Source organism: Pseudomonas sp. Au-Pse12 (assembly GCF_021341665.1).
Taxonomy (GTDB): Bacteria; Pseudomonadota; Gammaproteobacteria; order Pseudomonadales; family Pseudomonadaceae; genus Aquipseudomonas.
On the sequence record NZ_JAJTTH010000013.1, the window covers coordinates 1 to 112,318 of the forward strand.

Annotated in this window: 105 protein-coding genes and 3 pseudogenes (1 of these 108 cut by a window edge); 56 read left to right on the plus strand and 52 right to left on the minus strand. The window is 64.5% G+C overall.

Going from position 1 to position 112,318, the window contains the following annotated elements:
• The first annotated feature begins 236 nt into the window (after positions 1-236).
• The 6 genes from LXM55_RS28075 to LXM55_RS28100 all read left to right on the plus strand — a co-directional run bounded on the left by LXM55_RS28075 (position 237) and on the right by LXM55_RS28100 (position 7,172).
• A complete protein-coding gene (locus tag LXM55_RS28075) occupies positions 237-1,139 on the plus strand; it encodes a PhzF family phenazine biosynthesis protein (RefSeq protein ID WP_233323379.1) in 903 nt (300 codons plus the stop codon).
• Entirely contained in the window at positions 1,136-1,732 is a 597-nt protein-coding gene (locus LXM55_RS28080; RefSeq protein WP_233323380.1) for a hypothetical protein, read from the plus strand. Before LXM55_RS28075 ends, LXM55_RS28080 begins: the two co-directional genes overlap by 4 nt.
• A gap of 286 nt (positions 1,733-2,018) precedes the next feature.
• Positions 2,019-2,993, plus strand: coding sequence for a porphobilinogen synthase (hemB, locus tag LXM55_RS28085; RefSeq protein WP_016962997.1), 975 nt, complete (start codon positions 2,019-2,021; stop codon positions 2,991-2,993).
• 117 nt (positions 2,994-3,110) lie between these two features.
• Positions 3,111-3,632 carry a sigma-70 family RNA polymerase sigma factor gene (locus LXM55_RS28090; RefSeq protein WP_233323381.1) on the plus strand — a complete coding sequence of 174 codons (522 nt, stop codon included), beginning with the start codon at positions 3,111-3,113 and terminating at the stop codon, positions 3,630-3,632.
• A complete protein-coding gene (locus tag LXM55_RS28095) occupies positions 3,629-4,600 on the plus strand; it encodes a FecR family protein (protein ID WP_233323382.1) in 972 nt (323 codons plus the stop codon). Before LXM55_RS28090 ends, LXM55_RS28095 begins: the two co-directional genes overlap by 4 nt.
• A 97-nt stretch (positions 4,601-4,697) precedes the next feature.
• A complete protein-coding gene (locus tag LXM55_RS28100; RefSeq protein ID WP_233323383.1) occupies positions 4,698-7,172 on the plus strand; it encodes a TonB-dependent siderophore receptor in 2,475 nt (824 codons plus the stop codon).
• A 93-nt stretch (positions 7,173-7,265) separates the two neighbouring features.
• Here the strand turns inward: LXM55_RS28100 and LXM55_RS28105 are convergent, their stop codons facing one another.
• Together LXM55_RS28105 and LXM55_RS28110 are read right to left on the minus strand one after the other, a co-directional pair.
• Entirely contained in the window at positions 7,266-8,810 is a 1,545-nt protein-coding gene (locus tag LXM55_RS28105) for an FAD-dependent oxidoreductase (protein WP_233323384.1), read from the minus strand.
• A gap of 63 nt (positions 8,811-8,873) precedes the next feature.
• Positions 8,874-9,488, minus strand: a complete 615-nt coding sequence (locus LXM55_RS28110; RefSeq protein WP_233323385.1) for a LysE family translocator — start codon at positions 9,486-9,488, stop codon at positions 8,874-8,876.
• Positions 9,489-9,805: 317 nt separating this feature from the next.
• Between LXM55_RS28110 and LXM55_RS28115 the strand changes: the two genes are divergently transcribed.
• Complete coding sequence (locus tag LXM55_RS28115; RefSeq protein WP_233323386.1) at positions 9,806-10,897, plus strand: DUF1615 domain-containing protein; 1,092 nt, start codon at positions 9,806-9,808, stop codon at positions 10,895-10,897.
• A gap of 359 nt (positions 10,898-11,256) precedes the next feature.
• Positions 11,257-11,805: an ATP phosphoribosyltransferase regulatory subunit gene (locus LXM55_RS28120; protein WP_233323518.1), complete on the plus strand. Its 549-nt coding sequence runs from the start codon at positions 11,257-11,259 to the stop codon at positions 11,803-11,805.
• 44 nt (positions 11,806-11,849) lie between these two features.
• On the opposite strand, the gene LXM55_RS28125 is transcribed toward LXM55_RS28120, so the two are convergent.
• The gene (locus LXM55_RS28125) at positions 11,850-12,647 is read right to left on the minus strand and encodes a DUF4349 domain-containing protein (protein ID WP_233323387.1); all 798 of its coding nucleotides are present in this window, start codon (positions 12,645-12,647) and stop codon (positions 11,850-11,852) included.
• A gap of 196 nt (positions 12,648-12,843) precedes the next feature.
• Between LXM55_RS28125 and LXM55_RS28130 the strand changes: the two genes are divergently transcribed.
• Positions 12,844-13,260, plus strand: a complete 417-nt coding sequence (locus tag LXM55_RS28130) for a PaaI family thioesterase (RefSeq protein ID WP_233323388.1) — start codon at positions 12,844-12,846, stop codon at positions 13,258-13,260.
• Between the two features lie 126 nt (positions 13,261-13,386).
• Here the strand turns inward: LXM55_RS28130 and rtcR are convergent, their stop codons facing one another.
• Positions 13,387-14,979 carry an RNA repair transcriptional activator RtcR gene (gene rtcR / locus LXM55_RS28135; protein ID WP_233323389.1) on the minus strand — a complete coding sequence of 531 codons (1,593 nt, stop codon included), beginning with the start codon at positions 14,977-14,979 and terminating at the stop codon, positions 13,387-13,389.
• A gap of 204 nt (positions 14,980-15,183) precedes the next feature.
• On the opposite strand from rtcR, the gene LXM55_RS28140 reads away from it, so the two are divergent.
• The 10 genes and pseudogenes from LXM55_RS28140 to LXM55_RS32830 form a co-directional block, all read left to right on the plus strand.
• Positions 15,184-16,734, plus strand: a complete 1,551-nt coding sequence (locus LXM55_RS28140) for an RNA-binding protein (RefSeq protein ID WP_233323390.1) — start codon at positions 15,184-15,186, stop codon at positions 16,732-16,734.
• Between the two features lie 755 nt (positions 16,735-17,489).
• A complete protein-coding gene (locus LXM55_RS28145; protein WP_233323391.1) occupies positions 17,490-18,716 on the plus strand; it encodes an RtcB family protein in 1,227 nt (408 codons plus the stop codon).
• Between the two features lie 4 nt (positions 18,717-18,720).
• Positions 18,721-20,064, plus strand: a complete 1,344-nt coding sequence (locus LXM55_RS28150) for a PBS lyase (protein WP_233323392.1) — start codon at positions 18,721-18,723, stop codon at positions 20,062-20,064.
• 18 nt (positions 20,065-20,082) lie between these two features.
• Positions 20,083-20,727, plus strand: coding sequence for a hypothetical protein (locus LXM55_RS28155; RefSeq protein WP_233323393.1), 645 nt, complete (start codon positions 20,083-20,085; stop codon positions 20,725-20,727).
• Between the two features lie 16 nt (positions 20,728-20,743).
• A complete protein-coding gene (locus LXM55_RS28160) occupies positions 20,744-21,532 on the plus strand; it encodes a nucleotidyltransferase domain-containing protein (RefSeq protein ID WP_233323394.1) in 789 nt (262 codons plus the stop codon).
• 8 nt (positions 21,533-21,540) lie between these two features.
• Positions 21,541-22,575 carry an RNA 3'-terminal phosphate cyclase gene (gene rtcA / locus LXM55_RS28165; RefSeq protein WP_233323395.1) on the plus strand — a complete coding sequence of 345 codons (1,035 nt, stop codon included), beginning with the start codon at positions 21,541-21,543 and terminating at the stop codon, positions 22,573-22,575.
• Between the two features lie 186 nt (positions 22,576-22,761).
• Positions 22,762-23,868: a site-2 protease family protein gene (locus LXM55_RS28170; protein WP_233323396.1), complete on the plus strand. Its 1,107-nt coding sequence runs from the start codon at positions 22,762-22,764 to the stop codon at positions 23,866-23,868.
• Positions 23,869-24,014: 146 nt separating this feature from the next.
• Complete coding sequence (locus LXM55_RS28175) at positions 24,015-24,308, plus strand: DUF3144 domain-containing protein (RefSeq protein ID WP_233323397.1); 294 nt, start codon at positions 24,015-24,017, stop codon at positions 24,306-24,308.
• Between the two features lie 376 nt (positions 24,309-24,684).
• Positions 24,685-25,320: pseudogene (locus tag LXM55_RS32825) on the plus strand (PDC sensor domain-containing protein); the annotation flags it as partial.
• Between the two features lie 606 nt (positions 25,321-25,926).
• Positions 25,927-26,442: pseudogene (locus LXM55_RS32830) on the plus strand (methyl-accepting chemotaxis protein); the annotation flags it as partial.
• A 75-nt stretch (positions 26,443-26,517) separates the two neighbouring features.
• Here the strand turns inward: LXM55_RS32830 and LXM55_RS28185 are convergent.
• Positions 26,518-26,973 carry a hypothetical protein gene (locus LXM55_RS28185; RefSeq protein WP_233323399.1) on the minus strand — a complete coding sequence of 152 codons (456 nt, stop codon included), beginning with the start codon at positions 26,971-26,973 and terminating at the stop codon, positions 26,518-26,520.
• Positions 26,974-26,999: 26 nt separating this feature from the next.
• Positions 27,000-27,923 carry a LysR family transcriptional regulator gene (locus tag LXM55_RS28190; protein WP_233323400.1) on the minus strand — a complete coding sequence of 308 codons (924 nt, stop codon included), beginning with the start codon at positions 27,921-27,923 and terminating at the stop codon, positions 27,000-27,002.
• Between the two features lie 127 nt (positions 27,924-28,050).
• On the opposite strand from LXM55_RS28190, the gene LXM55_RS28195 reads away from it, so the two are divergent.
• Both LXM55_RS28195 and LXM55_RS28200 read left to right on the plus strand, forming a co-directional pair.
• Positions 28,051-29,496: an MFS transporter gene (locus LXM55_RS28195; RefSeq protein WP_233323401.1), complete on the plus strand. Its 1,446-nt coding sequence runs from the start codon at positions 28,051-28,053 to the stop codon at positions 29,494-29,496.
• A 36-nt stretch (positions 29,497-29,532) separates the two neighbouring features.
• Positions 29,533-31,263 (plus strand): alkaline phosphatase D family protein, encoded by a 1,731-nt coding sequence (locus tag LXM55_RS28200; protein ID WP_233323402.1) that lies wholly within the window; start codon positions 29,533-29,535, stop codon positions 31,261-31,263.
• Positions 31,264-31,270: 7 nt separating this feature from the next.
• On the opposite strand, the gene lysA is transcribed toward LXM55_RS28200, so the two are convergent.
• Complete coding sequence (gene lysA / locus LXM55_RS28205) at positions 31,271-32,503, minus strand: diaminopimelate decarboxylase (RefSeq protein WP_233323403.1); 1,233 nt, start codon at positions 32,501-32,503, stop codon at positions 31,271-31,273.
• 130 nt (positions 32,504-32,633) lie between these two features.
• On the opposite strand from lysA, the gene LXM55_RS28210 reads away from it, so the two are divergent.
• Complete coding sequence (locus LXM55_RS28210) at positions 32,634-33,557, plus strand: LysR family transcriptional regulator (RefSeq protein ID WP_233323404.1); 924 nt, start codon at positions 32,634-32,636, stop codon at positions 33,555-33,557.
• Between the two features lie 57 nt (positions 33,558-33,614).
• Here LXM55_RS28210 and LXM55_RS28215 read toward each other — a convergent pair whose 3' ends face one another.
• From LXM55_RS28215 to LXM55_RS28225, 3 genes are read right to left on the minus strand one after another with little or no spacing between them, the layout of a single operon-like run.
• On the minus strand, positions 33,615-34,793 hold the full coding sequence (locus LXM55_RS28215; protein WP_233323405.1) for an acetyl-CoA C-acetyltransferase: 1,179 nt from the start codon (positions 34,791-34,793) through the stop codon (positions 33,615-33,617).
• Positions 34,794-34,804: 11 nt separating this feature from the next.
• Positions 34,805-35,464: a CoA transferase subunit B gene (locus LXM55_RS28220; protein ID WP_233323406.1), complete on the minus strand. Its 660-nt coding sequence runs from the start codon at positions 35,462-35,464 to the stop codon at positions 34,805-34,807.
• Positions 35,465-35,500: 36 nt separating this feature from the next.
• Positions 35,501-36,199 carry a CoA transferase subunit A gene (locus LXM55_RS28225; protein ID WP_060841913.1) on the minus strand — a complete coding sequence of 233 codons (699 nt, stop codon included), beginning with the start codon at positions 36,197-36,199 and terminating at the stop codon, positions 35,501-35,503.
• A gap of 243 nt (positions 36,200-36,442) precedes the next feature.
• Here LXM55_RS28225 and LXM55_RS28230 point away from each other — a divergent pair, with 243 nt between their 5' ends.
• Positions 36,443-37,345, plus strand: coding sequence for a LysR family transcriptional regulator (locus tag LXM55_RS28230; RefSeq protein WP_233323407.1), 903 nt, complete (start codon positions 36,443-36,445; stop codon positions 37,343-37,345).
• Positions 37,346-37,348: 3 nt separating this feature from the next.
• Here the strand turns inward: LXM55_RS28230 and LXM55_RS28235 are convergent, their stop codons facing one another.
• Together LXM55_RS28235 and LXM55_RS28240 are read right to left on the minus strand one after the other, a co-directional pair.
• A complete protein-coding gene (locus LXM55_RS28235) occupies positions 37,349-38,191 on the minus strand; it encodes an NAD-dependent protein deacetylase (RefSeq protein ID WP_233323408.1) in 843 nt (280 codons plus the stop codon).
• 83 nt (positions 38,192-38,274) lie between these two features.
• On the minus strand, positions 38,275-39,240 hold the full coding sequence (locus LXM55_RS28240; protein ID WP_233323409.1) for a helix-turn-helix transcriptional regulator: 966 nt from the start codon (positions 39,238-39,240) through the stop codon (positions 38,275-38,277).
• A 159-nt stretch (positions 39,241-39,399) separates the two neighbouring features.
• Here LXM55_RS28240 and LXM55_RS28245 point away from each other — a divergent pair, with 159 nt between their 5' ends.
• A complete protein-coding gene (locus tag LXM55_RS28245) occupies positions 39,400-40,614 on the plus strand; it encodes an MFS transporter (RefSeq protein WP_233323410.1) in 1,215 nt (404 codons plus the stop codon).
• 55 nt (positions 40,615-40,669) lie between these two features.
• Here the strand turns inward: LXM55_RS28245 and LXM55_RS28250 are convergent, their stop codons facing one another.
• The 5 genes from LXM55_RS28250 to LXM55_RS28270 form a co-directional block, all read right to left on the minus strand.
• The gene (locus LXM55_RS28250) at positions 40,670-42,901 is read right to left on the minus strand and encodes an LTA synthase family protein (protein WP_233323411.1); all 2,232 of its coding nucleotides are present in this window, start codon (positions 42,899-42,901) and stop codon (positions 40,670-40,672) included.
• A 407-nt stretch (positions 42,902-43,308) separates the two neighbouring features.
• Positions 43,309-44,010, minus strand: a complete 702-nt coding sequence (locus LXM55_RS28255) for a VIT1/CCC1 transporter family protein (protein WP_233323412.1) — start codon at positions 44,008-44,010, stop codon at positions 43,309-43,311.
• Between the two features lie 54 nt (positions 44,011-44,064).
• Positions 44,065-45,039: an FAD:protein FMN transferase gene (locus tag LXM55_RS28260; protein ID WP_233323519.1), complete on the minus strand. Its 975-nt coding sequence runs from the start codon at positions 45,037-45,039 to the stop codon at positions 44,065-44,067.
• Positions 45,029-47,233, minus strand: coding sequence for a PepSY domain-containing protein (locus LXM55_RS28265; protein WP_233323413.1), 2,205 nt, complete (start codon positions 47,231-47,233; stop codon positions 45,029-45,031). Before LXM55_RS28265 ends, LXM55_RS28260 begins: the two co-directional genes overlap by 11 nt.
• Positions 47,234-47,259: 26 nt before the next feature.
• Positions 47,260-47,730: a DUF2271 domain-containing protein gene (locus tag LXM55_RS28270; protein WP_233323414.1), complete on the minus strand. Its 471-nt coding sequence runs from the start codon at positions 47,728-47,730 to the stop codon at positions 47,260-47,262.
• Between the two features lie 236 nt (positions 47,731-47,966).
• Between LXM55_RS28270 and LXM55_RS28275 the strand changes: the two genes are divergently transcribed.
• Positions 47,967-48,626, plus strand: a complete 660-nt coding sequence (locus LXM55_RS28275; protein ID WP_233323415.1) for a response regulator transcription factor — start codon at positions 47,967-47,969, stop codon at positions 48,624-48,626.
• Entirely contained in the window at positions 48,623-49,966 is a 1,344-nt protein-coding gene (locus tag LXM55_RS28280) for a sensor histidine kinase (RefSeq protein ID WP_233323416.1), read from the plus strand. The genes LXM55_RS28275 and LXM55_RS28280 overlap by 4 nt, the downstream gene beginning before the upstream one ends.
• Before the next feature lie 53 nt (positions 49,967-50,019).
• Here LXM55_RS28280 and LXM55_RS28285 read toward each other — a convergent pair whose 3' ends face one another.
• From LXM55_RS28285 to LXM55_RS28305, 5 genes are all read right to left on the minus strand, one after another.
• Positions 50,020-50,460 carry a CBS domain-containing protein gene (locus LXM55_RS28285; protein WP_233323417.1) on the minus strand — a complete coding sequence of 147 codons (441 nt, stop codon included), beginning with the start codon at positions 50,458-50,460 and terminating at the stop codon, positions 50,020-50,022.
• A 169-nt stretch (positions 50,461-50,629) separates the two neighbouring features.
• Positions 50,630-51,799, minus strand: a complete 1,170-nt coding sequence (solA, locus tag LXM55_RS28290; protein ID WP_233323418.1) for an N-methyl-L-tryptophan oxidase — start codon at positions 51,797-51,799, stop codon at positions 50,630-50,632.
• Positions 51,800-51,824: 25 nt separating this feature from the next.
• A complete protein-coding gene (locus LXM55_RS28295; RefSeq protein ID WP_233323419.1) occupies positions 51,825-52,349 on the minus strand; it encodes a DUF2867 domain-containing protein in 525 nt (174 codons plus the stop codon).
• 135 nt (positions 52,350-52,484) lie between these two features.
• On the minus strand, positions 52,485-53,594 hold the full coding sequence (locus LXM55_RS28300) for a hypothetical protein (protein WP_233323420.1): 1,110 nt from the start codon (positions 53,592-53,594) through the stop codon (positions 52,485-52,487).
• Positions 53,595-53,652: 58 nt separating this feature from the next.
• On the minus strand, positions 53,653-54,570 hold the full coding sequence (locus tag LXM55_RS28305) for a LysR substrate-binding domain-containing protein (protein ID WP_233323421.1): 918 nt from the start codon (positions 54,568-54,570) through the stop codon (positions 53,653-53,655).
• A gap of 138 nt (positions 54,571-54,708) precedes the next feature.
• On the opposite strand from LXM55_RS28305, the gene LXM55_RS28310 reads away from it, so the two are divergent.
• Positions 54,709-56,223, plus strand: coding sequence for an MFS transporter (locus LXM55_RS28310; RefSeq protein WP_233323422.1), 1,515 nt, complete (start codon positions 54,709-54,711; stop codon positions 56,221-56,223).
• A gap of 254 nt (positions 56,224-56,477) precedes the next feature.
• Here LXM55_RS28310 and LXM55_RS28315 read toward each other — a convergent pair whose 3' ends face one another.
• From LXM55_RS28315 to LXM55_RS28335, 5 genes are all read right to left on the minus strand, one after another.
• Positions 56,478-57,584 (minus strand): polyamine ABC transporter substrate-binding protein, encoded by a 1,107-nt coding sequence (locus LXM55_RS28315; protein ID WP_233323520.1) that lies wholly within the window; start codon positions 57,582-57,584, stop codon positions 56,478-56,480.
• Positions 57,585-57,727: 143 nt separating this feature from the next.
• A complete protein-coding gene (locus tag LXM55_RS28320; RefSeq protein ID WP_233323423.1) occupies positions 57,728-58,624 on the minus strand; it encodes an ABC transporter permease subunit in 897 nt (298 codons plus the stop codon).
• Positions 58,621-59,502, minus strand: a complete 882-nt coding sequence (locus tag LXM55_RS28325; protein WP_164990763.1) for an ABC transporter permease subunit — start codon at positions 59,500-59,502, stop codon at positions 58,621-58,623. The genes LXM55_RS28320 and LXM55_RS28325 overlap by 4 nt, the downstream gene beginning before the upstream one ends.
• Before the next feature lie 44 nt (positions 59,503-59,546).
• Complete coding sequence (gene potA, locus LXM55_RS28330) at positions 59,547-60,689, minus strand: polyamine ABC transporter ATP-binding protein (protein WP_233323424.1); 1,143 nt, start codon at positions 60,687-60,689, stop codon at positions 59,547-59,549.
• 250 nt (positions 60,690-60,939) lie between these two features.
• On the minus strand, positions 60,940-61,695 hold the full coding sequence (locus LXM55_RS28335; protein WP_233323425.1) for a gamma-glutamyl-gamma-aminobutyrate hydrolase family protein: 756 nt from the start codon (positions 61,693-61,695) through the stop codon (positions 60,940-60,942).
• A gap of 266 nt (positions 61,696-61,961) precedes the next feature.
• On the opposite strand from LXM55_RS28335, the gene LXM55_RS28340 reads away from it, so the two are divergent.
• The 4 genes from LXM55_RS28340 (at position 61,962) to LXM55_RS28355 (ending at position 66,995) form a co-directional block, all read left to right on the plus strand.
• A complete protein-coding gene (locus tag LXM55_RS28340) occupies positions 61,962-63,338 on the plus strand; it encodes a glutamine synthetase family protein (RefSeq protein ID WP_233323426.1) in 1,377 nt (458 codons plus the stop codon).
• Positions 63,339-63,371: 33 nt separating this feature from the next.
• A complete protein-coding gene (locus tag LXM55_RS28345) occupies positions 63,372-64,862 on the plus strand; it encodes an aldehyde dehydrogenase (RefSeq protein ID WP_233323427.1) in 1,491 nt (496 codons plus the stop codon).
• A 55-nt stretch (positions 64,863-64,917) separates the two neighbouring features.
• Complete coding sequence (locus LXM55_RS28350; protein WP_233323428.1) at positions 64,918-66,198, plus strand: NAD(P)/FAD-dependent oxidoreductase; 1,281 nt, start codon at positions 64,918-64,920, stop codon at positions 66,196-66,198.
• Positions 66,199-66,446: 248 nt separating this feature from the next.
• Positions 66,447-66,995 (plus strand): cupin domain-containing protein, encoded by a 549-nt coding sequence (locus LXM55_RS28355; RefSeq protein ID WP_060838667.1) that lies wholly within the window; start codon positions 66,447-66,449, stop codon positions 66,993-66,995.
• Between the two features lie 35 nt (positions 66,996-67,030).
• Here LXM55_RS28355 and LXM55_RS32565 read toward each other — a convergent pair.
• The 4 genes and pseudogenes from LXM55_RS32565 to LXM55_RS28370 form a co-directional block, all read right to left on the minus strand.
• Positions 67,031-67,123 (minus strand): annotated as a pseudogene (locus tag LXM55_RS32565) (integrase); the annotation flags it as partial.
• A 358-nt stretch (positions 67,124-67,481) separates the two neighbouring features.
• Positions 67,482-68,675 carry a radical SAM protein gene (locus LXM55_RS28360; RefSeq protein WP_233323429.1) on the minus strand — a complete coding sequence of 398 codons (1,194 nt, stop codon included), beginning with the start codon at positions 68,673-68,675 and terminating at the stop codon, positions 67,482-67,484.
• 688 nt (positions 68,676-69,363) lie between these two features.
• Complete coding sequence (locus tag LXM55_RS28365; RefSeq protein ID WP_233323430.1) at positions 69,364-70,263, minus strand: DMT family transporter; 900 nt, start codon at positions 70,261-70,263, stop codon at positions 69,364-69,366.
• A gap of 304 nt (positions 70,264-70,567) precedes the next feature.
• Positions 70,568-71,638, minus strand: coding sequence for an SDR family oxidoreductase (locus tag LXM55_RS28370; protein ID WP_233323431.1), 1,071 nt, complete (start codon positions 71,636-71,638; stop codon positions 70,568-70,570).
• A gap of 74 nt (positions 71,639-71,712) precedes the next feature.
• On the opposite strand from LXM55_RS28370, the gene LXM55_RS28375 reads away from it, so the two are divergent.
• Together LXM55_RS28375 and LXM55_RS28380 are read left to right on the plus strand one after the other, a co-directional pair.
• On the plus strand, positions 71,713-72,102 hold the full coding sequence (locus LXM55_RS28375) for a MerR family transcriptional regulator (protein ID WP_233323432.1): 390 nt from the start codon (positions 71,713-71,715) through the stop codon (positions 72,100-72,102).
• A gap of 168 nt (positions 72,103-72,270) precedes the next feature.
• Positions 72,271-72,897: an HAD hydrolase-like protein gene (locus LXM55_RS28380; RefSeq protein ID WP_233323433.1), complete on the plus strand. Its 627-nt coding sequence runs from the start codon at positions 72,271-72,273 to the stop codon at positions 72,895-72,897.
• Positions 72,898-73,160: 263 nt separating this feature from the next.
• On the opposite strand, the gene LXM55_RS28385 is transcribed toward LXM55_RS28380, so the two are convergent.
• From LXM55_RS28385 to LXM55_RS28405, 5 genes are all read right to left on the minus strand, one after another.
• The gene (locus tag LXM55_RS28385) at positions 73,161-73,925 is read right to left on the minus strand and encodes an amino acid ABC transporter ATP-binding protein (RefSeq protein WP_325169923.1); all 765 of its coding nucleotides are present in this window, start codon (positions 73,923-73,925) and stop codon (positions 73,161-73,163) included.
• The gene (locus tag LXM55_RS28390; RefSeq protein WP_233323434.1) at positions 73,922-74,581 is read right to left on the minus strand and encodes an amino acid ABC transporter permease; all 660 of its coding nucleotides are present in this window, start codon (positions 74,579-74,581) and stop codon (positions 73,922-73,924) included. Before LXM55_RS28390 ends, LXM55_RS28385 begins: the two co-directional genes overlap by 4 nt.
• Positions 74,582-74,590: 9 nt before the next feature.
• The gene (locus tag LXM55_RS28395) at positions 74,591-75,238 is read right to left on the minus strand and encodes an amino acid ABC transporter permease (protein WP_233323435.1); all 648 of its coding nucleotides are present in this window, start codon (positions 75,236-75,238) and stop codon (positions 74,591-74,593) included.
• 63 nt (positions 75,239-75,301) lie between these two features.
• Positions 75,302-76,090, minus strand: a complete 789-nt coding sequence (locus LXM55_RS28400; protein WP_233323436.1) for an ABC transporter substrate-binding protein — start codon at positions 76,088-76,090, stop codon at positions 75,302-75,304.
• Between the two features lie 191 nt (positions 76,091-76,281).
• Entirely contained in the window at positions 76,282-79,329 is a 3,048-nt protein-coding gene (locus LXM55_RS28405; RefSeq protein ID WP_233323437.1) for an aminotransferase class III-fold pyridoxal phosphate-dependent enzyme, read from the minus strand.
• A 139-nt stretch (positions 79,330-79,468) separates the two neighbouring features.
• On the opposite strand from LXM55_RS28405, the gene LXM55_RS28410 reads away from it, so the two are divergent.
• The 4 genes from LXM55_RS28410 (at position 79,469) to LXM55_RS28425 (ending at position 84,436) form a co-directional block, all read left to right on the plus strand.
• Positions 79,469-79,909 (plus strand): Lrp/AsnC family transcriptional regulator, encoded by a 441-nt coding sequence (locus LXM55_RS28410; protein ID WP_233323438.1) that lies wholly within the window; start codon positions 79,469-79,471, stop codon positions 79,907-79,909.
• Positions 79,910-80,035: 126 nt separating this feature from the next.
• Positions 80,036-80,542 (plus strand): sigma-70 family RNA polymerase sigma factor, encoded by a 507-nt coding sequence (locus LXM55_RS28415; protein WP_110723872.1) that lies wholly within the window; start codon positions 80,036-80,038, stop codon positions 80,540-80,542.
• Positions 80,539-81,504 (plus strand): FecR domain-containing protein, encoded by a 966-nt coding sequence (locus LXM55_RS28420; protein ID WP_233323439.1) that lies wholly within the window; start codon positions 80,539-80,541, stop codon positions 81,502-81,504. Before LXM55_RS28415 ends, LXM55_RS28420 begins: the two co-directional genes overlap by 4 nt.
• Positions 81,505-81,601: 97 nt before the next feature.
• Positions 81,602-84,436: a TonB-dependent receptor gene (locus LXM55_RS28425; protein WP_233323440.1), complete on the plus strand. Its 2,835-nt coding sequence runs from the start codon at positions 81,602-81,604 to the stop codon at positions 84,434-84,436.
• 24 nt (positions 84,437-84,460) lie between these two features.
• On the opposite strand, the gene LXM55_RS28430 is transcribed toward LXM55_RS28425, so the two are convergent.
• From LXM55_RS28430 to LXM55_RS28440, 3 genes are all read right to left on the minus strand, one after another.
• Entirely contained in the window at positions 84,461-85,144 is a 684-nt protein-coding gene (locus LXM55_RS28430) for a hypothetical protein (RefSeq protein ID WP_233323441.1), read from the minus strand.
• A gap of 209 nt (positions 85,145-85,353) precedes the next feature.
• Positions 85,354-85,836 carry a GNAT family N-acetyltransferase gene (locus LXM55_RS28435; RefSeq protein ID WP_233323442.1) on the minus strand — a complete coding sequence of 161 codons (483 nt, stop codon included), beginning with the start codon at positions 85,834-85,836 and terminating at the stop codon, positions 85,354-85,356.
• Positions 85,837-85,887: 51 nt separating this feature from the next.
• Positions 85,888-86,433, minus strand: a complete 546-nt coding sequence (locus tag LXM55_RS28440; RefSeq protein WP_233323443.1) for an AAA family ATPase — start codon at positions 86,431-86,433, stop codon at positions 85,888-85,890.
• Here LXM55_RS28440 and LXM55_RS28445 point away from each other — a divergent pair.
• Positions 86,432-86,716 carry a hypothetical protein gene (locus LXM55_RS28445; RefSeq protein WP_233323444.1) on the plus strand — a complete coding sequence of 95 codons (285 nt, stop codon included), beginning with the start codon at positions 86,432-86,434 and terminating at the stop codon, positions 86,714-86,716. The genes LXM55_RS28440 and LXM55_RS28445 overlap by 2 nt on opposite strands.
• Before the next feature lie 252 nt (positions 86,717-86,968).
• Here LXM55_RS28445 and LXM55_RS28450 read toward each other — a convergent pair whose 3' ends face one another.
• Positions 86,969-87,229: a hypothetical protein gene (locus tag LXM55_RS28450; protein WP_233323445.1), complete on the minus strand. Its 261-nt coding sequence runs from the start codon at positions 87,227-87,229 to the stop codon at positions 86,969-86,971.
• 224 nt (positions 87,230-87,453) lie between these two features.
• On the opposite strand from LXM55_RS28450, the gene LXM55_RS28455 reads away from it, so the two are divergent.
• The 6 genes from LXM55_RS28455 to valS all read left to right on the plus strand — a co-directional run bounded on the left by LXM55_RS28455 (position 87,454) and on the right by valS (position 95,289).
• Complete coding sequence (locus LXM55_RS28455) at positions 87,454-88,146, plus strand: tRNA (adenine(22)-N(1))-methyltransferase (protein WP_325169924.1); 693 nt, start codon at positions 87,454-87,456, stop codon at positions 88,144-88,146.
• Between the two features lie 151 nt (positions 88,147-88,297).
• Positions 88,298-89,665, plus strand: coding sequence for a hypothetical protein (locus LXM55_RS28460; protein WP_233323447.1), 1,368 nt, complete (start codon positions 88,298-88,300; stop codon positions 89,663-89,665).
• A 143-nt stretch (positions 89,666-89,808) separates the two neighbouring features.
• Entirely contained in the window at positions 89,809-90,681 is an 873-nt protein-coding gene (locus tag LXM55_RS28465) for a hypothetical protein (RefSeq protein ID WP_233323448.1), read from the plus strand.
• 288 nt (positions 90,682-90,969) lie between these two features.
• Entirely contained in the window at positions 90,970-91,821 is an 852-nt protein-coding gene (locus LXM55_RS28470; protein WP_233323449.1) for a hypothetical protein, read from the plus strand.
• Between the two features lie 519 nt (positions 91,822-92,340).
• Positions 92,341-92,628, plus strand: coding sequence for a barstar family protein (locus tag LXM55_RS28475; RefSeq protein WP_233323450.1), 288 nt, complete (start codon positions 92,341-92,343; stop codon positions 92,626-92,628).
• Positions 92,629-92,724: 96 nt separating this feature from the next.
• Complete coding sequence (gene valS / locus LXM55_RS28480) at positions 92,725-95,289, plus strand: valine--tRNA ligase (RefSeq protein ID WP_233323451.1); 2,565 nt, start codon at positions 92,725-92,727, stop codon at positions 95,287-95,289.
• Positions 95,290-95,394: 105 nt separating this feature from the next.
• Here valS and LXM55_RS28485 read toward each other — a convergent pair whose 3' ends face one another.
• The 3 genes from LXM55_RS28485 to LXM55_RS28495 form a co-directional block, all read right to left on the minus strand.
• Positions 95,395-96,303, minus strand: coding sequence for a glycosyltransferase (locus LXM55_RS28485; protein WP_233323452.1), 909 nt, complete (start codon positions 96,301-96,303; stop codon positions 95,395-95,397).
• 374 nt (positions 96,304-96,677) lie between these two features.
• Positions 96,678-98,045 (minus strand): sensor histidine kinase, encoded by a 1,368-nt coding sequence (locus tag LXM55_RS28490; RefSeq protein WP_233323453.1) that lies wholly within the window; start codon positions 98,043-98,045, stop codon positions 96,678-96,680.
• Entirely contained in the window at positions 98,023-98,715 is a 693-nt protein-coding gene (locus LXM55_RS28495; RefSeq protein ID WP_233323454.1) for a response regulator transcription factor, read from the minus strand. The genes LXM55_RS28490 and LXM55_RS28495 overlap by 23 nt, the downstream gene beginning before the upstream one ends.
• 145 nt (positions 98,716-98,860) lie before the next feature.
• Here LXM55_RS28495 and LXM55_RS28500 point away from each other — a divergent pair, with 145 nt between their 5' ends.
• Positions 98,861-99,568 (plus strand): response regulator transcription factor, encoded by a 708-nt coding sequence (locus tag LXM55_RS28500; protein ID WP_233323455.1) that lies wholly within the window; start codon positions 98,861-98,863, stop codon positions 99,566-99,568.
• A 227-nt stretch (positions 99,569-99,795) separates the two neighbouring features.
• On the opposite strand, the gene LXM55_RS28505 is transcribed toward LXM55_RS28500, so the two are convergent.
• Complete coding sequence (locus tag LXM55_RS28505) at positions 99,796-99,999, minus strand: co-regulatory protein PtrA N-terminal domain-containing protein (protein WP_233323456.1); 204 nt, start codon at positions 99,997-99,999, stop codon at positions 99,796-99,798.
• A gap of 290 nt (positions 100,000-100,289) precedes the next feature.
• Between LXM55_RS28505 and LXM55_RS28510 the strand changes: the two genes are divergently transcribed.
• Complete coding sequence (locus LXM55_RS28510) at positions 100,290-101,129, plus strand: EcsC family protein (RefSeq protein ID WP_233323457.1); 840 nt, start codon at positions 100,290-100,292, stop codon at positions 101,127-101,129.
• A 13-nt stretch (positions 101,130-101,142) separates the two neighbouring features.
• Positions 101,143-101,718, plus strand: coding sequence for a GNAT family N-acetyltransferase (locus LXM55_RS28515; RefSeq protein ID WP_325169925.1), 576 nt, complete (start codon positions 101,143-101,145; stop codon positions 101,716-101,718).
• Positions 101,719-101,754: 36 nt separating this feature from the next.
• On the opposite strand, the gene LXM55_RS28520 is transcribed toward LXM55_RS28515, so the two are convergent.
• The 3 genes from LXM55_RS28520 to LXM55_RS28530 form a co-directional block, all read right to left on the minus strand.
• The gene (locus tag LXM55_RS28520; RefSeq protein ID WP_233323459.1) at positions 101,755-102,189 is read right to left on the minus strand and encodes a hypothetical protein; all 435 of its coding nucleotides are present in this window, start codon (positions 102,187-102,189) and stop codon (positions 101,755-101,757) included.
• Between the two features lie 4 nt (positions 102,190-102,193).
• Positions 102,194-102,523 carry a cyclic-phosphate processing receiver domain-containing protein gene (locus tag LXM55_RS28525; protein ID WP_233323460.1) on the minus strand — a complete coding sequence of 110 codons (330 nt, stop codon included), beginning with the start codon at positions 102,521-102,523 and terminating at the stop codon, positions 102,194-102,196.
• Positions 102,524-102,624: 101 nt separating this feature from the next.
• Positions 102,625-102,798 carry a hypothetical protein gene (locus LXM55_RS28530; RefSeq protein WP_233323461.1) on the minus strand — a complete coding sequence of 58 codons (174 nt, stop codon included), beginning with the start codon at positions 102,796-102,798 and terminating at the stop codon, positions 102,625-102,627.
• Between the two features lie 188 nt (positions 102,799-102,986).
• On the opposite strand from LXM55_RS28530, the gene LXM55_RS28535 reads away from it, so the two are divergent.
• The 5 genes from LXM55_RS28535 (at position 102,987) to LXM55_RS28555 (ending at position 106,709) form a co-directional block, all read left to right on the plus strand.
• A complete protein-coding gene (locus LXM55_RS28535) occupies positions 102,987-103,775 on the plus strand; it encodes a hypothetical protein (RefSeq protein WP_233323462.1) in 789 nt (262 codons plus the stop codon).
• A gap of 47 nt (positions 103,776-103,822) precedes the next feature.
• Entirely contained in the window at positions 103,823-104,452 is a 630-nt protein-coding gene (locus tag LXM55_RS28540; RefSeq protein ID WP_233323463.1) for a DMP19 family protein, read from the plus strand.
• 57 nt (positions 104,453-104,509) lie between these two features.
• Positions 104,510-104,956: an NUDIX hydrolase gene (locus tag LXM55_RS28545; RefSeq protein WP_233323464.1), complete on the plus strand. Its 447-nt coding sequence runs from the start codon at positions 104,510-104,512 to the stop codon at positions 104,954-104,956.
• Between the two features lie 208 nt (positions 104,957-105,164).
• The gene (locus tag LXM55_RS28550; protein WP_233323465.1) at positions 105,165-105,860 is read left to right on the plus strand and encodes an OmpW/AlkL family protein; all 696 of its coding nucleotides are present in this window, start codon (positions 105,165-105,167) and stop codon (positions 105,858-105,860) included.
• A 261-nt stretch (positions 105,861-106,121) separates the two neighbouring features.
• Complete coding sequence (locus LXM55_RS28555) at positions 106,122-106,709, plus strand: cell wall hydrolase (RefSeq protein ID WP_442799794.1); 588 nt, start codon at positions 106,122-106,124, stop codon at positions 106,707-106,709.
• A gap of 21 nt (positions 106,710-106,730) precedes the next feature.
• Here LXM55_RS28555 and LXM55_RS28560 read toward each other — a convergent pair whose 3' ends face one another.
• Together LXM55_RS28560 and LXM55_RS28565 are read right to left on the minus strand one after the other, a co-directional pair.
• Positions 106,731-107,072, minus strand: coding sequence for a hypothetical protein (locus LXM55_RS28560; RefSeq protein WP_233323467.1), 342 nt, complete (start codon positions 107,070-107,072; stop codon positions 106,731-106,733).
• A 44-nt stretch (positions 107,073-107,116) separates the two neighbouring features.
• Complete coding sequence (locus tag LXM55_RS28565; RefSeq protein WP_233323468.1) at positions 107,117-107,518, minus strand: GFA family protein; 402 nt, start codon at positions 107,516-107,518, stop codon at positions 107,117-107,119.
• A gap of 325 nt (positions 107,519-107,843) precedes the next feature.
• Between LXM55_RS28565 and LXM55_RS28570 the strand changes: the two genes are divergently transcribed.
• Positions 107,844-108,305 carry a methyltransferase family protein gene (locus LXM55_RS28570; protein WP_233323522.1) on the plus strand — a complete coding sequence of 154 codons (462 nt, stop codon included), beginning with the start codon at positions 107,844-107,846 and terminating at the stop codon, positions 108,303-108,305.
• Between the two features lie 127 nt (positions 108,306-108,432).
• Entirely contained in the window at positions 108,433-108,675 is a 243-nt protein-coding gene (locus LXM55_RS28575) for a hypothetical protein (protein WP_233323469.1), read from the plus strand.
• 38 nt (positions 108,676-108,713) lie between these two features.
• Here LXM55_RS28575 and LXM55_RS28580 read toward each other — a convergent pair whose 3' ends face one another.
• From LXM55_RS28580 to yfcF, 3 genes are all read right to left on the minus strand, one after another.
• Positions 108,714-109,883, minus strand: a complete 1,170-nt coding sequence (locus LXM55_RS28580) for a hypothetical protein (protein WP_233323470.1) — start codon at positions 109,881-109,883, stop codon at positions 108,714-108,716.
• Positions 109,884-110,005: 122 nt separating this feature from the next.
• Positions 110,006-110,443, minus strand: a complete 438-nt coding sequence (locus tag LXM55_RS28585; RefSeq protein ID WP_233323471.1) for a hypothetical protein — start codon at positions 110,441-110,443, stop codon at positions 110,006-110,008.
• Positions 110,444-110,628: 185 nt separating this feature from the next.
• Positions 110,629-111,261: a glutathione transferase gene (gene yfcF, locus LXM55_RS28590; RefSeq protein ID WP_233323472.1), complete on the minus strand. Its 633-nt coding sequence runs from the start codon at positions 111,259-111,261 to the stop codon at positions 110,629-110,631.
• Positions 111,262-111,498: 237 nt separating this feature from the next.
• Between yfcF and LXM55_RS28595 the strand changes: the two genes are divergently transcribed.
• Together LXM55_RS28595 and LXM55_RS28600 are read left to right on the plus strand one after the other, a co-directional pair.
• Positions 111,499-111,828 carry a hypothetical protein gene (locus tag LXM55_RS28595; RefSeq protein WP_233323473.1) on the plus strand — a complete coding sequence of 110 codons (330 nt, stop codon included), beginning with the start codon at positions 111,499-111,501 and terminating at the stop codon, positions 111,826-111,828.
• A 77-nt stretch (positions 111,829-111,905) separates the two neighbouring features.
• Positions 111,906-112,318 carry the 5' portion of a nucleotidyltransferase family protein gene (locus LXM55_RS28600; RefSeq protein ID WP_233323474.1) on the plus strand. 184 nt of this gene lie beyond the right edge of the window, so the window shows 413 of its 597 coding nt (coding positions 1-413); the start codon lies at positions 111,906-111,908; its stop codon lies beyond the right edge, outside the window.

Here is a 112,318-nt window from a genome sequence, read left to right on the forward strand (position 1 = left end):
TCGCCTAGGCGAGGCACCGAGTGGAGGGGCAGTAGCCTTTTGCTTACTTTGGGCTGGGCCGGCATTCCGGCTTTTCCAAAGTGAGTCGCCGTAAGGGCGAAACCGCCAGCGGCCGTGACCGCAGCAACGGATATGTACCCCGTCAAACTCGCCACAAAGGCGAAACCGCCAGCCGCCACACCCGCAGCAACGGATATGTACACTTCACCCCCAAGCCCCCCCAGAGCCCCCACCCAATGCCCACCCTGAACTTCAAACAAATCGACGTCTTCAGCTCCACCCCCCTCAAGGGCAACCCCCTGGCCGTAGTGTTCGACGCCGACGATCTGAGCGACGAGCGCATGGCCGCGTTCGCCACCTGGACCAACCTCAGCGAAACCACCTTCCTGCTCAAACCCCGCGACCCCCGCGCCGACTACCGCCTGCGGATCTTCACCACCCTCCAGGAGCTGCCCTTCGCCGGTCACCCGACCCTGGGCAGTTGCCATGCCTGGCTCGAAGCCGGCGGCGTGCCCCAGGGCGAGGAGATCATCCAGGAGTGCGAAGTGGGCCTGGTGCGCATCCGTCGCCAGGGCAATCAGCTGGCTTTTCTCGCGCCGCCGCTGCTCAAGTCCGGCCCGGTGGAGCCCGAGGTGCTGGAGCAGGTGCGCCGTGGTCTGCGTCTGGCGCCCGGGGACATCGTGCAGGCGCAGTGGGTCGACAACGGCGCCGGCTGGCTGGCGGTGATGCTCGGCGAACGCCAGCAGGTGCTGGATCTGCAACCGGACTACCCGGCGCTGATCGGTCTGGCGGTCGGGGTGATCGCGCCCTGTGATCCGCAGCGTGATGACAGCGACGCGCAGTTCGAGGTACGGGCCTTTATCGCCGGCGACGGCATGCCCGAAGACCCGGCCACCGGCAGCCTCAATGCCGGCCTCGCCCAGTGGCTGCTGGGCGCCGGGCTGGCACCGGCTCGCTACCGCGTCAGCCAGGGCCTGAGCATGGGCCGGGCAGGGCGGATTGACGTAGAACAGATCGGCGATGAAATCTGGGTCGGCGGCACGGCGCGAACCTGCATTGAGGGACACCTGCGGCTTCTCCAAGGCAGTGAGCAAGCGTGCGGGAATACACCTTCGCCCATTGAACCGAGGCATCCATGAGCGCGCTGGCACCTGGCGATTTTGCATGCGCCGGCACGTACAAGCAGGTACGGCTCCTGTGCGCTTGGGCCCAGGTTGTGTCCTGGAAGGGGTGGGTGCTGCGGGCAGGCCTGGTGGGTTTGCTGGCGCTTGATCCACTGCTTTGCATTGCACAAACCACGGCTGTCAAACAACAGCCTGGCCCAGCAACCTTGCCTGGTAAGGCACCGCGCAGCGAATCCGCGGCATCCGCCAGCGTGGCGGCCACGCCAGGGGACAAGGGCGTGGCGGTGAATGCCACGTGCAACCTGCCGGTCAAGCCGTCAGCCGGCAAAGTCGTGGAGATATATTGGACCCAGGGCCCGGAAAATCGTCGTGTTGTGGGCCGCGAGGCTGACCATTACGTCGATCTCAACCTGATCGTTCGAACGGTGGGTTACCGGCCTGGCGAGTGCATCGAAGCGACGATTCAGTCCGAAAATGCTGCCGATGAAATTGCCGACAGGATCAAGAAAATCGTGCTCAGGGGAAAGGTTGACGAAACCGGCATTGCCTATTTCAAAACGCCTCTGAAGGACTACACCCTCAATTTGCAGGGCAGCGAGCCGCCGTAGTGTGTACAACCGTGCGGGAGCCAGGAGCTGCTGCAAGCTGCCAACCGCAGGATTTGTCGCACGCAGGCTGTTCAATGGCTGCTGCCGCTGTTGCGTCAGATGGTCGCAGGCTGGCCGCGTCGAGTGGCCGACACCCCCTGGATCGCGGGGCCTGGAGGGCATTGTTACGGCTTCGGCAAGACTTTCTTGAGCCGTGCGGGTTTGTACCACGGCGGCTCCGGGCATAAGCTTTCAGCCTTTTTTCGCCATCGCTCGTGTTGTCTCGCGCTCAGCCTTAGGAAAAATCATGTCCAGCCAGTTCCCAGAAGCCCGTCCGCGTCGCCTGCGTCGTTCCGAACAACTGCGCAGCCTGTTCCAGGAAACCGAATTCACCCTCAATGACCTGGTGCTGCCGATTTTCGTCGAGGAGGAAATCGACGATTTCGTGCCGATCAAGAGCATGCCCGGGGTGATGCGCATTCCCGAATCCAAGCTGGCCGGCGAGATCGAGCGTTACGCCCGCGCCGGGATCAAGTCGGTGATGACCTTCGGTGTGTCTCACCACCTGGACTGCGATGGCAGCGATACCTGGAAGGAAAACGGCCTGGTGTCGCGCATGTCGCGCATCGCCAAGGACGCCGTGCCGGAAATGATCGTGATGTCCGACACCTGCTTCTGCGAATACACCGAGCACGGCCACTGCGGCGTGATGCACGGCCATGAAGTGGACAACGACCAGACCCTGATCAACCTCGGCAAGCAGGCGGTGGCCGCGGCCCGTGCCGGCGCCGACGTGATTGCGCCGTCGGCAGCCATGGACGGTCAGGTCCAGGCCATCCGCCGCGCCCTGGACGCCGCCGGTTTCACCCAGACGCCGATCATGGCCTATTCCACCAAGTTCGCTTCGGCGCTCTACGGTCCGTTCCGCGAGGCCGGTGGCAGTGCGCTCAAGGGCGACCGCAAGAGCTACCAGATGAACCCGATGAACCGCCGCGAAGCGGTGCGCGAGTCCTTGCTGGATGAGCAGGAAGGCGCCGACTCGCTGATGGTCAAGCCCGCCGGGGCCTACCTGGACATCATCCGCGACATCCGCGAGGCCTCGCGCCTGCCGGTGGCGGCGTACCAGGTCAGCGGTGAGTACGCGATGATCAAGTTCGGCGCCCAGGCCGGGGCCATCGACGAGCAGCGGGTGGTGCGTGAAAGCCTGGGTTCGATCAAGCGCGCCGGCGCCGACTTGATCTTCACCTACTTCGCCATGGACCTGGCCCTGGCCGGGATCTGATCCCGCACCGGGCCAAACCGTCCCTCCACGAACGCCGCCCGGCGTTCGTGGCTATTGCCAAGACTTCCGCCTCTACATGACAATGCGATTCATTATCAAATATGAATCCCTACTGTCATGCCCGCCGACGACTTATCCCTGCGCTGCGCCGTCACCGATCTCTACACCCATCACCATGGTTGGTTGCAGGGCTGGCTGCGCCAGCGCCTGGGCAATGGCTTCGATGCCGCCGACCTGGCCCAGGACACCTTCGTGCGGGTGCTCAAGGCCCGCAACGCACTGGACATCCGTGAGCCGCGGCCCTACCTGTCGCGCATTGCCCGGGGCCTGCTGATCGATCTGTTTCGCCGCCGTTCCTTGGAGCAGGCCTACCTCGAAGCCCTGGCCCAGGTGCCCGAGGGCGAGCACCCGTCGCCGGAGGAGCAGAGCGTATTGTTCCAGGCGTTGATGGAAATCGATCGGCTGCTGGATGGCCTGGGGGCCAAGGTCAAGCAGGCCTTCCTGCTGTCCCAGTGCGACGGCCTGACCTACGAGCAGATCGCCGAGCACTTGCAGATTTCCGTGCGCAGCGTGAGCAACTACATGGCCAAGGCCATGGAGCATTGCTGCCTGATGCAGATGCGGATGCAGCTGTCATGAGCTTTGCCGGCCTGCAACTGAGCGTCGGCGAGCGCCAGGCCATCAGCGGCGCGGCGCGCTGGTACGCGCAATTGCGTTCCGGCAGTGCCAGCGAGCAGGAGCAGGCGGCCTGGCGCGAGTGGCTGGCCGCCGACCCCTTGCACCGCCAGGCCTGGGAGCGCATGCAGCAGTTGGGCGAGCAGATGTCGGCGCTGCCCGGCGGCCTGGCCGGCTCGACCTTGCGCGGGGCCGGGCGCTCGCGTCGCGAGCTGATGCGCAACCTGGTGGTGCTGGCCTCGGCCGGTTCCCTGGGCTGGCTGGGCTGGCGCAGCGACAGCGCGCAGCAGTTGCTGGCGGATTATCGGACCCAGGTCGGCGAGCGCCGACAAGTGCGCCTGGCAGATGGCAGTTCGCTGCTGCTCAATACCAACACCTCGATCAACGTGCAGTTCGACGGCCAGCAGCGCAAGGTCCAGCTGCTATGGGGCGAGATGCTGGTCAGCACCGCGGCCGACCCGCTGCAGCGGCCGTTTCGGGTCCTCACCCGGCACGCCGAGGTGCTGGCCCTGGGCACGCGCTTCGTGCTGCGCAGCGACGAGCGTGAAGAGCAGGTGGCGGTGCTGGAGCACGCGGTGCAGGTCAGCCTGGGTGAAGGCCGCGCGCCGCGCCGGGTCGAGGCCGGCCAGCAACTGGCGTTCAGCGGCCGGGGCTTTGCCGCGCTGCGGCCCAACGATGCTTCGGTGGGCGCCTGGCGCCAGGGCAGCATCATCGCCATCGACCGGCCCCTGGGGGAATTGCTCGCCGACCTGTCGCGCTACCGCCGCGGGGTTGTGCAGTGCGATCCGCGAATCGCCGGGCTGAAGATCTCCGGGGCTTTCCCCATCGACGACACCGACCGCGCCCTGGCGGCGCTGGAAAGCGGCTTCTCGCTGCAGATCAAGCGCTATACCCGTTACTGGGTGCGGATCTCCGACAGCCGCCTGAGCTGAAGCATCGGAAAAAATTTTCGTGATCCTTGCAGGTTTGCCAACCCTGGTCCGGCTTATCCCCCAGTGGATTCATTTTCGTTAGCGGGGAAGGCAAAGCATGTCTGATGTTCACAAGTCGACGTTGGCCCGGGCGATCAAGCTCGGGCTCTGGGGTGCACTGGCGGTTTACGGGGCGACGCTGTTGCCGTTGACCGCGATGGCGGCCAGCGAGCAGAGCGCAGTGCGCCGCTTCGACATTGCCCCAGGGGATCTGACCGAGGTGCTGAGCCGTTACGCCAGCGCTGCCGGCGCGGCGATTTCCTTCGATGCGCGGCAGACCGCCGGCCGGCGTTCGGCCGGGCTCAAGGGTGAATACGGGGTGCAGGAAGGCTTTGCGCGGATTCTCGCCGGCAGCGGCTGGCAGGCCGAACCCCAGAGCAACGGCAGCTACGTGCTGCGCCCGGTACCCCAGGGCAGTGGCGCCCTGGAGCTGGGTACTACCCAGGTGCAGGCCCAGGAGCTGGGCGCCACCACCGAGTATTCCGGTTCCTACACCACGGGTGCAGTGACCATCGGCAAGGGCCAGCATTCGCTCAAGGAAACCCCGCAGTCGGTGACGGTGATCACCCGCAAGATGCTCGATGACCAGAACCTCAACACCATCGACCAGGTGATGGAGAAGACCCCGGGCATCACCCTTTACGACTCGCCCATGGGCGGCAAGTATTTCTATTCCCGGGGCTTTCGCATGACCGGCCAGTACCAGTACGACGGCGTGCCCCTGGACATGGGCAGCAGCTACGTACAGGCCGACAGCTTCAGCAGCGACATGGCTTTCTACGACCGGGTGGAAATCCTGCGCGGCGCCGCCGGCATGCTCAAGGGCGCGGGCGGTACCGCCGGCTCGGTGAACTTCGTGCGCAAGCGCGGCCAGGCCACGCCCCACACCGAGCTGACGATGTCCGCCGGCAGCTGGGACAACTACCGGGCCCAGGTGGACACTGGCGGGCCGTTGAACGATGCCGGCACCGTCCGTGGCCGGGCGGTGGTCACCCAGCAGACCCGGCAGTATTTCTACGACCTGGGCGAGCGCAAGGATCAGGTCTACTACGGCGCGCTGGATATCGACCTCAGTGACGCCACCACCCTGGGCCTGGGCATGGCCTATGAAGACGTCGACTCGCGCCCGTGCTGGGGCGGCCTGCCGCGCTACAGCGACGGCAGCGACCTCAAGCTCGGTCGTTCCACCTGCCTGAACACTGCCTGGAACAACTCGCGCAGCAAGCGCGCGACCTATTTCGCCGACCTCAGGCAGCAACTCAACGACGACTGGGCGCTGAAGGTGGCCGGGGTCTACAGCCGCAACACCCAGGACATCGAGTACGCCTTCCCCAGTGGCGCGGTGCCGGTGGGGGCCAACCGTTCCAGCACCCTGATGCTGGGCAGCATCTTTGACTACGACCAGGTGGACTACGGCTTCGACGCCTATGTCGACGGCCGCTTCCAGGCCTTTGGCCGGGAGCACGAACTGGTCGTCGGCGCCAACGCCAGCCGTTCGATCAAGGACGATTTCTACGCCGTGGCTGGCCTGCCACAGCGGCAGAATGTGCTGGACCCCAACCACCACATCCCCAAGCCCGATGACAGCTACTACGAGAGCCGCTCCACCCGCGGTGGCCCCTCTGATCTGCGAATTCAGCAGCAAGGGCTGTATTCCACCCTGCGCCTGAAACTGGCCGACCCGCTGACCCTGGTCATGGGCAGCCGGGTCAGCTGGTACAAGTCGCAGAACGATGCCGTGTCCTACTGGCTGGATACCCGCACGCCCAGCAGCGCCAGTTCCAAGGAAACCGGCGAGGTCACGCCTTTCGCCGGGGTGCTGTACGACCTCAACGACAACCTCACGGCCTATGCCAGCTACTCCAGCATCTTCACCCCCCAGGGCAGCTATCGCACCCTGGACGGCGCCTCCCTCAAGCCGCTGGTGGGCAAGAGCTACGAAGTGGGGGTCAAGGGCGAGTGGTTTGACGGTCGCCTGAACAGCGCCTTCAGCCTGTTCCGTACTGTCCAGGAGGATGCGCAGCAGGACGATCCGGCCTGCCCGGACAGCACCTGTTCGCTGAACTCGGGCAAGGTCCGTGCCCAGGGCTTTGAAGCCGAACTCAGCGGTGAGGTGATCGAACGCCTGCAAGTGCTGGCCGGCTACACCTACACCCAGACCAAGACCCTGGAGGACGCCGACAGCAGCAAGGACGGCCAGTCGTTCAATTCCTACGTGCCGCGGCACCTGCTGCGGGTGTGGGGCGATTACCAACTGGGCGGTGCCCTGGAACGCTTCACCGTGGGCGCCGGGGTCAACGCGCAAAGCGACAACTATCGGGTCTCGCCCACCAGCGGCAAGCACATCAGCCAGGCCGGCTATGCGATCTGGAACGGGCGCATCGGCTATCGCATCGACGACACCTGGTCCCTGGCGCTGAACGGCAACAACCTGTTGGACAAGCGCTACTACACCACCATCGGCACCGAAGGCTTCGGCAACTTCTACGGCGACCCGCGCAACTTCACCCTGTCGGTCAAGGCCGACTTCTAAGGCCCGGCGGCGGCCGCGCGGGCTCTCTGTGCGGTCGCTTCAGGTCCGCGGCGGCTCGCCGTCAAGCCGTTCGCCCAGCGCTGTGCGCAGATTTCACCGGGGCTTGAAGGACGCGTTCTGCGGGGCAATCTCGCGTTCGCGGAAGTAGCGTTCCAGTACTCGCGGGTCGGCCGAGCGTTCGGCCAGGGCCACGTAGGTGTCCGGGCGCAGCAGGTAGAAGGCGTTGCGCGCCAGCCCGGCCGCGGCGTGGGCCGGGCGCCAGTCGAAGAGCCGCAACGGCACCCGGTGCGCTGTGCACCAGTCGCGCAGGGCATCGCTGGTGACCCCGTAGACATGCACCTGCCAGCCCAGGTGATCGAGGCTGTCGAAGTTGTCGTGCTCGCCGTCCTGCACCCAGGGTAGGCGATCGCCGCCGTGCACCGGTCCGACGCTGCCGGCGCTCAGGGGCATGCCCCGGTAGTTGAGGGTGATCTGCGACACGGTGCGAAAGAGAAATTCCCGGGCGCTCTCAAAGGCCGCGATCTTCGGCAGCAGCAGCGGTGCCAGCCGGGTGCGCGCCAGGTAGGCGACCGGGCCATCGGCGGTGGCGAAACTGAACACCCGGTCGGTGGTGGCCACCAGGCGCCGGGCAAACTCCATGCGTTCGATCTCGTAGCTGTCCAGCAGGCTTTCGGCGCTGCTGCCGCTGAGCACCGCCGCCAGTTTCCAGGCCAGGTTGATGGCGTCGCCGATCCCGGTGTTCATGCCCTGGCCGCCGGCCGGGCTGTGCACATGGGCGGCGTCGCCCAGCAGGAACACCCGGCCGCAGTGAAACTGCTCGGCCACCCGGTGATGCACCTTGTAGGTGGAGAACCAGTTGACCTGGCTCACCTCGACTTTTAGCTGGCGCATGGCGCGCTGGCTGACGTCTTCGAAGCGCAGATGCTCCGGGTGCTCGGCACGCTCGTCGCGTACCGTGCCGATCAGCCGCGCGCGGCCGCTGTGGGCCAGGGGAAACACCGCGAGAAAGTCGGCGTCGTCCAGGTCCACGTGCAACTGGCCGTCCATGCTCGGGCCGCTGGCCTCGACATCGGCGACATAGAACACCTGCTGGTAGGTGCCGCCGGGAAAGCCGGTGCCCAGGGTCTTGCGCACCGTGGAGCGGGCGCCGTCGCAGCCGGCCAGGTAGAAGGCCTGGCAGTGTTCTTCGCGGCCGTCGGGGCCGCGCAGGCGGGCGTTGATCAGGTGACCGTGGTCGGTGAAGGCCAGCAGTTCGGTGTTGCGTTCGACCTCCACCCCCTGCAGCGCCAGGCGCTCGATCAGCAGTTGCTCGTGTTCGTCCTGGGGGAAGATCTGCAGGAAGGGGTAGGGCGTCAGGTCTTCGCCGATGGCGTTGAACGGCAGCTGGGCCGCGCGCTCGCCCTTGACCCAGAGGTTCACCGCCGGCACATGGTGGCCGCGCTCGACGATGGCCTGCGTCAGGCCCAGCTGGCGGTACAGCTCAAGGGTCCGTGCCTGCACCGCCAGGGCCCGGGAGGTCGTGCCCGGGCCCGGGGTCTTGTCGATGATCCGCACTTTGACCCCTTGCTGGCGCAACCAGAGCGCCAGGACCAGGCCGGTGGGGCCGGCGCCGATGATCAGTACGTCGCTGCAGTTCATGGGGTTGCCCTCGGTAAGCGATCAAGGTCATGCATCTGACTGCAGGCGGCGCCCGCCGCGGAGTCAGCGCTGGGCGAAGGCCAGGTTCAGGCCAAGCCCGGCGAAGCTTGCGGCAAAGCTGCGGCGCAGCCAGTTCTGCACCCGGGGCGATTCGATCACCGCGGTGCGGAACAGGTTGGCCAGCAGGCCATAGAGCACGAATACGAAGAACGTCATGGCCATGAACACGCCGCTCAGGAGCAGCATCTGCGGGATCGGGTCGCTGCCGTCATGGGTGATGAACTGGGGCAGGAAGGCCAGGAAGAAGAGGGTCAGCTTGGGGTTGAGGATATTCAGCAGGCAGGCCTTGAGCATCAGCGCGCCGGCGCCCTGGCGGACTGCGTTGCTGTCCACGGCAAAGGCCGAGCGGTCGCGCCAGGTGGCGTAGGCCAGGTACAGCAGGTAGACGACCCCGGCGAGCTTCAGGCCCTGGAACGCCAGGGCGCTGCTGTGCAGGAGCGCCGACAGGCCGAGGATCGAGGCCAGCAGGTGCGGGACGATCCCGGCGGTGCAGCCGACGGCGGTGAACAGGCTGGCGCGCTTGCCGGCCACCAGAGCCGTGGAAATGGTCAGGATCACGCCGCTGCCGGGAATCAGCACGACGATCAAGCTGGTGATCAGGAAATCCAGGGTCAGCATCCGGGTATCACTCCATTGAGGGCGGGGTCATCAAAGTACACCCAGCCACACCGCCAATAGAAGGATTTTAGCCTGTAGCCGCTGCTGAGCCTGCGAAGCTGCGTGAAGGTCCGCAGGACCTTGCCTGGCAATCCCCAGCCAAACCGCTATCGATCCTGAGAACCCTGCGTCCCTACGACGGAATGCCGCCCAGACCGTTCGCAGCCTGCGGCAGTGGCTACAGGGCGTGGCGGGAACAGCGCTTGCATTCTTTGGTCGAACGCCCCACGCCGCTGCTTTACTGACACGGCCCTCGTCCAGCCATCTTGCGGAGTCCCATGATTTCCTCTCGTCTTCTCAGTTGCTGCCTGGGCTTGTCGCTGCTGGCCGGTTGCGCCAGCCAGCGCGGCCCCCAAGCGCCGACACTGACCCCCGAGCAGACCCAGGCGCGCATCCTGCGCCTGCTGCCGTCCCAGGTCAGTGACCGCCCGGGCTGGGCCCGGGACATCCAGGTGGCCTTCAGCGCCCAGGGGCTGGAACCGAGCCAGAGCAACCTGTGCGCGGTGCTGGCGGTGGCCGAGCAGGAATCGACCTTCCAGGTCGACCCGACGGTGCCGGGCCTGGGGCGCATCGCCCGGGAGGAAATCGACCGCCGCGCGGCCAAGGTGCATGTGCCGGCGCTGCTGGTCAGCGCCGCCCTGCAAGTGCGCGGCGCGGACGGCCAGTCCTACAGCCAGCGCCTGGCCAAGGCCCGAACCGAGAAGGAGCTGAGCGCGATCTTCGATGACTTCATCGGTCAGGTGCCCCTGGGCCAGACCCTGTTCGGCCGTTTCAACCCGGTGCACACCGGCGGGCCGATGCAGGTCAGCATCGAGTTTGCCCAGCAGCATGCCCAGGGCTATCCCTACCCGGTGCAGGGCACCATTCGCCATGAAGTCTTCAGCCGCCGTGGCGGCCTGTACTTCGGCATCGCCCACCTGCTGGGCTACCCGGTGGATTACCCGCAGCCGCTGTACCGCTTCGCCGATTTCAACGCCGGCTGGTACGCCAGCCGCAACGCCGCCTTCCAGGCCGCGGTCAGCCGCCTCAGCGGGATCAAGTTGGCCCTGGACGGCGACCTGATCCGCTACGACTCGCTCCTGCCCGGCAGTACCGAACTGGCGGTGCGCACCCTGGGCAAACAGCTGGGGCTGCGCAACCCGCAGATCCGTGAGCAGCTGGAAAAGGGCGACCGCCAGGACTTCGCCCAGACCGAGCTGTACCGCCAGGTGTTTGCCCTGGCCGATCGAGCCGCCGGCCGGCCCGTGCCACGCCAGCAGTTGCCGGGCATCGAGCTCAAGAGCCCGAAGATCACCCGCCAGCTGACCACCGCCTGGTTCGCCAAACGGGTGGACGAGCGCTACCAGCGCTGCCTGCAACGGCCGTTGTAACCGCGAAGGGCTGCCCGGCATGCCTCTCGGCTTTTACGGTGAGCGCCTGGCTTGTCAGGCGCCCTGGCGGCGTGGCAGGATGCGCCATGAATTTTTTCCGCCTCGACTCCCGCCTGCATCACCATCGACCTCATCTTCGGGGCCGTGGTCGCGTATGCGCGTCGAGCGGTCAGTCATCCAGACACTGCGATCACTGACCAACGATGAAAAAACCAAGGCGCCCCGCAAGGCGCCTTTTTTATTGCCTGTCAAAAAACCAGAGGAACGACCCATGACCATGCTACGTGGCACTCGAATGATCACCGGCGCACAAGCCGCCGCCCTGCGCACCCTGGAAGGACGCTTCCGGAGCTGGCTTCATCGAAGCGGGTGCTGAAGAAGTCATAGTCCCGGCGCTGTGGGGCCAGGACACCTTTATCGAAAAGGCCGGCGGCAGTGAAGTCATCGGCCAGATGTGGGCCTTCAACGACAAGGCCGGACGGCCCTGCTGCCTGATCCCGGAAGCCACCGCGCTGTTCCAGGAAACCGCCGGCGAACTGCTGGCGGGGCGTGAACAGGCGGCGTTGTTCTATGTTGCCCGCTGCTATCGCTACGAGCGTCCGCAAGCCGGTCGCTACCGCGAGTTCACCCAGCTGGGCCTGGAGATCCTCGGCCCCAACCCGCAACAGGCCCTGGAGCAGGCGCGAGCGCTGTGCGTGGGTTTTCTCGATTCACTGGGCCTGGACTACGAGCTCAACCTCGGGGTCAAGCGCGGCCTGACCTACTACCTCAACGGCGAAGGCTTCGAAGTGCGCTGCCCGCGATTGGGCGCGCAGCAGCAAGTGGTGGGGGCCGGTGCCTACCGCCAGGGCGGCGGCTTCGGCATCGGCCTGGAGCGCCTGCAACTGGCGCTGCAAGCGCAAGCCTGACTGCTGGCTTGCCAGCGAAGGCGCCCGCAAGGGCGCCGCAAAACTCAGGGGCGGCGACGCACGAACTTGCGCCACAGCCAGACCCACAGCAGTGCCAGCGGGAAGGCCAGGATCACGAAGGGCAGCACATAGCTGCCTTTCTCCAGGGCTTCGGCGGTGCCATCGGCCAGGTTGTCCAGCAGGTTGCTGAAGGCACGCTTGAGGCTGGATTCGCGGCGCACGCCGTCATTGGGCTCGAAGTTCAGGGTCAGGCGGTTGGTGTCCAGGCGGCGCTGGTGTCCGGCAGCCGCCTGGGCCAGGGCCTGCAGGTCGTTCTCGATCCCGGCCTGTTCCTTGCTCAGGGCGATCAGGTCGCTGACGCCGATGTCCTTGCGCGCCGCCAGTTCATCCAGGCGCTGTTGCTGGGCCTTGAGTCGCTGCTGTTGGCGCTGCACATCGGCCACGGCATCAGCCAGGTCTTCGGCCGTGGTGATGCGCTCGCCCAGCTCCGCGCCCTGAGACGCTTGCTGGACGATCGGCTCGACCCCGTCCGGGACGATTCGCAACACCACCTGGGCGCGGTACTTGCCCTGTTCCAGGCGCAGGATGTTGCAGGCGCCGAACTGGGCTTTCTCACAGGCTTCGCGGGTTTGCGCCAGGCGCGGGCCGATCTGCGCCGCCGGCAGCGACAAGCTCAGTTCATGTTCGTAGGCCAGCTGGGCGCCGGCCTTGCCCTGGGCGCCGCCGAGGGCCACCGCGGAGTTGTTGTGATCACTGGGGGAACAGGCACTGAGGGCCAGGGCAGCGAAGAGGGCAAAGGCCAGTCGACGGGGGATGGCGGGGTGATCGTCCTGATGCTGCATGGAGGCTCCTTGAGTACTTGAAACTGCGGCTAGGGCGCAGGCGCGCATCTTACCGCTGTTCCCAGGATCACCACGATCGTGGCGCGACTTATTTTCACCCATTTGCCCGGCTGATGCTCATGGGCACCGTGGTCAATCAGGGCTACACCTGTCGCCCTGTGCAACCCTCGTTACCCAGCGGTTCAAGGAGAACCTCATGAGCGAATCGGACATCCCCCCGGGCTTCAGTCCCTTGCCTCGCAGCAGCCCGCTGCTGGAGCTGATCGGCCCGGTCTATGGTCGCGGCAGTGGCCGTGAACTGTGCCTCGGCCTGCGCGCCGACACCCGCCACGCCAACGGCCGGGGCACGGTGCATGGCGGCATCATCGCCACCCTGGCGGACATCGGCATGGGCTACGCCATGGCGTTTTCCAGCGAACCACCGTTGCCGCTGATCACCGCCAGCATGACCCTCGACTACCTGGGGGCGGTGCAGGTCGGGGAATGGATCGAGGTGCGCCTGGAGCACGCCAAGCGCGGCCGGCAGATGGCCTTTGCCACCGTGGTGCTGCGGGTTGGCGAGCGGGACGTGGCCCGGGCCAGTGGCGTCTTCGCCGTGCCAGCCGCTCTGTAGCCGCTGCTGAGCCTGCGAAGCTGCGCAAAGGTCCGCAGGACCTTGCTTGGCGATCTCCTGCCGAACACGTGGCGGCCTCAAGATCCCCGCGTCTCCTGCGGAGCCGTTCGCAGCCTGCGGCAGCGGCTACAGCTGCTTCCAGTCCAGGCCGAAGCGTGCCAGGTACTTGCGCAGGCGATCGGCGTCGTTGGGGTTGGCCTTGCCCTGGCGCGACACGCCGAACAGCCGGCGCCCGGCATCCGACAGGCTGTCGGCGCGGCGGCATTCGGCAATCACCGCCTTGAGTTGCAGGCGGTCGAACAGGTCCAGCTGTACGTCGTCGCCCAACAGTTGCTGCAGTTCATCCTCGGCATTCTCCAGGCCCCAGGCGTGGCGCAGGCGCTGGATTTCTTCCTCGGCCTGGGCCTGGTCGATGCGCCCGCTGTCAGCCAGGGTGGCCATGCGGGTGATGGAGGCCGAGAGCTCGCGGAAGTTGCCCAGCCACGCCGCTTCGCTGGAGCTGGCGAAGGCCAGGTAGCGGCGCCGCGCCTCCAGGTTGAAGCGCACCAGTTGCCCTTGCTCCCGGGCATGGCGCTCCAGCTCGAAATCGATGTTCGGCTCGATGTCTTCGCGGCGCCCCGCCAGCCCCGGCAGGTTGAAGGTCCAGAGGTTGATCCGCGCATACAGGTCTTCGCGGAACAGGCCCTGGGCCACCCGGCCGCGCAGGTCGCGGTGGGTGCCGGCGATGATCAGGAAGTCGCTCTGCACCTCCTGGTCCGCGCCCATGGGGAAGAAGCGTTTTTCCTCGATGGCCTTGAGCAGCATCGCTTGTTCATCCAGCCCCAGTTCGCCGATCTCGTCGAGAAACAGCATGCCGCCATCGGCCGCCCGCAGCAGGCCTTCGCGGGCATTCTGGGCGCCGGTGAAGGCGCCCTTGATATGCCCGAACAGCGCCGACATGGCGCCGTCGCCACGCAGGGTGGCGCAGTTGACCTCGACAAAGCGCCCCTGCACCTGGTGCCGACCGCGCTTGAGCTCATAGATGCGCCGGGCCAGGAATGACTTGCCGGCACCGGTGGGGCCGATCAGCAACATCGGTGCCTTGGAGCGCACGGCGACCCGCTCGATCTGCTCGATGGAGCGGTTGAACGCCGGGTTGCGGGTGGCGATCCCGGACTTGAGGAAGGCCAGGCCTTCCAGGCGCTTGTGGGCAAAGCGCGAGGCGATGCGGTCGTAGCGCGACAGGTCGAGGTCGATCAGCGCGTGGGTGCCGGTGGCGTGTTCGCTGGGGTCGCGGCGCCGGGCGGGCGAGGTCTGGATCAGCCGGGCAGGGAGGTAGCGCGCTTCGGTCAGCAGGAACCAGCAGATCTGCGCCACGTGGGTGCCGGTGGTGATGTGCACCAGGTAGTCCTCGCGCTCGGTGTCGAACGGGTAGGCGCTGGTGAAGTCGTGCAGGGCGGCGTACACCTCCTCGAAGTCCCAGGGGTTGTTCAGGCCCATGGGGTGCAGGCGCACCTCGGTTTCCGGCGACACTTGGCGCACGTCGTTGGCCACCCGTTCGGCCAGGCTGACATCTCGGGCGTCCAGGCCGTGGAGCAGTTCCAGGCGGTGGATCAGCACGTCCGGTTGCTGGCACAGGCCGACCGTCGGGCGCCAGTGGCTCCAGCGGTTGGCGCCCTTGCCGACGCGATCGAGGGTGGCGCCGACAAAACCGATGGCGACCGTGGGCTTGCTCGACATGTTTATACCTGAAGATAAAAAGCGATAGGCAAAGATATAAAATTATCGAGGCGTTTGTCTTGTCGAATGGCCAGTGAAAAAGTGAATAAAAATAAAATCGTTATAAATCAATAAGTTAAAAAATAATTTGCTGGAAGAATAAAACCTGGCACAGCGGCTGCAATGTATCTGGCAACGAACGAGACAACAGAGCGAGACGCCAAGATGGCCAACTTCCAGCTGTTCAACACCCAACAGGCAAAAGCGCCAGCGAGCACCACCCTGAACGCTTCCAAGGCACCGGCCTATGCCTACAACGCCAAGCATCGCCTGGCCCAGCTGGCGGTCACCGGTTGCCTGAACTCGACCTTCTACACCTCGCCTGAAGGCCAGCTGGACGCGGTGCTGCAACTGGTAAGCGAGCTGGACAGCCGCTTCGTGGCCCAGGCCGCCCGTTACGCTCGGCAGCAAGGCCATATGAAGGACATGCCGGCGCTGCTGCTGGCGGCGCTGACCGCGCAACGCTCGGCCCTGGTGCCGGAGCTGTTCGCCCAGGTGGTGGACAACGGCAAGATGCTGCGCAACTTCGTGCAGATCCTGCGCAGCGGCGTGACCGGGCGCAAATCCCTGGGCTCGCAGCCCAAGCGTCTGGTGCAGAACTGGTTGAACACGGCCAGCGAGCGTCAGCTGTTGCAGGCTTCGATCGGCACCAAGCCGTCCCTGGCGGACGTGCTGAAGATGGTTCACCCCAAGCCAAGCGATGCCTGGCGCGAAGCCTTCTTTGCCTGGGTGATCGGCAAGCCGGTGGATGTGCAGGCGCTGCCTGAGCTGACCCGGGACCTGCTGGCGTTTCGCAGCGGGGCGACACAGGAAGTGCCGCAGGTGCCGTTCCAGTTGCTCGGTAACGAGACCCTGAGCGCCGGACAATGGGCAGCGCAGGCCCGCAACATGGGCTGGCAGGGGCTGCGCATGAACCTCAACACCCTGGCGCGTCACGGCGCGTTCCAGGTGCCCGGTTGCACCGAGTACGTGGCGGCGCGGCTGGCGGATGCGGGGGAGGTGGCCAAGGCGCGGGTCTACCCGTACCAGTTGCTGGCGGCCTACCGCATGGCCGGCGAGGACGTGCCGCAAGCGGTCCGCGAGGCGCTGCAGGATGCCCTGGAGCTGTCCCTGGCCAACGTGCCGGCGCTGGCGGGCCACGTGGTGGTCTGCCCGGATGTCTCGGGCTCGATGCACAGCCCGGTCACCGGCTATCGCCAGGGCGCCACCACCGCGGTGCGCTGCATCGATGTGGCGGCACTGGTGGCGGCGGCGGTGTTGCGCAAGCAGCCGGCGGCGCGGGTCATGCCGTTCGAGCGGGGGGTGGTGAACATCCACCTCAACCCGCGGGACAGCGTGATGAGCAATGCCCAGAAGCTGGCGAACATCGGCGGTGGCGGGACCAACTGCTCGGCGCCCCTGGCGCAACTGGCCAACGCCCAGTGCCGCGTGGACACCCTGATCCTGGTCTCGGACAACGAGTCGTGGATCGATGCGCGGCGCCACGGGGCCACGGAAACCCTGCGCCAGTGGGAGCGGATCCGTGCCATCAACCCGCAGGCGAAGCTGGTGTGCATCGACATGCAACCGGGGGCCACGACCCAGGCGCCGGACCGCGAGGACATCCTCAACGTCGGCGGCTTCAGTGACGCGGTGTTCGATGTGATCGCGCAGTTCACCGCTGGCAACTACGGTGCGCAGCACTGGGTCAAGGCGATCGAGGCAATGGCGCCCTGATCGATAGAACATGGAGGTACACCGTGCGCCGGCCAGCCGGCGCACACCGAAGATTTTTTGCTCATTGGCCCTGAATGCCGCTGTGACTACATCCAAAGGCGTCTCAGCAACTCTTGTCAGGGCCGGTGACGGCACGAATGCCAGTGGCTGTACATCCTGGTCAAGCCGGTTCGAATCCGGCGATCAGTCACTACTTTTGTCGTGCCACCTTTTTTGCAGTTTTTGCGACGAATGCTGGTGGAACTACATCCCAGGTTCGGGATGCGGGTTCGATTCCCGCCGGTGCTGGAAAACGGCGCCGTGGTTCAATGGTCAGAACACGAACGTACTGTTTCATCGACCCTTGTCGTCGCATCTTTTTCCCCGCCTCGGCGGGATGGCAGCGAATGCCACGGGTACTACATTTTGTCGCGGGTTCGAACCCCGCCAGCCGCAAGGCTGTAGCTCAGTCGGTAGAGCCAATGTGCCTGTTCCCTTGTCGCTGCCCGCAGGCCCGGCCTGCACCGATTGACCCGGCGAATGCCGGTGGAACTACAGGACAGCGTGGTCGCGGGTTCGAGTCCCGTTCACTAGCTCAGAGGCAGAGCGCGCTGCATGTTCCACCTTCACTTGTCGCCGTTTGCACCGAACACCGCAATTCCGTAGGCGCTGGCTTGCCAGCGAAGAGGCCCTTGAGATCGTTTTCTGCGACCCGGCTCCTACACAACCTATTGAACAAGGCCGCCAGAGCGGCCACAGGAAAAAGAGTCAACGACATGGAACAGAAAACCTACCAACTGCTGGAAGTCGCCAACGGCAAGCCGATCAAGATGTGGACCCAGGGCGTGCCGGTGGAAAACGAAGCCCGCCAGCAATTGATGAACACCGCGAAGATGCCGTTCATCTTCAAGCACCTGGCAGTGATGCCCGACGTGCACCTGGGTAAGGGGTCGACCATCGGAAGCGTGATCCCCACGGTGGGCGCGATCATTCCGGCCGCGGTCGGGGTGGATATCGGTTGCGGAATGATCGCCGCCCGTACCTCGCTGACCGCCTCGGACCTGCCGGATAACCTGGCCGGGCTGCGCAGCGCCATCGAGGCGGCGGTGCCTCACGGTCGTACTTCGCCGCGTAGCGGTCGCGATAAGGGCGCCTGGGGCGACGTGCCGCAGCAGACCGATCAAGCCTGGGCGGCCCTGCACCCGCGCTTCAAGGCGATCACCGATAAGTACCCGGCCCTGGCCAACAGCAACAACCGCCAGCACCTGGGAACCCTCGGTGGGGGTAACCACTTCATCGAGGTCTGCCTGGATGAGGCCAACCGGGTCTGGTTCATGCTCCACAGCGGTTCCCGCGGCGTCGGTAACGCCATCGGCAACCTGTTCATTCACCTGGCCCAGGCCGATATGCGCCAACATATCGCCAACCTGCCGGACCGTGACCTGGCCTACTTCGAGGAAGGCAGCCAGCACTTCAACGATTACGTGGAAGCCGTGGCCTGGGCCCAGGATTTCGCCCGGCAGAACCGCGAACTGATGATGCAACTGGTGATCCAGGCCACCCGCAAGGTGATCAGCAAGCCCTTCGAAGTGGCGCTGGAGGCAGTCAACTGCCACCACAACTACGTGCAGAAGGAGCGCCACTTCGGCGAAGAGGTGCTGGTGACCCGCAAGGGCGCGGTGTCGGCGAAGAAGGGCGAGCTGGGGATCATCCCGGGGTCGATGGGGGCCAAGAGCTTCATCGTCCGCGGGCTGGGTAACGAGGAGGCGTTCTGCTCCTGCAGCCACGGGGCGGGGCGTACCATGAGCCGCACCAAGGCCAAGAACACCTTCACCCTGGCCGACCAGATCCGCGCGACCGCCCATGTGGAGTGCCGTAAGGACGAAGCGGTGATCGATGAAATTCCGATGGCCTACAAGGACATCGACCAAGTCATGCACGCCCAGCGCGAGCTGGTGGAAGTGCTGCACACCCTGCGTCAGGTGGTGTGCGTAAAGGGGTAGAACAATGGACGACATGGATGGCTTGATAGCGGCCCCGCCCGGCTGGCATTACCAGCTGAGCGACTACGAAGCCCGCCGCGTGCGGGAGGTAATGGACGAATTGGACCGGCACGGCGCCTGGCTGGAACTGAGCCGCTTCGGCAACGGTTTCGTGCGTCAGGCGGCGGTGCGCCACCTGGCCGCGCTGCCTTCGGCCGAGTCCTTGGCGGCGCTTCTGGAGCGGCTCAACGACTGGGTGCCCCAGGTGCGCCAGGAGGCCGCCGCGGCGCTGGAGGGTTACCTGGCGCCAGAGCGCGCCGAGCTGCTGTTGCAGAGCCTGACGCCGCTGCTGGCCCTGGCCGGCAAGCAACGTGCCGACCATGGCGCGACCCTGCAGCGGGCGCGTGCGGTGTTGCAGTTGGCCCAGGTACGCGAAGACGTTGAAGGCGCCTTTGCCGGTTGCCGGGGCAAGGCCGCGCGCTTTGTCTTCGAGCTGCTGCTCGAAGGGGCGCCGGATCGGGCGGCGCTGCTGGCCCGGGCGCTGCGCCACCCGGAGGTCAGCGTGCGGCAGATGGCGGTGGATGCCTGCGCCGAACTGCCCGCCGCGCAGGCCGTGCCTTTGCTGGAAGAGGTGATGCAGCGTTGCGGCGCCAGTGTCCGGGTCAAGGCTCTGCGCCTGTTGCTGCCGTTGCTGGCCGACCCTCGCGAGTATCTGGCTCAGGCGCTGCTGGACCCTTCAGGGGCCTTGCGTTGCCTGGCCCATTGGGCCGCGCCGCGCCATGGGCTGGACCCGCGGGAAGTGTTGTTGGCCCGCTTGCAGCAGCCGGCGCCACGCAACAAGCGCCAGTGGCTGGGGCTGCTGGGGCTGGTCCGGGAACTGCAGGCGCTGCAAGCCGACGCCATGGTGCGCCAGGCACTGGCTTCGCCGGCACTGAGCGTGCGCCTGCTGGCCCTGCAAACCCTGGGCGAGCGCGGCATGGCCGAGCAACTGGCGGCCCTGGACGACGTTTCGGACAAGGTCTTCGATTGCGCCCTGGCCCTGCTGCGTCAGCAGCCCTGGGCGGTGTTCGACGAGGCCCTGGAACAGCGCCTGGACCAGCACTGGCACGACCTGCCGCAGGCGCGGCGCTGGGCCCTGCTGGCCCTCAAGCCGGGCTGGCGCCAGTTGGAGTACCTGCTGTGGCGCCTGGGGCAGGGTGGCAGCGAGGCCGCCTATTGGCGCGAGACCCTGGCGCGCTGGTGCAATGGCCGCTACGGGATGTTCGACCCGGTCACCCCCAAGCCCCTGCGCGAAGCCATGGTGCAGCGTTTGCAGGCAATGGAAGCCGCCGGTGAATTACCCGCAGGTTCGGCCCAGCGCCTGCTTTGAAGAATGGAGAGAGCCTTTATGCAACCGCGGCCACTGTTGACCCGAATAGAAGATGAACACTGCCGCGCGCTGCGCCAGCAACTGAAGGAGGTGTACTGCGTCTTCGATTTTGTGGTGCTGGCGGTCGAACCCGAGGCTGAGGTGGATCAAGCCCTGCATCGCCAGGGCTTGCAGCACCTGTACCAGCACTTGATGGCTGAACGTCGCGAGCGCTGGGAACAGCTGCGCCAGGACCCGCGCTACGCCGACGTCGGCCTGACGTCGATGCGCTGGGAGCAGGAGCGAGCGGTGCCTGAGGTGCTCAGCCAGGAGCAGGTCCGGCAGTTGATCTGCGCAAACCTGGATCAGCAGGAGCAGGCCTTGTACCGGGCGTTTTGCCAGCCGCCGTACGGGCTGCGTTTCCCGGGAGGGGCCGAGCAGGCCCGGCAGGTGTACGGCCAATGGCTGGACCTGCTGGGGCTGGACCTCGAACAGCGGCCCCAGGTGATCAACTGGGTGGGCAACCTGGAACTGGACTGTCAGGCACCGGACATGGGGCCGCACTTGCAGCCCTGGAGTGACTATTTCGACGAAGGCCTGGAGTGGTGGGGCGTCTGGTGCCTGACGGTGTGGAACCCCGCGCGCCGGACCCTGAGCGTGCTGGCCGCCAGCGCCACGGATTGAACAAGGAAAAAGGATCATGGAACACCTGGAACACCATCCCCTGAGCAACGCCATGCGCGAACGGGTATTGGACGAGCTGGCGCGGATCGAGCGCGAGCGCAACGTGCAGGTGCTGTATGCCTGCGAATCCGGCAGTCGGGCCTGGGGTTTTGCCTCCACCGACAGTGACTACGACGTGCGTTTCGTCTATGTGGAAAAGCCCGAATGGTTCATCCAGGTGGACGCCGGGCGCGACGTGATCGAGCGGCCCCTGGACGACGAGCTGGACATCAGGGGCTGGGAGCTGCGCAAGACCCTCGGGCTGTTGCGCAAGTCCAACCCGACCCTGCTGGAATGGCTGGATTCGCCCCTGGTGTATCGCCGCGAACCGGCCGCCGCCGCGCGCCTGCGCGAGCTGGCAGAGGCGTTCTACAGCCCGCCGGCGGCGCGCAATCATTATCTGTCGATGGCCAGGAAGAACTTTCGCGGTTACCTGCAAGGCGACAGCGTGCGCTTCAAGAAGTACTTCTACGTGCTGCGGCCCTTGCTCGCGGTGCGCTGGATCGACCAGGGCCGCGGCCGACCGCCGATGACCTTCGCCGACCTGCTGACCACGGTTGACCATCAGCCGCTGCTGGACGAAGTGGCCGAGCTGCTGGTGTTGAAACGCAGCGCCGAGGAGTCCGCCTACGGGCCGCGACGCCCGGCACTGCACGCCTTTATCGCCGCCGAGCTGGAACGCCCGGTGCCGAAGCTGGCGCGTACCCATGAAGACAACGCGTTGCTGGACGCTTACCTGCGGGAAACGGTCCGGCACTACGCCTGAGGAATGTGATGAAACAGGAAGTCATCGAACTGGACGGCGCCATCGGCGGCGGCCAGGTACTGCGCAGCGCCTTGAGCTTGTCGATGCTCAGCGGCAAGACCCTGCGTATCCGTAATATTCGTGCCCGGCGCAGCCGCCCGGGGCTGCTGCGCCAGCACCTGACCGCGGTGCAGGCGGCGGCCCAGGTGTGCGGCGCCAAGACCTCCGGGGTCGAGCTCGGCTCCCAGGCCCTGACCTTCGAGCCGGGGCCGATCCGTGGCGGCGACTACCGCTTCGCCATCGGCACCGCCGGCAGCTGCACCCTGGTGCTGCAGACCCTGCTACCGGCCTTGTTGTACGCGCCGCAGCCCAGCCGCGTGAGCATCAGCGGCGGCACCCACAACCCCCTGGCACCGCCGGTGGATTTCCTCCAGCAGGCCTGGTTGCCGCAACTGCGGCGCATGGGCGGGCGGGTCGAACTGCAACTGCTGCGCCATGGTTTCGTACCGGCCGGCGGCGGTGAGCTGGAGGCCTTTGTCCAGCCTTCGGTGTTGCAGCCCCTGCACCTTGAGGCGCGTGGCGCACTGCTGGGGAGCCGGGCCTGGGCGCTGAGCGCGGGCCTGCCCGAGCATGTGGCGGAGCGCGAGTTGCGTCGGGTGCACAATCGCCTGGAACTGCCACGGGAGCACCTCACCCCGGTGCAGTTGGATGAACAATACGGCCCGGGCAATGTGCTGTTGCTGGAGTTTGCCTTTGAACACTTGACCGAGCTGTTTTGCGGCTTTGGTCAGAACAGCCTGCGGGCGGAAAAGGTCGCTGACCTTGCCATCGACCAGGCCCGGGACTGGTTGGATTCCGGCGCGGCGGTGGCCGAACACCTGGCCGATCAACTGCTGCTGCCCATGGCCCTGGCCGGCGGCGGCAGTTTCACCACGCCGCGCATGACCGAACACCTGGAGAGCAATATCCGGGTGATCGAAGCGTTTCTGCCGGTGCGCTTCCAGACGCAAGCGTGCAATGCGCAGGTGCTGCGGGTCGAGTGTCTGGCCCGCCACGCCAATTAGTCCGCCACCCGATCGCTGCCGGGGCCGGCATTGCCCGGCGCCACATCATCCCTCAAGAGCCGGCTTGCCAGTGAAGGCGGCCCTGACGTCGCCGCAGGACTCAAGGGCCGCTTCGCCGGCAAACCGTCTCCCACGAGGTGCGGCGTTGCCGGATAATGCCCGGCTTCACGCTCGGAGAAGTACGCAATGGATCGCAACAGCTGGCTCAAGGTTCTGAACAAACTGTTGATGTTGGTGCAGCGCTTGGTGTTGCTCAGCGGCTTTTTTCTCGCCGCTCTGCTACTGGGGTTCACCATCAAGTCCAGCTTGCAGCCCCTTCTGGCGATCTTCCTGGCCTCGCTGCTGATGATCATCAGCGTGGTGGTGCATGAAGGCGGGCACTACCTGGCAGCCCGCTGCTGCGGGATGCCGGTGTTGCAGGCGCGGATCGCCGCGGTGGAGGTGCAGGTGCTGCGACGTGGCTGGCGCCTGCGCTGGTCGCCGCAGCTCAAGCGCAGTCGCCTGGGGGGCTATGTGATGGCGGCGAGCAACCTGCAACGGCCGTTGCGTCGGCAATGGATGCTGATGGCCCTCGGCGGGCCGTTGCTGAATCTGCTGGTGGGAGGCATGGCCCTGGCGCTCGGGCTGTACTGGCAAGGGGTTTGCGGCGCCCTGGCGCTGGCCTTTGCCATCATCAATCTGGTGCTAGGGGTGGGTAATCTGCTGCCGGCCTGGCAGGTATTACCCAGCGACGGCATGTTGGCGCTGGGGTGGTATCTGCACCGCGACGATCAACGTCCTGAGCTGGCCCAGGCACGCCTGCTGGCCCTGACCGTGGCCGGGGTGCCCAGCGCCCAACTGCCGGCCCGGGACCTCGACCTGCTGGCCCAGGGCAGCATGCCCGGCCCCCTGGTTGCCTTCGGCTACCGGCTCAATGCAAGGCAGGACCAGGGCGACTGGGCCGGGGTACTGCAGATAGAGCAGGAGCTGGACGAGCTGCTGGCCGCTCGGGCCGGGGAGTTGACCGGCATGAGCGGCCTGATCGAGCTGTTGCGCGGTGAACTGGTTTTCAGCCGTGCCTACCTGCAGCGCGACGCCGGCCTGCTGAAGGGCCTGCCGATGAGTGCCGATGTCGACTGGTATGCGCCCTGGCTGCGGCCGCGCTGCCAGGCATTGACGGCCATCCTTGCAGGTGATCGTCGGCAGGGCGAGGCGTATGTGCAGCAAGCGCTGCAGGCGGCGGATAACTGTGTGGTGCGGTCCCAGGGGCGCAGCGAAGCCTTGCTGGCCGCACACCTGCGGGCCCTGGCGTAGCCATGGCGCGCCCCGGCCGCGCACTTTGTAGGAGCCGGCTCCTACAGGGCCGGGGGGCAGGGCGAGGGTGAAAGTAATCGGTATGCGAGCGTAAAACTTTTATACTCCGGCGCTTTATTTTCCCTAGCCAGCAAGAGGAACACCCCGTGGCCAACGAACCGGATCAGGATTTCTACAACCGCGCCGACGCCGTCATCGAGTTGACCAACTCCCACATCGCCGACAGCAGCCGGGGCAAGGCCAGCGCTTCGCTGATGTACGCCAACGCGCGTTTCAGCGCCTGGGTCAGCGCCTGCGGTTGCCGCAATGCCGAGGAACTGGCGGCGGCCAAGCAACAGGCAGTGGACTATTTCCTGGAGGAGTTCCGCCTGATGCTCGAAGAGAACCTCACTGATTACATCGAGAACTTCCCGCGCTACATGAACGGCCAGCAGGACTGAAAAGGTCGAACGCCGTCGCTGAGTAAGCGGCGGATTGTGTGACCTGCGTCACTCTTTTCTCAAGTGATCGATGACCTTGGTCGATAAGCTCTGAATGCCTATTGATAAGGAGTTCGTCATGGCCTTGCTACCGGTTCGTCTGTCTCATCGTTTGACCCTCGGCAGTGTGTTGCTGTTGCTGTTCACGGCGCTGGCGGTATTTGTCGTGATGACGTTACGGGGGCAGCCCAAAGTGGTGGAGGCAAGCTCGGCGTTGATCGAGCAGACCGGCAGCGCCATTGTTCGCCAGCTGGCGTTGCAGTTGGCGGGGATCGAAGGGGTGACCGCGAGCATGGCCCACCTGGTGGAAGGGCTGCCCAAGGAGCAGGCGCTGGTCATGGCCACCTTGCCCAAGGTGATCGACCATGAAGGCGACAAGGCGATTGCCGGGGGCGGCATCTGGCCAGAACCCAATGCCTTCACCCCCGGGGTCGAGCGCCGCAGTTTCTTCTGGGCCCGCGGCGATGGCGGAGCCCTGGCATTCTCCGATGACTACAACGCCGCGGGCAGCGCGGGTTATCACCATGAAGCCTGGTACACCGGGGCGCGCAACAGCGCACCGGGGCGTTGCCTGTGGTCCGAGGCCTACCAGGACCCGGTGACCCAGGTGCCAATGACCACGTGCAGCGTGCCTTATCGTCAGGACGGCGTCTTCGCCGGGGTGGCCACCGTCGACCTGCGCCTGGATGACTTGGCGCGTTTCCTCAAGGAGCAGGGCGCGGTCACCGGCGGTTATGCCTTTGCCCTGGACCAGGCCGGCAACGTGCTGTATTTCCCCGATGCCCAGGCCAGCGGCGGGGCGCAGATGCTCAGCTTTGATGCCCTGAGCAAACAGCAGCCCTGGCTGGGGCCGGTGGCCGAGGTGCTGGCCAAGGCCGCGCCCGCCGGGCAGGTCCGCAGCCTCGACCTGGCGCAGGATGGCCGCTTGCAGGAAGAGGCGCGGGTCAGCCTGTTCACCATGCCCGGCAGTGGCTGGACCATTGGCCTGGTGACCCCGGAACGGAAGGTCACCGGCCTGGCCCGGGCCATGACCACCGAGATACTGGTGTTTCTCCTGCCGTTGCTGGCCTTGCTGCTGTTTTTTGCCTGGCTCGGCGGCCACAAGCTGATTGCCCAGCTGGAGGAGACCACCCAGCAGATCGACGCCCTGGGGCGTGGCCAGGCCACGGACAACGTCGAGCTGCACGTGGCGCGGGCCGATGAGATCGGTGCTTTGCGCGGCGCGGTCAACCGTTACGCCGGGCAGCTGCGGCAGATGCTGCAGAAGATCGCCAACGAAGCCCGGCAACTGCAGAACGAGGCCGGGCGCCTGGGCGAGTTGAGCGGCACCCTGGCCCAGCGCGCCGAGCAGCAGCGCCAGGAAAATACCCAGCTGGCCACGGCCATTACCCAGATGTCCTCCAGCGCCCTGGAAGTGGCGCAGAACACCAACAACTGTGCCGACACCGCGCGTCAGTCGCTGGTGGTGGTGCAGGACGGTCAGCAGCGGGTCGCGGCCAACAGCCAGTCGATCCAGCTGCTGTCCACGGAAATGGCCGAGGCGACGGCGGTGATCCAGCGCCTGGAGCAGGACAGCCAGCAGGTCGGCGCGGTGCTGGACGTGATCAAGGCCATCTCCGAGCAGACCAACCTGTTGGCGTTGAACGCTGCCATCGAGGCGGCCCGGGCCGGCGAGCAGGGCCGCGGCTTTGCCGTGGTGGCGGACGAAGTGCGGACCCTGGCCGGGCGCACCCAGACCTCGGCCAACGAGATCAGCGGCATGATCAGTGATTTGCAAAGCGCCTCGCGCCAGGCCGTTCAAGCGATCCAGTCCGGCGAGTCGCGGACCCGCCAGGCGGTGGGCGAGGCCTCCGGCGCTTCGGACGCCTTGTCCAGCACGGTGACCAGCTTCGACGACATTTCCCAGCGTGCGCAGCAGATCGCCGTGGCGGCGCAGCAGCAGAGCCATGTGACTCAGGAGATCAACGAACTGGCGGTGCGCATCCACTCCATCAGCGAAGACAATGCCCGTGACGCCCAGGCCCTGGACAAGGTCAGCGAGGCAATGCAGGCCCTGTCCGGGCGCTTGTCGCACCTCAGCCAAGGCCACAGCTGAAGGCTCACTCACCCGGGCCGCCAGTGGTCCGGGTGAGTTTCAACTCCCTCCGCGGGGCGCTGTCGTCGCCCCGATTCAGCCTTGGCTGAACAGCACCAGCTGGAAATTCAGCAGCAGCCCCAAGGCCACCCCGCCAAACCCCAGCAGCCCACTCACCAGCGGTTTGTCTGCGGCCCTGCGCGTGGCCAGGAAGCGGGCAATGGCGGCGCCGATCAGCGCGCCCGGAAAGTCGAACAGGTAGAACAGCCAGCCCATGCTGTCGATCGGCGAGGTGATCCACAGGCAGAACAGCTGCAAGTGCTCGGCCAGGGCCAGGGTCACGCCGGTGAACAGCGCCGACGAGGGCCGGGTGCACAGCAGCAGGCCGAGGATCAGCCCCTGGGGCAGCCAGTAGGCGGCGAAGTTTTCCCAGAAATAATCCATCGGTTGCCAGGCCCGGACGATTGCCAGGGACAGCCCCCAGAGGAGCGCGACGATGGCGGACAGGTACTTGAGGGGCACAGCCGGTGCAGCAAGTGAGCGGGAGGGCATTGCAGGGTCTCGCAGTTCAAGGTCGGTCAGCGCTGCTGGCCATCGGGGAGGGTGGCCGCGGCATCGCTGCAGAGTTCGTGGACGCACTGGCGCAGCCAGCGATGGGCCGGGTCGGCCTCCATGCGCGGGTGCCAGAGCAGGGAGATGGTCATCTCCGGCAGGGGCAGCGGCAGGCTGAAACCGTGCAGGCCGGCCCGCAGGTTGCTGGTGTGGCGCTCGGGGACCATGGCGATCAGGTCCGAGCCCCGGGCCAGGGCCAGGACCGCGGAAAAACCGCTGACCAGGGTGACGATCTGCCGCTCCAGGCCCAGGGCCTCCAGGGCCTCGTCCATGCGCCCGTGGTGCTGGCCCTGCGGGGCGGCGAGGATGTGCTGGCCGGCGACATAGGCCTCGAGGCTCACCGGCCCCTGGCTCAAGGGATGGCCGCTGCGCACCACGCCGATGAAGCGATCGCGGAACAGCGCCCGGGTGCGCAACTCGGGGCTGGTGTCGGCGTCGATCACCGCGGTTTCCAGGTCGACGCTGGCCTCGCGCAACGGCTGGCTGTCGCGGTCCAGCTTGGGCACGAAATGCACCTGCACCCCGGGCGCTTCGGCCCGCAGGCGGTTGACCAGCGCCGGGCCGAAGTTCTCGACGAAACCGTCGCGGCTGCGCAGGGTGAAGGTGCGCTGCAGGCGACCAAGGTCGATCGTCTCGGCCGGGCGCAGGGCTGCCTGGGCGTCTGCCACCAGTGGGCCAATGCGCTGGCGCAGTTCCAGGGCGCGGGGCGTGGGCACCAGGCCGCGCCCCGCGCGTACCAGCAGCGGGTCGCCGGTGGCCTGGCGCAGGCGGGCCAGGGCCCGGCTCATGGCCGAGGGGCTCAGCTGCAGGCGCTGGGCGGCCCGCGCCACGCTGCCTTCGGTCAGCAGCACGTCCAGGGTAATCAGTAGGTTCAGATCGGGAGTCGACATCGGCGGAATGTAGCACGCTGGCAGGTGACATGGCGTTGCATGCAGCTATTAACTGCAAGGGCTGCGTCTTCCGCCAGGTCATGCGCGGCCCTAGGCTGGCGGGCATCACCTTGCTGGAGCCTGTGCGATGCCCCTTTCAGAGTCGAATACCGCTTTCCGGGAAATCCCCGCGTCCCGCGCGCGCTGGGCCCTGGCCAGCCTGTCGCTGGCGATGCTGATGCCGTCCCTGGACACCAGCATCGCCAATGCCGCGTTGCCGAGCCTGGCCCGGACCCTGGAGGCGTCCTTTGCGCAGGTGCAGTGGATTGTCCTGGCCTACCTGCTGGCCATCACCACCCTGATCGCCAGCGCCGGGCGCCTGGGCGACCAGTTGGGCCGGCGCCGTGTGCTGCTGGGAGGCATTGCCCTGTTCACCCTGGCCTCGCTGTGCTGCGGCCTGGCCCCGGGCCTCGGCTGGCTGCTGGCGGCCCGCGCCCTGCAAGGCCTGGGGGCGGCGGTGATGCTGGCCCTGAGCATGGCCCTGGTGGGCGATGCATTGCCCAAGGCCCGTACTGGAGCCGCCATGGGCTGGCTGGGCAGCATGTCGGCCCTGGGCACCACCCTGGGCCCGGCGCTCGGCGGCCTGATACTGGCCGGCCTCGGCTGGCGCTGGATGTTCCTGGTCAATGTGCCCCTGGGGCTGCTGGCCCTGCTGCTGGCCTGGCGTTGCCTGCCGGCGGATCGGCCTGTGGCATCGGCCAGCGCCTTTGATGTGCCCGGCACTGTGCTCCTGGCCCTGAGCCTGGGCGCCTATGCCCTGGCCCTGACGCTGGGGGAGCGGGTGCTGGCGCCGCTGAACCTGGGGTTGCTGGCGGTCGGCGTGGCCGGGGGCGTTCTGTTGGTGCGTGTCGAGCGCCGGGCGGCGGCGCCGTTGTTCCAGCCGGCCCTGCTGCGCCGGCCACAACTGCGCCGCAGCCTGTGGCTGAGCCTGCTGGTGTCGACGGTGATCATGACCACCCTGGTGGTGGGGCCGTTCTACCTGTCCCGGGGGCTGGGGCTGGACACCCTGGCGGTGGGCCTGAGCCTGTCCCTGGGGCCGCTGGTGGCGACCCTGTGTGGCGCTCCCGCCGGGCGCCTGGTGGACCGGTATGGGGCCCGGCCGCTGTCCCGGCTCGGCGTGCTGGGCCTGTGCGGCGGCTTGAGCCTGCTGGCGCTGCTGCCCCTGAGCCTGGGGCTGGTCGGCTACTTGCTGGCGCTGGCCCTGGTGACCGCCAGTTACGCGCTGTTCCAGGCGGCCAACAACAGCCTGGTGATGCTCGATGTGGCGCCCCAGCAGCGCGGGTTGACGGCGGGCCTGCTGAGCCTGTCGCGCAACCTCGGGCTGATCAGCGGGGCGGCGGCCATGGGCGCGCTGTTCGCCTGGGGTTCGCGGCCGCAGGTGGCTGGCCGGGACGGCGCCGAAGCGGTGGCCAGCGGCATGCACTGGACCTTTGGCGTGGCGGCGCTGCTGATGCTGCTGGCCTTGCTCATCGCCGGGCGCGACCGGTCGTCCGAGGAGGCCGGCGCGGCTGGTCGGCCGGCTTGTCCCGACTAAGCTTGGCTGGCACACCCCACCAAGGAGCTGGTCACCGTGAGCACACTTCGCACGCCGTCCCTAGGCCCGATCGTCGGGCACACCACCGATACTTCCTGCCGCTTGTGGATTGCCGCCTCGGATGCCCTGGACGAGAAGGGCGTGGCCGAGGACGTCCGTACCATCGGGGTCATTGGCGTGGTGGGCGGCAATGGCCGGGTCGCCGCCGAGAACATCTATTACTTTCGCCTGCGTCGCGAGTATCACCGCACCGGCACCTTCAACCTCGGGGTCGACGTCAACCTGTGGCGCAACGAGACCGAGCGCAAGCAGCTCAAGCCGTTCCTGCTGACACCCGCCACCCACTACCGGGTGCGCATGGCCTCGCTGAATGTCGACGATGCAGGCTCCATCGATGACGAGGTGTCCAGCGAGTCGGTGGTCCAGCGCCTGCCGGCGGCGTCGGCCTGGGCCGGCGACCTGAACCGCCTTGGCGCCGACCGGGTGTATGTGGAGGCCGAGTTCACCACCCACGCCCGTGCCGACGCCACGGCGGCTTCGCAGCCCTTGAGCTTTCTCCTGGGGTCCTGCCGCTACCCGGGGCTGCCGTGGCAGCGCCGGGATTCGGATGCGATCTTCGGCCCCATGCTCAGTGCCCATAGCGATACCCAGTTCGTGCTGATGGTCGGGGACCAGATCTATGCCGATCTGTACAACCGCATGGTGCCCATTGGCCGGGCGGACAGTTACAAAGAGTTCGAAGAGCGCTACCACACGGCCTTCGGCTCGCCCTTCATCAGCCGCCTGCTGGCGCACAAGCCCACCTACATGATCCTCGATGACCATGAGATCGAGGACAACTGGACTCAGGACCGCATCGGCAAGAACGGTGGCAAGCGCACCTTGTTCAACTGGGCGATGGGCGCCTACATGAGCTACCAGTGGAGCCATGGCCCGCGCTTCGAGGACAGCTACGTGCAGCAGCGTGCGATGACCGGCAACGATCAGTACCTCAAGCACCGCTCGGTCAATCAGCTGTTCTACGACTTTGCCTGCTCCAACTACCCGTTCTTCGTGCTGGATACCCGTACCCAGCGCTTCCTCGATGACGTGCCCGGGGCCTTGCAGGACAACCACTTGCTGGGCCGGCCCTCATTGCACCCGGCCGAGCCCGGCCAGCTGGACCGCTTGTGCGCCTGGTTGCGGCATATGCAGGAGGATCGGGGCAATACCCCCAAGTTCGTGGTGACTTCCAGCGTCTTCGTGCCCAATGGCGTCGATACCGCGGGCGAGGGCCAGCGCTACGACCGGCGCAAGAACGAAAGCGATGCCTGGTCGGCGTTCCCAAGCACCCGCAGCACCGTGCTGGAAACCATCGCCCGCTACCAGGTGCAGAACGTGGTGTTCCTGTCCGGTGACATTCACTGCTCGAACATTTCCCGGCTGGAGTTCAGTGGCGGGGTACAGGCAATAAGCGCCTACGCGGTCACCTCGTCGGCCTTCTATTGGCCGTTCTCCTTTGCCGACGGTGACCCTGCGGGCTATGTGCATGACTCGCGATCCCCTCAGACCCCGGACAGTTTCGTGCTGAAAAACACCCCGGGCACCGTGGACTACCGCACCTGGGCCTTTACCCAGGCGGACAACTTCGCCCGCCTGGATTTGCAGCCCGCCAGTGCCGAGTTGGTGGTGCAGTTCTACGGCGCCGACGGCGAGCCCCTGGTGACCCGCAAGCAGGATGACCGGGTGGACGACCAGCCCGAGCGGCTGCAATTGCTGCCCTGGTAGCGGGGCCTTACAGCCCCAGTTCCAGCGCCAGCAGGTCCGCCAGCGGCTGGCGGCGGCGGATCAGTTTCGGCTGGCCGTTGGTGAACAGCACTTCCGGCAGCAGCGGCCGGCTGTTGTAGTTGGAGGACATGCTGGCGCCGTAGGCGCCGGTGTCGTGCAGCACCAGCAGGTCGCCGACCCGGGCCTGGGGCAGCAGGCGCGGGGTCAGGCATTCGTCGTCCTGGGTGAAGATGTCGCCGGACTCGCACAGCGGGCCGCCGACCACGGTCGGTTGCAGCGGGCGGTCCACCGGCTGGCCGGCGGCGTCCAGCAGGCTCATGCCGTGGTAGGCGCCGTACATGGCCGGGCGCATCAGGTCGTTGAAGCCGGTGTCGACCAGCACGAAGTGGTGCTGGCCGGCGGTCTTCACCACCCGCACTTCGCTGACCAGGCAGCCGGCCTCGGCCACCAGGAAGCGCCCGGGCTCGATCTCCATGCGCACGCCGTGGCCCAGGTAGGCCTCGATCTCCTGGCGCGCGACCTTCCAGGCATTGGCGTAGCGCTGCACGTCCACCGCGGTATCACCGTCGCGGTAAGGGGTCGACAGGCCGCCGCCGATGGAGAAGGCCTCGATGTCGTGGTCCAGGGATTTCACCGCCGCCACCATGGCCGCGCCCACTTGCTCCAGGTGGTCGTAGTCGACCCCGGAACCGATGTGCATGTGCAGGCCCACCAGGTGCAGGCCGTGTTGGCGGATCACCGCCAGGGCCTCGCCGACCTGGTCGTGCCAGATGCCGTGCTTGCTGTTCTCGCCGCCGGTGTTGGTCTTGCGGCTATGGCCGTGGCCGAACCCGGGGTTGATCCGCAGCCACACCCGGTGCCCCGGGGACTGCGCCCCAAGTTGGCGAAGCATGTCGATGGAACCGGCGTTGACTTCCACTTGCAACTCCACCACGCGCTTGAGGGTGGCTTCGTCGAACAGGTCGCAGGTGAACACGATGCCGGCATCCACCGGGCTGAAGCCGGCCAGCAGGGCGCGCTCGATTTCCCCCAGGGACACCGCGTCGACCCGGACGCCGGCTTCGCGGATCAGCCGCAGCAGGTGCAGGTTGGACGAGGCCTTCTGCGCGTAGCGCACCACGTCGAAAGCTTGCAGCTGGGCGATGCGTGCCTGGATGGTGGCGGCGTCATAGCACCACAGCGGGGTGCCGTATTGACGGGCAGCGGCAACCAGTTGAGCGGGGGAAAAAGGAATGGCCATGGCGAATGCAATCTGTGGTCAGTGGGAATGGGGGCAGCATGCCGCTTGCTGGCTATTCAATAAAATATCTATTCTTTGCCAAGGTATTCATATTTGATATGTGGCTGAATGACTGAATGAGTTTCCCGGCATGAACATCTCCCTGCGGCATATCGAAGTGTTCCGCGCCATCATGCAGGCCGGCAGCGTCACCGGCGCCGCGCGCCTGCTGTTCACCTCGCAGCCTACGGTGAGCCGCGAGCTGGCGCGGCTGGAGAGCCTTTCCGGCCTGCGCCTGTTCGACCGCGAGGGCGGCCGCCTGCTGCCCACGGCCCAGGCCCTGCTGTTGCTCGAAGAAGTGGAGCGGGCTTATGTGGGGCTGGAGCGGATCAACAGCGTGGCCCAGTCGATCCGCCGTTTCGAACACGGCCAGTTGAGCCTGAGCTGCCTGCCGCTGTTCTCCCAGACCCTGCTGCCGCGGGTGTGCAAGCACTTTCAGGCGCAGCACCCGGGGATCGGCCTGAGCATCACCGCCCAGGAGTCGCCGCTGCTGGAAGAAGCCCTCAGCGCCCAGCGCCATGACCTGGGCCTGACCGAAAGCGAGCACCTGCCCCGAGGCACCCAGGGCGAATTGCTGTTCTGCGCCGACATGGTCTGCATCCTCGCCGACGACCACCCGCTGCTGGCCAAGCCACGGCTGGCGCTGGAGGATTTTCGCGGCCAGGACTTCATCAACCTCTCGGGCCTGGACATCTACCGGCAAACCCTGGACGAGCACTTCCGCCAGGCCGGGGTCGATCGCCGCGTGGTGGTGGAAACCACCAACGCCGCCTCGGTGTGCGCCATGGTGCGGCAGAAACTCGGGGTGTCGATCATCAACCCGTTGAGCGCCATGGAGGAGGTCGGGCGCGGCCTGGCGATCCGTCCGTTGCAGCGGTCGGTGCCGTACCGGGTGATGCTGATCCGCCCGGATTACCGGCCGTCATCGAGTTTTGTCGAGGGTTTCTGCGAGTCGTTGCGAGGCGAGGCGGGGCGCCTGGATGAGCAGTTGAGCAGGCTAGTGCAGGCGCTGTAATTGCAACAGCGCCTCTGACGTGGCGAGGGAGCTTGCTCCCTCGCCACGGAGGAAACGTTAGCGTTCGATGGCCAATGCCACGCCCTGGCCACCGCCGATGCACAGGGTCGCCAGGCCTTTCTTGGCATCGCGCTTGAGCATTTCATGCAGCAGGGTCACCAGCACCCGGCAGCCCGACGCGCCGATCGGGTGGCCGATGGCAATCGCGCCGCCGTTGACGTTGACCTTGCTCGCATCCCATTCCAGCTCCTTGCCCACCGACAGCGATTGCGCGGCGAAGGCTTCGTTGGCTTCGATCAGGTCCAGCTCGTCCAGGGTCCAGCCGGCCTTGTCCAGGCAGCGGCGGGTGGCCGACACCGGGCCAATGCCCATGATCGCCGGGTCGACCCCGGCGTTGGCGTAGGCGGCGATCCTGGCCAGTACCGGCAAGCCCAGGGCGCGAGCCTTGCTGGCGCTCATCAGCATGACCGCGGCGGCGCCATCGTTCAGCGACGAGGCGTTGCCGGCGGTCACGCTGCCGTCTTTCTTGAACGCCGGCTTGAGCTTGGCCAGGGCCTCGGCGGTGGTGCCGGGACGCGGTTGTTCGTCGGTGGCGAAGCTCAGCGGCTCGCCCTTGCGCTGGGGAATCAGGATCGGGGTGATCTCGTCGACAAAGCGCCCGGCCTCGATCGCGGCCACGGCTTTCTGCTGGGACGCGGCGGCGAAGGCGTCCTGGGCTTCACGGCTGATGGCGTATTTGTCCACCAGGTTCTCGGCGGTGATGCCCATGTGGTAGTCGTTGAAGGCGTCCCACAGGCCGTCGCTGATCATGGTGTCGATCATCTGGCTGTGGCCCATGCGCAGGCCGGTGCGGGCGCCGGGCAGCACGTAGTTGGACAGGCTCATGTTTTCCTGGCCGCCGGCGATGATCACCTCGGCATCGCCACAGCGGATGGCCTGGGCGCCCAGGTGCAGGGCTTTGAGGCCCGAGCCGCAGACCTTGTTCAGGGTCAGGGCGGGCACGGCGTGGGGCAGGCCGGCCTTGATCGCGGCCTGGCGCGCGGGGTTCTGCCCGGCGCCGGCGGTGAGCACCTGGCCCATGATCACTTCGTCGACCTGGGCCGGGTCGATGCCGGTCTGGGCCAGCAGCTGGCGGATCACGGCGGCGCCCAGGTCAACGGCGGGAATGCCCGCCAGGGAGCCCTGGAAACTGCCCACGGCGGTACGGGTGGCGGCAACGATGACAACGTCTTGCATGATGGGGCTCCTCAGGCGAACTGCATTTCAGGTACGTGGTCCGGCACGATCAGCTTGCCGGCGGTCTTGCTGACGATTTCCTCGACGCTGACCCCGGGGGCGCGCTCCTTGAGGATGAAGGCGCCGTTCTCGATCTCCAGGTAGGCCAGGTCGGTGAGCACGCGCTTGATGCATTGGGCGCCGGTCAGCGGCAGGCTGCAGCGGCTGAGCAGCTTGGATTCGCCGTCTTTCGAGGCGTGGGTCATGGTCACGATGATGTTTTCGGCACCGGCCACCAGGTCCATGGCGCCGCCCATGCCCTTGACCAGCTTGCCGGGGATCATCCACGAGGCGATGTTGCCCTGCACGTCCACCTCGAAGGCGCCGAGCACGGTGAGGTCGATATGGCCGCCGCGGATCATCGCGAAGGATTCGGCGGAAGAGAAGATCGAGGCGCCGATGCGCGCGGTGACCGTCTGCTTGCCGGCGTTGATCATGTCGGCGTCGACCTGGTCCTCGGTGGGGAAGGCGCCCATGCCGAGCAGGCCGTTTTCCGATTGCAGCATGACTTCCATGCCGTCGGGGATGTAGTTGGCCACCAGGGTCGGGATGCCGATGCCGAGGTTGACGTAGAAGCCGTCCTGCAGTTCGCGGGCGACGCGCTGAGCCATTTGTTCGCGGGTAAGAGCCATGTTTGTTGTCCTTTTAGTCGGGCTGGGGAAGGGCGATCACTTGCGCACGGTGCGCTGTTCGATGCGCTTCTCGAAGGTGCCGCAGATGACCCGGTCGACGTAGATGCCGGGGGTGTGGATCTGCGTCGGGTCCAGCTCGCCCGGCTCGACGATTTCTTCCACTTCGACCACGGTGATCTTGCCGGCGGTGGCCGCCAGGGGGTTGAAGTTCTGTGCGGTGTGGCGATAGATCACGTTGCCGAAATGGTCGGCCTTCCAGCCCTTGACGATGGCGAAGTCACCGGTAATGGACTCTTCCATCAGGTAGGTGCGGCCCTTGAATTCGCGGGTTTCCTTGCCTTCGGCCACTGGGGTGCCGACGCCGGTGGCGGTGAAGAAGGCCGGGATGCCGGCGCCGCCAGCGCGCATTTTTTCCGCCAGGGTGCCTTGGGGGGTCAGCACCACTTCGATCTCGCCGCTGAGCAGCTGCTTTTCGAACAGGGCGTTTTCACCCACGTAGGAAGCGACCACCTTGCTGATCTGGCGGTCTTCCAGCAGCACGCCCAGGCCGAAACCGTCGACCCCGCAGTTGTTCGACACCACGGTCAGGTCACGGGTACCACGACGTTTGATCTCGGCGATCAGGTTCTCGGGGATACCGCACAGACCGAAGCCGCCGGCGATCACGGTCATGCCATCTTGCAGACCTTCCAGGGCTTCCTCGTAGGACGCCACGCGCTTATCGAAACCTGCCATTTGCACCATCCTCTTTCTTGTTCGTTGGCGGCTGGCCAGCCGTTTGCGGGTCAGTGTTGCGCTACGGGATTGATTTGTTAAGTTGATTTTTAAGGTTGATTAATTGGGAAAACAGCATAATGAGCTGCAAGCTGCAAGCTGCAAGCTGCAAGCTGCAAGCTGCAAGCTGCAAGCTGCAAGCTGCAAGCTGCAAGCTCTCGGCTTGAAGCTTATAGCTTGCCGCTGCCCTTCTGAGGATGAGAGATGACGGTTAAACAGATACGGGCCTTTCTGGCGGTGGCCCACAGTTTGAGCTTTGCCCTGGCCTGCGAGCGCCTGCACCTGTCGCAGTCGGCCCTGAGCCTGACCATCAAGGCCCTGGAAGAAGGCTTGGGCGGGCGCCTGTTTACCCGTAATACGCGCAACGTCGCCCTGACCCCGGAAGGCGAGGCCCTGCTGCCCCTGGCGCGGCGCTTGATCGCCGACTGGGACAACGCCGAGGATGAGCTGCGCCAGCGTTTCACCCTGCAGCGCGGGCGGGTGACGGTGGCGGCCATGCCGTCCTTTGCCGGCAACCTGTTGCCGCCGATCCTCAAGCACTTTCGCGCCCGCTACCCCCAGGTCAACGTCACGGTCAACGATGTGGTCAACGAGCAGGTGCTGGAAATGGTTCGCGACCGCGAGGTGGAACTGGGGGTGGCCTTCGAACCCCAGGACAGCTCTTCCCTGCAGTTCACCCCGCTGTACATCGACCGCTTCGTGGCCGTGGTGGCCAAGGATTCGCCCCTGGCGCAGCGCAGCCGCATCGACTGGCAGACGCTGCTGCAGGAGCCCTTTATCACCCTGCAGCGGCCGTCCACGGTGCGGGTGATGCTCGAAGACCACCTGCGGGCCCGGGGCGTGCAGTTGCCGGTGGAGTTTGAAAGCCATCAGTTGGCGACCGTGGGGCGCATGGTCGCCAGCGGCCTGGGCGTCAGTGCCGTGCCGGCGCTGTGTGCCCAGCATATGCGCGAGCTGGGCGGGCACTGCCTGACCCTGGACGACCCGGTGGTGGAGCGGGCCATCGGCGTACTAACCAAGCCCGGGGACGAACTGTCCACTGCGGCCCAGGCGCTGTTCGACATCCTGCGCGAGGAAAACCTCGGCCAGCGCGTGGCGATGCTTTGAGGCTTAGCGCAGCAGGCGCTCGGCCAGCAGCGGCAACAGCCGGTCGCAGGGCTCGCCGAGCTTGAGGTCCAGCAATTCGTCGGCGCGGGTCTTGCCGAAGTTGATGGCCAGCAGCGGCTTGCCCTGTTCGGCCACGGCGCGGCACAGGCGAAACGCCGAATACGCCATCAGCGATGAACCCACCACCAGCAGGCCGGCGGCCTCGTGCACCGCGTTCAGGGCCCGGGCGGCGGTAGTCTGGGCCACGTTCTCGCCGAAGAACACCACATCGGGCTTCAAGCGGTCGCCGTCGCAGTAGGGGCAACGGGGCACCTGGAAGCGTTCCTCGAAGGCCGGGTCCAGCAGGGTGTCGCCATCCGGCGCCTGCACCGCGTCGACCCCGGCCAGGTAGGGATTGTGCGCCTCCAACTGCTGCTGGATGGCCTCGCGCTGGCTGCGCTGGCCGCAGTCCAGGCACAGCACCCGCTGCAGGCTGCCGTGGAGTTCGATGACCTCCAGGCTGCCGGCCTCATCATGCAGGGCGTCGACATTCTGGGTGATCACCCCGGCGATCCGGCCTGCCGCCTGCAACTGCGCCAAGGCCTGATGCGCAGCATTCGGTCGGGCCTGGCGAATGCGCGGCCAGCCGAGCATGGCCCGGGCCCAGTAGCGGCGCCGGGCGTCGGCCTGGCCGAGGAACTCCTGGTACATCATCGGCTGTTTGCCGCGACGCACGCCGTCGCTGTCGCGGTAGTCAGGGATGCCCGACGGGGTGCTGATGCCGGCGCCGGTAAGGACCATGAACGGCTGGCCGTGCATGGCGGCGGCGAGTTGCTCGAGCGGTGGGGCAGTAGGGCGATCGATCATGGGCTGCACTCGTTTCCAGTGGCCAGGGACGCCTATCAGAAATAGCCGCAAAGCCCTGGCGGCGCCAGTGCCTTGTCCAGGCTTCAGCGCCCGGCGCCGAACACCGACTTGGGTGGCTTGCCATAGAACCGGGTAAAGGCCGCGCTGAAGTTGCCGGGAAAGCGGTAGCCCACTTGATAGGCCGCCTGGGCCACCTGGCAGCCGCCCTCCAGCAGGCGGTGGGCATGGCCCATGCGGATTTCCAGGAGCATGCGCTGCGGCGTGGTGTTGTAGTGCTCGCGCAGGCCCTGCTTGAGCTTGAACGCGTTGAGGCCCACGGCGGCGCACAGGTAGGCCACGGTCAGGGGCTGGTGCATCTGCTCGAACATCAGGTCGCGCACCCGCTGCAGCCGTTCAAGATCGGCGGCCTTCAGGCGCCGGCCCGGGGCAACAGGGGCGGGGGCCAGGGCCTGCAACTGCAAGGACAGCAGGCTCAGGGCGTGGATATGCAGCTCCAGCGTGGGTGGCTGTTGCGAGCCTGAGGGCTGGGCCAGGGCGCTGAGGTGGCCGGCACTGGCCCGGCCAGTGGGCCCGCAGGCCAGCAGTTGCAAGGCTTCCCGCCCCAGCAGCTGGCGAGCCCGGGCGGGGCCCAGGTACTGCTGGAGCAGGGTTTCGCCCACCAGCAAGCGCAGTTGCGCCACCGTTTCATTGGCGCCATAGCGGCGTTCGCCGCGGCTGGCCTGGAAGGCGCTGACGGTGGTGTGCCCGGCGCGAAACGCCAGGCTCGAACCCTTGGCGTCGAGGTAGCCCGAAGTGCCTTGCAGGGCACAGGTGATCACCAGCAGGCGGCCAGCGTGGCAACTGCTGGCCTCTTCGATCAAGGGACGATTGGGGTGGTAGCGCGAGCGCACCAGGGTCAGGTCCTGGGCCAGGGGCAGGCTGTCGCTATAGCAATCGCCCAGGGCCTGGGGCAGCTGCTGGCGTGACCAGCCGTCCGGGGCCTGGCTGTGCTCGCGCGCAGCGTTGCACGGTAGGAGGTAGGGCTGGGAAGAACCGGGGGCAATGGCCATGTTCGCGCTCCTGCAATGAATGTCCTGCGTTTGCCATGGGAATGGATCCGTTTTCCATATGAACACGCATGATAAGCATTCTCGCTAAAAAGTAAGCTGTTTCCCAAGCAGGGGTGAGCGTCGTCACCTGGCGGCGCGCCACCTGCCACGGAGCAAGGGATGAACCCTCAGAGCTTGAAAAACGCCAGTCCCCGAGGGCTCTGGCTGCGTACGGTGCTGGTGAGTGCCATGGCGTTGCCGATGCTGATCTTCTACGCCATCGGCACCCTCGGGCCCTTGCTGGTCGCCGATCTTGGGATTGCGCCCCACTGGCTGGGTTGGCTGCTGATGAGCGCCTTCGGCCTGGCGGCACTGCTGTCGCTGTGGGCCGGGCCGCTGGTGAACCGGCTCGGCACCCGGCGTGCCCTAGCCTTGCTGTTCTGGGCGACCCTGGCCGGGTATGGCCTGCTGGTCAGCCTGCCGGGATTTGCCGGGGTGCTGCTGGCCCTGGCGATCTGCGGGGTGGCCCAGGCCCTGGCCAACCCGGTCACTCATCTGCTGGTGGCCGAGTGTGTCGAGGCCCGCAGCAAGGCGGCGCTGGTGGGGCTGAAACAGTCCGGGGTGCAGGTGTCGGCGCTGTTTGCCGGGCTGGTGCTGCCGGCCCTGGCCGGGCATCTGGGCTGGCGCGCAGCCTTGGCCTGCCTGCTGCTGCCGACCTTGCTGCTGGCGCTGTGGGGGCCAAGGGTGGCGCCGGCGGGCGTGACGGGCAAGCCCGTGAGCTTGAAGATTTCCTGGCCGAATTCACGGCTGGGGTTGTTGTTGGGGGGGCAGCTGTGTGTCGGCCTGGTGCTGGCGTCCTTCGTGACCTTTCTTGGGCTGTTCGCGGCCCGGCAAGGGGTGGCGGTCGGCGAGAGCGGGGCCATGGTCGCCGGGTTCGGGGTCATGGGCATCCTGGCCCGGACGGTGCTGACGCCATGGGCGGCACGTCTGGCGGAGGAGTCCTGGCTGCTGCTGACGTTATTGCTCCTGGCCAGCCTGGCCCTGGCGGTGACCGCCCAGGCCACGCCGCAGGCGCACTGGCCCTTGTGGTTCGGCGCGCTGGGCATGGGCCTGACGGCGGTGGCCACCCAGGCCATTGCCATGAGCATGCTGCTGCGCGATCCGGCCTTTGGCAGCCCGGCCACGGCTTCAAGCCTGCTGTCGGCGGGTTTTTTTCTCGGTTTTGCCCTGGGCCCGCTGCTGTTCGGTCTGGTCCAGCAGCGCCAGGGTGGCTTCGCCTACGCCTGGCTGTTTTTGATCGCCGTGCTGCTTCTGGGGGGTGTGTTCAGCCTGTTGCTGGCCAGGCTGCGCCGTCGCGATGCCATGGGGCGGGGGGGCCTGACGCCAGAGCGTTGAGCGAAGAGACAATGGGGCCCGACCTGAAACAGCGTTCCAGGCCGGGCAAGGGGCATCAGCTGGAGTGTTCGCTGTCGGCGTCCTGAGGCATTTCCCCGGCGTTGTCTTCTTGCCCCGGCAACTCGGTGATCACGCTGAAGTCGCTGACTTCCACCGCTCCCAGGCCATAGCCCAGCAAGTGGAAGGAGAAGGCCTTGCGGGTTTCCGGGTTGTCGAAGCTGAAGTCCATCTGCAACGGTTGGTCGGGAGTGACCAGCATCTCTTCCGGCAAGCCCAGGGGAACGTCCTGTTCCAGTTCCTTGCCCTTGAGCAGGATGTAGGCGTTCTGCTGCGGGTCGGCGGAGCGCACGGTGAAGCGCACCCGGGTCTGCGAGCCCTTGGGCATTTCCAGGTACTGGGCACCGATCAGGTTGTCGGCCCAGTCGTCCTTGATCTGCGCCTGCAGCGGGATGATCGCCGGGCTGCCGAACTGGTAGTGCTGGTTCAGCGGCGACTGCAGCAGGCTGCGGTCCAGGTGCGCAGCCCGGGCGCTGATCTGCCGTGCCCGCAGGCCGCCGTACTGGCCTTGCAGGCTGGCGCTGTCGGCGATGAAGCCGGGGCTGGCGTAGTAGCGGCAGCGTTGCTGGAAATCACACTCGGTGAAGGTGCCCTGGCCATCGTGGTAACGCAGCTTGCCGTTGGTGTAGGACATGATCTCCCGGCCCTGGGCATAGTCGCGAAACAGCGAGCGGCCGCTGAGGCTGGCGGGCACCGGCAGGGCGAAGTAGTCCAGCACCGAGGCACTGAGGTCGACGTGGCCGTAGGTCCCGGACTTGAGGTGCGGCAGCAGCGCCTGGTCCGGGGCGAGCATCAGGTTGAAGCCCCAGGACGAAGCCAGGCGCACGCCGTCGATGCCGTGGGACTCATCGGAGGTGATGATCACCAGGGTGTCCTTGAGCACGCCCTTGCGCTCCAGCCCCGTGAGGAACTGGTCGATGGCGTCGTCCAGGTAGCCGACCGCCGCCTGCTTCGGCGTGTCATAGCGCTCCAGGTAGTCCTCGGGGGCCGAGTAGGGCTGGTGGGTGCCGACGGTCAGCAGGGTGAGCATCCACGGCTTCTTGTTTTTCTTCAGCTGCTCGACGTAGCTCAGGGCGCCTTCGAAGAAGGCCTTGTCGTCCTTGCCCCAGGGGAATTCCAGGTAGTTGTCGTTCTTGAACCACTCCAGGCCATGGGTCGAATCAAAGCCGATGTGCGGCATGATCTTGTCCTTGGCCATGAAGCGCAGGCCGGCGCCCTGCAGGTAGTGGGTGTTGAAACCGAACTTGTGCATCTGCGCCGGCAGGCAGGCCTGGTTGCGCTGGCTCTGGGTGAGCATCTCGACGCCCTTGGGGGTGCCGTTGTCGAGCTTGTCGTAGTCGCCGCAGAGCATGGCGTACAGGCCACGGATGGTCTGGTGGCTGTGCAGCACGTAGTCCGGGGTGTTCATGCCGCGCTCGGCCCAGGCGCTGAGCTTGGGCATCAGGTCTTCCTGGTAGTGGCTGTTCAGGGCCTCGCGGTTGGTGCGGATATAGGCCCCGGGAATGCCTTCCAGGGTGATCAGCAGCACGTTGCGCGCGCGACCGGCGCTGGGCAGCAGCGGCTGGCCTTCAAGATCGAGGCGGGTCAGCCCGGTCATGGGGGGGGCTACATCGGCGACATCGCCTTGCAGCCAGTCTTCGACCTGCATCTGTGCATGGCCGGTGGCGGTGGCCAGGGCCTGGTGGGGCAGGTTGAACAGCTGCCACTGGTCGGCTTCGCTGGGCTTCAGGTACTGGGTGGTGCCATGGACCAGGAGCAGCCCCAGCGGCACGATCCACAGCGCGCGTGGCAGGGCCGGCAGCTGGCTTGCCCGGCTGCTGCGCTGAACCACCAGCCACAACACCAGCCCCAGCAGCAGGGTCAGCCCCAGCTCGGGGTGGGTCAGGCCGCCGCCGGTGGAGTTGCCGACAAATTGCGGGTCCACCAGGTAATGCAGGTCGGCGAGGTTGGGCATGCGCCCCACGGCGCTCACCAGCTCGGCGCTGACCAGGGTCAAGAGCGCCCAGACCAACAGCACCGGCAGCGCCAGCCACCAGCGGCGGCGATACAGGAGCAGGGTCAGCAGGCTGGCGCTGGCCAGGTCCGACAGATAGCCCAGCGGGTGGGACCAGCCCAGGGCCAGGCGCGCGCCCATGGGCACCAGCAACAGCAGGCTGAACAAGGCACACAGGGGGGCGAGGGGGTGTTGTAGGCAACGACGGATCAACTTCACAAATAACCTGCCTGTCATTAAATCTTCATGCAAATGTGCGCAATGGTAACAAGAGCAGCAGGCAAGACGTTTCTTATTCGTGGGGGGAATTGATTTCTCGGCGATCGGCGAATGGCTCTGGAGGCGTTTCAGACTGAGCTCAAGCCCCGTACTCAGGCGTCTGGCTGCGAGTGCGAAAAAAGGTTGGCAGCGGCGGGATTTACTATTTCAGGGTGTTAAAAAGCCGATTGCCCTGTGGCGAGGGAGCTTGTTCCCGCTTGCTCCCGCTTGCTCCCGCTGGGGCGCGCAGCGCCCCCGGTCGCGTCTACGCGGTGAGCCTGATAAACCGCGCCGGCAGGTTTTACGACCGCTACGCGGCCGAACGGGAGCAAGCTCCCTCGCCACAACAGGCCTTGTCTCCACAACAAGCCCTGAGGCCCGTGGGGTCAGACCACGGTGCCGAAGACGCTGCCCACGGCGGCGGTGAGGCCCATGGCCAGGGCGCCCCAGAGGGTCACGCGCCAGGCGCCCGGCACCACCTTGGCGCCGCCGGCGCGGGCCGCCACGGCTCCCAGGCCGCCGAGGAACACCAGGGACATGCCGGCAATCCACGGCACCACGCTGTGCGTCGGGGCAATGAAGGTCACCGCCAGGGGCAGCGCCGCGCCCACCACGAAGCTGGCCGCCGAGGCCAGGGCCGCCTGCAGCGGGTTGGCCGCCAGGGCCTCGCTGATCCCCAGTTCGTCGCGGGCGTGAGCCCCCAGGGCGTCGTGGGCCATCAGCTGCACCGCCACCTGGCGGGCCAGTTCCGGGTTGACGCCGCGGTTCTGGTAGATGTGGGCCAGTTCGTTGAGTTCGGCCTGGTGATCGCTGGCCAGCTCGGCGCGTTCCCGGGCCAGGTCGGCCTGTTCGGTGTCGGCCTGTGAATGCACGGAAACGTATTCTCCGGCGGCCATCGACATGGCCCCCGCCACCAGCCCGGCCATGCCGGTGACCAGCAGCGTGCCGTGGCTGGCGCTGGCCGCGGCTACGCCGATCAGCAGGCTGGCGGTGGAGACAATGCCGTCGTTGGCCCCCAGGACGGCAGCGCGCAGCCAGCCAATACGGTCGTTACGGTGCAGTTCGCGGTGTCGGTGCATGAATTTCATCGGCAATGGACTCAGGTGGATGGCATTGAACAATTCGTCGGGTGGGCCTGGGCTTCAGCGGGCCTCGATTTCGGCCTGCAACTGCCCACCCACAATAGACACTTCCCGCAACTGCCCGGCGTCGCGGATCACAAACAAGGCATCCATGCCACGCGCCTGGGCCAGCCGTGGCCCTTCGACTTCACCCAGCACCAGCAGCGCGGTGGCCCAGGCATCGGCCAGCATGCAGCTGCCGGCCACCACGCTGACCGAGGCCAGGCGGTTGTGCAGGGGCGCGCCGGTGCTCGGGTCCAGGGTATGAGCGTAGGACTGTCCGGCGATATCCACCCAGTGGCGGTAGTCGCCGGAGGTGGCGATGGCCGCATCTTCCAGCTCCATCACCCCCATGACCTGGCGTTCCCCGCGCAGGGGTTTCTCCACGGCCACGCTCCAGGGCTGGCCCCCGGGCTTGCGGCCCCGGGCGCGCATTTCGCCGTCGATCCCCACCAGGTACTCGCGGATGCCCGAGGCTTCCAGGGCCCGGGCCAGTTCGTCGACGCCAAACCCCTTGGCGATGCCGTTGAGGTCCAGGCGCAGTTTGCCGCGCTTGCGCAGGCGGTGGCGCCTGGGTTCCAGCACCAGGGCGCTGCCGGCACAGTGGCGGCGTTGCTGGCCCAGTTCACGCAAGGCCGGTGGTTCCAGGGTCCGCGGCGCGGGGCCAAAGCCCCAGTTCCGGACCAGGTCCCCCACGCCAATCTCGAAGGCGCCGTGCGATTGCTCGCTGACCCGCAGCGCCGTGGTGATGACCTGCATCAGCTCCCGCGGCACGCTGACCCAGCGGTGCCGGGGCGCGGCGTTGAGGCGGTTGAGATCGGACTGGGGGTTCCAGCCCGACATCTGCTGTTCGACCCGCGCCACGGCCTGGGCCAGGCGCTCGCCGAGGTCCTGGGTGGCGAAGCCCGGGGCGGCGTAGAACAGCGCGCTGTAGCGGCTGCCCATGGTCGGGCCGTTGAGGCTGTAGCGCTGCAGTGCGGCGGTTTCAGTAGACATCTTCACGGTAACGTCCTTGGGCCTTGAGGGTCAGTACGCTCAGGTTGAGCGGGGCCAGCACTTCGTCCAGGGCCTGCATCACGCCCTTGGCCATCTCCCGGCTGCCGCAGACCAGCACCTGGGCGCCTTTTTCCACCAGCCGGCGCAGCGCCAGGGCATCGGCCAGCAGCCGGTCCTGCACGTAGCCGCGCTCCTGGACCTGGGAGAAGGCCGCGCGCAGGGCGGTCAGGCGCCGGTCGGCGAGGTAGCCCTTGAGTTCCGGTTCGTAGAGGAAATCCGAAGCCGGGTGCCGCCCGCCCCAATACAGGTGCATCGGCTGCCGGGCCCGATTGCCGCGGATGAACCCCGCCAGGGGACCGATGCCGGTGCCGGCACCGATCAGGATCACCGGCTGCGCGCCCTGCGCCGGACGAAACTGCGGATTGGGCTGGATGAAGCCTTGGATCCGCGCGCCCAGTTGCAGCTCATGGAGAAAGCCCGAGCACAGGCCGCCCGGGTGCTTGCGCACGCAGATCTCCAGCACCCCGTCGGCGCGGCTGCTGGCCAGGGAATAGAAGCGTGGCTGGGCCGTGCCGGGGGGCAGGATGCCCACCAGGTCGCCGGCCTGGAACTCGGGCAACGGCTGCCCGCTGCCGTCGGCGGCCTTGAAGCGCAGGATCCGCGTCGGCGCCTGGACCTGATCGCCGTAGGCCACCGATTCCACCAGTTGCCACTCATGGCAGGGCAGGGCGTGGGCCTGATGCTGCAGGTCCAGGGGCAGGCCCAAGGCCTGGCCCAAGGCCTGGCCCAGGGCCCGGCCCCAGCGCTGGAACGCCTGGGGCGACTGGCGATCGATGGTTTCCAGGGGTAGCAGGCACTGCGCCGCGCCGGCGTCCAGGGCGTTCTGCACCTGTTCGGCAAAGCCGCAGAAACGCGGGAACTGCCGGTCGCCAAAGCCCAGCACGGCGTACGCCAGGTCGGGCGCCAGCGGCCGCTGTTGCAGGCGCGCGAGGAAGCCTTGGGCCGAGGCCGGGGCATCGCCGTCGCCGTGGGTGGCGGTGAGGATCAGCAACTGGCGGGCCTTGGGGTAGTCGTTGCGCAGTTGGTTCATTGGCGCGCTGTGGACTCGGCGTCCCGCCGCCACCAGGGCCTGCTGCAGGGTCCGGGCAAAGCCCCAGGTACCGTTGCTTTCGCTGCCCACCAGGATCACGCAGTCGGCGGTGTCGGCCGGGCAGTTGTCGTCGATCGCCACCGCGTCGCGACGCCGGCGCCACCACAGCCACAGGCCGGTGAGGCTCATCAGCGGTACCCCCAGGGCGCTGACGCCCAGCAACAGGCCCAGCCACCACAGGCCTTCGCCGGTGTGCAGTTGATAGATGAACCCGGCAACCTGCTGCATTGCGCCCTCGGGCTGGAAGGCCAGCAGGGCGCCGCTGGCCGGGTCGACATAACCTTCGCCGCTGCGGGTGCGCAGGCTGTAGGGATCCTGGGGGTTGCCAGGGGCGGGGTAGACCAGCTCGCGCAGATCGTTGAGGTCCACGGCCTGCAACGCCGAGAGACTCTCCACCGGCAAGGCCGGGCCGGCGCTGATCGGGGTCGGCAAGGCGGGCTGGCTCTGGCCGTCGTCGGCGATCAGGCCCAAGGTGCTGGCCGACAGGTACAGCCCGCTCAAGGCCGACAGCAGCAGGCCAAGGATCGTCAGGCGCCCCACCTCGGCGTGCCAGCGCTGGCTGAAACTGCCGCGCAACGGCCGCAGCAGCTTGCCCCAGCCACCGGCGCGGCGTGCCAGCAGCACCGCGCCGGACGCCGACAGCAACAGCATCGCCAGGGCGCCCAGCGCCGACACGACATGCCCCGGGGTGTCGAGAAACAGCGAGCGGTGCAGTTCCTTGACCCAGCGGGCAAAGGCCGAGGGCGTGTAGGGCGCGAGCACCGCGCCGGTCCGTGGATCGACGCTGCTGGCCAGGGTCTGGCCATGCTCGTGGTGGTAGACGATCAGCGTGCCCGAAGGCGTGCGGCGGATCTGTTCGACCCCGTTCAACTGGCCGGCCACGCGTCCGGCCAGCTGCGCGACGCTGACTTCAGCCGCCGCCGGTGGTGGCGTGTGCAGGCGTTCCAGGGCCGGGTTCAGCGCCAGGGTCGCGCCGCTGATGGCCAGCAGCATCACCAGCAGGGCGGCCAGCAGTCCGGGGATTGAGTGCAACGAGCGCAACATGGTCGGGCCTCCTCGGGGCGCGGGGCTTACAGGTCGTAGCGCAGGGACTGCACGTAGGTGCCGCCACTGGCGGGTTGCCCGCTGCCCTTGAGGGTCAGGGGCAGGACCACGTCGGCGCGCACGTCGCGCTGGTCTTCCACGGCGCTGTCGATGCGGATCTGATACCCGGCGTCGATCAGGCTGTCCGCCAGTTCGGTGCTGACCGTCAGGGTCTCGCCGCTGCCGACGCTGGCGCCGGTGACACCGTCGTACTGGCCGGCGGCCGCGCCGCCACCACGGGCCCAGTCCGGCAGGTGCTTGTAGTACTTGGCCTTCTTGCCGGCTACCCACAGGGTTTTCTGGTAGGCGCCGTTGGCGTCGGTGAGGTAGATCGCCAGGTAAGCACCGTTGCCGCTGTAGGGCTTGAGCTGGGTGCTCAGGGTCACTTCACGGGCCTGGGCCAGTGCCGGCAGGGCCAGGGCCGCGGTGAGGCAACCGGCGATCACAAGCTTGTTCATGAGGCTGTCCTTTTTTGCTGAATGTGGCCGCAGCCTGGGCCGCCTAGCTGACAGCAACCTGAAGGCCGGGAAAAAACTTCAGGCCGGGGCGCTCACGGTGACCCGGGCTTTTGCTGATCTGCCTCGCATCGCGCGGGCGCGACACTGGCTACCCTGATCAGGCTGGCGGCTTCTTCAGATTCGCGTCAGGTTCAGCGGTTAAGGTGCAGCACCACACAGGTCAAAGGAGAGCGTCGATGCGGGTGTTATTGGTCGAGGATGCGGCAGGGCTGGGGGACGCGGTGCGCGAACAGATTGCCGACGATGGCCACGCGGTGGATTGGGTGCAGCGCCTGGAGCAGGCCCGGGCCAGCGTCGCCAGCACGCCCTACGACCTGATCCTGCTGGACCTGATGCTGCCTGACGGGCGCGGCCTGGAGTTCCTGCGCCAGCGCCGCGGCGCCGGCGACGTGACCCCGGTGATCATCCTCACCGCCCAGGACCAGATTTCCGAGCGCATCGCCGGGCTTAATGCCGGCGCCGACGACTACCTGGTCAAGCCCTTCGACCTGTTCGAGCTGTCGGCGCGAGTCGCTGCGGTGGCCCGGCGCTACAGCGGCAACCCCAACCCGCAGATCCGCCTCGGCGAGCTGCACGTGGACCTGAACGCCCGTACGGTGCAGCGCGACGGCAGCATCATCGACCTGACCGCCCGCGAATGGGCGGTGTTCGAGGCCTTTGTCCAGCGCCCCAGCGCCTTGCTCTCCAAATCCCAGCTGGAGGAACGGCTGTATGCCTTCGGCGCGGAAATCGAGAGCAACACCATCGAGGTCTACGTCAGCCGCCTGCGCAAGAAGCTCGGCCGCGAGCTGATTGAAACCGTGCGCGGCATGGGCTACCGGCTGATGCCCGCATGAAGCGTCCCATCAGCCTGCAGAAACGCCTGAGCCTGGGCCTGACCCTGGGCATGACCCTGCTCTGGCTCGGGGCCACCGCCGGCACCTGGCTGGTGGTCCAGCACGAGCTGGACGAAACCTTCGACAGCGCCCTGGAAGCCACCGCCCAGCGCATCCTGCCGCTGGCCGCGCTGGAGATCGGCAACCGTCGCGGGCCGCGCCGGGCGCGGCACGTGGCAACCCTGAAGATGGACAGCGAATACCTGACTTACCTGGTGCGCGACGCCGACGGACGGATCCTCATGCGCTCCCACGACGCCAAGCTGAAGATCTTCAGCCACCGCCCAAGCCCCGGTTTCAGCACCACGGACAAATACCGCCTGTACAGCGCCAGCATCGAGAACGACTCGATCGTCATCGAAATCGCCGAGCCCCTGGCCCACCGGCGCGAGGCCTCGCGGGAGGCGTTGCTGGCCCTGCTGCTGCCCTTGCTCGGGCTGATTCCCATCAGCCTGGTGGGCACCTGGCTGTTCGTGCGCATCAGCCTGCGCAGCGTGCTGGCTTACCGGCGCGCGGTGGAATCGCGCGGCGTGGGCGACCTGTCGCCGATCCAGGTGGCGCGCCTGCCGGCGGAAATCGATCCCTTGGCCGAAGCGGTCAATCATCTGCTGGAGCGCCTGCGCAAAGCCTTGGAAGCGGAGCGCAGCTTCACCGCCAACAGCGCCCATGAACTGCGCACGCCCCTGGCCGCGACCCTGGCGCAGATCCAGCGCCTGCGCCAGGAAGCCCCGCAGGGACCGTTGCAGGTCCGGGCGGCGAAGATCGAGAACGCCCTGCGGGAACTGGCCAGGCTCTCGGAAAAGCTCATGCAACTGGCCAAGGCCGAAGGCGGCGGGCTGCTCTCGCAAACCCCCGAGGACCTGATTCCGTTGCTGGCGCATGGCGTGGAGGAGTGGAATCGCGGCGCGGCGGCGCGGATCAACCTGCAGTTGCCGGAAGTGGCCCGGGTGTGCACGGCCATCGATCCGGACGCCTTTGGCATCCTGCTGCGCAACCTGATCGAGAACGCCCTGAAATACGGTGATGCGGCGCAACCGGTAGAGGTCAGCCTCGGCGCCGACGGCTGCTTGCGGGTGATCAATGGCGGGCCGCGGGTGCCGGCGGAGGTACTGCAACGCCTGACCGAACGTTTCGTGCGTGGCAACAGTGAAACCAGCGGTTCGGGCCTGGGCCTGGCGATTGCCCAGAGCATCGTCCACGGCGTCGGCGGCCAGTTGCACCTGGCCTCACCGGCCAGCGGCCGCGACGACGGCTTCGAAGTTCGCGTGCACTTTCCCTTGCAGACGCCGACCCAACCGTAGGCGCTGGCTTGCCAGCGAAGGCGCCGGTTGGGGGCGGTGCAAGGCGTACGGGGTCATTCGCCGCGGATGTATTGCTCCAGCTGGCGGATCAGGTCGGCCTGTTCGGCAATCGCTTCCTTGACCAGGTCGCCGATCGACAGCAGCCCCAGCAACTGGCCGTTCTCCACCACCGGCAGGTGGCGCAGGTGGTTGTTGGTCATGATGCTCATGCAGGTTTCCACGTTCTGGTGGGAGTCCACGGTGATCACCGGCGAGCTCATGATCGCGCTCACCGGGGTGCCCACCGAGGAGCGCCCGTGCAGTACCAGCTTGCGCGCATAGTCACGTTCGCTGATGACCCCGACCACTTCACCCTTCTCCATCACCGGCAGGGCGCCGACGTTTTTTTCGGCCATCAGCATCAGCGCTTCCAGGACCATCTGGTGCGGGGCAATGGTGTGCACTTGCTGGTTGTGCTTGGCCTTGAGTTTCAGCAGTTCTGCGACGCTCTTCATGGGGCGCTCCGAGGGTTCTACGTGGGGCGGCGATGTACCGCCCTGAGGGGTTTCTAAAGAATCGTAGAGACTCGACCAACCGGCAAGGCTGAAAACGGCAGATAAACGGCGAAAAACGTCAGCCCGGGAATTTTTTTTCATCACGGCCCCGATAACGGGGCCGTGGCCGTCAGTGGAAGCGTTGCAGGGAGAAACTGTCCAGGTCGATTTCGCTGCGGCCGTCCACCTGCAACTGGGCCAAGGCTTCGCCAATCGCCGCCGAGTGCTTGAAGCCATGGCCGGAGCAGGCGCTGACCACGGTGACGTTGGCCAGGCGCGGGTGACGGTCGATGATGAAGCCCGAATCCGGGGTCACGGTGTAGGCGCAGACGCTGGCCTTCACCAGCTCCGGCGCCAGCCCGGCGATATGCGGGGCCACCAGCTCGCGGAACAGGCGCTGGGCGTCGGCGAGGCTGGGCTGACGGTCGAGGTGGTCCGGCTGGCTGCTGGCGCTGTACTGCTCGGTGGCGATTTTCACGCTGCCTTCGCCGGGAATCGGCGGGAAGCCATAGCAGGTGTCGACGTCGTCGGCGCTGTGGAGGATGAAGCTCGGCGAGCGGGCCGGGTAGTGTTGCGGCTCATCGAGGCGGAACCAGTACAACTGCTGGCGACAGACCTGCAGCAGGGTATCGAAGGGCGCCCCGAGCAGCTGCGCCGACCACATGCCGGCGCTGACGATGACCTGCCGGGCGCGAATTCGCGAACCGGCGCTGATGACGTCCACGCCCTCGGCGTCGGACTTGAGCTCCTGCACGGTCTGGCCAGTGATCAGGGTCGCCCCCAGTTGCCGGGCCCGGGTCAGTTGCGCGTCGATGCAGCGTTCCGGGCGGACAAAACCGCCGCCGGGTTCGAAGTAGCCCCGGGCACTGTCGGCCAGCGGGGCGAACTGTGGAAAGCGCTGGCGGATCTCGGCGGCGTCCAGCACCTGGTGCTCGATGCCGTAGTGCCGGGCCAGCGCAATGCTGTTGTCGGTGAAGTCCCGGGCCTGCGCCGGGCGCTGCGGGTCGGTGCTGGCGGTCATCACCAGCACCCCGCACTGTTCGAATAACGGCACGTCCAGTTCGGCTTCCAGCTCGCGCCAGATCTGCTGCGAACGGATCGCCAGCGGCACGTAGGCCGCGCCTTCGCCCACCGCCTGGCGGGTGATGCGCGTGTCGCCGTGGCTGGAGCCCTGATCATGAGGCGGGGCGAAGCGGTCGATGCCCGCCACCTTGACCCCGCGCTTGGCCAGTTGATAGAGCGTGGCGGCGCCCATGGCGCCCAGGCCTACGACGACAACATCGAATTCGGGTGTCTGCACGGCAAGATCCTTGAAGGGTGAAGGCTCAGCGACGGTTGATCGTGGCCAGGGTCATGGGCGCGATGATCCGGTGGAACGGCGCCACCGGCAGCATGTACAGGCGCCCCAGGCGGTTGTGCGGATGCACCACGGTGCTCAGCACCACCGGGCGCAGGCCCTCGGCGGTCAGGGGCTGGAGGTTGAGCGACAGGTGCACGTCCAGGTGCTTGTCGCGGTCCACCACCAGCACTTCGTCGGGGCGCTGGGAAACCAGGGTGAAGATGCCCACCCGGTCGCCGGGCCGGTAGTCCGCGTCGGGGCGTGACAGGTCGATGCGGGTCAGGCGCCCCAGGTCCTTGAGACCGAACAACTGCACCACGCGGTTGCGCAGGCCCATCATGCGGTCGATCCAGGCCGGGGTCTGGCTCATCAGGCACAGCAGGTGGCGCATGGCGCTGCGCTCGGGGTCTTCGGCCAGGGTGCGACGACAGTCGATGAAGCTCGCCCCCGGGGCCAGGGCGGCGATGCTGGCGTCATGGGGCAACGGGCAAGGGTGAACGGCGGATTTCATCGGTACGGCTCCCTGAATGCTGACCGCGCCGGCCGGCTTGCGCGGCCGCGCGAGTGATGGTCCTGATGATCGACGACGGCGGATTATGACCCAGGGCACGGCGCGGCAGAGCGGTTTTTTCGTTGCCGGCGCGCCTCAGTGCTGTGGCGCGGGCGGGCGCATTTCCAGCCAGCCAATGCTCTGCTTGCCGTAGCCGGTGCTGTCCAGCAGGCGCCGGGCATCGAACCATTGCTGGCCCTCGTGCTTCTGCCATTGCTCGCCCCAGCTGTTGAGCACCTTGAGGCCTTCCTGGCACGGGCCCTGGGGCGTGCACAGGCGGGCGTGACCATAGGCCACCAGGCTGTGCTGGTACTGTTCGGGGCATTTTTTCTGCCCGGCGTCGCGGTACAGGCAGACGTTGGCGATGATCACCGGGTTGCCAGCGTCGATCGCCTGGGTCAGGGCCGGGTACAGGCCGGCGAAGTGCTTCTGCTTGGCGGTTTCCGGCAGGGCGCGGATCTGCAGCTGGTCCTTGAGTTCGAAGAACGCCCGGCGGCTGGCGCGCCGGCATTCGGGGGGGATGATGATTGCCGCAAAGAAACCGCCGAAATTCGCCTGGCCCAAGGCCTGGCCGATGCCCCGGGCATCCCGGCTGGTGGCGTAGATCGCCTTGAGCTGCGCGACCTGGGCGTCGCTGGCCAGGCAGTCGGTGCAAGGCGCCTTGAGCCGGTTCTGTTGATAGAAGCCCCCCAGTGCCTTCAACACCGCGCGCTGGGCCTTGACGTCCTCGGCGCTGATGGCGCCGCTGGGCACGAACCTGTCCTTGAACAGCATCTCCTCGGAAAAGCACGCCTGGGACACCACATGCCCCACCATCAACGCGGCGGTTTCCAGGGTGTAGAGCGGGTCGCCGCCCTCGCTGATGTCCTCGTAGGAGCCGACGCTGTCCACCTCGCCCATGGGCTTGCGGCCATAGCGCGCCATGTCCAGGGGCGCCGCCAGCTGGTGCTTGTCGATCCGTGTGCAATCTTCCTTCGCCGCCTGGCACTGGTAGTAGTTGAATACTGCCGCGGCGCTGTGGCTGAAGCACAGGCCCAGGCCCTGTTGCGAGGTCGCCGGCGGCAGGTTGCCGATGACGTGCTCGCTGCCCGGGGCGGGCTTGGCCGTGCTGGGCAGGGCCACCAGCGCCAGCAGCGGTGGCGCGGCATGCAGGTGCAGCGGGATCAGGGCCGGAATCAGCCAAAGCGCGCGCCAGGGTGCAGGCATGTCGAAGGACCTGTGTCGGTCAGTGAGTGGTTGGGGCTTGGGGCCTTACCGGCTGAATCTAGCCAAGGTCATGGCAGCCTGCCACTGGGTGCTGCCGGGTTGGCGCGGTCTTTTTACCGCTGCTTGCAGGCTCGGCGTTGTGCAGCAGCAACTGACCGAACGCCTGGGCCGCCGTGGTTTTCTCAGCGCTGCTCCAGGCCAGCAGAAAACGCGCGCCGGGCAACTCCGGCAGGCCGTATTCACCATCGACGATGCGCAGGCCCGGGCGCAGGTCGCTGGCCATCTGCACCGTCACGCCAAGGCCGGCGAGCACCGCAGTGCGAATGCCTTCCTGGCTGGGTGAGCTGAACGCCAGATGCCAATTGACCGCGCTTTCGCCCAGAGCGTCCAGGCCGATCTGCCGATTGACGCAAGGCGCCGGTGCCAGGGCCAGGGGCAGGGAGGCCCCGGGCGTGAGGTTGAAGTGTTCGGCGGCGACCCAGACGAAGCGGGCGCTGCGCAGCACCTCGCCGCTGTCGCGCCGCCCCGGTTCCGAGAGCACCACCGCCAGGTCCAGCTCCCCGGCCTTGAGCATTTTGCGCAGGTCCAGGTAGGTGCCGACGCTGACGTCCAGGCGCACCTCGGGAAAGGCCCTGGAAAACTGGCACAGCAGCGGCGGCAGGCGCTCGCCCATAAAGGTCTCGGGCACCCCGAAGCGCACCACGCCCTTGAGCCGCGACGGCTGGAAGCGCCGGGCCAGGGCATCCAGGGAGGCGAGGATCTGTTGCGCGTGTTGCAACACCTCCTGGCCGTCCTCGGTCAGGCTCAGGCGCCGGGTGGTGCGCAGCAGCAGGGGCCGCCCCAGTTGTTCCTCCAGCCGGCGGATCTGATGGCTGACCGCCGACTGGGTGAGGTTCAGGCGCTGGCCGGCGCGGGTGAAACCGGCGCACTCATGGACCGCGACCAGGGCCCGCAGCAGGGTGGGATCAATATTCAAGGTAAGGGCAGATTCATGATGGAAATTGCTGAATCCTACAAAATTTAATCATTTCCGTCATCGAGTGGCGTTACCCAGACTTGCGCCCTCAGCCGCTGCCGGCTGAAGCCTGCCAATCGCACCTGTGGAAGCCATCCGATGTCACGATTTTCTGCTCTCAACCCCCTTGCCCTGGCGGCGGTCTGCCTGGCCGCATTGATGTTCGGCCTGGAGATCTCCAGCGTACCGGTGATTCTGCCGCTCCTGGAAAGCCGCCTGCAGGGCGACTTCAGCGACCTGCAATGGATCATGAATGCCTACACCATCGCCTGCACCGTGGTGCTGATGGCCACCGGCGCCCTGGCCGATCGCTTTGGCCGCAAGCGGGTGTTTGTCTTCAGCATCGTCGCCTTCGGCCTGGCCTCGCTGCTCTGTGGCCTGGCCCAGGACATGACGGCGCTGATCGCCAGCCGGGCCCTTCAAGGCCTGGCCGGGGGCGCGATGCTGATCACCCAGGTGGCGATCCTGTCCCAGCAGTTTCGTCAGGGCCGCGAGCGCAGCCGGGCCTTCGCCGCGTGGGGCGTGGTGTTCGGCATCGGCCTGGGGTTCGGGCCGATCATTGGCGGAGCGATCCTGTCGCTGTCCAGCTGGCCGTGGATTTTCCTGGTACACGGGCCGCTGGCGCTGCTGACCCTGGGGCTGGCGGTGGCCGGGGTCGAGGAGGTCCGTCAGGCACGGGCCGGCAAGCTCGATAGCGTCGGCATCGTACTGCTGTCGCTGGCGGTGTTCGGTCTGACCTTTGTGCTGACCCAGGGCCCGACCCTGAGCCGTTTCAGCGCCCTGGCCGTGGTTCTGGCGACCCTGGCCTGCTTCGCTGCCTTTATCCGTGTCGAGCAGCGCAGCCGGCAACCGATGTTCGAGCTGGGGCTGTTCAGGAACCGCCGGTTTTCCGGGGCGTTGCTGGGTTCCATGGGTATGAATTTCAGCTTCTGGCCGTTCATGATCTACCTGCCGATCTACTTCCACGGCGCCCTGGGCTACAACAGCCTGCACAGCGGGCTGGCGCTGCTGGCCTATACCTTGCCGACCCTGGTCCTGCCGCCCGTGGGCGAACGCCTGGCCCTGCGTTTCGAGGCCGACTGGGTGATTCCTCTGGGGTTGTCCTGCATCGGCCTGGGCTTTGTGGCGATGTTTGGTGCCAGCCAGTGGGCCCTCAGCAGCGGCATGCTCATCCTGCCCGGCGCGCTGCTGGCGGGGATTGGTCTGGGCATCTGCAATACGCCGGTGACCAATACCACCACCGGGTCGGTGCCCGCCGATCAGGCCGGCATGGCCTCGGGGGTCGACATGAGTGCGCGGATGATTTCCCTGGCGCTGAACATTGCCTTGATGGGCTTGATCCTGGTGGCGGGGGTGGGCGCCTACCTGCGGCGTCACCTGAGTGGGGCGCTGGATGCCGGGCAACTGCGGGGTTGGGCGCAGCAGATCGCCTCTGGCCACGGTTCTTTGGAGGCTTTGCCGTGGCTGGCGGACGGTACGCCGCAGGTGGCCCTGGCCCATGGCTTTGGTTGGGTCATGCTGTACGGCGGCTTGTGTGTCTGGGGGCTGGCATTGCTCAGCCTGCTGATATTCGCCCCATGGCAGTCAAAGCCAGTGGAGTCGATCGCGCAGTAGCCGCTGCCGAGCGTCAGCGAGGTTGCGAAAGGGGCCGCAGGACCCTCTGTTGCCGGGGGGCGCCTATGCCGCCCCAGCCGTTCGCAGCCTGTGGCAGCAGGGAGGGCAGAGAACGCAAAAAAGGCGCCCGAAGGCGCCAAGGATTCACCCCAACCGAGGGAGCCGGGTGAAGCCGTTCGCAGGAGTGTCGCGGTGGTAAGGCGCGACATGAACGGAAGAGGGCGGTCGTGCCCGCCCGCGGCGGGCACCTTGCATCATTTGCCGAGCTTGATCCTTGTCCAGCCGCGGTTCATCACGCGCTGGATGGCAATCGGCTGGTCCGGCACCGCGTACAGCGTGGCCAGTACATCCTGGGGCGGGTAGGACGCCGGGTCGTTGCGGATCGCTTCGTCCACCAGCGGCGTGGCGGCGGCGTTGGCGTTGCTGTAGCCGAGGCTGTTGGTGACCTCGGCGATGATGTCCGCGCGCATCAGGAAGTTCATGAACAGGTAGGCGTTGTCGACGTTGGTGGCGTCCTTGGGGATGGCCATCATGTCGTAGAAGCTGCCGGCGCCTTCCTTGGGAATGCTGAAGGCGACCTTCTCCTTGTTGCCGGCTTCTTCGGCGCGGGAACGGGCTTGCAGCACGTCGCCGGAGTAACCCACGGCCACGCAGATATTGCCGTTGGCCAGGTCCGAGATGTACTTGGAGGAGTGGAAGTAGGTCACCGACGGACGAATCTTCATGAACAGCGCCTCGGCTTCGAGGATTTGCGCCTTGTCCTTGCTGGTCACCGGGTAGCCCAGGTAGTGCAGGGCGGCGGGGAGCATTTCGGTGGGTGAGTCGAGGAAGCTGATGCCGCAGGCCTTGAGTTTCTCGGCGTTCTCCGGCTTGAACAGCAGGTCCCAGGAATTGATCGGGGCATCAGTGCCCAGGGCCGCCTTGACCTTGTCCGGGTTGTAGCCGATGCCGATCGAACCCCACATGTAGGGGAAGGCGTGGGCGTTGCCCGGGTCGCTGGCGGAGGCGTTCTTGAGCAGCACCGGGTTGAGGTTCTTCCAGTTGGGCAGCTTGGACTTGTCCAGTTCCTGGTAGACCCCGGCCTTGATCTGCTTGGCCAGGAAGCTGTTGGACGGCACCACGATGTCGTAGCCGGACTTGCCGGTGAGCAGGCGCGCTTCCAGGGTTTCGTTGCTGTCGAAGACGTCGTAGGTGACATGGATGCCGGTTTCGGCCTCGAACTTCTTCAGGGTGTCCGGGGCGATGTAGTCCGACCAGTTGTAGACGCGCAGCACCTTATCGTTGGCTTGAGCGCCAGTCACCATCGCGCCCATCAAGGACAGTGAGAGCAGGGTTTTGGCGAACAGTGTCCTGCCAAGCATTTTCATCACTACAACTCCATTTCTTATTGTGCAGATTGCTGCGTGTGCAAGGTGGATATCGGGGTGGAGGCTTTCGCGAGCCAGCTCGCTCCTACAGGGACCATACAAACCCTGTAGGAACCCGCTGGCTGGCGAAGAGGCCGTCAGGCCGTCGCCGGCGTTTGTACCGCAGGTTTTTTCGCCGCCGGTGGCTGCCAGGATTCGTTGGCGGTGAAGTCCATGGCTTCCTGGATCGCCCGCTTGCGGGCCGCTTCGGCGCGACGGCCGAAGTACCAGACCAGGAAGGTCACCAGCGACACCGCCAGCAGGATCAGGCTGGCCACGGCGTTGATCTCAGGTTTGACCCCCAGGCGCACCGCCGAGAACACTTCCATCGGCAAGGTGGTGGAACCCGGGCCGGAAACGAAGCTGGCCAGCACCAGGTCATCCAGGGACAGGGCAAAGGACATCATGCCGCCGGCCGCCAGCGACGGCGCGATCATCGGGATGGTGATCAGGAAGAACACCTTGAACGGTCGCGCTCCCAGGTCCATCGCCGCTTCTTCGATGGACAGGTCCAGCTCCCGCAGGCGCGCGGAGACTACCACGGCGACGTATGCGGCGCAGAATGTGGTGTGAGCGATCCAGATGGTGACGATGCCGCGTTCCATCGGCCAGCCGATCAATTGCGCCATGGCCACGAACAGCAGCAACAGCGACAGGCCGGTGATCACCTCGGGCATCACCAGCGGCGCGGTGACCAGGCCGCCGAACAGGGTGCGGCCCTTGAAGCGGGTGACCCGGGTCAGCACGAAGGCCGCCAGGGTGCCCAGGGCCACCGCCGCCACGGCGGTGTAGCAGGCGATCTCCAGGGAGCGCGCCACCGAGCCCATCAGCTGCTGGTTGTCCAGCAGGCCGACGTACCACTTGATCGACCAGCCGCCCCACACCGTCACCAGCTTGGAGGCGTTGAACGAGTAGATCACCAGGATCAGCATCGGCAGGTAGATGAACAGCAGGCCCAGCACCAGCATCAGTTTGGAAAATTCGAAGCGTTTCATGCCCGTGCCTCCATCTCTTTGGCCTGGCTGCGGTTGAACAGCAGGATCGGGATAATCAGGATTGCCAGCATCACCACCGCCAGGGCGGAGGCCACCGGCCAGTCACGGTTGTTGAAGAATTCCTGCCACAGCACGCGGCCGATCATCAGGGTTTCCGGGCCGCCCAGGAGTTCCGGAATCACGAACTCGCCGACCACCGGGATGAACACCAGCATGCAGCCTGCGATGATGCCGTTCTTGGCCAGGGGCACGGTGATCTTCCAGAAGTTGTTGAAATTGCTCGACCCCAGGTCCGACGCGGCCTCCAGCAGGCTCTGGTCATGCTTGACCAGGTTGGCGTACAGCGGCAGCACCATGAACGGCAGGTAGGCGTAGACCACGCCGATATAGACGGCGGTGTTGGTGTTGAGGATTTCCAGCGGCTGGCTGATCAGCCCGGTCCACAGCAGGAAGCTGTTGAGCAGGCCGTTGTTGCTGAGGATGCCCATCCAGGCATAGACGCGGATCAGGATCGCGGTCCAGGTCGGCATCATGATCAGCAGCAGCAAGACGTTCTGCGCTTCCTTGCTGGCCTTGGAGATGGCGTAGGCCATGGGGAAACCCACCACCAGGCACATCAGGGTGCTCAGCAGCGCCACCTTCAACGACCCTAGGTAGGCCGAGAAGTACAGCTCGTCGCCGGCCAGCATGGCGTAGTTGCCGAGGTTCAGCAGCAGCTGGAATTTCTGTTCGGCGTAGCTGTAGATCTCCGAGTAGGGCGGAATCGCCAGGGCCGCTTCCGAGAAGCTGATCTTCATCACCAAAAAGAACGGCAGCATGAAGAACAGGAACAGCCAGAGGAAAGGAACGCCGATCACCAGCTTGCGACCGCTGGGCAGCATGCGGAACAGTTTCTGATTTACAGTGCTCATGCTCGAAGTCCTCATGCCCGCAGCACCACGCCGCTGTCGTCTTCCCACCAGACGTAGACTTCGTCGTCCCAGGTCGGCCGCGCGCCACGGCGCTCGGCGTTGGCCATGAACGACTGGACGACCTTGCCGCCGGGCAGCTCGACGTAGAACACCGAGTGGCCGCCCAGGTAGGCGATGTCGTGCACCTTGCCTTTGGACCAGTTGTAGCGGGTGTCGGGCTTGAGGGTGGTGACCAGCATCTTTTCCGGGCGGATGGCGTAGGTCACCGACTTGTCCTGCACCGAGGTGCTGACCCCGTGGCCGACGTAGATCTGCTGGGCAAGGTCCGGGCAGTCGATGATGGCGTAGCCTTCCAGGTCTTCGGTGACGGTGCCGTCGAAAGCATTGACGTTGCCGATGAACTCGCACACCAGGCGGCTCACCGGCGCCTCGTAGATGTCCACCGGGCTGCCGGTCTGGGCGATCCAGCCCAGGTGCATGATGGCGATGCGCTGGGCCATGGTCATGGCCTCTTCCTGGTCGTGGGTCACCATCACGCAGGTCACGCCCACGCGTTCGATGATTTCCACCAGTTCCAGCTGCATCTGCGAGCGCAGTTTCTTGTCCAGGGCGCCCATGGGTTCATCCAGCAAGAGCAGCTTGGGGCGCTTGGCCAGGGAGCGGGCCAGGGCCACGCGCTGACGCTGGCCACCGGACAGCTGGTGCGGCTTGCGCCGGGCGTACTGGGTCATGTGCACCAGCTTGAGCATTTCCTCGACCCGGGCCTCGATCTCGGCGGCCGGCAGGCGGTCCTGCTTGAGGCCGAAGGCAATGTTCTGGGCCACGGTCATGTGCGGGAACAGCGCATAGGACTGGAACATCATGTTGATCGGCCGCTCGTAGGGCGGCATGTCGGTGATGTCCACGCCATCCAGCAGGATGCGGCCTTCGGTGGGGCGTTCGAAGCCGGCGAGCATGCGCAGCAGGGTGGATTTGCCGGAGCCGGAACCGCCCAGCAGGGCGAAGATCTCGCCCTGGTGGATCTCCAGGGACACATCGTCCACGGCCACGGTTTCATCGAACTTCTTGGTCACGCGGTCGATCTTGACCAGGACCTTCTGCGGGCTCGGGGTGCCTTCGAGGGCCTTGCGGTAAGTGCTGGAGGCGTTTGCCATGTGAAACTCCCAACAGGTGTCAGCAGCCTGGCCAATTCGGCCGGGCTTAAAGGTTGATTGCCAGCCCGCAGGGGGTGCGGGCTGATTCGGCGCTGCCTTCCTGGCGGCCTGACGCTATTTGTTGTTGTGGTCTTGCCGTTTGCTGCTCACGCCGAACGTCGGGCGCGCACAGGCGCGCTCGCCGTGGGGCAGGGCGTGGTGAATCGGGTTGAATGCCTGGAAGGCCGCCGCGGCGGCCGGGGTTTGCCGCTTAGCGGCGTTGCGCGGCCCGTTGCCGGCAGGCGTCGCCAAAGGCCTGGAAGATCCGCAGGTAGGCCGGGTTCGACAGCACCTGCCATTCCGGGTGCCACTGCACGCCGAAGGCGAAGGCTGCGCTGTGTTCCACCGACAGCGCCTCGATCAGGCCATCCGGAGCCACGGCCTCGACCCGCAGGCCGGGGGCCAGGCGGTCGACGCCCTGGCTGTGGATCGAGTTGACCTGGATCTCGCCGGTAAGGCCCATGGCCTCGAACACGCCGCCGGGCTGGATCGCCACCGGGTGCGCCGGGGCGTATTGCACTTCGATGCGCGGGTCGTCGGCTTCGCGGTGGTCCATGTAGCCCGGCAGTTCATGCACCTTCTGGTGCAGGCTGCCGCCGAAGGCCACGTTCATTTCCTGGAAGCCGCGGCAGATGCCGAGCACCGGCACGCCGGCGGCAATCGCCGCGCGCAGCAGGGGCAGGGTGGTGGCATCGCGTTGCGGGTCGTGGGCGGTGCCCGGTGCGCTGGGCGTGCCCTGGTAATGGAAGGGTTCGACATTGGACGGCGAGCCGGTAAACAGCAGCCCGTCCATGTTCTGCAGCAGATCGTCGATATCGATCAGATCCGCCAGGGAAGGAATGATCAGGGGCAGACCCTCGGCCGCGACGCTGACAGCACGCAAGTACTTGTCGCCGCTGACGTGGTAGGGGTGCAGGCCGATCTCTTTGACGCACGCAGTAACGCCGATCAATGGCTTGAATGCCATTTTTATCACCTCGAAATTCACGCTGGAACGAGTTTTTCCAGAGCTTATCCTCGTTGATTTTAATTAACAACTTCCATGTAAAAAATTCTAAACGTTATTCGTCCGAAACCCACAGGCGGCGCGGATTGCGTCAGGTATTTGTCTCTGTTGGAGCAAAATAATTGACGAAAAGCCGCCGCTGTTGGCTATTGACTCCGGTTTTTCTTTCGGGTTGACTGCTGGCGTGTCACAGCAGTGAACATAATAATTAACACAATAGGTGCATCATGTCGGTCCCCCCGCGTGCCATTCAGCTCAATGAAGCCAATGCCTTCCTGAAAAAACACCCCGAGGTTCTCTACGTCGATCTGCTGATTGCAGACATGAACGGTGTGGTGCGCGGCAAGCGCATCGAGCGCACCGCGCTGCACAAGGTCTATGAGAAGGGCATCAACCTGCCGGCCTCGCTGTTTGCCCTGGATATCAACGGTTCCACGGTGGAAAGCACCGGCCTGGGCCTGGACATCGGCGACGCCGACCGCATCTGCTACCCGATCCCCGGCACCCTGAGCGTCGAACCCTGGCAGAAGCGCCCCACCGCGCAACTGCTGATGACCATGCACGAGATCGAGGGCCAGCCGTTCTTCGCCGACCCACGCGAAGTGCTGCGCCAGGTGGTGAGCAAGTTCGATGCGCTGGGGCTGACCATCTGCGCCGCCTTCGAGCTGGAGTTCTACCTGATCGACCAGGACAACGTGAATGGCCGTCCGCAGTCGCCGCGCTCGCCGATTTCCGGCAAGCGTCCGCAGTCGACCCAGGTCTACCTGATCGACGACCTCGACGAATACGTCGACTGCCTGCAGGACATCCTCGAAGGCGCGAAAGAGCAGGGCATCCCGGCCGACGCCATCGTCAAGGAAAGTGCCCCGGCGCAGTTCGAGGTCAACCTGCACCACGTCAGCGACCCGATCAAAGCCTGCGACTACGCGGTGCTGCTCAAGCGCCTGGTGAAGAACATCGCCTACGACCATGAAATGGACACCACCTTCATGGCCAAGCCCTACCCGGGCCAGGCGGGCAACGGCCTGCATGTGCACATTTCGATCCTCGACAAGCAGGGCAACAACATCTTCGCCAGCGAAGACCCGGAAACCAACGAAGCCCTGCGTCACGCCATCGGCGGCGTGTTGGAAACCCTGCCCGAGCAGATGGCCTTCCTGTGCCCCAACGTTAACTCCTACCGTCGCTTCGGCGCGCAGTTCTACGTGCCCAACTCGCCGACCTGGGGCGTCGACAACCGCACCGTGGCCGTGCGCGTGCCGACCGGTTCGGCGGACTCGGTGCGCATCGAGCACCGGGTCGCCGGTGCCGACGCCAACCCCTACCTGCTGATGGCCTCGGTGCTGTCGGGCATCCACCACGGCCTGACCAACAAGATCGAGCCGGGCCCGGCGATGGAAGGCAACGCCTACGAACAGAGCGAGCCGAGCCTGCCGACCAACCTGCGGGACGCCCTGCGCGTACTGGACGACAGCGAAGTGATGGCCAAGTACATCGACCCGATGTACATCGACGTCTTTGTCGCCTGTAAGGAAAGCGAGTTGGCGGAGTTCGAAAACTCCATCTCCGACCTGGAATACAACTGGTACCTGCACACGGTCTGATGACCGTGGCGCCTCCTGTGTTGAGTATTTGCCATGACTAAATCCCGCAGCGACTGGGAGCAGCACTTCCAGTCCCTCAGCCTTGAAGGCCGTGCCTTTATCGACGGCCAGTACTGCGCCGCCGCCAGTGGCGCCACCTTTGAATGCCTGAGCCCGGTGGACGGGCGCTTCCTGGCCAACGTCGCCAGCACCGATCAGGCCGATGCCGATCGCGCGGTGGCGGTGGCGCGCCAGGCGTTCAACAGTGGCGTCTGGTCGGGCAAGGCCCCGGCCGAGCGCAAGCGCATCCTGCTGCGCTTTGCCGAGCTGATCCTGGCGCACCAGGAAGAACTGGCGCTCCTGGAAACCCTGGACATGGGCAAGCCGATCGGCGACTCCATGGCCATCGACATTCCGGCCACGGCCAACGCCATCCGCTGGAACGCCGAAGCCATCGACAAGCTCTACGACGAAGTGGCGGCCACGCCCCACGACCAACTGGGCCTGGTGACTCGGGAACCGGCGGGCGTGGTGGCGGCCATCGTGCCGTGGAACTTCCCGCTGATCATGGCCAGCTGGAAATTCGCCCCGGCCCTGGCGGTGGGCAACTCGTTCATCCTCAAGCCGTCGGAAAAGTCGCCGCTGACCGCGATCCGCATCGCCCAGCTGGCCCTGGATGCCGGCATCCCCAAGGGCGTGTTCAACGTCCTGCCGGGCTACGGCCACACCGTCGGCAAGGCCCTGGCCCTGCACATGGACGTGGACGTGCTGGCCTTCACCGGTTCCACCGCCGTGGGCAAGCAACTGCTGGTGTATTCCGGCGAAAGCAACATGAAGCGGGTGTGGCTGGAGGCCGGCGGCAAGAGCCCCAACGTGGTGTTCGCCGACGCCCCGGACCTGTGCGCCGCGGCTGAAGCGGCGGCCGCGGCCATCGCCTTCAACCAGGGCGAAGTCTGCACCGCCGGCTCGCGCCTGCTGGTGCAGCGCTCGATCCGCGAGCAGTTCATCCCGCTGCTGGTGGAGGCCCTCAAGGGCTGGAAGCCGGGCCATGCCCTCGACCCCGAAACCCGGGTTGGCGCGGTGGTGGATCAGCGCCAGCTGGACAACGTGCTGCGCTATATCGACATCGGCAAGGAGCAGGGCGGACAACTGTTGGCCGGCGGCGTCCGCGCCCTGGAAAGCAGCGGTGGCCTGTATGTCGAGCCGACGATCTTCGACGGCGTGACCAACGCCATGACCATCGCCCGGGAAGAGATCTTCGGCCCGGTGCTGTCGGTGATCAGCTTCGATACCGAGGAAGAAGCGTTGCAGATCGCCAACGACAGCACCTTTGGCCTGGCGGCCGGGGTCTGGACCGCCGACCTCAGCCGCGCCCACCGCTTCGCCCGTGGCCTGCGGGCCGGCAGCGTGTGGGTCAACCAGTACGACGGCGGCGACATGACCGCGCCGTTCGGCGGCTTCAAGCAGTCTGGCAACGGCCGCGACAAGTCGTTGCACGCCTTCGACAAATACACCGAGCTCAAAGCGACCTGGATCAAGCTCTAACTCTTATAACAACAGCGGCGGCGGGCCTAGGCCCGTACCCGCTGGGGAATTTCTCATGCAAACCTACGTGAACAGCTACTACGCGGCGACCCGCAACCAGACCACCGACTACCCGCAACTTGAAGAGTTGGTGGAGTGCGACGTCTGTGTGATCGGCGCCGGCTACACCGGCCTGTCCTCGGCCTTGTTCCTGGCGGAAGCGGGCTACAGCGTCACCGTGCTCGAAGCGGCCAAGGTCGGCTTCGGCGCCAGCGGGCGCAACGGCGGGCAACTGGTCAACTCCTACAGCCGCGACGTGGACGTGATCGAAGAACGCTACGGCGAAAAAAGCGCCGAAGTGCTCGGCAGCATGATCTTTGAAGGCGCCGACATCATTCGCCAGCGCATACAGCACTACGACATCCAGTGCGACTACCGTCCCGGCGGCATCTTCGCTGCCCTGAACAACAAGCAGCTCAAGGGCCTGGCGGAACAGAAACGCAACTGGGAACGCCTGGGCAACCACAACCTGAAGCTGCTCGACAAGGCGCAGATCGACCGCGAAGTCGGCACCAGGAACTACATCGGCGGCCTGCTGGACATGCAGGGCGGCCACATCCACCCACTGAACCTGGCCCTGGGCGAAGCCAGCGCCATCATCGGCCTGGGCGGCAAGATCTTCGAACAGTCGGCGGCGGTGGAAATCACCTACGGCGAACCCAACGTGGTGCGCACCGCCAAGGGCGTGGTGCGCGCCAAATACCTGCTGATCGCCGGCAACGCCTACCTGCAGCAGGACCTCGACCCGCGCGTGACCCGCAAGAGCATGCCCTGCGGCTCGCAGATCGTGGTCACCGAGCCACTGCCTGAGCAACTGGCCCGCAGCCTGATCACCCACAACTACTGCGTGGAAGACTGCAACTACCTGCTGGACTACTTCCGCCTGACCGGCGACAACCGCCTGCTGTACGGCGGTGGCGTGGTCTACGGCGCCCGCGAACCGGACGACATCGACCAGCTGATCCGGCCGAAGATCCTCAAGACCTTCCCCCAGCTCAAGGACGTGAAGATCGACTACCGCTGGACCGGCAACTTCCTCCTGACCATGTCGCGCATGCCGCAATTCGGCCGGATCGAAAAGAACGCCTACTACATGCAGGGCTACAGCGGCCACGGCGTCACCTGTTCGCACCTGGCCGGCAAACTGATTGCCGAAATGATCCGCGGCGACGCCGAACGCTTCAACGCCTTCGCCTCCCTGCCGCACATGCCGATGATCGGCGGCCGCACCTTCCAGGCCCCGCTGACCGCCATGGGCGCCGCGTACTACGCCCTGCGCGACCGTTTCGGCATCTAAATGCACGTAGCGGCTACAGCCCCACTCTGTAGCCGCTGCCGCAGGCTGCGACGAGGTCCGCAGGACCTCCCGACGCCCCCGACAGCGCCCACATATCCCCCGCGGCACCCCTCATCGCCAGCCTTTACAGCTGGCCTGTCAAACATGTTTAAATAGCCGCCTTTTCAGGCTCCAGGGCAGCCAAATCGCGACATTCGCGACCCAACCGCCACAAAAATACCCTTAAGTACTTCTCGCATAAGGCTGTTATGGACACGGGCACCCGACTCAAACTCGTTCGCGAAAGCTACAAACTCTCCCAGCGCGAGCTGGCCCGTCGCAGTGGCGTCACCAATGCCACCATCTCCCTGATCGAACAGAACCGCGTCAGCCCCTCCGTCAGCTCCCTGAAAAAGCTGCTGGAAGGCATCCCCATGTCCCTGGCCGACTTCTTCACCTTCGACCAACCGCCCCGCGAGCACCAATACGTGTTCCGCGCCAACGAACAGCCGGACCTGGGCCGCGACGGCCTGCGCCTGCTGATGATCGGCGCCCCGGTGGCCAACCGGCAGATGCGCTTTCTGCGCGAGCAATACGCCCCCGGCGCCAGCTCCGGCGAAGAGGCCATCGTGCACAGCGAAGGCGAAGAGTGCGGGCTGGTTGTTCGTGGCACTGTGGAGTTGACCGTGGACGGGCAGGTGAGTGTGTTGAATCCGGGGGATGGGTATTACTTTCCGACCACCTTGCCTCATAGCTTTAGGAATATTGGGCAGGATGAGGCGGAGATCATCAGCGCCAATACCCCGGCGAACTTCTAAGCGCGTTGCTCACTGATTCAACATGGCCTGTTGTAAGCCCGGATATCTCTGGCTCGAAGCGGAGCTTTCTGGCTGAAAAGCTTTCCCTTGTTCCAAGGTTGATGGCGGTATCTAGCAATAGTGTTGATGGCTCGTCCTCCGCGTTGAGGGGAGAACAAGGGTGAATCAGTCACAAGGGCTGGTGGCCGCTTTCCGATCCGTAGCTGCCGGTGGCGATAGTAAAAAGCGGGAGATAACGACCGAGGCTGTGTGAAAACGTCTTTGGGCGCGTTTGCCAGTCAGAGCCACAATGAAAATTGCACTCCGACGCAGGTTTCAGGTCTGCTGGCTAACAAAATGCCAGTAGGTTTACGTAGCAACGCGGACTTTAAAACGATGCGTGAGTTTTCACACGGCCTGGACCTATAGCCGCCAGTTTTTGCTGGCGGCAACACGGTGAAGACCAGTCGTTGTCCTGCGCTGATGTTTAATCAGGCGAAACAGTTTTCAGCACTGGTCCGTAGTCATGTTTGAATCCTTGCGTGCCAATGGTGAGCTTGCCCCGGTCCTGCCTTCATAACGACCATAAAACAGGTAGTGCTGATAACCGCTGGAGAAGGCGCCGTTGGAGATTGCGGCCTTCACATCCTGGTTCGACTGCAGATATTGCTGCTCATCAAAGTCTTCTGCGCTGGTTTCGTTGTCCGGCTTCCCAAGTGCTTCACTATCAATTGGGAGGCCTAGAATGCTGCGGCGTTGAAAATCCATGATGCGACTGACAGCGTGGCGCTCCATCGGCCCTTTATTGGGATACATGGCGTACAAGTGCAAACCATTTTTTGCGCAACGATTGCACATGTCGACGCAATTTTTCTTAGTGGATTTAAGGCTTGTCAGTTGCTCTAGTGGCAGTTCTAGATATTTTCCGACTTGGTACTCGGATTGATTGAAGATAGAGCAGCAAAGTACAGTGTTGCCATTACAATCGAGTACCAGCATTTGGTCTTTTAGCATACACGCCTCCTTCGGGTAGTGCTGGACCAGGTTGATCAGATCATCGTAGGGCGGTAATGCGAGTCTATTAAGGGTTTCACGATCTGCTTCGGTGACGGATGAATCACGCTCGATGATGGCAAGGGTTTTTTCCAGTGGCATCATCACGGAATAACCTGTACTGAAACTGAAGCCCAAGTGCGCACTAAATTCGCGCATCAAGCTTTCTTCTTCCAAGTTGTCTAAATAGCGATGGTAGTAGACTTCGATTAATGTATTAAGATTGTATTGTCGTTTGATGTCATGCAACTTGATCATGTTTTGCTTGACAACTTCGATGTCGCCTCCCACATGTCCCTGTACGTAGGTGCTTTGATGGAAGCCGGACAGAGAAATACGGAAAAATGAAGGCTCAGCCCTTAGGGCTTGTTCCATATTCTTGGCAATATTCAAGTTGGTGCTAATGCCGCTGGCGATGCCTGCGGCGTTTATCAGCTGGATAAATTCACCAATTTGCGGATGAATTAAAGGTTCAGTCCAGTTGTAAAGATGAATCGAGTCGACACCCTCCAGCTTGGCTTTTTCTACTATTTGCCTGAACGTCTCGATCTGCATGGATTTTTTGAAATTATTATTTTCAGAGTTCCCCATCGGGCATGAGGGGCAGCTTAAATTACACGCTCCAACTATATCGACAAACATATGCATTATGGGGATCTCGTTATATGAGTTGTGTTAATGCTGCGGTAGGCTTTAAGTGTCAAATACAATCTGGTAGCCGCCGAATTTTATGTTGATAATTTGACGGAAATAAATATTACAAGCAATATTTGGGCCATGACGGGGTGTGTAATGCGATTATATTAGGCCGCATTTGGCCGTTCTATGCCGGTCACGGCTGACTGCTTCTGGCCGAAAACAGCCGTTAACAACCGGATCACCGCATGCTTTTTAAACGATAATCTGCTGGAAATCCTCGACTGCGCTTGTGGTCCGCAGGACCTTTCACAGATCCGCTTTGCCATCGGCCTGTTGCTCAGTGATGGCTTCGATCTGTTATGTACCTTGGGTGATAGAACCTTGGGGCAGGCTGATCCTGCGTAACCTCTGGTTGAGTAATGAAGCAACAAAAAAGGCGACACAATGCGTCGCCTTTTTGCTTGAGCGGGGCGCCTCAAAAAAGCCGCTCTGCGCCCGCTGTTCTGCCTCTATCGTCGATCTCAGCAGCCGGAAGCCTTGAGTTTCGTGCCGATGGTCACCGCGCTGACTTGCACCTTTAGCTGCTTCAGGCCGCAAGTAGTCACTTATGAACGGCTGAGGACAGCGTGACGCGGTCAGTCGCTTAAAACACTTAACAAAGCACCGATCGCCACAGTCATCAGGGCTCGGGAATAGCTCATTCGGTCGAAGCAACCGAGGCTTTGCTCCCCAAGCGAATCAGTTCATTGGAAAAGCACAGGCCGAGGATGATCAGTGCCGCTCCCGCATACAGGCTTTCACGCGGAACTTCATTGAGCGCCACAAACGCCAGCAGCGCGGCGAACAGTGGCTCGGTCAACTCCAGCGCTTGCACTTGGGATGGCTTGAGATACTCGATGGCCTTGGTGGTGCAGAAGAAGCCCAGGATTGTCGGCAGCGTGGCCAGCGCCAGCAGGGCGGCGATCGCCAGTGGCGACAGTTCGCCCATCGTGAAGCCATCGGCCGCCGCCGGCATCAGCAGGTACAGGCCGCCGAAGAACAACAGTTGGCGGGTGAAATGCAGTCCTCCCGACACCCCCATGCGTTTCATGGCAACCGAAAAGGCCCCATAGCCGCAGCCGGCCATGGAGGCAAGCGCCGCACCTTGCAGGGTAAAGCCCTGCTGCAGGTCGCCGCCGAAGATCACCGAGATCCCAGCGATGGCCAGTGCGGCGCCAATGGTGGCGTTCGCGGTGATGGCGTCCTTGAGGAAAATGCGCCCCAGAATGATCGAGGAAATGGAAGCACTGGCCATCAGAACCACCACCACACCCGCCGCCGCGTAGTGTCGGTAGGCGGAGGTTTCGAAATGGAACAGCACAAAGATGCCAAGGAAGGCGCAGATAGCCGCCTGAATCCAGTGGGTCGACTTCGTCGGGCGCTTGAGGAAAAACAGCAAGATCGACAGCAGCACGCAACCCAGTAGGGTCTTGATGACAGCGACACTGCTCGCGGTGAAACCATTATTCATGAGGACTTTGCTGAGTACACCGATCGTTGCGTTCAGTGCCGCGGCGCAGAGTGCAAACATGACGCCTTTGCTGAAAGTGGATTGCATTGATGACGATCCCTGTCGCTGAATGGTTGTTCGATAGAATGCCGCCCGCATCGACGGCGCACAGTTTGAGTGGACGAAGACCCCAGCCATCCCAGCCGTGATCAGGGCATAAGCTCGATCGCCCGGCAGGATGTTGTCGACCTTCTTGAAGTTCCTGCAAGCAAGGCTGGAGAACGTGGCTGGATCAGGTGGATGTTCACTATGATTGCACTTTCAAGTGAATGAGTCCGCGTAACTTGCCTGAGGAAGTTTCCTCTAATCGGGGCTAACAGGGGGGGGGCGCCCGGAAAGGAGAAACCAGCGGCTAGCGCTTGGCTATGCAATGAGCGTTGACGAAGGTTGCAGTGTGCTGCAACGACTGACGTATATCCGGTTTGGCGATTCCATGCCTGCTGGCAAATTGCTCGACGGCCGCGGTATCAAAACGAGTGGTCTGGATGAAGTCCAAGGCTTCGGGCTGGGTATTCATGAATCGCGCGACGGGAGGAATGCTCAGTAGCCACTTCAGCAATCGGAGCGGAATGTGATGCTGGGGAGACTTCAAGCCCAAAGGTTGTGCCACCTGCACCAACATTTCTCGCAAGTTGGGCGTTTGCGCATCCAGCGCCAGCAGTTCCTGGCCCGCCATGGCCGGATCAAAAGCACTCGCCGTCATCAGCTCCACCAGGTAGTCCACGGTGACCAGTGGCAGCCAGTGCCTGGCGGTACCGGGCACGGCCGTCAGCTTTCCCTGCACCAGGTTGCGTATCAGCGCCACCAGCGGCTGGCCGTCGAGGATATGCCCCGTGCGGCTGTGGCCACACACTGTCGCGGGGTGGACAACGGTCAGCTCTCCGCCCTTGGCGGACATGGTCTCCAGGGTCACAAAATGCGCTTCCAGCTTGCTCGCTTCGTAACCACCGACATTTCGGTAGATAGCAGGCCAATTCGTCCGCTGCGGATGGCGAGGATCGATGCCGATGCGTTGCAGGTGTTCATGATTTTTCAGCATGTAGCCGCCGATCATCACCAACCGGCTGTTTTGCTCAGCTGCCAGCAGCGCCACGCGCTTGGCCCCTTCCACGTTCACCGCGCGAGACTGTTCCAAGGAAAGCCCCCAGGCGAAGTGGGCACCCAGGTGGAAGACGACTCTGGCGTGCCTCAGCACCTCTCGGTCGGCAGGGCTCAACCCGAGCTGGTCCCGTTCCAGATCGCCGGCCACGGCCAATACCCGGGAGGCGCAGCCGCCCAAATGGTCGACTTGCTCCCGCAGTGCTGCGAGTCGCTCTGGGCGACGCATCAGCACCCGAACGGTGTGACCTTTTGCACTCAGGTGCGCCAGCAAATGTTGACCGATGAAGCCGGTACCCCCGGTGACAAAGCACTCCACGCTCATTTCCCTGTTCCTTGTTGACGGTGAGAAATCAAGCGTAAACTATCGACCCAACTCTATGGTCAAGCGGTGTTTTCATGAAAATTGGCGAAATCGAGGCCCGTAGCGGCGCCAGCCGCCATACGCTGCGTTACTACGAGCAAATCGGCCTGATCTCATCGCAGCGGCGGACGAACAACTATCGTGTTTACACAGAGCAAACGCTGCAGGACCTGGACTTTATCCAGCGGGCACAAAGCATGGGGTTTTCCCTGGGGGAAATAGGCGAGATTCTCGATGCGCAGCGCAACAAGCAGATCGACTGTGCCGAGGGCGCCAAGCTCATTGAAAAAAAGATGGCCGAAATCAAACAGAAAATCGCCAACTTCCAGAGCATCTATCGGTATCTGGATGTAGAGCGTGCAAAGCTCGAAGCCAGTGCTGCCGAGCAACTTGCGCTGCAGCGGCTGAACGACGCTTCCAGCTGAACGCTCAGTAACTCAAGAAGGGAAACTGGCGAATCCGCAGTCCGCTGTTTTCAGACTCAGGTTCGGCAGGGCTTGTTGGCACCGGCGCCCATTCAATCAATCAGGTGAGTCAATCGCCCAGCCCGCTGCTTGAAATCGGCCGCTATCACCATAGGAAGGCACTTTCACATGTCATACCGACTGGCCATTTTCGACTTTGACGGCACGCTCGCTGATTCCTTTCCGTTCTTTGTTTCGGTGTTTAACCAGGTTGCCGACAGGCACGCATTCAGTCGGATTCACCCACAAGAGTTGGACTGTCTGCGCAAGCAAGGGGCTCGCGAGATCATGGCCCATCTCGGAATGCCCCGCTGGAAGTTGCCTATGGTGGCGCGAACGTTCATGAGCCTGATGAAGCAACATCAACGCTCGATCCCACTGTTTAACAACATTGCCGAGACCCTGAGTCATCTTGATGAGAAGGGACTGATTCTGGCGGTGGTGTCTTCCAACTCGCGAGAGAACATCACGCACATTCTAGGCGCCAGTTGTCGACATATCCGGGCCTTCGAGTGCGGCGTTTCGATTTTCGGCAAGGCGCCTCGCTTGCGCCGGGTCATGCGCAAATTCGATGTGGAGCGAGAGCAGGTCATCTACATCGGCGACCAGCCTACGGACGGTGAAGCCGCAGCGACTGCCGGTATCGCCTTTGGCGCGGTCGCCTGGGGATATGGCGCATACGATGCATTTCACAGCCTTCAGACCCATGAGTGGTTCGCCGATGTGAGCGAGTTGCGGCGGCTATGCGCCGGATAGGCAGGAAGACGGCTGAACGCACTCATCTACAACGGCACCCGACATCCGCGCTTGACTCTGTCCCTTGGGACAACCCGCATCCTGCCTTATCTGTTCCAGCTTCCGCCGTCAGCGGACAAGGCAATTCATGAGTAGCTTATCGATGGTCACCGGTGCCAATGGGCATCTGGACAATACCCTGGTGCGGGCGCTTCTGGCTCGCGGGCAACGGGTGCGTGCTAGGGGGGGCGTGACCCGGATCGAAGCCCCCGCGCTGATCTTCTCTAGGCATGCAAATGCTTTTTCAGGAACGACCGGGTTCGTTCGTGGGTCGGGTTTTGCAGGATCTGCTGTGGCGCGCCTTCCTCGACCACCACGCCGCCGTCCATGAAGATGATCCGGTCCGCCACTTCACCGGCAAAGCGCATTTCGTGGGTGACGATCAACATGGTCATGTGCTCGGCGGCGAGTTGCTTCATGACCTGGTTGACCTCTTCCACCAGCTCCGGGTCCAGCGCCGAGGTCGCCTCATCGAACAGCATGACCTTGGGGCGCATCGCCAGGGCCCTGGCAATGGCCACGCGCTGCTTCTGCCCGCCCGACAGGCGGGAAGGGTACTCGTCGAACTTGTTGGCCAGGCCCACCTTGGACAAGTACTCCATGGCCAGCTCACGGGCCGCGGCTTTGTTCAGCCCTTTGAGCTTGATCGGCCCGAGGGCGATGTTTTCATGCACGGTCAGGTGCGGGAACAGATTGAAGTGCTGGAACACCATGCCCATCTGCTGGCGCACGCTGTTGATGTGCTGTTCGAATGCGCGACCTTTCAAGGGCCGGTTGACGTGTTCGCCTTCCAGCCAGACCTCACCCTCGTTCAGCACTTCCAGGTGGTTGATCGAGCGCAGCAGGGTGCTTTTACCCGAACCGCTGGGGCCGATGATGGCGATGATCTGTCCGCGCGAGACAGACAGATCGATGCCTTTGAGCACTTCTAGGGCGCCATACGCCTTGCGCGCGCCCTTGACTTCAACCATGAGCTTTTCTGTGGTCATCGTGACATCTCTACCTTATTTTCAAGAAGGTGCAGGCCGGCTTCCAGAACAAGATTGACCGCGTAATAAATCACCGCGACGGCCAGATAGAATTCGAACGGGCTGTAGGTTTCGCTCACGGCGCGCTGGGCGCTGTAGACCAGCTCGGCAATGCCGATGATCGACACCAGGGAGGTGTCCTTGAGCAAAACGATCAGGTTGTTGCCCAGCGGTGCCAGGGTATTGCGCAGTGCCTGCGGCACAATCACGTAGCGTTGCGCCTGGCTGCGGCTCAGGCCAATGGAGCGCGCGCCTTCAATCTGGCCCGGGTCGACCGACAGGACACCGGCCCGAATGACGTCGGCGTTGTAGACCGCAAAATGCAGGCTCAGGCCGATGATGCCGGCCAACAGGGCCGGGATATCGATCCCCACTTGCACCAGGCCGTAATAGATCACGTACAGCTGCAGCAGCAGTGGCGTGCCCATCAGCAGCCAGGTCAGGAAACGTATGGGCAGGGAGACCAGTTTCGGGGTGTAGAGCACGATCAGGGCAAAGGCGATGCCGGCCATCAGGCTCAACACACTGGAGCTGAGGAACAGGACGAGGGTCCACCAGAGCCCGGTCGCCAGTAGTTCGGAATAGGGTGTCACGATACTCAGGTCGAGGCTTGGCATGGGGGCGTCTCACTTGGCCGCGAAGCGTTTATCGAGGTGGTCCACCATCAGCCTGACCGTGTAGACCATGGCGATGTACAAGATGGCCGACACCGTGAAGATCTCGAATGGCTTGTACGTGGAGCTGATGAAACGCTGCGCGGTATAGGAAAGCTCGACCACGGAGATGGTCGATACCAGCGCCGAGCCCTTGATCAGCGCGACCGCATTGACCCCCAGTGGCCTGATCATCAATTTGGCGGTTTGCGGGAGGGTGATCAGCCACAGGGTCTGGCCCTTGCCGAAACCGATTGAACGCGCCGCTTCGACCTGGCCGGGGTCCACGTTGCTGATTGCGCCACGAATGGATTCGGCCATGTAGGCGGCGATGTTCAGGCCCAGGCCGATGACCCCGGCGGCAAAGGGTTCCAGCTCAAGGCCGACCTGTGGGCCGCCAAAGTAGAGAAGGAACAGCTGGACCAGGCAGGGGGTGCCACGAAAAACGCTGATGTAGACCCTGGCCAGGCAGCGAAGCATGAAGAAGCCGGACAGCCGGGCCGCGACCAGCACCACCGCCACCAGCAAGCCCAGCAGCAGTGCCAGCAGTGAAACGTGCACCGTGACCCAGGCCGCCTCCAGAAAAAACGGCAGGGTGCGCTGTATAAGTGTCAGATCCATGGGAAGGCTCGGAAAAGTCGGATTGACTGGCCCGACCCCAGGTCGAGCCAGGCTGAAGATGAGTCAGCGAATGTCCTTGCCAATCCACTTCATCGAGATCTTTTCGTAGCTGCCATCGGCCAGCATGTCGTTCAGCGCCTGCTGCATCGCGGCCTTGAGTTCAGGGTTGTTCTTGCGCAGCGCAATGCCCATGCCTTCGATGCCGCCGTCCTGTTCGGGTGGGGTGATGATGCGAACTTTCTGCCCGGTTTCCTTGACGGCCACCAGCACCGGAACGCTGTCCATCACCAGCGCGTCGAGGCGCCCGGCGTCCAGGTCGACCAGCATCTCGGGAAGCCCTTTATAGGTTTTCACCTTCAGGTTGCCGCGCGCCCTGGCCCATTTGTCGTGGGCGTCGCCCAGGGTGACGCCCACCTTCACATCCTTCAGGTCATCCAGGCTGTTGATCGGGGAGTCTTCTTTCACCACGATGGTGCGGCCGGCGTGGTAGTAGGGGCCGACGAAGTCCACGGCCTTCTGGCGCTCCGGGGTAATGGTCATGGAGGCGATGATGGCGTCATATTTTTTCGCCAGGAGCCCGGCGATTATTCCGTCGAAGGGCGTGGTAACGATGCTGACTTTCACCCCGAGCCGTTGGGCCAGGGCTTCGCTGATGGAGGCGTCGAAGCCGACGATCTGGTTCTGCTCGTTGGCAAAGCTGAAGGGCGAGTACTGCCCGCTCATGGCGATGCGAATTTCTTTGGATGCCTGGATCGATTGCAAGTCATCAGCCTGAGCGGCTAAAGGGCACAGGAGCGCCGCGGCCGCGACGGTGGATGCAGCAAACAGACACTTGAGCGTTCTGGTTAGCATTGGATGGCACCTTTGAAGAATTATTAATTATTGTTTTTTGGGCTCTTCACCCAGGCCTCGGGAAAAGCTTTGCATAGGCCGTTCTGGAAAGCACCCGGCAAGGTGTCCGCCAGCCGGACACATTGCCGGAGTTGGCCGACACTATGTCGGCCATGCACGCAGGCTGTCACTCACGCGCAGGTCCTGGCGCTCTACTGCAGGGCCGCCTTGAAGCTTTCGTCCAGCACTTCCAGCAGGAAGTCGGCGTTCTTGTGGTTGAAAATCATCGACGGGCGCATTTTCAGAACGTTGTCATGGGGGCCTTCGGTGCCGATCAGAACACCGCGTTCCCGGGCGCCGTCGGCGACCTTTCTGGCCAGTTGCGTGGCCGGAACTTTGCTCTGGCGATCGGTGACCAGTTCGATCCCGAGGAACAGCCCCAGCCCGCGCACATCGCCAATGACCGCGTAGCGTTGCTGCAGTGTGCGAAAGCCATCGAGCAGGTAGTTGCCCACCGTCAGCGCGTTGAGTTTCAGCTGGTCGCGTTCAATCACCTCAAGAACGCTGAGCCCCACGGCGCATGCCACCGGGCTGCCGGCGAAGGTGTTGAAGTACTCCATGCCGTTGTTGAAGCTGTCGGCTATTTCGCGGGTGGTCACCACCGCCGACATCGGGTGCCCGTTGCCAATGGGCTTGCCCATGGACACGGCATCGGGCACCACCCCCTGGGTTTCAAAGGCCCACCAGTGGCTGCCCACTCGGCCAAAGCCGACCTGGACCTCATCGGCCAGGCACAGCCCGCCCTCGGCGCGAACCATGGCATAGACCTCCTGCAGGTAGTTTTCCGGGAAAAACAGCTGCCCGGCGACACTGGGAATGGACTCCGCCAAAAAGAACGCCGGGGCCCGGCCCTGCTGGCGCATGCTGTCGATCTGCTCGGCGACACTCTGCGCGAAACGCTTGCCCAACTCTTCGAATGGCCAGTCATCCGCTGCGCGGTAAACGTCCGGCACGGCCGCCTCGAATACATGCTCTGCACGGCCCTTGCCGGCCTTGCGCTTGTACTTGTAGGGGCTCAGGTCAATCAGCTCCTGGGTGGTGCCGTGGTAGGCCCAATCCAGCACGATGGCGTCGTTGCGCCCGGTGTGATTGCGCGCCATGCGCAGCATCAGGCTGTTGGCTTCACTGCCGGAACAGCCGAAGGAGGCGACGGCCAGGCCCTTGGGCAGGGTCGCCGTGAGTCGCTCGGCGTACTCGACAATGTTGTCGTGCAGGTAGCGGGTGTTGGTGTTCAGGCGCGATGCCTGGCGCGCAAGGGCCTGCACCACATCCGGATGCGAGTGGCCGAGATGGCAGACGTTGTTGAAGCAGTCCAGATAGGCGCGGCCGAAGTTGTCGATCAACCAGACCCCATCGCCGCGCACGAACTTGATCGGGTCCGAGTAGGAAATCGACAAGTTGGGCAGCAGCAGTTCCTTACGCTGCGCCACGATCTGTGCCTTGGTCCGTCCCTGCTGGTGGTAGGTTTCCGGAGGGATGCCGGCCAGCGTCGAGGCATCGGGGAACAGGTCGGCCCACACCTCAAGATAAGCGCACTCACCGACGCCGATGAACTCGCTGGCTTGCAACTGGGTGTCGGTGGACATCTGGAAATGCACATGGGGCAACCAGCCGCCATTTTCCGTGTCCGCGCCCATGTAGCCCACCAGCGCGCCAGCGGCAAGGTGGTCGCCGGGCTTGAGGCGTGTCAGCGCTTCGTGGGCCATGTGCCCCCACAGGGTCAGGAAGGGCGGGCAACCGGCCGGCGAGTGTTTGAGCATGATCAGCCCGCCGTAGCCCAGCGGTTCCCGCTCGACCTCGACGCTCTGCACCACACCGGCAACCGGCGTATACAGGGGCGTTCCGGCCGGCATGATCAAGTCGACACCCAGGTGGATGATCCGGCGCTGCCCTTCAATGAAGCGCGATTCAAAGGCGCTGTCGGTGTAGATGGTCCTGGCTTCGCCCCAGGGCCCGATGCCCAGCGGCACTTGATGCGCTGCGGAGAAATCGTTCCACCACTGGGTCGCCTCTGCCGGGCGCTGCTTGGCGGAAGCGACCGTCATTTCGTGGGCGGCATCGGCGAACGGAACAATGGCCTTGTTCAGGGTCGCCGCCGATGGATGCACGATCTCTGCGAAGGACTGGCGGTGTTCATCCACCCAGCGGCGAATGGCCCCGGCACCCTCTATCGCGTCGTAGCCACAGGCCTTGCGCAGGATCGCCGTGGCCAGGCGCGGGTTCATGCGATCCATCTTTTCCAGCAGGCGCCAGGCCGGGGCCTCGCTGATGGCCAGGTAAGGATTGTCCTGGGTCTGTTCGTGGCGCGAGGCCGACAAGGTGACGCTGATCACCAGGCGCATGGCGATCAGATTGAACAAAACGTCCAGCTCTTGCGGCTGCAACGGGTAGCGCTCGTGGAAGCCGCCGGTGAGGGCGGCCGCCGCGCCGATGGGGTCTTGCGTGTCGAGAATGGCGTAGGCGCAGGTGATGGCGACTTCGGCAATCAGCACCGTGTGCACGGCATCGCCAAAATCGATGATGCCCGAGACCTGCTGCCGGTTCTGCGGGTCGACGAGGATGTTCCAGTCATTGCCGTCGTTGTGAATGACCTGGGCACGCAGCCGCGCAAGCGTCGGTGCCACCTGCTGTTCGAAAGCGTCAATGAAGCGTTGCGCAATCGCTCGTCTGTCGGGGTCCTTGATGAAGTGCAGGCGGGCTCGCGAACGCGCGGCGTGCCGCAGGTCCCAGTCCAGGTCGCGCACCGCGCCGGGATGCATGAAGCCCTGCAGTGCACGGTCCATGTCGGCGAACGACTGGCCCAGGTGGCGCATCAGTTCGAAGGTGCGCGGGACCTCGGCCAGCGGTGTGCCCGGCAGCCAGCTCACCAGGCGCACCGCGTGGGTTTCGCCGGAAGGCGCTACCGCCGAGGCAAGGCAATCACCGGCAAGGCTCTTTTTCAGCTGCGGCACGGCCAGCTCGGGGCAGGTAGTGGCCAGGTGGCTGAGGATGGCGGCCTGCAGCTCGCTTTCAATGCGCGGTTCGCTGGCGTTGACGACTTTCAGGATCCATCCCGCATCGCTGGCGGTCTTCAACCGGTAGTTGCAGTCTCGCTCGCCGTCCAAGGGCGAGGCGCTCGCGCTGACATTGAAAAGCTGCTCGGCCAGGTGTTCGGCATCACGGGGTGAAAACTGCGGGGCGGGGTGGGAAAGGTCAGTCATGGTAATGGTTTTCCAAGTTATTTTTTTCAGTTAGCTTGGCATGCGAAATCTTCGAGGGCAGTAGGTATGCGGTCGGCTTTGGCCTGCATATTGTCGGAATCGACCGGCACAAACTCGGCAGTCAATTTGAGGAGTTTCAATGCGCGACCTGGACGCGAAAGATCGCGAAATACTCGACATTCTGTCTAAAGAGGCGCGGATCGCCCTGAAGGCCCTGGCCGCGAGAATCGGGCTGTCCAGAAGCGCCACCAGCGAGCGCGTCAGCAACCTTGAACGCAATGGCGTGATCAGAGGCTACCGGGCGGACATTGGCGAAATCGACGCCAATGTGATTCGCGCCATGTTCCTGGTGTGCCTCAAGCGCACACCGGCCATCAGCCTGCTGGACCTTCTGGCCCAGCATTCACAGGTGCGCCGCATCTCTTCGGTCAGTGGCCAGCTGGACCTGGTGATCGAGATCGAATCACGCACCATCGATGACCTGAACCGAGTCCGGGATGCCGTGGCCAGTCACGAGTCGGTGGAGGACATCACCACCGCCGTGGTGCTTCGCCGCGACATCGACCGACAGGCCTCCTGATTCGCCGCGCTCGCCCGGGATACGTGGCGGGCAAGCCCCTTTGCCGCGGTCGTGAGCGCGCCGCGCTGTACAACGCCCATCGGCAAATCATAAAATGAGAAGCATTATCATTAGTGCGAATCTCTCATGCCCAACCACAGCCTTTCCTCGCCAGTCGCCCAGCTGTATGCGAACCATCACGGCTGGCTGCGCGGCTGGTTGCATCGGCGCCTGGGGCACAGTGCCGATGCCGAGGACCTGGCTCACGACACCTTCATCCGCGTGTTGCGCTCCCAGGAGGATGTGCGTGAGCTGCGCCAGCCCATGGCGTTCCTGGCCACCATCGCCAATGGCCTGCTGATCAATCGCTGGCGCCGGCAGGCCATCGAGCGGGCTTATCTGCAGGCGCTGGCGGCGCGGCCGGTGGGGGAGGAGCCTTCGCCGGAGGAACGGCACTTGATGATCGAGACCCTGCTGCAGCTGGATTCGCTGCTGGTGGGGCTGTCGTCGCGGGTGCGGCAGATTTTCTTTCTGTCCCAGCTCGATGGCTTGACCTATCCGCAGATCGCCGCGCAGTTGGGCTTGACCGTGGCCCAGGTGCAGCGGGCTATGGGCAAGGCGTTCAGTGTCTGCTACGCGAGCCTTTTTGAATGAGTGGCGCGGCGGTTGATCCGCGGGTGCGCGATAGCGCCATCGATTGGCTGGTGCGATTGCAGTCCGGGCTGATGAGCGCCGCCGAGCAGCAGGCCCTGCTGCACTGGCGCCAGGCCAGCGCCGAGCATGAGCACGCCTGGCAGCGGGTCAGCCGCTTGCCGCTGATGTTGCAGCCGGGGGCCGAGCTGTTGGCCGATGCCACGGCGCGTCGGGCGTTGCAGGCGGCCGGCGCTGATCCGCAACGGCGCCGGCAGGTGCTCAAGTGCCTGTTGGCGCTGGGGCTGCTGGGGGGCGCCTCCTGGCAGGGGGCGGATTCCACCCTGGTGCGTTCGGCCCTGGCCAGTTACCGCACGGGCATCGGTGAGCGCCGGCGTTGGGCCCTGGCGGACGGTGGTTCGCTGTGGCTGAACACCGCCAGTGCGGTGAATCTGGGCTTGAGTGCCGGGCAGCGCAGCGTGCAGTTGATCGAGGGCGAGCTGGCCCTGGATACCCCGCCGGCATCGGCGTCGCTGCAACTGCAAACGCCGGATGCCGTGTTGTACGGCCGTGGTGCCCATCTGCTGGTGCGCCATGATCGCCAGGGCACTCAGGTGACGGTGTTGCGCGGCCTGGTGCAGGTCAGTGCGCGGCAGCAGCCGACGCCGCTGGCGTTGCAGGCCGGTTGGCAAACCCGGGTCGATGGCCGGGGCGCAGGGCAACCGAGTTCCGTCGATGCATTTCTGGCCCAGGCCTGGCTGCGCGGCATCCTGCCTGCCGAGCGCATGCGCCTGGATCAGTTGCTGGCAGAGCTTTCGCGCTATCGCCCGGGCTTCTTGCGGTGCAGCGACGCCGTGGCGGCCTTGCGCGTGACCGGCAGTTTCCAGCTGGACGACACCGATGCCGCCCTGGCCCTGGTGGCCAATACCCTGCCGGTGCGCATCGAGCGCAGGACCCGTTACTGGGTGACGGTGGTGGCGGCCTGAAGATTTTTTTTCAGCGACGCGAGAGTTTTTTCGATCTGGCTTGGCCTTCAGGTATTACCCACCGGCACAGGTGGGTTTCAACCCCTAGGAGCCTTGCATGATTTCCCCCGCTCGTGTCTTGCGTACCCATACCTTCGGCCTGCTGTTTCTCAGCCTGCAACCGCTCTACGGCGAGATGGCGCTGGCGGCCGGTGAGCGTCACTACAGCATCGGCGCCGGTCCCCTGGACCAGGTGCTGTCGCGTTTTGGCGCCGAAGCGGGGATCAGCATGGCCGGCAGTGCGCTGCTCACGGTGGGCAAGACCAGCCCGGGGCTGCAAGGGGATTTCAATGCCGAAGCGGGCCTGAACCGCCTGTTGGCCGGCACCGGCCTGGGTTATGTGCGCCAGGCCGACGGCGGCTATGCCTTGCGCCTGCGTCAGGAGTCGGTGTCGCTGCCGACGCAGAAGGTCAAGGGCGAGAACCCTGACGAGGAAGAGGTGTACCGGGCGCCACGTTCCTCGGTGTACATCTCTGCCGACGACCTGCAGCGCTTTGGCGTGGTGTCGGTGGGCGACATGCTCAAGGGCCAGCCCGGGGTGCAGGTCGGCGACAGCCGCAACGGCGGCGGCCTGGATGTGAACATCCGCGGCATCCAGGGCCAGAGCCGGGTGGCGGTGACGGTGGATGGCTCGCAACAGGCGCTGGATGTCTATCGCGGTTATGCCGGCACCCAGCAGCGCAGCTACATCGACCCGGACATGATCAGCGACATCGCCATCGACAAGGGCCCGAGCCTGACCTCCAGCGCCATCGGCGGCACGGTCAAGATGCGCACCCTCGGCGTCGACGACATCCTCAAGGACGGTCAGCCTGTCGGCCTGCGGCTCAAGGGCGACCTGTGGAATAACGGCGTGGCGCCGGCCGGTCGCGACCCCCATTCCAGGACCGAGGACCTGTACACGGAACCGCACCAGAGCCGTGGCGGGCTGTTCGGCTCGCAGGCCGAGTCCGGCAGCGCCGCGTTTGCCTACAGCCATGACTTGTTCGATGTGGTGGCGGCCTACGCCCAGCGCAACCAGGGCAACTATTTCTCCGGCAAGAAGGGCCAGGACCGCTATCGCATCTATGACCGCGACGGTGATGAAGAGAACAGCGTGGCCACCACCTACAACGCCGGGGAAGAGGTGCTGAACTCCTCGTCGAAGACCGAGTCGTGGCTGCTCAAGACCACCCTGCGTCCGGCGGACGGCCACCGCTTCGACCTCGGCTATCGCCGTTATGACGGGCGCATCGGCGAGATCATGCCCTCGGACATCTTCCGGTTCGGCACCGGTGGCATCTACCAGTACCCCCTGGGCCACACCCAGATCGACACCTACACCGCGCGCTACAACTACCTGCCCGCGGACAACCCGCTGCTGGACCTGACTGCCGACCTGTGGCTGACCGATGCGCAAACCAGCCAACTGAGCGCCTGGTCGGCACCGGCCTCCCAGGCCTATCGCACGGACCGCTCCTGGAGCCGCCAGGCCAACCGTCGCACGGGCGGCGGGCTGGCCAATACCTCGCGGTTCGAGACCGACTACGGCGACCTGAAACTGGACCTGGGCGGCTCGTTCCAGCTGGAGGAACTGCGGCCGCAAAAAGGCGTGGTCACCACCCAGGACGACATCAACGCCAACCGCAGCTTGCGCGAAGGCTCGCGGCAGGAGTTCAGCTTCAACGGCAAGTTGCAATACCAGCCGGTGGAGCGCCTGACGCTGTGGGGCGGCGGCCGTTACACCCACTATCGAAGCAAGGACCATGTGGCCAATGCCACGGCGCGCAGAGAGGAACGCGAACACAAGTACGTGACCGTCTCCAGGCCCGGCGACTATGGCTACCTGATGTGGTTCCCGGACCAGAACGGGTTGTACACCGATGCGACCGACCCACGGTTGAACAACGGCATTGTCTTCAACAACACCAACTACCCATTCGAGGGCACACCCTATAACCAGTACGGGGCGACCGATACCGAGGTGGGTGATTCGCAAGTGGGGCGGGTGGTCACCGGCTACAACTATTCCGGCAAGGACAGTAACAGTGGCGGCGCCTTTGCCCCGGCGTTCGGCATCAATGTTGAGGTGCTGCCGGACACCTTTGTCTATGCGTCCTACACCCAGGGCTTTCGCATGCCTTCGCTGTTCGAGACCGGCTACGGCGTGCAGCAGACCACCCCCGGCAAGGGCCTCAAGCCCGAGCGTTCGAGCAACTGGGAGATCGGCGCCAGCACCCTGCACAAGGGCCTGTTGGTGGATGACGATGCGGCGGCGATCAAGCTCGCCTACTTCAACAACACCATCAAAAACTACATCACCCGCTACTACGACCCGAGCCCGGGCCTGTGGGGCCTGATGCGCTTCAGCAACACCGACAGCTATAAAACCAGCGGTCTGGAACTGCAGACCCACTACGACGCCGGGCGGGTGTTTGCCGACCTGTCGTCCACCTACTACCTGAAGACCGAAACCTGCGACGCGGCCTTCGCCGCCACCCTGCGCGCCACCAGCAACCCCTACCGGAAAACCGCCGACACTCCGGACTGCACACCGGGCAGCTTCATGGGTTCCTACACCAACACCCAGAACCCGCCGCGCTTTGCTGGCAACTTGACCACCGGCCTGCGCTTCTTCGACCAGAGCCTGACCCTCGGCACGCGCATCACCTACACCTCGGGGCCCACCGCCACCGCCGACAAGCCCTGGCAGACCGGCGCCACCACGCCGCAACTGAACTACCGCGAAGTGGCGCTGTTCGATCTGTTCCTCAACTACAAGCTGCAGGAACACGCCAGCCTCAACGTCTCGCTGCAAAACCTCACCGATCGCTACTACCTGGACCCACTGGCGCAGAGCTTCATGCCGGCGCCGGGGCGCACGCTGCGGGTGGGGATGCAGGCGAAGTTCTGAGGCGAGCAAGGTGACGCGGGTCGGTCATTCCCCCCTGACACGCTTGAGCCAGTTCCAGAAGGGGTCGTCCGATTGCGCGGCGTCCATGCTGACCGTGGTCGGGACGATCGCCGCAGCCCGTGGCGGAATGCTCAGCCCCAGTGTCCGTTCAACGTAACCTCGAAACAGCAGGGGGGGAGGCGGGTAGTCGTCATCCGCGTATTCATCGTCACGTACCTCTTGCGGCGTTCGCTCGAACTGCTCTGGCCAGCAGAGCTCGTTGTAACCGATCGCCAGCAGGCGCAGCAGGTCTTGCGGGGTGTCCGTCAGCACGCAGAGCATCAGCGACCCGGAGCCCGAGCCCAGGTGGACCATGCGTTGCTGGCCAGTGTCGTCGCGCCACAGCCCGGCCCAGGAACCGTCACCGCCGGTGCGCAGGAATATCGACAGCCGCTGGTTCACCTCGGGATCATCACTGGCGGTCCAATAGGCGCTAGCGGCGGGTTCAGGCACGTAGAAGGTGGTCGTGGCGACAGCGCTGTGCTCAGGCTCGGGGTGCAGGGTCATGTAGCGCACGCCATCGCGCCGGGTCCGCACGCAGCCCTGTTCCTCCAGCCATGCAATGGCTTGGCGCAGTGGGGCTGGCAAGGGATTGCCGGCGGGAAAGGCGCCAGCCATTTCATCGGTGAAGGTCATGGCCCCTGCGTGCTGCGACGTTGGAGGGGTCACTGGTCCACCTTCAACATGCCAAGCAAGTCTGTGAATGAGTCAGTCACGTAAAATATCGCCTCTGGTATGTTCAGTTCGTGAAATGTGCAATCCCTTGCTCGCGCCGGGCTCCTTCGATAGCCGGTCGGACGGTAGCCAGGGCAAGGCCTGTCTTGACGTTATCTTCTCTCAGGCGGAGCACGCCTTTGGCCAGTGGAGGCGCTGCCGAGTCAGTTCTGCAGAGGGCAGAGCATGGTCTGCACCTTGATATGGGGATGGCTTTCCAGGGGTTCCCACTCATCGATGAAGGAAAATCCCTGCTTCAGATAGAAGTGTGCGGCTCGTGCGTTCTCGGGGGCGGCGTCCAGATACACGCACTCATGGCCCTTGTCTCGCCCGCAGGATTTCACCGCGTCGACCAGCTTCGCGGCCACGCCGCTGCCTCGTGCCTCGGGGGCCACCCACATGCCGATCAAGTTGTAGCGGTTCGCACCACTGACTGCGGCGCCGATCATTCCCACCGGCTGCTGGTCCTTGAAGGCCAGCCAGAATTGGGTACCGGTTGACGAGGCGCGGTCCTGCCACTGCTGGTCACTGTAGTGGGCGGCGGTCTGGTAACTCACGCCAAAGGCGGTGGGGGAGTCCAGCAGTGCCGCGAGACGAACCTGCTTCAACAGCATCCAGTCCCTGGTTTGCGTCAATCGAATGTCCATGATTTTCCTGAAGGTGGGTGACGACGCAACAACTCGCACATCCGGTGAGCATTATCCTTGCCGCTTGAAACTGCCTTGGGCCGTGGCGGACAAGTCCTGCACAAATGCGCCAACCTCTTGGGCACTGCGCAGGTGAACGACAGGCACCTGTGGCCCGATAGCCAGGCGTACTGCCTCGATGCCCGGGCGGTTTACCCTATCGAAATTCCACACGAAATTCAGGAATTTCAGGAACTCCTTGTTCAGTTTTTCACTGCAGCCAACAGGAAGATCGGCCCGGGGTCGGTTCAGCAGGCTGCGTAACATCACTCGCCGCAGGCAGGTGGCGCGCTGGGTATCGAGCCAGATGATCAGGTCGGCACGGGGCAGTCGCAGGTCGAAGCTGCGCCGGGAGTAGTTGCCTTCACAGATCCAGGTATTTCCGCAGACGGCCTGCCGGACTCGGCTGCGGAAAACCTCATTGTCTGCCTCCACCCAGTCGGGCTCCCAGAACAGCCTGTCCAGGTGTACGACCGGCAACTGAAGGCGGCGACCCAGTTCACGGGCCAGGGTCGATTTGCCACTTCCCGCATTGCCCAGAATCACGATGCGCTGCATGAGCCAGTCCCTGCTGAAAAACCGCCAAGCCTATCATTCCCCGATTGCCGAAAAACCTGTGCTCTTCGAAAGCGAGCAAGAAAACAGTGAATTATCCGGCCCTGGGCAGCAGCGCTATCTCGTCGACTTCGCCAAGGTCGGAGAGGATGAGTTCGATGCATTGGGGCAGGGGCGACATCGAAGCAACCGGGCCTGGGCTGACGCTCTGTTCAATGGCGCCAACTACTTTTGTTCCTGTTCGGGAAGGTCGCTCTTGTATTCGCCCCACTCCATGTACGCGTAGTACTGGGTCATGGCGTCGAAGTGGCTGCGGGCTTCAACTTCCCACACAAGCTTGGCGTCGGGGTGAAGAAGTTTGCGTGCGCTGTTTCCCTGCGGGCCGCCCGGGCAGAATGTCTGGCAGTCATCCGGTTCCATCCAGAGTTGGTAATTCATCTTTGACACCCATGTTTTTTGCTTTAGTGCGCCCGTTCGCCTTTTGCCCCGGGGCTTCTGAGTGTGGTGGGTGCGCTATAGCCGTCTTGATTCGATCGACCTAGATCGACCCGACCGAGCGCAGATATTTCTGTGCCTGAGGGCTGGTGATCTTTTCTGGCTCAAGGACATACAGCGAGCTCCAAAGCGCTGATAAACCCAGTTCCTCCATGTAGGAAGTGAAACTGTTGAAAGGCTCGGTGCCAATGTCCTCGGCGCTGAGCCAGAGCAACTCGCACTCTTGGCAAACGTGCAGGATCTCCTGCGTTGCCCGCACTTGAACCTTGGTCACGACACCTTGTTCACATTCAGGACAGAGCATTTTTCACCTCCCAAAGGAGGCGGATTCTATCACTGCCGAAGAGGGCGGCAGCCGCTATCGAAGGCCGGCCCGGGCTCAGCAGTCCGCCGCTCCGGAGTGGGCCTTTTCCGCACCAGCATCCGAGGCCCCGGTCGCATAAATTTGAAATGCCCGGCATTGCTCGCCAGAATCGCCCCCCGATCCGGCACCAGGTGCCGGACCTTGGTGGTGAAAAGGGGCAGCAGTTGAATCAACAGACATTGTCCATGCGCCTGGCGCGTGTTGCGGCGCATGTGCCGGCCGGTGCGCGCCTGGCCGATATCGGTTCGGATCACGGTTATTTGCCGGTGGCCTTGCTGCTGCGCGGCAGCATCACGGCGGCGGTGGCCGGCGAAGTGGCCTTGACCCCGTTCCAGGCCGCCTTGCGCACGGTGCGCGACAACGGCCTGGAGCAGCAGGTCAGCGTGCGCCTGGCCGATGGCCTGGCGGCGATCGAGCCACAGGACCGAATCAACGCCATCAGCCTGTGTGGCATGGGCGGCGAGACCATTCGCGACCTGCTCGACAGCGGCCAGGCGCGCCTGAGCGGCCAGGAACGCTTGATCCTGCAACCCAACGGTGGCGAGCAGCCGCTGCGCCAATGGCTGATGGACAACGGCTACCGCATTCTTGCCGAGGAAGTGCTGCGGGAAAACCGCTTCGACTACGAAATCATCGTCGCCGAGCGCTCCGGGCCGGTGTGCTACAGCGCCAGGGAGCTGTACTTCGGCCCGCTGCAAATGCAGGTTCGCAGCCCGGCATTCCTCGCCAAGTGGCAGCGTCTGCTGCGCCTGAAGCAGCGTACCCTGGAGAGCTTCGCCCGGGCGCAGGCAGTGCCGGAAGAGAAGATGCAGGACCTGGACCGCCAGGTGCGCTGGATCCGCGAACTGCTGGCGTGATGCGGGGATTGGCACGCGCGGAGCCGGTTCGGCTTCGATGAATCTTCTGTGGCGAGCCTCTTGCCCTGGCCGGGATTGGAAAAAATCATTCCTCTCACCTTAACTAGGGGGTGCTATCACGGCGCCATTACCTGATGAGAGGGGCAGTATCATGCAAGTGAAAGGATTCTTTGTACCGGTGCTGGTGCTGCTGACAGCCTGTCAGAGCGAGCGTCCACAACCTGGCGCCATTGCCCAGGAGTGGGCGATGAATACCATCCAGATGGGGATCAAGCCGCTGTACCCCCTGACCGAGATGTCGCCGGGGGATGTTTTTCTGAGTGTCGGGTACAACGTCGATTCGATGGCGGATATTCCGACCAAGGCTTTTGATATACAGCCGATCATTTATGCCAACCTGGATCTCAGCCAGATCCCTACCCATGAACAGGAACCCGGGCGCTTCATTTATCCGATCGATAATTCGGACAGCAAGAAGCCTGCGTTCAAAGCGTTGACAAACAGCCGAGGCAGGGCCAACTGCAGTGTTTCCTTTCCGGGCTTCAGCTTCGCATCAACGTTGGACTACAACCTGGGGGCAGACATTCCTACCAGCGTTTGGGCCGCCATGTTTTCCACGGCACACCAATCCAAGTACTCGGTGTCCTACTCGGTCCCCAGCAGTCAGTGCGTCAGGGTTCAGGTCTCGCGGCTGATGCCACTGGCCAGCCAGTACCTGTACGGCCTGGATGCCGCGCAAACGGCCCACATGAAAAATGCGTCCATGTCGCTGGCCATCCCGGCAGACCTGAAGAAGAAATACAACGCTCGTCCGATTGTTGTCATTCCTTACATCGTGTACTCCGCTGACGCGCTCGACGTCACGATCAACGCGCTGGACGGCTCCAGCACCCAACTCAGTGCGACGGCGCTTGCACTGGTGCAGCTCAGCGATCAAAAGCAGCTGCTGGAAACGAAAATTCGTCAACTGGGCGGGCAGCCAGCCGCACCGGGCGAGGCCGGCAACGGCGCCGCTGAAGCTCAAGGCGCTGCTCCGAGCCCGCCTGGGCAAGGCTCGCAGGAAGCGCCAGCGGGTGCCGGCGATGTTGCCAAGCCCAAGACGGCAGCGGGGCCACACGACACGCCGCAGGGCGAGGGCCCGGCCCCGCAACCAGACAGATTGGCGTCGTTGCAAGCCCAACTGGCCGCTGTCGAGCAGCAGCTCAAAGCCACCGTTCAAGCCAGCACCCCGTCCTTGCCTGGGGTAACCGGTAGCGTCACCCGGCTTTCAACAACCGGCATCACCCTCCATCAGGTGTTCAATCCGCCCTTGGCGATGGGCTATAGAGCCTTGCAATTCGAGTTGCCTGGCTATGCGCACAGCCAGGCCGTACCGACGGATGATTTAACGCCGTTGCTCGAGCAGAAAAAGGCGTTGAGTTCAGTGCGCACACTCGATACGACACCCGCGCAGCCGCAGAGCAAGCCGGTGCAACAGACTCCCCCGCCGAAGCGGATCTACTACAGCCCTTTGCAGTAGGATGCGCGGCGTCAGCTGGCCGCAATGCTCGGTGCTTGCACGCCGCTCGAATCAGCTGGTGCCACTGGCGTGAATCATGATCTGCCGGACAGGGCGGCTGACCCTGGCCGGCAGTTTTAGCAACAGACAATGATGAGGTTGACTTGAGAGCAGAGGACTATCTGCAAGGTGATGTGGCGCGATTTTGCCAGTGGCTGTCGCAACGCTTGGGTGGCGACCCCATCCACTTCGCGGTTCCCGGGCATGACAAGCAGTTCTTGACCTTGCATGAGGCGCTGCAGGCATACGCGTGGCCGCTGAAAAAGCTTGCCGGTCTCCCGAACCCGGACCCTGTTTACCCGTATCGCCACCCCGAGGTGCCCACGCTGCTCGCCAAAGGCAGCTTGGCGGCCAATACGGCTGTCTTGAGGCTGATACAGCAGGCGCTGCGGGCGGCGTATTACGCTGGGCCGGCATCGCCAGAGGCACTGGCCGGCGCGGTGGCGGCCACTTTCCACTGGGGAGGCGTGTACAAGGAAACCCCGTTTGGCGGCAATAAACCCTGGCTTGCAGGCAACTACCACGGTCTGTTTGCCATCCTCGAAAACGTCGTCAATGACCATGCTCGGGGCGACGATGAAAGCCAGGTGCGCGACCTGCGCTTCAACGCGGGCATGACCAAGGTTTATTCACTGCTTATCGACGACTTCGTCATCTATGACAGTCGAGTGGCCGCCTCGCTGGCTTGGCTGGTGCTGAACTGGTGGACGCAGGTCGAAGGCAAACCGTCCGACCAGTTGCATGAGCACCTGCGCTTTCTGTGCTTGCCTGGTAACGGCAACGCTTCCAAGTGGCGCAACCCGCAGCCCCAGCTATTCAAGACCCGCGCCACAGCGCCTTATGAGCACTACAAATGGAATGTGCGCCTCAACTGGCTGTTGCGGGGGGCTCAGCAGCGGGCCGGTGAGCGCAGTCGCTTCAATTCCTTGCGCGAAATCGAAGCCGCACTGTTCCAGATGGGAGAGCGAGTGGTGTGAGCGTCGAGTGCTGCGTCGTCGACGTCATCGTTGTGTTGCGACATTCAGGCGGCACGGCAGTGCTGCAGCCCAGGCTTGCCATTTGCCAGTATCTTGTCGGCGTCGAAAGCCTGTCTATATGATTGCCGGGTCTTCAGGCTCGCCACTGGGGTGCTCCTGAATCTGACGCCAATGCTTGAGAGCGCAAACAGCCTGAGCCGGTGTCTCCTACGGGTGAGCGTCAGCTGTTTTTCCATCAGAGGGATTTTGCTCCAGGCTTTTTCCAGGCTCTACAGGGATGTTCAAACGATGAAGAACACATTCAAGGCCGGATCGTTCATGCACAGCGGTCTGGCCAAGGCATTCGCCGGTCTGGCGCTGGCCACCTTCACTCTGGCGGCGCCTGCGCTGGCCCAGGCCAGCGCGCCCATTCCCCCTGGCGCGGTGCTGGCAGTGATGCAGAACGTCGAGGTGCCCGACCAGGATGAAGAGGTGGAACTCCAGGACGGCGTCACCGCGACCTTCTGGTACGGCCAGGAGCTGGACTTCGACGGCAAGTACTACTACGCCTCCTTTGTTTGGCACACCCGGGACAGCGCGGCCCGTCAGGGCGAGGATTTTGCCGCCCCCGAGGTTCAGGTGCGGCTGGCGGATGCGACCTTCGAGCTCACCCACCCGGGCCAGACGCCGGCCTATTCCATCCGCAGTATCGAGCGCAAGATCGGCTTCTTCGGCGGCCGGGAAAAACCCGAGGAAGTCGACCCCAAGCGCCAGGCCCTGGAACATCGCACCGCTGATGGCCGGCTGTTGCTGGCGGTGCCCACGGCCACGTTCGACGATGGCGTGGTGACCAAGGGCTACACAATGCTGCTGTTCAACCCGAACAAGAAGCCGGAAGACGATGGCTGGGTCTGGTCCTATGTCGGCCAGGTGCGCACCGGCGAGGACAATTCCGCCGCTTGTGACGAGGGCGCGGTAATGCCCTGCATCGGCAGTGACGGCGAGTTGAGCTTTGTTGCTGGCCAGGGGCCGTTGCCACAGGTGCAGGTCAAGGTCAGCGGCACCACCTTCCAGGGCCCGGGCAAAATCCGCTCGCTGGCCGCGGCCGATAACCTGACCTACGTCTACGACGGTAAAACCCAGCAGTACGCCAGCCACTAGGCTGTGGCCTACGACGCCGGGCCTCTGGCGGCGTCATCTCGCGGAACGCAAAATTCCCCCGGGGGGTAGTGCTGTTCAATTAACAAAAAACGGCGCTTCCTCAAGATGAGCAAGCGCCGTTTTTCGGGCTTCGCTGCCACCCCAAAAGAGACGAGCATTACCCTGTGGCGAGGGAGCTTGCTCCCGCTGGGGTGCGCAGCGCCCCCAGTAGCGTCTACGCGGTTAACCTGATAAACCGCGCCGGCAGGTTTTACGACCGCTACGCGGCCGAGCGGGAGCAAGCTCCCTCGCCACAACAACCCCCCCCCGCCTGCGAAATGCTTTGTTCGGTTGCTTAAGTGAACAGCATTACCCGGGGGGGGATTTTGCGACACCTTCAGCCATGCATAGCGGTGCAATTATCCAAGGGGTCGGTGAATGACAACGCGAACGCTTGAGCTGACAAGGCGCGGTGCTGGCCGTTGCGCTGTAGGGATCGGGTATGCTGGCGGCCGATGAAGCGGACCAGAGACACAGAACATGACGCGTCGGCCGTTGCTGGAAATCGATGTACGCGACCTGGGCACGGCCCGTGAGCTGCACCTGGCCTTGCGCGATGCCTTGGGTTTGCCCCTGTGGTATGGCTGCAATTGGGATGCCTTCTGGGATGCCATTTCCGGTCTGGTGGAGATGCCGCTGCAGTTGCGCATCAGCGGCTGGCACAGCCTCTCCCAGCGCTTGCCGGACGATGCGCGGCTGATGGAGCAATGCCTGCGGCGCCTGCAGGCCCAGTACCCGGCATGGGCCGCGCAGCTGCACTTCGAGTGAGGCGCAATGCCAAAAAGCCGCGCCTGGGCGATTTACTAATGCCGCGCAATCCTCTATAAATTTTCCCCTCGGCGCCGACCTTTGCGGCGCCACTGGGTGATAACAGGAGGATGCTATGTCACCGTTAAACGTGTAACCGCAACGCTTTGCCCCATCGCCACACCTTCGCTTGAACACCTCGAAACACGCTGGTCCCAGCGCTGGCTGGAAGAGGGCACCTACGCCTTCGATCGCAGTGCCTCCCGGGACGCGGTTTACTCCATCGACACACCGCCACCCACGGCCTCCGGCTCGTTGCACGTCGGCCATGTGTTCAGCTACACCCACACCGATATCATCGCGCGCTTCCAACGCATGCGCGGCAAGGCCGTGTTCTATCCCATGGGCTGGGACGACAACGGCTTGCCCACCGAACGCCGGGTCGAGAACTACTACGGCGTGCGCTGCGAGCCCCTGGCGCCTTACCAGCCGCAGTTCCAGCCACCGGCCCAGGTCGCCGAGCGGCGCGCCGACTATGCGCCAATCAGCCGGCGCAACTTTGTCGAACTCTGCCATCAGCTGACTGCTGTCGATGAGCAAGCCTTTCGCCGTTTGTTCATGCACCTGGGCCTGTCGGTGGACTGGGGCCTGACCTACGCCACCATCGATGAGCGTGCGCAACGGGTCAGCCAGCGCGCCTTGCTGCGCAACTACCAGCGCGGCGAGCTCTACAGCCAGCAGGCGCCCTGCCTGTGGGACGTGACCTTCCAGACCGCCGTGGCCCAGGCCGAGCTGGAGGACCGCGAGCTGCCCGGGGCCTATCACGACCTGCGGTTCCAGGGCATCGAGGGGCCGGACCTGAGCATTGCCACCACCCGCCCCGAGTTGCTGGCGGCCTGTGTGGCGCTGGTGGCGCACCCGGACGATCCGCGTTACCAGGGGCGCTTCGGCCAGCACCTGCGCTCGCCGCTGTTCGAGGTCGAGGTGCCGTTGCTGGCCCACGCCCTGGCCGACCCGCAGAAGGGCAGCGGGTTGGCGATGGTCTGTACCTTTGGCGACCTGACCGATGTGCTCTGGTGGCGCGAGCTGCAACTGCCCACTCGCTCGATCATCGGCGCGGACGGTCGGCTGCTGGCTCAGGTTCCCGACTGGCTGGCCACCCCGGCCGCGCGCCAGGCCTATGCAACGCTGGCCGGGCGCAGCCTGCCCCAGGCGCGCAAGACGTTGCTGGCGCTGTTGCGCGAATGCGGCGCCTTGCTTGGCGAGCCGCGGCCGATCCGTCACGCGGTGAAGTTCTTCGAAAAGGGCGACCAGCCCCTGGAGATTGTCGCCACGCGCCAGTGGTACCTGCGCAACGGTGGGCGCAGTGCTGAACTGCGCCAGCAGTTGCTCGGCCGCGGCCAGGCCCTGGAGTGGCATCCGCCGTTCATGCGCAGCCGCTACGAGCACTGGGTCGGCGGCCTCAATGGTGACTGGCTGATCAGCCGCCAGCGGGTCTTCGGCGTGCCGATTCCGTTCTGGTATCCCCTGGATGCCCAGGGCGAAGCGGACTATGACAGGCCGATCCTGGCAGACGAAGCCGCGCTGCCGGTGGACCCGACCCTGGACCCGCCACCGGGCTACCGCCCCGAGCAACGTGGCCAGCCCCATGGCTTTATCGGCGAACGGGACATCATGGACACCTGGGCCACCAGCTCCCTGACCCCGCAGATCGCCGCTGGCTGGGAGGAGGACGACGACCTGTTCGCACGGATCTACCCCATGGACCTGCGTCCCCAGGGCCACGACATCATCCGCACCTGGCTGTTCTCGACCCTGGTGCGCAGCCATTTCGAGGCGGCCGCGGTGCCCTGGAAGCATGTGGCGCTGTCGGGCTGGATCCTCGATCCGGACCGCAAGAAGATGTCCAAGTCACGGGGCAATGTGGTCACGCCCCAAGGGCTGCTGGAGCAATACGGCAGCGATGCCGTGCGCTATTGGGCGGCCCTCGGGCGCCCGGGCAGCGACACCGCCTTCGAAGAGCAGCAGATGAAGATCGGCCGGCGCCTGGCGCTGAAGTTGTTCAACCTGTCGAAGCTGGTATTCGGCGTGCCGGGCGACCCGCACGGGCCGGTCGAGCAGCCGCTGGACCAGGCCATGCTGCAACGCCTGGGAGCGGTCACCGCCGCCGCCGAGGCGGCGCTGGAGGGCTACGACTACAGCAGCGCGCTGATCGGCATCGAGGGCTTCTTCTGGTGGTTCTGCGATGACTATGTCGAGCTGGTCAAGCGCCGCGCCTATCGCCCCGAGGGCCACTCGGCGCGCAATGCCCTGGCGGCGGCCTTGAGCACCCTGCAACGCGTGTTCGCGCCGTTTCTGCCGTTTGTCTGCGAGGAGGTCTGGCGTTGCTGGCAGCCGGGCTCGGTGCACCGGGCCACGTGGCCCGAAGCGCGGGCGGCCGAGGATTTTGTCGAGCCGCTGCTGGAGGCGGTCAGTGCCACGTTGGCCGCCATTCGCAAGGCCAAGTCCGATGCCCGGCAGTCGATGAAGGCCGCGGTGGCGCGCGTCGAGCTGGTGGAGCGCGGGCCGCTGCTGGAATCGCTGCAATGTGCTCGCCAGGACCTGATCGAGGCCGGGCAGGTCGCCAACCTGGTGTTCATTGAAGGCGCGGCGCGCGAGGTGCGGGTCTGGTTGCAGGGTTGAGCTGACGTGAAAGCCCGCCTGCTCGTCGAGCAAAGCTTGGCTTTGCGTTGGCGGGCAGGCGTGGCGGCTGTGGTGCGCGACAGGGTGGTTTCGTCCGGTGCGGGCTCAATGGGCACGCAGCTTCGCGGAGCGGGTGGTGAACCGCGACTTGAGTTTTTCCAGTGTCATTGCCCCAGACAGTTGTTGTTTCAAGGACCGCCACAGGCTTTGGAGGGGCGGCAAGTCGGCTGTCGACGGCTTTTCTGCGGTGATCTGCTGGTACATCCGGACTCTTCGGTGATGGGCGGAATAACCACCCATGGCTGAAACCGTTCCACTTTGAATATGGTCGAGATAAGAGAATATCTTGCGTGGCGATATCAAGCCGATCGAGTAGTTCAATGCGCTCATTCGGTCTTGCAGTTCATAACCCGGGTTGCGCTGGTCCATTTGAAAGTGCAGCCCATGTTGCTTGATCAGGCGAGCGTTCCATAACGTGCAGAAGCTCTTCAAGTGTGTCTCCTTGTAGGGTTTCGGCTCCCGTGCCTGGACCCCGAGGCTGCGCAACCCGCGCCGGGTGTAATGTTTGCCGAAGCGCGAAACCCGTCGCCACGCAGAGCGCAGTACGCCCCGGTCAAGTTGCTCCAGGCAACCGACTGCGGCCACCCTGGGGTGAGCGCCGCACTGCTTGAGCATCACCGAGAAAATACGCGGGTCGTAGATGAAGGTGTCGCTGTGCAGCAGAAACAGATATTCGGTTTCAACCTGCTCCAGAGCCAGGTCGAGCGCCCTGCCGTGGGCAAGGTTGCCGGCCTCGGGGGCACTGGGCTGACGCTCGATCAGCCTGATCCAGTCGAGGCTGCGCAAATAGTCGCTGCTGGCGTCCCGGGAGTCGTTGTCGACCACAAAGACCGTCACGTCCTGGCCTTGCAAGGCTTCTTGCAGAAGTTTCAGGCAGATCCTCGTGAGTTCAAGTGACTTATAGTTGACCAATACAATGCTGTAGTTTGCTTTGGTTGTAAGTTCGCGGCTCATGATCGGTTTGATCTCGAATGATCTGTTCTTGAAGGGGTGATGTGATTCCGCCAGGAACACACTTCTGTCTGTTTAACCTGCAGGCAACTTGAATCAGGCGAAGGCAACTTCCGTCGTTCAGGCAACCGGGGCTTGAATGACCGGCATGCGCTGTAGATTGAGGTTGATTCTGAATGAGGCAATCTTTCAGCCTGTTCCCCGGCAGTTAAATTCTTTGACAGGTTTGTAGCGGGAACGCAGGGGGGCGTGGGGACTCTCGGCGGGCCGCGGCTACTGGGCGGATTGCCGAGCGGCGGCCGCGGTCGCCGCCAGGTGGGTTCTGGCGGCGGGTGGCTGGAGCAGGCTGGGCAGGGCTTGGGGGAGATAGGCCGGTGTCAGGTGTCTTGCCGGTTGCCGATCAGATCGACCCGGCAACCGGGCTGTGCATCGTGCACTTGCAACGTCATGTCGTGCAGGCGGGCCACGGCTGAAACCATGCTCAAACCCAGGCCGTTGCCTGGCGTATGGCGGCTGGACTCGGAGCGATACAGGCGCCGGAAAACGGCTTCGCGCTCCGCCTCCGGTATGCCGGGGCCATGGTCGCGGATGCTCAGGGTGCAGTGGCTGGCGTCCGTCAGCACCCTGACCTCGACCTTGCTGTCATCGGGGGAAAACTTGATCGCGTTATCGATCAGGTTGCAGGTGGCATCGAAGAGCAACTGCGGGTCCCCCAATACATGGCCGGCCCTGCTGCACGGGGTGAACTCCAGGGTCATGCCGCGCTCCTGCGCCAGTGGCTCAAACAGCTCGACGGCATCCGCGCCAATCCTGTTGAGGTCCACGGGCGTAAAATGACTGCGCCTGGCACTGCCTTCTATCTCCGAAATGCGCAACAGCGCCCGGAAGGTCTGCATCAATCCCTTGGCGTCTTCAATCGCGGTATCGATGGCCAGGCAATATTCCTGTTGGCTCAGGTTGCGCCGCTGGGCTCGTTCCAGGCCGGCGATCAAGCGCGTCAGCGGCGTTCGCAGGTCGTGGGCAATGTCGTCGCAGACGCCCTTGACCTCGCTCATCAACCTTTCCAGGGCATCGAGCATGCCATTCACCACGCTGGCGATACGGTCGATATCGTCGTTGTTGCCACGGGTGGGCAAACGCCGGCTGAGGTCCCCCTCGACGATCTTCTTGATCGAGCGGCTGAGCAGGTCCAGGCGCCTGTGGGCCAATACACCGAGGGTGATGGCGCCCAATAGCCCAACCACCAGAAGCAGCGCTCCGCCTGAAACCAGGGCGTTGACCAGCAGCTCGTCGAACTCGCGAATGTCATGGATGTCCTGACCGACAAACAAGGTGCTGCCGTCGTCCAACCGGTGTGCCAGGAAGCGGATCGGGCGATCGTGGCCGTTGCTCTTGTCCCACATGAACTCCGTGGGCCTGTCGTAGCCGCGCAAGGCCGGCAGTTGTTGTACCGGGCCGGTGATGGGGTTGCCGTCGGCGTCGAACAGCGCGTAGGGCAGCCGGCCCTGGGGATCCTGCTGGTTGTGCTGGAGGATTTCCTGGAGCCGCAGGGCCGGAGGTTGCGCCTGCTGCCGCTCGGCTTCACGGTGCAGCGCGGTATCCACTTCGGCAATCAGGTAGCCGGTGGTCTGCCAGTAGATGTAGCCGAACAGGGCGAAGAACGAGCAACCAAACAGGGCGAGGAACAGCAACGCCGTTCGAAAGCTGATGGTGCGGGGGATTTCACTCAGCCGCACGCAGGACATAACCGGACCCCCGAATGGTATGCAGCATCGGCGTGTCACTCTGGCCGTCGATCTTGTGCCGCAGGCGCCCGATATGCACATCGATCACATTGGTGCGTTCGTCATAGCTGTAGTTCCAGACGGCCTCGAACAGCATGGTGCGGGTGACGACCTGGCCGGCGTGCTGCGCCAGGTATTCCAGCAGTGCATATTCCCGGGGCAGCAGCTCGACCACTCTTTCGCCCCGGCGCACGCTGCGCCGCAGCAGGTCGATTTCCAGGTTGCCGATGCGCAGGCGGCTGTCGCGGCCGGCCGCCGCTGCCGGCGCTCGCCGACGGCTCAGGGCATCCAGGCGCGCGGTCAACTCGATGAACTCGAAGGGTTTGGTCAGGTAGTCGTCACCGCCGGCACGAAGACCTCGAACCCGTTCATCCAGGGCACTGAGTGCACTTAGGATCAGCACGGGAGTGGTGATGCCAGAGGCGCGCAATGCGGTCAACATCCCCAGGCCATCCAGGGCGCCGGGAAGCATGCGGTCGAGGACGATGATGTCGAAGGTCTGGCTGATGGCGGTTACCAGGCCGTCACGGCCATTGTCCAGCAGCGTGACCTCGAAGCCATGATCGTGCAGTGCTGCTTCGATCTCCCGAGAGGTGACAGGATCATCTTCGATAACCAGTACGTGAGTCATAGGCGTTGTTCAGGGTTCCGCACTTGAAATATGTGGCCGGCGCAGTTCTGGCTGGCTCGTTGGTGGCATAGTGTGCCCAGCCAATTTTTACACCGGGCTACCGGCAAGATGAAAAAAAGTTTAGTTCAGTGCCTGCGAGGTCAATGTGCGTATTTTGGTGGTTGAGGATGATGCGCGTAGTGCCGCCTACCTGTTGCGCGGGCTGAATGAGAGCGGGCATGTCGTTGATTGCGCCGAAGATGGCCGCGATGGACTGGCCATGGCGCTGGAGGGGATCTATGACGTGTTGATAGTCGACCGGTCGCTCTCCGGAATGGACGGCCTGGCGTTGGTCCGTGAGTTTCGCCGGAGCGATCCCGCCACCCCGATCCTGATGCTCAGCGCCCTGGCTTCGACCCGGCAGCGGGTCGAGGGGTTGCAGGCCGGCTGTGACGACTACCTGGGCAAACCCTACGCATTCATCGAGGTGCTGGCTCGGCTGGATGCCCTAGTCCGCACCCGCGATCAGCCGTCGGGCGCCCAGGGCCTGCTGAGCGTTGGCGATCTGGTTCTCGACTGCGCGACTCGCTCGCTCTCGCGCAAGGGGCGGAGCATTGCGCTGGCCCACCGGGAAACCTTGATCGTGGAAAAACTCATGCGTCATTGTGGCGAAGTCGTGACCCGCTCGATGTTGCTTGAGAGTGCCTGGGACTACGAGTTCGACCCCAATGACAATGTCATCGACAAGCACATCTACCGTCTGCGGCGCAAATTGGAGGAAGGCTTCGGGGCGCCGCTGATCATGACCGTTCCGGGCGCCGGTTATTGCCTCGCTGAAGAAGGCGGGCAGCAGGAGCTCCCATCGAATGCCTAGGGGGGCTTCGCGGGGCTGTTGCCAAGTCGCACTCGGGCTGTCGGGATACCCCGCAACCCAAGTCCAGGGCCTTGAGCCCTTGCAATACCCTGAGCCCCCACCGCCACACTGCGAGTAAGCGACTCTGTTGCTGCGTCCTTGCGACAGTGCTCCAGGCGGCTTGCATGACACTCAAAGCGCATGGCCAAGCGGCTGGCTGCCAATCATCTGCGGAGTAGCGCGGGCTCTCAGTTCGAGCGGGCGGCATCGCTGGAGGCCGCTTTCTGGTTGCTGGCCATGGCCGTTGCGTGTTCAGACTTCTGCTGGGTTGCCACTGCCGAGTCTCTCGCCGCTTCCATCCGCGCCATCACGGTATCGCCACCGCCTTCTGCCATCGCTGCTACAGAGGCACTCATCAGGGTCAGGATCAAAAGGGCTTTCAGGGTATTCATGTTCAGTCTCCAGGATTCTGCTTCAGCCATCGCAGTACTTGCTGGCTTGGGCTCATCCTAGAGCGGGTTGCATTTCACCCACTTCCCCGCCCAATGAACTTTTTGACAGGTCGGCGTATGCCACATCATCCAGGGCTCGGGCCGGTTGATGATGGTCCGCGCCGGGCCCTTCCCCGAGGTGCTGGCGATGCTGGCAAGGTGCCGAGCCTGCCTGGTAAATAAAGTATTCAGCGCTGCGTAAACTCATTACCTTGCACGAGACAGGGCGCTGACTTGGCCAGGAGAGGTTCGTGAGTATCAAAGACAATCCAGAAGACTATGAAGACCTCAAGCGCGCGGTGGCGTTGCTGGAGTCTCCTTCGCTCACTGCGCGGCTGTCCGGTTTGCTCGGCTCGCCGATTGAAAGCGCGGTGAAGGCCTTGCCGGCGGTGGTCTCGAAAAAGATCAATGGCGCGGTGGTGGCTGCGCTGCATACCTCCGCCGACGCGGCGCTGTGGAGCCTGGAAAACACCCCGAAAAGACAGGCCTCGACGCTCTTGCACAAAGTCTATGCCGCCACCTCCGGCGCGGTGGGCGGTGCTTTCGGGTTTGCCGCACTGTTCGTCGAGCTGCCCATTTCCACCACCATCATGATGCGCTCGGTGGCCGATGTGGCCCGTAGCGAAGGCTTCGACCTGGAGGACTTCGCCACCAAGCAGGCGTGCATCGAAGTGTTCGCCATGGGCGGCAACAGCCAGGCCGATGACGCCACCGAGACCGGCTATTACATCACCCGCAGCTTCACTACCCAGGCCATGCAGCAGTTGTCCAAGGAGCTGGCGGCCATCGCCGCGAGGCAAGGCGCCGGGGCGGCCGGCAGGTTGTCGCCGGGGCAGGTGGGCCAGTGGCTGGCGCTGCTGATCGAGAAGGTCGCCAGCCGTTACGGCGTGACCATTTCCAGCAAGTTCGCAGCCCAGGCGGTGCCGGTGATCGGCGCCTTTACCGGCGCCACCATCAATGCGCTGTTCACCGATTTCTACCAGGACATGGCCCGCGGGCATTTCACCGTCAAGCGCCTGGAGCACAAGTACGGCTTTGAGCAGATCAAGGGCGAGTATGCGCAGATCCTGGGCAAGCGGCTGGCAGGCTAGGGCGGGTGTCGATATGAGCGACTTTCCGGTTATGCGTACCTCACGCCTGATCCTCAGGGAACTGTGCCCGACTGATGTTCCGGCGCTGTTCGCGATTCACAGCGATGCCGAGGCCATGCAGTGGTTCGGCACCGACCCCATCACGGATGACCGGCAGGCCGAGCAATTGCTGGCGCTGTTCGCCGGTTGGCGCAGCTTGCCCAACCCGGGCGTTCGCTGGGGCATCGAGCGCCAGTCCGACCCCGGCTTGCTGGGCACCTGTGGCCTGTTCAAATGGAACCGCCAGTGGCGCAGCTGCGCCGTCAGCTTCGAACTGGCGAAACCGGCACAAGGGCAGGGGCTGATGAGCGAGGCGCTGCGCGCCGTGGTGGGCTGGGGCTTCGAGCAGATGGCCCTGAACCGTATCGAGGCCCAGGTGCACCCGCAGAACCTGGCGAGCCTCAGGTTGCTGGAGCGGCTGGGGTTTGTCCGCGAAGGGCTTTCCCGGCAGGCGGGGTATTGGCTGGGAGCTCATCATGACCTGGTGCAGTACGGCTTGTTGAGGGCCGATTGGTCCAGCCCGGCGCCGCTCGCCGCGCGTCTTGTGTAACCCCGTGGCGTGACAATCAAGCGGGTGCTGGCCGCTTCAGCGGTGGCCCGGCGTCGGCGCATTGCTGTCCTCGACGGGCTCCAGGTGGTGGTAGGAGGGAAAGACCTTCCTGTGGCTGATCTGCAAGCCTGTTGGTGGCGCGAGCCCGTGGGTTTTACTGGAGCCCCAGGTCCGACGTTCGCCGCAATAGGTATGCACCACCTCGGAGCTGTCCCAGAACAAGCGCTCCAGCAGGGCTTCGTATTCGGCCAGCCACGAATCTTCGAAGTCATAACTGCCTTTGGGGGCGCAGGCGAAGTGCAGCATATGCCCGTAGTAGCAATGTCCCCGGCTGTTGGGCAGCAGGCTGAAAAGCGCCCTGGTGATCTGCGCCCCGGTCACGGGCAGGCTGTGCAGGACCGCGCGATTGTGCGCTTCGGCGGCCGGTGAAGCGTCAAAACAGTGGATGTATCCATACAGGTTGCCGCTCATGGGGTCAGCTGCCTCTGTTGTCGGTGGGTTGGCGGCATCCGTTGTTGCGGGCCAGCCGATCGATCGCTTGCACGCCCGCGCGCATCTTTTCCACGGCGGAGGCATTGGCCGAATGGATATGAATCTGCGGTGGGCAGAACCCGTGCAACGCCACGGCTTCTTCGATCCACAGGATCACGTCGTAACCGGTGCCGCGCGGGTCATCTCCGAGGTCGTGGTCGAGGCTGATCTGTTCGACGCCACCGGCTTTGAGCAGCGCGATGACTTCGTCCGGCCAGTAGGTGCGAATCCAGCCGGGCGGGGTCTGGCGTTCGTCGTCGAGGTAGATTTTCATGGGCCTGTTTACTCTTTCAGATGCAGTTCAAGCATCGGCGTCGTTCGCGATGACATGATCGCATCGGTCAACGCCTGGTCATTGCAGCCTGCGCCGGAGCGCTAGCAGGAGCGCGTCAGCGGGGCAGAATCCACGCTGTTGCAGCGGATCACCCAGTAAGCCCCCTGGGGGCAGAGCTCGCAGGACTGAATGACAAAACGCTCGGGCTTTCCATCGTTGATCATGCCGTCATGCATGGCGAGCACCAGGGCACAGGCTTGTTGGGCTGAAAGCATCGGTGGGGGCTTTACGCTGAGCGTCCGGATTAATTTTCGACCCGTTGTATAACCCGATAGTGCGCAATAAGCCATCACCACGCTCAAGGTTGCGCAGGATTTTTCCAGCAGTGGATTAGTCCGCCGCAGTTGTGTAGAAACGCTCCATTATTCAATCCGGCACCCGCTGCCAACCCAGGTGGAACCCGATGCGGCCCAACGCCGAACTCCGATTGTTTGCACTGCCGGCATGTGCCGGTCTGGTCTATGCCGTGACCAAGGGCCTGATCAAGGGCTGGAATGGCACGCAGCTGTTTTCCGGGTTTCTGTTTGGCAGCGTGATTGCCATGGTCCTGGGCATTCCCCTGTTGCTGTGGATGGACCGGCGCTGGCCGCAAGCCAGGATGCGCTACCTGTGGCTCGGCCTGATCCTGAGTCTGGTCGCCACCTTGCTGGTGCGCACCTCGTGGACGCAGCTGCTGCTGTTGCCGCTGGCCGGCGGGTTGCTCCTGGGCGGTCTGTACAGCCTGGTGATCCGTGTTATCGACCAGCTGCCGGTGCAGCTTCATGGACGGGCGCGACAAGGGTGGCGGGTTCTGGCCGTGCCGCTGTCAGGGGCGCTGACCCTGGGCGGGGTGGCGGTGACGCTCTATCCGAAGGGCGTGGAAAGCCTGCCGGTTTTCTCGCTCGGGGCGTTGATCGGTGCGTGGATCTCGATGCTGGTCAGCTGGCCGATGCTGTGGCTGGTGGAACGCTTCCTCGCCACCGGCTGGCGCTATGTGATCGGTGGCGGGCTCAGTGGCCTGTTGATCTGGCTGCTGTCCGGGGCCCCGGGACTGTTCGCCGAGTCACTGAAGGGGGCCTCGGGGCTGGACTACTGGATCCCCTTGTTCAACCGTGGGATCTTTCCGTTCCTGCTGCTCGGGCTGCTAGCCGGGGTGCTGTTCTCGCTGCTCAACGGCATGGGCCCGCGGCGCCCCGTGGCCGCTGGCGAGTAATCCGCCGGCGCAGCGCCATTGACCCTCTTTATGCAAGGATCTGCTCGATGAACCTCAGCCCCATCACCCATGTCAGCTTCGACGCCGAAATGCTCTGCCTCGGCTGGGCCGATGGCCTGCACCTGCGGCAGCCGTTGAGTCGCTACCGATTCCTGCAAGAGGCCACGCCCGAGCAGCGGGTGGACTTTCAGATCGAGCACCGAGGGCGTCGGGTGTCCTGGCCGCAGTTGGGAGAGTCGGGTGTCAGCGTCGAGGCCATCGATTGGATCTGGGAGCACCTGTGCAATGAGTCCATGGCGCGCTTGCAGGCCGTGGAGTGGCAGCTCGACCGGTTGCCGGCGGACGATCAAGCCATCGTCGCGCTCTGGCGCCTGGAGGCGGACGGTTACAACGGCGGCTTCCTGCAGTTCTTCTGCAATTGGGGCGAGCAGACCTGTAAGCTGGCGCTGGACACCCTGGCGGCCATCGGTGCGCGCAACACCCGCAGGCTGGTCAGCCGCCAGCGGCAGTTGCTCGGACCTCTTGAACATCACCCGCCACTGCAGCGGCTGTGGGACCTTCCGTCGCTGCTGAGCGACGAGCAGCATGAGTTGATCAGCGGCGAACTGGACGAGCAGCTGTGGTCGGCGATGGAGGAGGTGCCGGCGTTGGCGGTGAAGTATTTTTACCTTGGTTGATGCTCGCTGCGCTGTGTTCTAATGCCGCGCCTCGTACCGGCAAATGGACTTTATCCCGTGTCTGAACCCCGTATTCGCGCGCTCGCGCTGTGTGTCTTCCACCACCAGGGCAAGATCCTGGTCAATCAGTTCGTTGATGCCGACACGCAACAGACGCTGTTCCGGCCGCTGGGCGGCGGTATCGATTTCGGTGAGCACAGTGCCCGGGCGATTGTCCGGGAGGTGCAGGAGGAACTGGGGCAGTCGATCAACAACCTGCGCCTGATCGGCACCCTGGAAAGCCTGTTCAGGTTCGCCGGCAAACCCGGCCATGAAATCGTCCAGGTCTACGACGCGCGCTTCGATGACCCGAGCGTCTACCAGCGCACCCACCTCGATGCCCGGGAAAGCGACGGCGCGCCGTTCGTTGCGTGCTGGCATGGCAGCGCCAGTTTTACCGAGCACACGCCGCTGGTTCCCGCGGGCCTGGGCGAGCTGCTGAAGCAGGCCGGCTTGCTCGACTGAGCGGGCCACGGCCGCGACGGGTTGCAGGTCTGGCTGCAACCATGCTCGACGAAACACCTCGCAACGCATCCCGTGGCTGATCGGCCGCGGCCTATGTCATTCGGCAGATGTGCGCTTGTACCCGCTTCTCGATACTCGAGCCTCCCTGGCACAGCCCGCCGTGGTCACGGCTGGCGGGTTGGCCGTTGTTCGAGTAGTGGAGTGATGCATGCGTAAATTGACCCTTCTGAGTAGCAGCCTGCTGCTGTCGACCCTGGCTGTCTCCACGGCCCAGGCTTTCGAAGCCGGCGACATCATCGTCCGTGCCGGCGCGGTGACGGTGGACCCGCGAGAACGCAGTTCCGCCGTCAAGGTCGATCGCGGCGCCCTGGCCGGCACCAGTCTGGGCGGCAAGGCGAGCCTGGGCAGCGATACCCAATTGGGCCTGAACTTCGCCTACATGCTGACCAACCATCTGGCGGTGGAACTGCTGGCGGCGACTCCCTTTGAACACAGCGTGAGCCTCAGCGGCACCGCCGGCGGTATCGCCGATGGCAAGCTCGGTTCCCTCAAGCACCTGCCACCGACCCTGAGCCTGCTGTACTACCCGATGCACAGCAAATCGGCGTTCCAGCCCTATGTGGGGGCGGGGCTCAACTACACCTGGATCTACGATGAAAAGGTCGGCAGCCGGGCCTCCGCCGCCGGTTTCGACCACCTGCGCGCCGGCAACTCCTGGGGCTGGGCGGCACAGGTGGGCATGGACTACATGCTCACCGAGCGGCTGATGCTCAACGCGCAGCTGCGCTACATCGACATTGATACCGATGCCTATGTGAACAATAGCCAGCTCGGGGTTCGCTCCAAGGTGACTGTGGATGTCGACCCGTTCGTGTACATGGTGGGGTTGGGTTACCGGTTCTAGGCAATGACCCCGGGCGCTGCGTCGAGGCCCAGCGCCCTTTGCCCGGTTTCCGGATTGTTTCAGGGAATGTTTTAGTGACGCCATGGTCGACCCGATATGGCCCTCGCGTGGCCCGTCGGTTGTCGCCTACGAGCCCATGCGCCGGCCACGGTGCGCTGTTCTGTCGCTCAAAGGGCTCAGGGCCGGCGCTGACTCAGGGTCCATGGTGTGTTGGAAGAGTCGATCATGCACTTCATCGCAAGGCTTACCTGCTACGGTTTGATGCTCTATATCGCCCAGCTCCTCGCCGCCGAGCCGCAACCCGCGGTGCAGGCTGCCGCTCAGGACAAGGCCCAGGCGCTGGAGCAGAAGGCCGCGGATAAACAGAGCCCCCAGGCCGAACCCCAGGCCGCGCCCATTACCAGGACCGAGGTCCAGGCCGTGGACCCGGCGGGCCAGGCTCCCCTGGACGACGCCATTACCTGCCTGTCGCGAACCCTCTACTGGGAGGCCAAGGGGGCGGAGCGCGCCGATATGGAAGCCGTGGCCAATGTGGTGTTGAACCGCCTGGGTCATGAAGGTTTTCCCGGGACGGTGTGCGAAGTGGTCAAGCAGGGTTCGGAAAAGAGTCCGTGCCAGTTTTCCTGGTGGTGCGATGGTCGCCCGGACCAGGTGGAAGAGGAGGAGCGCTACCGCGTCGCCAAGGAAATTGCCCGCAAGGCGCTGAACCAGCAACTCCGGGACCGCACCGACGGCGCGCTGTACTTTCATGACCGCAGTGTTGCCCCGGATTGGTCCAGGGCCTACATCAAGACCCGCGAAATCGGCCGTTTCAGTTTCTACAAGCCCAAGGATCTGGCGGCGCGCTAGCGGCGCCGGGTCCGGTGGGTTTCAGCGTGCCTGGCTGTGCTGGCGCAGCCAGCGCTTGCCGAGGGGCGTCAGCCTGTGCCGGATGGATTGGCTGAAGCGTTTTCGGGAAACCTGATGCAGCAGGGTTTCGCACAGCTCGCGATCCAGTGGAAAGCCTTCTTCCAGCCATGTCACGGCGCGTTGCGCCCAGTATTCGGAGTCGGATTCCAGGGCGGTCAGCAGCAACTGGCGCAGCTCGACCGCCTCGGGCAGCGGCTGCCTGATGTCGAGCCCGGCCAACGCATTGGGCAGGTTGGCCGCTACCGACGCATAAGGGCTTTCCAGCAGCGGCAGTAGCCATACGTAGCACAAGTGCTGGCTCATCTGTCGGGCGATCCTTCAGGGCAGGGGCGCGGTTGAACCCGGGGTCAGGGCAACTGCGGATAGTGATCGGTGATGGCATGCCAGCTGGCTTTCATTGCCACGCAGTGGTGCTTCTGCTTGGAGGCCGCGAAGGGCGTATCCAGGGTGGCGATGGCGATTGACACCCACTCGGCGTATTCGCCCCGGGCATCCTGCCAGAATAGCGATGAGCCACAGTGGCAGCAGAACTGGCGCAACACGCCGGGGGAGGACTCATAGCCCTTGAGGGCTGCGCCAGGGTCGCTGATGTGCAGATTCGCTCGCGGCGTGCTGGCGTAGGAGGCAAAGGCCGCGCCATGGCCTTTCTGGCACTTGTGGCAATGGCAGTGGGTGACGGCTTTCAGCGCGGCGGACACTTGATAAGTCACTGCGCCGCACAGGCAACTGCCTTGATGCAGGTTTTGCATGGTCAGGGTTTCCGAAGTTTCAGCTCAGCATTGCCGCAAGTGGACGAACCCTTTATAAAACGCCGGCTGCCTATCGCAGCCGTTGCCCTGGAAGCCCACGCGCAAGGGGCGACATAGTGAGTCAATCGCCGAGCCCCCTCAACACCTCTGTTCGCGGTTTTTTCTTACCCGTCCGGGGGGCATGGCTTTTCATGGCATCGGCAACCCGTATGGCAACCTGTTTGGGCTCGTGCCCAGGGCGGGCATGGACGCTTGGTTGGGCGCTTCGGAAATGCCGGGGCCCAGTAACGCCCCGGGCTGAAGCCGGGCAAAGGAGAGACGCATGATGCAGGCATTGGAAAACCGCATTCCGCCGCCGCTTGTCGCGGTACTGTTCGGGGTGTTGATGGGGCTGTTTTCGCGCGGGTTGCCGGGCTTCGATCCGGATTTGGGCACGCGCCTGCTGTTGGCGCTGCCGCTGGTGATTGCCGGGCTGCTGTTTGTCCTGGCCGGGGGGATTTCCTTTCGCCGGGCCAAGACCACGGTCAACCCGCTGAAACCTGCCAGCGCCTCGGCCCTGGTGACGTCGGGGATCTACCAGTACACGCGCAACCCGATGTACGTCGGCTTTGCCCTGTGGCTGCTGGCCTGGGGCCTGTACCTGGCCTCGCCCCTGGTGTTGCTGGGCGTCCTGGGGTTTGTCCTGTACATGAACCGCTTTCAGATCAACCCCGAAGAGCGGGCGCTGGGGCAGTTGTTTGGGGCTGATTTTGCCGCGTATAGGCAGCGCGTGCGGCGCTGGCTGTGAGCCTCTGCTGAGTCCGAATGCCATCGGCGACTTTCTTCCTCGCCAATTCCTCGGTGTTTTCAGGCCTGGGGTTGATCCTGTGCTCGATCTTCAAGATCAGCCAGACAACTCACTAAAGGCACACACCATGACCCAGCAAAACCGCGAGAACCGAGCCCATCAACTGAGCCCCAACAACCCTGCCTGCAGGCGTTCACGGGGGGATGCCAGGGCAGCGATGGGCAGTAGCAAGAAACACCCCCAGGATGCCCGGGCGGATATCCAGAACATCAACAAGGGCACGGCAGGTACCAATCGCATCTATGACAAGGGCCAGGGCAATCGTGGCAAGCAGCTGAATCCCAATCAGTCGCCGTCGAAGCCTCGATGAGCAAGGCGTTGGGGCCGGCGTTGTGCCGGCCCTTTCCTTCAGGGCAGAGGATGGCCCAGAACCGTGAGCGCTTTGCGGTACTCCTGCGGATAGCTGGCGAACACTTCGCCGATCAATCGCGCAGGCAGGCCCAGCCGTTGCATCTCTTTCTGTAGAAAACGTGTTGTTTCGGCAAAGTGCAGCATTTGCCGCAGTGCATCGATTTCACTTCCTCCCTCGTAGTCGGCTGAACCTTGCAAGGCGGCAGCCCTGATCGCCACCGCCTCGGCAAGTGAACGCACGCTGGCGAGGGTAGGCCGGCCTTTGCCGCCAGTGATCCAATCACGCAGCAACCGCTGTTTGGAGGTGATGTCACGGACTTTGCCCTGATGGTACTCATGCTGCGCCCAGAGCTCGCCAAGGGCTGCCGTGTTAGCGCATCCCGCTAGCCGGGCAAAGTGTTCAAGGCAGTCGCCGAGGGGGTTGCTCCAGTCGGACTGGGGAGGCGTCAGCCTGGGCAGCCAGCGTTCCAGTGGCTGGCTATCCCGGGTTGCGCTGTGTTGCATCAGGTCCCAGTTCAGCACCACGGCATCGGCGGTCAGCCAGGCCGCAAAACGCAGCAATGTGGCGACGCTGTCGGCCAGTCTCGCCTGCATAAAATCCACATGGCTGGTCAGTGCCTGCTCATCGAGTGTGCTTGCCAGCAATGCCTTGAACCGAGCCCTTGAACCAGGAAGGCCGAGATCCTCGGTCAATGTGGAGTCGGCCAGTAGTGTCAGCTTCGCCACGACGCCGGAGGCACGAGGCAACAGCTTGCAGGCCAGATGCCATTCTGTCTCGAGCTTGTCTTTCCAATAGTCCACGCATCGCGGGCTATTGAAGAGTGGGCTAGCGATCAAGCCCCGCCATTCGACGTAGGGTCGCCATAGCGCATCCTTCTGCAGGATTTCTTGCTGCAGCTGTGCCAGCACCGGACGGCTTTGCAGCATCCTGTTCAGTTTGAGCTTCTGGGTAGGGCGCATCTCCTCCTTGGGCTGAGGGGCTGCAAACCACTTGCTGAAGGTCTTCCAGGTGAGCCAGCCGGGCCGATGCGCCTGTTCGTACAGATTCCTCGGCAGGGCCGACATGTGGAGCAAGTCGAAGACGGTGGCCATGGGCAGGAAGTACAGGCAGCCCTGATAGATGGGAATCAGGGCCTCTTGATCGGACGTTGCCAGGTTGGAATCCATTCCTTGCTCCTGATGACGCGGGGGTGACCTGTCGGTACGTGATCTTGTGCCGGTCTTGCGTGGAGGCGCCTCGGTACTGCGGGCCGGGACGCCGGGCAATCAGTACTGGCCGTTGACGGCTATCAAGCCGCCACTTGCGCCTGCATCTGCAACTGGCCGTCCACTTCGCGGGTCAGGCCGCTGGCGACGAACAGCGGCACCAGCAGCTTGTGCAGTTCAGGGTCGACGAAGTCCTTGACCGTTGCCAGGTCCAGGTCGCCGCTCACCGGCAGTTCGGCCTTGGTGAAGGACAGCCAGGCTTTCTTCAGCGCCAGCAGCACGTCGCTGCCGGCGGTGGCGGCGAAGCGGCGGTTGGCCACGCGGCCGGCGAAGTTGAAGCTGTGCTGGTATTCATAGCCGCTTTCGTCACCCTGGCTGGCGACACAGCGACCGCAGGAACAAGGGCCATCGGCGAAGGCGGCGCGCAGGTAGCTGTTGAAATCGACGATGGGCTTGAGGGCCAGGCGCTTGTCGACTTCGAACAGGTCGCCGGTCATTTTTGCTTCACTGCTCAAGGTCATTTTCCTCACTGTCAGGCGGTGTATTTCTCAAGGGGCGCACCATACCAGCCGGATCGGCGCAGGGGTACTTTTCTGCCGTTGCCTGGCGCTTGGGTGGGCGCGCCACGACCGGTGCGGCCCTGGGCAAGGCCGCGCCCAGCCTATGTCTGCCGCAGGCCTGGACGTCTGGCGCTATCGGCCGGCCGCTACAGTGCCGGGCGTGGCAGCTGCAGCCATTCCTGCACCGCCGGCCGCTGCCATTGACGCCGGGCATAGTCCACCAGGCGCGCCGGCACCGGGTCACCGTTGAGGATCAGCCGGTTGAGCATCAGTGCCAGGTCGACATCGGCAATCGACCACTGGCCGAACAGGCAGTCGCGGCCATCCGCCAACAGTGCTTGTGCGGCTTCGATCAGCTTGCTCGCCGCCGCTTCGGCCTGGGGCGACAGCGGTTCGCCCTGGCAGCCGTAGAACACCACCAGGGTCGAGCGCTCCTGACGGATCGACAGCAGGTCGCTGCGTAGCCAGGCCTGGACCTGGCGGGCCTTGGCCAGCTGTTGCGGGTCGCGGGGGTAGACCGGGTTGTGCGGGAACAGCTGCTCCAGGTATTCCGCAATGGCCGAGGATTCGGACAGGGCAAAGTCGTCGAGCACCAGGGTTGGCACACGCTGGGTCTGGGACAGACGAGCGTAGGCTGGCTCGCGGTTCTGCGCGGTGTCCAGGTCCAGGGGCAACAGGTCGAAGTCGATGCCCTTTTCCCGCAGCACCACGAACACGGACAGGGCATAGGGGCTGGTGAACTGGGCATCGACGTACAGGCGCGGGCGGGAAGCGGTCACGGCGGTATCTCCAAGGGGGGGAGCGCACACGCTAAGAGATCCCGGGGAATAAATAAAATGCGCGATTTTTATTCGGGCATTCCTTGTGGGAATACTGGCGTTCCAGCCTCAGTGCGCCGCGTGAGTGGCCAGCATTGGCAGGCACATTGCCTTGATCAACAAGGCAAAGTACTGGCCCCTGGCGGTCTGAAGTGTCGCCAAAATCACTTTATTTTCAGGTGGTTAGGTGACCGCAAAATGCGCCATGTGTTGATTACGCTGACTTCGTTTGCCCTGTTGGGCGGTGCCTCTGCGGCCCAGGCCCGGGAGCTGGCGGCCAATGACCGCTATGTCTGCAGTTGGGGCGCAGGCACTGCCGCCAGGGCCCAGGAATTGAAGTTGTCCGGGGTGTCGCTGTATGCGGCGCGGCAGAAAATCCAGACCTACAAGTTCAGCAAGGGCTGGATGCGCATGATGGCCCTGGGTATTACCGAGCAGACCTACGACAGCGCCTCGCGGATCAAGCCCGAGGCGCTGCGCAAAAGCTTTTACGAGGACTGCCTGAGGTATAAGTTGGCCCGTCGCTGACCTGCCGAGGCTTCTATGTTTTCTCCTGCCAACGTTATGTACCTGGACCTGTCTGCCCATCTGCTGGCGCCCGGGCAATGAGCCCGGCCGATCGACACTCGCCTCGCCAGCGGTACCCTGAGCAGGCCGCACGGGTCGCGGCGCTCATCGCCGCCGACCCGCTGCGCTGGCCGTTGCTGCAGCAGGTGCAGGCCCTGGGCCTTGATGACTGCTGGATCGGTGCCGGGTTTGTCCGCAATGCGCTGTGGGATCACCTGCACGGCCGAGCCTGCTCGCCGCTGGACAGTGACGTGGATGTCATCTGGTTCGATCGCCAGCGCTGTTCTGCCGAGCTTGATCGACACCTGGAGGGAATGCTGCGGGCGTGCCATCCGGGCATCGACTGGTCGGTGAAGAACCAGGCGCGGATGCACCTGAAGAACGGCGACTTGCCTTATACCTCCAGCGCCGATGCCATGAGCCACTGGCCGGAAACCGCCACCGCAGTCGC

Bases quoted from the DNA above. Each gene is read 5' to 3' on its own strand.
- LXM55_RS28075 (WP_233323379.1), top strand. From the start codon at position 237: ATGCCCACCCTGAACTTCAAACAAATCGACGTCTTCAGCTCCACCCCC.
- LXM55_RS28080 (WP_233323380.1), top strand. From the start codon at position 1,136: ATGAGCGCGCTGGCACCTGGCGATTTTGCATGCGCCGGCACGTACAAG.
- hemB (WP_016962997.1), top strand. From the start codon at position 2,019: ATGTCCAGCCAGTTCCCAGAAGCCCGTCCGCGTCGCCTGCGTCGTTCC.
- LXM55_RS28090 (WP_233323381.1), top strand. From the start codon at position 3,111: ATGCCCGCCGACGACTTATCCCTGCGCTGCGCCGTCACCGATCTCTAC.
- LXM55_RS28095 (WP_233323382.1), top strand. From the start codon at position 3,629: ATGAGCTTTGCCGGCCTGCAACTGAGCGTCGGCGAGCGCCAGGCCATC.
- LXM55_RS28100 (WP_233323383.1), top strand. From the start codon at position 4,698: ATGTCTGATGTTCACAAGTCGACGTTGGCCCGGGCGATCAAGCTCGGG.
- LXM55_RS28105 (WP_233323384.1), bottom strand. From the start codon at position 8,810: ATGAACTGCAGCGACGTACTGATCATCGGCGCCGGCCCCACCGGCCTG.
- LXM55_RS28110 (WP_233323385.1), bottom strand. From the start codon at position 9,488: ATGCTGACCCTGGATTTCCTGATCACCAGCTTGATCGTCGTGCTGATT.
- LXM55_RS28115 (WP_233323386.1), top strand. From the start codon at position 9,806: ATGATTTCCTCTCGTCTTCTCAGTTGCTGCCTGGGCTTGTCGCTGCTG.
- LXM55_RS28125 (WP_233323387.1), bottom strand. From the start codon at position 12,647: ATGCAGCATCAGGACGATCACCCCGCCATCCCCCGTCGACTGGCCTTT.
- LXM55_RS28130 (WP_233323388.1), top strand. From the start codon at position 12,844: ATGAGCGAATCGGACATCCCCCCGGGCTTCAGTCCCTTGCCTCGCAGC.
- rtcR (WP_233323389.1), bottom strand. From the start codon at position 14,979: ATGTCGAGCAAGCCCACGGTCGCCATCGGTTTTGTCGGCGCCACCCTC.
- LXM55_RS28140 (WP_233323390.1), top strand. From the start codon at position 15,184: ATGGCCAACTTCCAGCTGTTCAACACCCAACAGGCAAAAGCGCCAGCG.
- LXM55_RS28145 (WP_233323391.1), top strand. From the start codon at position 17,490: ATGGAACAGAAAACCTACCAACTGCTGGAAGTCGCCAACGGCAAGCCG.
- LXM55_RS28150 (WP_233323392.1), top strand. From the start codon at position 18,721: ATGGACGACATGGATGGCTTGATAGCGGCCCCGCCCGGCTGGCATTAC.
- LXM55_RS28155 (WP_233323393.1), top strand. From the start codon at position 20,083: ATGCAACCGCGGCCACTGTTGACCCGAATAGAAGATGAACACTGCCGC.
- LXM55_RS28160 (WP_233323394.1), top strand. From the start codon at position 20,744: ATGGAACACCTGGAACACCATCCCCTGAGCAACGCCATGCGCGAACGG.
- rtcA (WP_233323395.1), top strand. From the start codon at position 21,541: ATGAAACAGGAAGTCATCGAACTGGACGGCGCCATCGGCGGCGGCCAG.
- LXM55_RS28170 (WP_233323396.1), top strand. From the start codon at position 22,762: ATGGATCGCAACAGCTGGCTCAAGGTTCTGAACAAACTGTTGATGTTG.
- LXM55_RS28185 (WP_233323399.1), bottom strand. From the start codon at position 26,973: ATGCCCTCCCGCTCACTTGCTGCACCGGCTGTGCCCCTCAAGTACCTG.
- LXM55_RS28190 (WP_233323400.1), bottom strand. From the start codon at position 27,923: ATGTCGACTCCCGATCTGAACCTACTGATTACCCTGGACGTGCTGCTG.
- LXM55_RS28195 (WP_233323401.1), top strand. From the start codon at position 28,051: ATGCCCCTTTCAGAGTCGAATACCGCTTTCCGGGAAATCCCCGCGTCC.
- lysA (WP_233323403.1), bottom strand. From the start codon at position 32,503: ATGGCCATTCCTTTTTCCCCCGCTCAACTGGTTGCCGCTGCCCGTCAA.
- LXM55_RS28210 (WP_233323404.1), top strand. From the start codon at position 32,634: ATGAACATCTCCCTGCGGCATATCGAAGTGTTCCGCGCCATCATGCAG.
- LXM55_RS28215 (WP_233323405.1), bottom strand. From the start codon at position 34,793: ATGCAAGACGTTGTCATCGTTGCCGCCACCCGTACCGCCGTGGGCAGT.
- LXM55_RS28220 (WP_233323406.1), bottom strand. From the start codon at position 35,464: ATGGCTCTTACCCGCGAACAAATGGCTCAGCGCGTCGCCCGCGAACTG.
- LXM55_RS28225 (WP_060841913.1), bottom strand. From the start codon at position 36,199: ATGGCAGGTTTCGATAAGCGCGTGGCGTCCTACGAGGAAGCCCTGGAA.
- LXM55_RS28230 (WP_233323407.1), top strand. From the start codon at position 36,443: ATGACGGTTAAACAGATACGGGCCTTTCTGGCGGTGGCCCACAGTTTG.
- LXM55_RS28235 (WP_233323408.1), bottom strand. From the start codon at position 38,191: ATGATCGATCGCCCTACTGCCCCACCGCTCGAGCAACTCGCCGCCGCC.
- LXM55_RS28240 (WP_233323409.1), bottom strand. From the start codon at position 39,240: ATGGCCATTGCCCCCGGTTCTTCCCAGCCCTACCTCCTACCGTGCAAC.
- LXM55_RS28245 (WP_233323410.1), top strand. From the start codon at position 39,400: ATGAACCCTCAGAGCTTGAAAAACGCCAGTCCCCGAGGGCTCTGGCTG.
- LXM55_RS28250 (WP_233323411.1), bottom strand. From the start codon at position 42,901: ATGACAGGCAGGTTATTTGTGAAGTTGATCCGTCGTTGCCTACAACAC.
- LXM55_RS28255 (WP_233323412.1), bottom strand. From the start codon at position 44,010: ATGAAATTCATGCACCGACACCGCGAACTGCACCGTAACGACCGTATT.
- LXM55_RS28260 (WP_233323519.1), bottom strand. From the start codon at position 45,039: ATGTCTACTGAAACCGCCGCACTGCAGCGCTACAGCCTCAACGGCCCG.
- LXM55_RS28265 (WP_233323413.1), bottom strand. From the start codon at position 47,233: ATGTTGCGCTCGTTGCACTCAATCCCCGGACTGCTGGCCGCCCTGCTG.
- LXM55_RS28270 (WP_233323414.1), bottom strand. From the start codon at position 47,730: ATGAACAAGCTTGTGATCGCCGGTTGCCTCACCGCGGCCCTGGCCCTG.
- LXM55_RS28275 (WP_233323415.1), top strand. From the start codon at position 47,967: ATGCGGGTGTTATTGGTCGAGGATGCGGCAGGGCTGGGGGACGCGGTG.
- LXM55_RS28280 (WP_233323416.1), top strand. From the start codon at position 48,623: ATGAAGCGTCCCATCAGCCTGCAGAAACGCCTGAGCCTGGGCCTGACC.
- LXM55_RS28285 (WP_233323417.1), bottom strand. From the start codon at position 50,460: ATGAAGAGCGTCGCAGAACTGCTGAAACTCAAGGCCAAGCACAACCAG.
- LXM55_RS28295 (WP_233323419.1), bottom strand. From the start codon at position 52,349: ATGAAATCCGCCGTTCACCCTTGCCCGTTGCCCCATGACGCCAGCATC.
- LXM55_RS28300 (WP_233323420.1), bottom strand. From the start codon at position 53,594: ATGCCTGCACCCTGGCGCGCGCTTTGGCTGATTCCGGCCCTGATCCCG.
- LXM55_RS28310 (WP_233323422.1), top strand. From the start codon at position 54,709: ATGTCACGATTTTCTGCTCTCAACCCCCTTGCCCTGGCGGCGGTCTGC.
- LXM55_RS28315 (WP_233323520.1), bottom strand. From the start codon at position 57,584: ATGCTTGGCAGGACACTGTTCGCCAAAACCCTGCTCTCACTGTCCTTG.
- LXM55_RS28320 (WP_233323423.1), bottom strand. From the start codon at position 58,624: ATGAAACGCTTCGAATTTTCCAAACTGATGCTGGTGCTGGGCCTGCTG.
- potA (WP_233323424.1), bottom strand. From the start codon at position 60,689: ATGGCAAACGCCTCCAGCACTTACCGCAAGGCCCTCGAAGGCACCCCG.
- LXM55_RS28335 (WP_233323425.1), bottom strand. From the start codon at position 61,695: ATGGCATTCAAGCCATTGATCGGCGTTACTGCGTGCGTCAAAGAGATC.
- LXM55_RS28340 (WP_233323426.1), top strand. From the start codon at position 61,962: ATGTCGGTCCCCCCGCGTGCCATTCAGCTCAATGAAGCCAATGCCTTC.
- LXM55_RS28345 (WP_233323427.1), top strand. From the start codon at position 63,372: ATGACTAAATCCCGCAGCGACTGGGAGCAGCACTTCCAGTCCCTCAGC.
- LXM55_RS28350 (WP_233323428.1), top strand. From the start codon at position 64,918: ATGCAAACCTACGTGAACAGCTACTACGCGGCGACCCGCAACCAGACC.
- LXM55_RS28355 (WP_060838667.1), top strand. From the start codon at position 66,447: ATGGACACGGGCACCCGACTCAAACTCGTTCGCGAAAGCTACAAACTC.
- LXM55_RS28360 (WP_233323429.1), bottom strand. From the start codon at position 68,675: ATGCATATGTTTGTCGATATAGTTGGAGCGTGTAATTTAAGCTGCCCC.
- LXM55_RS28365 (WP_233323430.1), bottom strand. From the start codon at position 70,263: ATGCAATCCACTTTCAGCAAAGGCGTCATGTTTGCACTCTGCGCCGCG.
- LXM55_RS28370 (WP_233323431.1), bottom strand. From the start codon at position 71,638: ATGAGCGTGGAGTGCTTTGTCACCGGGGGTACCGGCTTCATCGGTCAA.
- LXM55_RS28375 (WP_233323432.1), top strand. From the start codon at position 71,713: ATGAAAATTGGCGAAATCGAGGCCCGTAGCGGCGCCAGCCGCCATACG.
- LXM55_RS28380 (WP_233323433.1), top strand. From the start codon at position 72,271: ATGTCATACCGACTGGCCATTTTCGACTTTGACGGCACGCTCGCTGAT.
- LXM55_RS28385 (WP_325169923.1), bottom strand. From the start codon at position 73,925: ATGACCACAGAAAAGCTCATGGTTGAAGTCAAGGGCGCGCGCAAGGCG.
- LXM55_RS28390 (WP_233323434.1), bottom strand. From the start codon at position 74,581: ATGCCAAGCCTCGACCTGAGTATCGTGACACCCTATTCCGAACTACTG.
- LXM55_RS28395 (WP_233323435.1), bottom strand. From the start codon at position 75,238: ATGGATCTGACACTTATACAGCGCACCCTGCCGTTTTTTCTGGAGGCG.
- LXM55_RS28400 (WP_233323436.1), bottom strand. From the start codon at position 76,090: ATGCTAACCAGAACGCTCAAGTGTCTGTTTGCTGCATCCACCGTCGCG.
- LXM55_RS28405 (WP_233323437.1), bottom strand. From the start codon at position 79,329: ATGACTGACCTTTCCCACCCCGCCCCGCAGTTTTCACCCCGTGATGCC.
- LXM55_RS28410 (WP_233323438.1), top strand. From the start codon at position 79,469: ATGCGCGACCTGGACGCGAAAGATCGCGAAATACTCGACATTCTGTCT.
- LXM55_RS28415 (WP_110723872.1), top strand. From the start codon at position 80,036: ATGCCCAACCACAGCCTTTCCTCGCCAGTCGCCCAGCTGTATGCGAAC.
- LXM55_RS28420 (WP_233323439.1), top strand. From the start codon at position 80,539: ATGAGTGGCGCGGCGGTTGATCCGCGGGTGCGCGATAGCGCCATCGAT.
- LXM55_RS28425 (WP_233323440.1), top strand. From the start codon at position 81,602: ATGATTTCCCCCGCTCGTGTCTTGCGTACCCATACCTTCGGCCTGCTG.
- LXM55_RS28435 (WP_233323442.1), bottom strand. From the start codon at position 85,836: ATGGACATTCGATTGACGCAAACCAGGGACTGGATGCTGTTGAAGCAG.
- LXM55_RS28445 (WP_233323444.1), top strand. From the start codon at position 86,432: ATGAGCCAGTCCCTGCTGAAAAACCGCCAAGCCTATCATTCCCCGATT.
- LXM55_RS28440 (WP_233323443.1), bottom strand. From the start codon at position 86,433: ATGCAGCGCATCGTGATTCTGGGCAATGCGGGAAGTGGCAAATCGACC.
- LXM55_RS28450 (WP_233323445.1), bottom strand. From the start codon at position 87,229: ATGCTCTGTCCTGAATGTGAACAAGGTGTCGTGACCAAGGTTCAAGTG.
- LXM55_RS28460 (WP_233323447.1), top strand. From the start codon at position 88,298: ATGCAAGTGAAAGGATTCTTTGTACCGGTGCTGGTGCTGCTGACAGCC.
- LXM55_RS28470 (WP_233323449.1), top strand. From the start codon at position 90,970: ATGAAGAACACATTCAAGGCCGGATCGTTCATGCACAGCGGTCTGGCC.
- LXM55_RS28475 (WP_233323450.1), top strand. From the start codon at position 92,341: ATGACGCGTCGGCCGTTGCTGGAAATCGATGTACGCGACCTGGGCACG.
- LXM55_RS28485 (WP_233323452.1), bottom strand. From the start codon at position 96,303: ATGAGCCGCGAACTTACAACCAAAGCAAACTACAGCATTGTATTGGTC.
- LXM55_RS28490 (WP_233323453.1), bottom strand. From the start codon at position 98,045: ATGTCCTGCGTGCGGCTGAGTGAAATCCCCCGCACCATCAGCTTTCGA.
- LXM55_RS28495 (WP_233323454.1), bottom strand. From the start codon at position 98,715: ATGACTCACGTACTGGTTATCGAAGATGATCCTGTCACCTCTCGGGAG.
- LXM55_RS28505 (WP_233323456.1), bottom strand. From the start codon at position 99,999: ATGAATACCCTGAAAGCCCTTTTGATCCTGACCCTGATGAGTGCCTCT.
- LXM55_RS28515 (WP_325169925.1), top strand. From the start codon at position 101,143: ATGAGCGACTTTCCGGTTATGCGTACCTCACGCCTGATCCTCAGGGAA.
- LXM55_RS28520 (WP_233323459.1), bottom strand. From the start codon at position 102,189: ATGAGCGGCAACCTGTATGGATACATCCACTGTTTTGACGCTTCACCG.
- LXM55_RS28525 (WP_233323460.1), bottom strand. From the start codon at position 102,523: ATGAAAATCTACCTCGACGACGAACGCCAGACCCCGCCCGGCTGGATT.
- LXM55_RS28530 (WP_233323461.1), bottom strand. From the start codon at position 102,798: ATGCTTTCAGCCCAACAAGCCTGTGCCCTGGTGCTCGCCATGCATGAC.
- LXM55_RS28535 (WP_233323462.1), top strand. From the start codon at position 102,987: ATGCGGCCCAACGCCGAACTCCGATTGTTTGCACTGCCGGCATGTGCC.
- LXM55_RS28540 (WP_233323463.1), top strand. From the start codon at position 103,823: ATGAACCTCAGCCCCATCACCCATGTCAGCTTCGACGCCGAAATGCTC.
- LXM55_RS28550 (WP_233323465.1), top strand. From the start codon at position 105,165: ATGCGTAAATTGACCCTTCTGAGTAGCAGCCTGCTGCTGTCGACCCTG.
- LXM55_RS28555 (WP_442799794.1), top strand. From the start codon at position 106,122: ATGCTCTATATCGCCCAGCTCCTCGCCGCCGAGCCGCAACCCGCGGTG.
- LXM55_RS28560 (WP_233323467.1), bottom strand. From the start codon at position 107,072: ATGAGCCAGCACTTGTGCTACGTATGGCTACTGCCGCTGCTGGAAAGC.
- LXM55_RS28565 (WP_233323468.1), bottom strand. From the start codon at position 107,518: ATGCAAAACCTGCATCAAGGCAGTTGCCTGTGCGGCGCAGTGACTTAT.
- LXM55_RS28570 (WP_233323522.1), top strand. From the start codon at position 107,844: ATGCAGGCATTGGAAAACCGCATTCCGCCGCCGCTTGTCGCGGTACTG.
- LXM55_RS28575 (WP_233323469.1), top strand. From the start codon at position 108,433: ATGACCCAGCAAAACCGCGAGAACCGAGCCCATCAACTGAGCCCCAAC.
- LXM55_RS28580 (WP_233323470.1), bottom strand. From the start codon at position 109,883: ATGGATTCCAACCTGGCAACGTCCGATCAAGAGGCCCTGATTCCCATC.
- LXM55_RS28585 (WP_233323471.1), bottom strand. From the start codon at position 110,443: ATGACCTTGAGCAGTGAAGCAAAAATGACCGGCGACCTGTTCGAAGTC.
- LXM55_RS28595 (WP_233323473.1), top strand. From the start codon at position 111,499: ATGCGCCATGTGTTGATTACGCTGACTTCGTTTGCCCTGTTGGGCGGT.